This window comes from Pseudomonas sp. Nvir, from assembly GCF_963778085.1.
GTDB lineage: Bacteria > Pseudomonadota > Gammaproteobacteria > Pseudomonadales > Pseudomonadaceae > Aquipseudomonas > Aquipseudomonas juntendi.
Genome location: NZ_OY970405.1, coordinates 5,296,289 through 5,411,631 on the forward strand (window position 1 = coordinate 5,296,289; position 115,343 = coordinate 5,411,631).

The window sequence follows — 115,343 nt, forward strand, 5'->3', positions numbered from 1 at the left end:
GAACCGCTTCGCCAAGCACAGCCAGGAGCAGGATTTCCAGCCGCGGCATGGGTTGGAGAATGCCGAGCTGGCCCAGATGTTCCTGTGGGATGAGCGTACTTTCCTGCGCAAGACCGAGGGCGGGCCGCTACGCCGGGCAGGCTATGAGCGGTTCTTGCGCAACCTGGCGGTGGGCTTGGGCAATGCGCCGCCGACGATACCGGTGATCGAGGCGCTGAAGGCGCGGCGCGAGGATGCCTCGGAGCTGGTGCGCGAGCATGTCGAGTGGGCGCTGGCCCGGCACGGCATTCAATAGCTACACGGCCCACTGTGGGAGCGGGCGCGCCCGCGAAGCAGGCAACTCGGTGGATGCACCGGCTTCGCCGGTGTTCGCGGGCATGCCCGCTCCTACAGGGACCGCGCCGGACTTGGGGCAGGTTTACTGCTGGTGGGAGCGGGCGCGCCCGCGAAGCAGGCAACGCGGTGGGTGGCACCGGCTGCGCCGGTGTTCGCGGGCATGCCCGCTCCTACAGGGACCGCGCCGGGCTTGGGGCAGGTTTACTGCTGGTGGGAGCGGGCGCGCCCGCGAAGCAGGCAACGCGGTGGGTGGCACCGGCTGCGCCGGTGTTCGCGGGCATGCCCGCTCCTACAGGGACCGCGCCGGGCCTGGGGCAGGTTTACTGCTGGTGGGAGCGGGCGCGCCCGCGAAGCAGGCAACGCGGTGGGTGGCACCGGCTGCGCCGGTGTTCGCGGGCATGCCCGCTCCTACAGGGACCGCGCCGGGCTTGGGGCAGGTTTACTGCTGGTCGTTGTAGTGGAACTTGGGCATTTCCCAATGGAAACGAATCGCCAGCAAGCGCACCAGGAACCCACCAAAGAGGGTCAGCAGCATCGCCTGCTCCGCCGGCACCTTGAAATACACGCAGCCCAGGTAGAACCACGCCGCGGCGAACGACACGCTGGCGTACAGCTCGCGGCGGAACACCAGCGGGATGTCGTTGCAGAAGATATCGCGCAAGATCCCACCGAACACCCCCGTGATCACCCCGCTGATCGAAGCCACCAGCATGCCCTGCCCCATTTCCAGCGCCGTCATGCAGCCAATCAGGGTAAACGCCACCAGCCCCAGTGCGTCTAGCACCAGGAACAGCGAGCGCAGGCGGCGCATCATTGGCGCGATGAAAATGGTCAAAAGAGCAGCAAAGCTGGTCAATACCAGGTACTCAGGGTGTTTCACCCAGGTCAGCGGATAGTGCCCGAGCAACACATCGCGCACCGACCCGCCACCCAGGGCGGTAACACAGGCGATCAGCACCACGCCGAACCAGTCCATGCCGCGACGCCCGGCAGACAACGCACCGGTCATGGCTTCGGCAGTGATGGCAATGAGGTAGAGCATCAGCAACATGGTGCGGGTCCGTGCGGGAAAGGCGCGCAGTCTAACCAGTTGCCCAAGGCACCAAAAGGGGGCGCAGCCAGAATATCTGCGCCGTAACGGTTCACACCTTGATGAAATGTTCGCGGTAGTGGCGCAACTCGGCAATCGATTCGCGAATGTCGTCCAGCGCCAGGTGCGTATTGCCCTTCTTGAAACTGTCACGCACGTCCGGCGCCCAGCGCGCTGCCAGTTCTTTCAGCGTCGAGACATCCAGGTTGCGGTAGTGGAAGTAGTTTTCCAGGTTGCGCATGTGCCGGTAGAGGAAGCGACGGTCCTGGCAGATGCTGTTGCCGCAGATCGGCGATTTGCCTTTGGGCACCCACTGTTCGAGGAATGCAATGGTCTGGGCCTCGGCCTCGGCCATGCCGACCTTGCTGTCGCGCACCCGCTGGGTCAGGCCAGACGCGCCATGGGTGCGGGTGTTCCACTCGTCCATGCGGGCCAGTACTTCATCGCTGTGGTGGATGGCGATCACCGGGCCTTCGGCCAGGGTGTTCAGCTCGCTGTCGGTGACAATGGTGGCCATTTCGATGATGACGTCGCTGTCCGGATCGAGGCCGGTCATTTCCAGGTCGATCCAGATCAGGTTCTGTGGGTTTTGCATGCAGAAGCTCCTCATATAGCCCGTCATATTAGCCTAGTGGCCCAGCCACGCCCATTCACCGCCACAAGGTAAGGGCAATGGTGCAACGCCTGGCGTGCTAAACTGCCTGCCGTTTTCAATGCCCTGACCCGGGCCCTTCTCACGGAATGTTCATGGCCAAACGCCAGCTCAATCGCCGCCAGAACTGGCGCATCGAAAAAATCCAGGGCGAGCGTGCTGCTCGCGCGGCCAAACGCGAGCAGCATGTGCTGCAGGAACTGGAAGGTGGCGACCTGGGACCGGAACAACTTGGCCTGGTGATTGCCCACTTTGGCGTGCAGGTCGAGGTGGAGGCCCAGGATGGCGACGTTGCAGGCCAGGTGTTCCGCTGCCACTTGCGCGCCAACCTGCCAGCACTGGTCACTGGCGACCGCGTGGTATGGCGTGCAGGCAACCAGGGCATAGGCGTGATCGTGGCGCAGATGCCACGCAGCACCGAACTGTGCCGGCCAAACAACCATGGCCAGTTGAAACCGGTCGCAGCCAACGTCGACCTCATCGTGATCGTGTTTGCCCCGGCCCCGGAACCGCACCCGAACCTGATCGACCGTTACCTGGTCGCTGCCGAGCATGCAGGCCTGCGCCCGCTGCTGCTGCTGAACAAGGCCGACCTGATCAACGCCGAGAACGGCCCCGGCCTGCAGGCGCTGCTGGAGGTTTACCGCGAGCTGGGCTACCCGCTGCTGGAGGTATCTGCCCACCACGGTGATGGCATGCAACGCCTGCAGCAGCAACTTGACGGGCACATCAGCGTGTTCGTCGGCCAGTCGGGTGTGGGCAAGTCTTCGCTGGTCAACAGCCTGCTGCCCGAGGCCGGCACCCGCGTCGGCGACCTGTCGGAATGGTCGGGCCAGGGCACCCACACCACCACCACCGCGCGGCTGTACCATTTCCCCAATGGCGGCGACCTTATCGACTCGCCGGGCATCCGCGAATTCGGCCTTGGCCACGTCAGCCGCAGCGATGTGGAGGATGGCTTCATCGAGTTCCGCGACCTGTTCGGCACCTGCCGCTTCCGCGATTGCAAACATGACCGCGAGCCAGGCTGCGCGTTGCTCAAGGCGCTGGACGATGGCCGGATCTCGCAGCAACGCATGAACAGCTACCGCTCGATCATCGCCAGCCTGACGGAAGACAGCTACTGACCGGGCTGTAAGCCTTCCTCCGCGCTGAGGCCCACCTGCACGGCCCTGCAAAACGCCGTGCAAGGTTCCGCGGGGCCTACTGCTCCTTGCTCTCGTCCATCTTCAGCGTGCCATCCTCGAAGATGTTCAGCTTCTGGCGCAGTTCACGTGGTTGCATCGGCGCCTGATCGGCCCCGGCACCGGACGCCGCGCCACTGGCCGGCGGAACCGCAGGCGGGGCTGCCGGCGCTTGCGGTGCACCCTGTTCGCCCTGCTCGCCCTCGATGTTGCGCTGGGCCTTCTTGGTCAGCACGATGATGTCGATGCGGCGGTTTACCGGGTTGAACGGGTTCTTGCGGTCGAACAGCGATGACGATGCATACCCCACCACCCGAGCCACCTGGCCGTCCGGGTACCCACCTGCCACCAATGCCCGGCGTGCGGCATTGGCGCGGTTGGCCGACAGCTCCCAGTTGCCGAACTCGCCAGTGCCGGCATACGGTTTGGCGTCGGTGTGGCCGCTGATGCTGATCTTGTTGGGCACTGCCTTGATGGTATCGGCCATGGCCAACAGAATGTCTTCGAAATATGGCTGCAGGCGCGCACTGCCGATATCGAACATCGGACGGTTCTCGGCGTCCATGATCTGGATACGCAGGCCATCCTGGGTGATCTCGAACAGGATCTGGTCCTTGAACTTCTGCAGTTGCGGGTTCTCTTCGACCTTGTTCTGCAACTCCTGCAACAGCAATTCAAGGCGCTCGCGCTCGACCTGCTCGGCCATGGTCTCCACTTGGTCCTTGTCCAGCTGGGTAGGCGACGGCTGCGTGGGCTCGGTTTTCACTTCCGGGTTGATGGTTTTGTCCGGCGCCATTTCGGGGGAACCACCCAGGTCGATGACGTAGGGCGTACCACTTTCGGAGAACCCGATCGGGTCCTGGAAGTAACCGGCAATGGCGATCTTCTGCTCAGGCGTGGCCGTGGACAACAGCCACAGCACCAGGAAGAACGCCATCATCGCCGTGGCGAAGTCGGCAAAGGCGATTTTCCAGGCGCCACCGTGGTGGCCGCCGCCAAAGCGCTTGACGCGCTTGACGATGATGGGCTGATTGTTCTCCATGAATCAGCGACCGCGAACCGCTTGTTCCAGCTCGGCGAAGCTTGGGCGGTGCTTGGGGTACAGCACCTTGCGCCCGAACTCGACCGCCAGCGACGGTGGCATGCCCGAAGCCGAGGCCACCAGCGATGCCTTGATCGACTCGTACAGGTTCAGCTCTTCCTTGGCGTCGTGCTCCAGGCACTTGGCCAGCGGGCCGAAGAAGCCGTAGGCCGCGAGAATACCGAAGAACGTACCGACCAGCGCCGCACCCACGTGCATGCCGATGGCCGCCTGGTCCCCATCGCCCAGCGAGGCCATGGTCACCACGATACCCAGCACCGCCGCTACGATACCGAAGCCGGGCATGCCATCGGCGATACCGGTCACCGCATGGGACGGGTGCTCAAGCTCTTCCTTCATGCTCAGCAGCTCCATGTCGAACAGGCCCTCGAGCTCGTGCGGGGCCATGTTGCCGGTAGACATGATGCGCAGGTAGTCGCAGACGAACGCGGTCATGCGCTCATCGGCCAGTACCGTGGGGTACTTGGCGAAAATCGGGCTGGCGGCGGCGTCTTCGATGTCGGCCTCGATGGCCATCATGCCTTCGCGACGGCTCTTGTTGAGGATTTCGTACACCAGCCCCAGTACTTCAAGGTAGAACGCATGGCTGAAGCGCGAGCCGAACATCTTCATCGACTTCTTGATGACGTGCATGGTCATGTAGCCAGGGTTGGCCTGCAGGAATGCACCAAAGGCCGCACCGCCGATAATCAGTACTTCGAACGGCTGGATCAGCGCCGCGATCTTGCCGTGGGAAAGCACGTAGCCGCCGAGCACGCTCGCGAATACGACGATGATGCCGATAATTTTAGCCATAGGTTCAAAGCACTTGCTGTCGTGGTCAGGGGAAGAGACGAGAGCTGTAAAACTCTTCTTCTACTTATCGGCAGAACTGCGCCAGACTATAGCCACACAATGCGAAAAGCCAGTTCGGACTGATGTCAAAATGCCAATTGAAACCAAGGTGCCCGCTCAGGCTCCGCGAACGCCAGAGGCCTGGGTCAAGCTGCTCGAGAGTGTTCGCATCCCGGTGCCGAAGCACAGCTACGACCGGGTCATGGCGGCCATCCACGATAGCCGCCGCTCGCTGCGCGACATCGCCGAACTGATGCAAGATAGCCCGGCGCTGGTGTTGTCGGTGATGCGTGAGGCCAACCACGCCACCAACGCCAGCATGGCCGAACCGGCCGAAAGCCTTGAAGTGGCCCTCAACCGGCTCGGCCTGGAGCGCAGCGAGCTGTTGCTCAAGCGCCTGCCGGCAGTGCCTGTTGAAGAAATCCCGCCGGTTCTGTGCCAGTTCCAGATGATCAGCCAGCACGCAGCGCAGCAGGCCAGCGGCCTGTTCGCCAGCCGCCTGGCGCGGCTGTGGCAGGAAATCCACTGGGGTAGCCTGCTGTTCCTGTCGCCCCTCTGGCCGCTGGCACTGGCCTACCCGAAGCTACTCGACACCTGGGAGCTGCGGGTGATCCACAAGGGTGAAGAGGCCGCCCATGTCGAGGAAGAACTGTTTGGCGTGCGCATAATGGCGCTGTGCCAGACCATGGCCGAATACTGGCGCCTGCCGCAATGGGTGACCCAGGGTTACCGCCTGCTGCTGGAAGAGCGCGAGCAACTGGTCCAGGTGCTGAGCATCGCCCGCGATGAAGACCTGCTCAGCCAGCAACACCGCCTGGACGCAGAGCCCGGCCTGCGGCGCTGGTTCAACCAGCCGGCCAATACCGTATTGCTGGCCAACAATCTGGCCCTGGCGGCGCAGGTCGGCTGGGACAACCCGCACTTGTTACGCTGGCAGCTGCTGACCGCCCTGTACCTGCAGACTTCGCTGGAAGACGTGCAGCAGCAAGTTCACCAGCAGGCGGCCGCCAGCGCCCGTCGCCATGCCCGGCATGCACTGTTCCACCCGGCCGAGGCGCTGATATGGCCGTGGCACCAGCGCCGCCCGCACCCGGACATGCTGGCGGTGCCACCGCCCAGCAGTGAAGAGCTGGCGCGCTGGCGCACACTGTGCCAGCACCTGCTGGCGCAACCCAGCCCGTTCACCAATACCGTGCACCTGGCCACCCAGGCACAAGAGGCCCTGCTGGCCTGCGGCATGCAACGCATCATGCTGCTGAGCCTGGACAAGAGCACCGACACCCTGCGCGTGCAGCAGACCGCTGGTTTGCCCAAGGAAGCCGGGGGCCTGGCCCTGCAAGTGGCGCAGAACAAACTGCTGCAAAAACTGATGAGCCAGGCCGGGCAGCTGCGCATCACCCCGCAGAACCACAGCCAGTTCGCCGCGCTGCTGCCCGCCCCGCTGCGCGCCCTGTTCCGCAGTGAGCACGTGCTGCTGCGCTCGCTGGCGGTGAACGATCAGGTGCTCATGCTGCTGGTGGCCGACCAGGCTTGCAGGCCCATGGCCGACATCAGCGTGCAAGCCTTCGGCAAAACCGTGCAATGCATCGAGCGGGCACTGTCGCTGTTCGCCAACCGCAAAGCCTGAGCCTTGCGCTACAATCGCTCCTCTTTCCACTCTGGAGACCGTGGATGACCGACTTTTCCGGCCTGCCCTTGGTGATCGAAGCTGCAGACCTGCTGCCGCGCCTGGATTCACCGCAGTTGATCCTGGTCGACCTGAGCAGCGCCAACCGCTATGTCAGCGGGCATATCCCCGGCGCCCGCTTTGTCGAGGGCAAGCGTACCCAGCTCGGCCAGCCACCCGCCCCTGGTCTGCTGCCGCCCCTGGGCGAACTGGAAAAACTGTTCAGCGAACTCGGCCACCGTGATGATGCCGTCTACGTGGTGTATGACGATGAAGGCGGTGGTTGGGCGGGGCGCTTCATCTGGCTGCTCGACGTGATCGGCCATACGCGCTACCACTACCTCAATGGCGGTATCCAGGCCTGGCCAGCCGACAAGCTGTCCACCGAAGTGCCTGCACCCAGTACCGCCCCGGTGCACCTGCACCTCGACACTGCACCTACAGCCACCCGCGAGTACCTGCAAAGCCGCCTGGGCGCCGATGACCTGGTGATCTGGGACGCCCGCGCCCCACAGGAATTCAACGGCGAAAAAGTGTTGTCGGCCAAGGGCGGCCACATCCCTGGTGCGGTCAACTTCGAGTGGACCGCCGGCATGGACCTCAACGACCACCTGCGCATCCGCAAGGATATCGCCGAAGTTTTGCAAAGCCTGGGCATCACCCCCGACAAGGAGGTGGTTACCCATTGCCAGTCCCACCGCCGTTCCGGTTTCACCTATTTGGTGGCCAAGGCCCTCGGCTACCCACGCGTCAAGGCTTATGCCGGCTCGTGGAGCGAATGGGGCAACCACCCGGACACGCCTGTAGAAGTTTAAGGAACCTGCATGAAATCCCGTCTGTTCATCATCAGCCAGTACCTGCTGCCGCACCACCTGCTGTCGCGGCTGGCCGGCTGCGTCGCCGAGTGCCGCGTGCGCTGGTTCAAGAACGCCTTCACCGCCTGGTTCGCCAAGCGCTACCAGGTCGACATGAGCCAGGCGCTGGTCGAAGATCTGAGCGCCTACGAGCACTTCAACGCATTCTTCACCCGCGCCCTGAAGCCGGGCGCCCGCCCGCTGGATGAAACCCCGGGCGCCATCCTGTGCCCCGCCGACGGCGCCGTGAGCCAGCTTGGCCCGATCGAGCATGGCCGCATCTTCCAGGCCAAAGGCCACGGTTTCAGCGCGCAGGAGCTGCTGGGCGGTGACCCGGCGCTGGCCGCCCCGTTCATGGGCGGTGAGTTCGCCACCATCTACTTGTCGCCCAAGGACTACCACCGCGTGCACATGCCGCTGGCCGGCACCCTGCGCGAGATGGTCTACGTGCCGGGCCGCCTGTTCTCGGTGAACCAGACCACTGCTGAAAACGTGCCCGAGCTGTTCGCCCGCAACGAGCGGGTGGTCTGCCTGTTCGACACCGAACGCGGGCCGATGGCCGTGGTGCTGGTGGGTGCGATGATCGTTGCTTCGATCGAGACCGTGTGGGCCGGCCTGGTAACGCCGCCCAAGCGTGAGCTGAAGACCTTCCGATACGACGACGCCAGCCGTGCGCCGATCCACCTGGAGAAAGGTGCCGAGCTGGGGCGCTTCAAGCTGGGTTCGACGGCCATCGTGTTGTTCGGGCCGCAGCAGGTGAAGTGGGCCGAAAGCCTGGGTGCCGGCTCTGCCGTGCGCATGGGGCAGCAGCTGGCGGCGCCTGTGCAGGCTTGAAGGCCTTATAAAACCTGGGCCGCTTTGCGGCCCTTCGCGGGCATGCCCGCTCCCACAGAGTGGACTGCCCCCAAGAAGTTGGACACCAATCCAATTTCTTGGGGTGTCCATATGAGCAAGTACTCAGACCAATTCAAGCTTACCGCCGTTCATGCCTACCTGGAGGGTGGTGAAGGTTTCCGAAAAGTAGCCCAGCGACTTGCAGTGGACTTCAGCCTGCTGCGGCGCTGGGTCTCCAGCTTCCAGAAACATGGCCAGTTCAGTCTGCGTAAACCAGGCCAGCGGTACAGTGCGACCTATAAGCGCTCAGTCCTTGAGTACATGCACAAGCATCAGCTTTCCTTGCGCCAGACCGCCGCCCATTTCGGTCTTGGTCAGTCTTCGCAGATAGGCATTTGGGCGCGGCAGTACTACAGTGGAAGTCCGGCTTCGCCTGCTCCCAAGAGAAGAAAACCTGCTGCCATGTCGAAAAAGCCTTACCCCATCAAACCCACAACCTCTGATGACACCGATAAAAGCCGCGACCAGTTGCTGGCTGAGCTTGAATGGCTGCGCATGGAGAACGCTTACCTAAAAAAGCTGGAAGAGTTGAAGAAGCAGGAGCGAAGGCAGCCCAAAAAACCCTGATCGTGTCTGCGCTCAAGGACAGGTTTCCCTTGGCCGCTGTTCTGGAGTTGGCGGATCTGCCGCGCAGTACGTTCTATTACCAGCTTCAAGCGCAGGCCAAACCTGATAAGCATGCTGCTCTGAAGCAGATGATTCAGCGTGTCTATCACGAGGAAAAAGGGCTTTACGGTTACCGGCGCGTTGCGATCGTGATCCGCAATGGCGGGACCTTGGTTAACAAAAAAGTGGTGGAGCGTTTGATGATCGAGCTTGATCTTCGCTCACTCGTGCGGCCGAAAAAATATCGGTCGTACAAGGGTGTCGTCGGCACCATCGCGCCCAACCTGCTGGAGCGAAACTTTATCGCGCAGCGCCCGAATCAGAAGTGGGTGACCGATGTGACCGAGTTCAAAGTGGCTCAGGAAAAAGTCTACCTCTCCCCCGTGATGGACTTGTACAACGCCGAAATTGTGGCCTACGAAGTGGCCAGCAGGCCATGCCTTGGGCTGGTCACCAACATGCTGGGCAAGGCCTTCAAGCGCCTGGGAAACAAGCCGAAACTGGTACTCCACTCGGATCAAGGCTGGCACTACCAACACTCGCAGTACCGCCACAAGCTGGCCGAGCAAGGGGTGAAGCAGAGCATGTCACGTAAAGGAAACTGCTTGGATAATGCGGCTATGGAGAGCTTTTTTGGTACGCTTAAGTCCGAATTTTTCTACCCGCAGCGCTTCAAGAGCGTTGAAGAACTGAAAGCCGGTCTGGATGAGTACATCCACTGCTACAACCATGACCGCATCAAGCTAAAGCTCAATGGCATGAGCCCTGTGAAATACAGGGCTCATGCTGCAGGGGCTGCTAGCTGAAACTGTCCAACTTATTGGGGGCAGTCCAGAGTGAGGTCGCGTTCAACCTGTGGGAGCGGGCATGCCCGCGAAGGGCTGCAAAGCAGCCCCAAATTTCCGGATCAGCCGCGCGCGTCGCGGTCGCGCAAGCCCAACAGGTACAACACGCCATCCAGGCCCAGAGTAGAAATCGCCTGCTTGGCCGACTGGCGCACCAGCGGCTTGGCGCGGAATGCCACGCCCAGGCCGGCGAGTGCCAGCATTGGCAGGTCGTTGGCGCCATCGCCCACGGCAATGGTCTGTTCCAGTTGCAAGCCCTCATCGCTGGCCAGTTTCTGCAGCAGTTCGGCCTTGCGCTGGGCATCGACGATCGGCTCGACCGCCACACCAGTCACCTTGCCATCCACCACTTCCAGCTCGTTGGCGAACACATAGTCGATACCCAGGCGCGCCTGCACCTGGCGGGCAAAGTAGGTAAACCCACCGGACAGGATGGCAGTCTTGTAACCCAGGCGCTTGAGCTCGGCGAACAGGTTTTCCGCGCCTTCGGTCAGGCGCAGCGAGGCGCCGATCTCGTCCAGCACGCCCACATCCAGGCCCTTGAGCAGCGCCATGCGCTCCTTGAAACTGGCGCGGAAGTCCAGCTCGCCACGCATGGCGCGTTCGGTGATCGCCGCCACCTGCTCACCTACGCCAGCCGCCTTGGCCAGCTCGTCGATGACTTCGGCCTCGATCAGCGTCGAATCCATGTCGAATACCGCCAGGCGGCGGTTGCGGCGGAACAGGTCATCTTTCTGGAAGGCAATGTCGACGCTCAGCGCCTGCGCCAGGGCGAAGAAATCGGCACGCAGGGCCTGGGCATCGCTCGGCACCCCACGCACGGATATCTCGACCGCCGCCTTGCCCTTGTCGGTGTCGGCGTCCAGCGCCACCCGGGCCGACAGCCGCTCGATGCGTTCGATCGTCAGGCCGTACTGGCTGATCACCGCACTGACCCGCTGCAGTTGCTCGGGGGTGATCTTGCGGCTGAGCAGGGTCACCACATGGCGCGCCTCACCATGGCCGTCGGCCCAGTGCTGGTAGTCCGCCTCGGAAATCGGCGTATAACGGGCCTGCAGGTTCAGCTCGTGGGCCTTGGCTTGCACACCCTGCAGCAGGGCAGTTGCCACTTCGTTGTCAGGGATATCGACCAGGATGCCGAACGACAGGGTGCCGTGCATGACCGCCAGGCCGATGTCGAGGATACTCACACCGCCCTGCAGCAGGACGCCGGTGATTGCCGCAGTGAGACCGGGACGGTCCTCACCGGTGATGTTGATCAGGACGATTTCGCGCACAACCTGGCTCCGACTTCGATGAAAAATGCGCATTCTACCGACTTTCCATGACCATCGGGCGCCAACGATACTTTGCCGACAAAACCCGGCTCGCTATACTCCCCCCACTTTCTTGCCATTAAGAGCCGAGCTCTGTGAACCGGCCCACGCCCGTCAAACCAGACAACTTCTTCCTGATGATCTATCGTGCCCTGAGTCAACGTCGCGTGCCGCTGGCACTGCGCATCGCCTGCACCAACATCTTCCTGGTGGCGCTGGCACTGGTGATCTACGCCTGTGTGATGGGCCTGCAGTTCAAGCAGGCCATGCACGAGCAGGCCGACGCCCTCGGCCAGAGCCTGACCACGCAAACGGCCACTTCGGCGACCGAACTGCTGGTAGCCAACGATATCCTCAGCCTCAACGTGCTGCTGGGCAACCTGGTGAAAAACCCGCTGGTGGCCCACGCGGCCATCTACAGCGTGGACAACCGCATCCTCGCCGAAGCCGGGCAACGCCCGCGCAATAGCCTGCTGGGCGAGGCCGAAGGCGTGTACCAGACCAAGATCAGCTTCCAGGACGTGGCTGCCGGGCAGCTGCGCATCAGCCTGGACATGAGCCAATTCCAGCAACCCATGCTGATCAGCCTGCAAAGCATGGGCATTCTGGCGGCCATCCTGCTGGCGCTGGCCTTGGCCCTCAGCTTGCGCCAGGGCCGCTACATCACCCTGCCATTGCTGCAGTTGCGGGTATGGCTGCGCGACCCGCAGTACTACACCCCAGCCACCGACCGCCAGGATGAAATCGGCGACATCGCCCGCCAGCTGCATGCGCGCCTGGCGCCACCGCCGCCACCAGAGCCGGAGCCAGAGCCTGAGGAAGACGACGATGAACCGTTCGACGACCCGCATCACGCCAGCCCGGCACCCAAGGCCGCGCCGCGCGCCAAGGTCGCCGCAGTGCCAGACGAGGAAGATGACGAAGCGTTCGCCGGCCTGCTCGACGACGACACTGCACCAAGAACCGCAGTGGTAGACGAGTCCGACGAACCGCACTTCAGCGCCATCCTCGCGGTGCAGCTGGGCTCCCAGGAGCAACTGCGCCGTCTGCCGCGTACCCGCCTGACCGAACTGACCGAGCGTTACCGTGACTGCCTGGAGCATGCGGCATCGCTGTACGACGGCGAAACGCACACACTCAACGATGGCAGCACCCTGGTGCTGTTCCACAGCCGCGTATGTGGTGAGGACTACCTGACCAATGCAATCTGCTGCGGCGAGCTGTTGCGCGCCCTGGGCCATGCCCTGCAGATCGAAGTGGCCGACAGCGGCATCACCTTGCAATTGCAGCTGGGCCTGGTATTGGGCAACGATCTGCACGGGCTGGAGCTGGTAGACGTGTTGATCGCCGAAAAAGCCCAGGATGCCCTGGCGCTGTCGCAGCACAGCCGCAACCTGTTGCTGGTGGAGCGGCAGATCAGCGATGACGCACTGATTCGCCAGCGCGCACGCATTCGCCCGATTGCCAGCCCTGAGGGCGCCTGCTGCGTGGAGCGCCTGCTGGAACCGTACCCTTCGATGCTGGAACGGCAACTGGCGCGCATGCACGAGCGTCGGGCCTGACAGGCTGCGCTGGGCACTGGGGCTGCCGCGCAGCCCCTTCGCAACGCCAGGCCGCGCCTACAAGGCCCGGCCCAGCCTCGCAATGGTTTGACGCAGACATGAAAAAGCCCGCAGCATCGCGGGCTTTTTTGCACCTGGCGGTTAGGTCAGAACCGATAGACTTCCATATCGGTGCGGATCGGCGAGGCCATCGGGATCCTGGACTTTTCCGGCGCCTTCTTCACCTGCACCGGTGCAGCCGGCTTTTTCGGCGTTTCTTCAGCGATTGCCGGCTGGTTGGCCAGCGGCTTCACCGCCGTGCTCAGCTGCTCGGCCAGCTTCTGCAGCAATTGGCCCTGGGCCTGTACCTGCGACGACTCGCTGCCCTCATGTGGCTGTTCGAGGTGCACGATACGGTTGTCACGTACACGGCCACGGCGGTCCAGCAGGCGCCACTGGGCGTCGAGGATGGCCGGTTGGTCCTTGCCCGAATCCAGGCGGGTAATCGACAGCAGCACCTGTACATCCGGCGTGAAACCGGCCGTTGCCGGGGCCAGTACCACACGCTGGCTGTCCAGGCGCCAGGCCAGCTGGCGCACCAGCAACTGGTCGATGTCCGACGACAGGCTACCCGCCCAACGACCGTCGGTCGCCGCGCTCAGGCTGCCATCGGCCTGGCGCTGCAGGAACGTCTCGCGCTGCAGGTAATCGGCCACCGATACCGGCCCGAGTACAACGGCCATGCCCGCACTCTGCGACGGCTGGCCAGGATCACCACTGTCGAGCTGGTACAAGGCGACAGGCTGGTGCATGGTGCACCCGCCCAGCCCCAGCAGGCCAGTCATCAACAGCGCAAGTGGAAGGCGCAGAAATTTCATCATCCCATCCAGGCGGCTGCCTACAGGCACACCGCAGTGATACATATAAATTCAAACGGGCACACGACCACGCCGGCGCCGCAAGGGCCATATCATCCGCGAAATCACCGTCCGACTCCAGTGTTTCTGCCCGGAACGGCGCTGTAATTGCCGTTCCAGACATTTCCACCGGTTACGCCGGCACTTCCACCTGCAAGCTATCGACGCGCTGGAACCCACGCGGTAGCTTGCTGCCACGCCGGCCACGCTCGCCCTTGTAGTGTTCCAGGTCGTCGGGCTTCAGAGACAGGGTACGCTTGCCGGCCTGCAATACAAGGGTCGCCCCGTCGGCGATCACGGCCAGGTCGGTGACGAACTCTTCGCGGCTGGCGACCCGGTCGCCGGGTACACCAATGATCTTGTTGCCCTTGCCTTTACCCAGCTGTGGCAAGTCGCTGACCTTGAACACCAGCAGGCGGCCTTCGGTGGTCACCGCCGCCAGCCAGTCCTGCTCACGGTTGGCCACCGGCCGCGGCGTCATCACCTTGGCGCCGTTGGGCAGGCTGAGCAAACCCTTGCCGGCCTTGTTCTTGGCCTGCAGGTCTTCACCCTTGACCACGAAGCCGTAGCCGGCGTCGGAAGCGACCACGTACAGCGCATCGTCGTCTGGCAGCAGCACGCAATCGAAGGTGGCCCCAGGCGGAGGCGTCAGGCGCCCCGTCAGCGGCTCACCCTGGCCACGCGCCGAAGGCAGGCTGTGGGCGGCCAGCGAGTAGCTGCGCCCGGTCGAGTCGATCAGCACGGCAAACTGGTTGGAGCGGCCAGCAGCAGCGGCCTTGAAGCCGTCGCCTGCCTTGTACGACAAGCCGGTCGCGTCGATGTCGTGGCCCTTGGCACAGCGTATCCAGCCTTTTTCCGACAGCACCACGGTGACCGGCTCGGTCGGCATCAGCTCGTTTTCCGACAGCGCCTTGGCTTCGGCGCGCTCGACAATAGGCGAGCGGCGGTCGTCGCCATAGGTTTCGGCATCCTTGATCAGCTCGCTGCGCACCAGCTTGCGCAGTTTGGCTTCGCTGCCCAGCAGCGCCTGCAACTTGGCTTGCTCTTTCAGCAGTTCGTCCTGCTCGCCGCGGATTTTCATCTCTTCCAAACGCGCCAACTGCCGCAGGCGGGTCTCGAGGATGTAGTCGGCCTGGATTTCGGTCAGGCCGAAGCGTGCGATCAGCGCCTGCTTGGGGTGGTCCTCGGTGCGGATGATGTGGATCACTTCATCCAGGTTGAGGAACGCCGTGAGCAAACCGTCCAGCAGGTGCAAGCGCTTCTCGACCTTGTCCAGGCGGTGCTGCAGCCGGCGACGAACGGTATGGGTACGAAACTCCAGCCATTCCACCAGGATCGTGCGCAGGTTCTTCAGCTGCGGCCGGCCGTCGAGGCCGATGATGTTGATGTTGACCCGGTAGCTGCTTTCCAGGTCGGTGGTGGCGAACAGGTGCTGCATCAGTTCGTCGGCATCCACACGGTTGGACCGCGGGATGATGACGATGCGGCAAGGGTTCTCGTGATCCGACTCGTCGCGCAGGTCGGCCACCATCGGCAGCTTCTTGGCCTGCATCTGCGCCGCGATCTGCTCCAGCACCTTGGCCCCCGAGACCTGGTGGGGCAACGCGGTTACAACGATGTCGCCGTCCTCGACGCGGTACACGGCGCGCATGCGGATCGAGCCACGGCCACTTTCGTACATCTTGAGGATTTCGGCCCGCGGCGTGACGATTTCGGCCTCGGTCGGGTAGTCCGGCCCTTGAATATGCTCGCACAACTGCTCGATGGTGGCCTTGGGCTCGTCGAGCAGGCGCACGCAGGCGCTGGCCACTTCACGCAGGTTGTGCGGCGGCACATCGGTGGCCATGCCCACGGCGATACCGGTGGTGCCGTTGAGCAGAATGTTGGGCAGGCGTGCCGGCAACACGGCGGGCTCCTGCAAGGTGCCGTCGAAGTTGGGCACCCAGTCGACGGTGCCCTGGCCGACTTCGCTGAGCAGCACTTCGGCATAGCGGGACAACCGCGCTTCGGTGTAGCGCATGGCCGCGAACGACTTCGGATCGTCCGGCGCACCCCAGTTGCCCTGGCCATCGACCAGTGTGTAGCGGTAGCTGAACGGCTGCGCCATCAGCACCATGGCTTCATAGCAGGCCGAGTCGCCATGGGGGTGGAACTTGCCGAGCACGTCACCGACGGTACGCGCCGACTTCTTGTGCTTGGCATCGGCATCGAGCCCCAACTCGCTCATGGCGTAGACAATGCGCCGCTGCACTGGCTTGAGGCCATCGCCGATATGCGGCAGGGCGCGGTCCATGATCACGTACATGGAGTAGTTGAGGTAGGCCTGTTCGGTGAAGTCAGCCAGTGAGCGGCGTTCTACGCCGTCCAGGCTGAGTTCCAGTGAGTCGCTCATGCGGGCCTCGTCATTTCAGGTTCTGGCGCAGCAGCATGGTGCCACCGCGCTGGGTAAATTCAAGTTGTTGCAGGGCACTCATGCCCAGTAGCACGGTGGGGCCATCCAGGCCCGGCACGACAATGGCGCGTACGTTCTGCAGGTGGATGTCGCCCAGTTGCAGGCTGGCCAGCCGCGTGCGGTAGCCCTCGGTGCGGCCATTGGCGGTACTCAGCAGCACCGGGCTGCCACGCGCCAGGTTCAGGTCGCGGGCCAGCCCTTCGGGGATCGCGACGTCGGTGGCCCCGGTGTCCAGCATGAAGTGCACCACCTGGCCATTGATCGCGCCATCCACCACGAAATGCCCCTGGCCATTACTCAGCAGGCGCACCTCGATGAAACCTTGGCCGTGCTCCGACTGCACCTGGCGGTTGGGGTTACGTTGGCTGTCTTCCCACTGGCCGAAAAAGCGCGTGGCCAGAAACAGCGCAGCCGCCCAGGCAAGCACCATCAGCACCCGCCCTGCGCGCTTGCCCGGTGCCTGGCTCACGGTTTGGCGCCCCAGCCGCCCTGAGGCGCCTCGAAGCGCCATACGATCGGGCGCCGCTCGCCGTCGGCACGGTCAGCGTTGTTGTTGTCCAACCCGACCCAGGCGCCTTTGCTGTCGATCACCAGCGCCTCGGCCAGGCCGAACGGCTGATCGTAGCGGCGCATGGGCTCCAGCGCCTCGGCGGCGAACGACCAGCAGCGCTCGACCTCGCCGCTGTTGGCGTCCCGCCGGCATATCCGGTAGGCGTTGCGCTCAAGGGTGAACAGCTTGCCCTCGAACCAGGCGAGGTCGGAAAAGTCGCGCGACAGGGCCCGGGCCTCTGGCATTTGCGGCGGCTGCATCTCGACCCCAGCCTCGCTCAGCAGCACGCAACCGCGCCCGCAGGTCCATACCGACTGCTGCCGTTCAATGGCCACCAGGCCACGCCGCTCGCGCTCGGCCGCCAGCCACAGGCGGTCACCCGCCGGGTTGATTGCCAGCCCTTCGAACAGCGCATTGAAGTTCAGCAGCATGCCACTGGCCCGCGCCTGACGGACCATGGCCGGGTCGATCTTGAGCCAGTCGGGCTCACCTTCGGGCGGCAGTTGCAGCACCGCAGCGTGTGCCTCGCTGACCAGGTACAGGTTGTTTGCCTGGTCGCAGGTGATGCCTTCAAAGTCCAGCGCCCCGCCGCGAATGTACGACGCCGCCCAGTTGCGTGACTTCAGGCCCCACGGCAGGCCGCTTTCCGGCACCGGCGGCGCAGTGAAGACAAGCGCCTGCGCGCGCCAGGTAGCGCTCTGCTGGTCGAAGCGGTAGATGCGGTCATCGTCGCGGTCGGACACACCCCACAACGCCCCCCGGCAGAACGCCAGGCCAGACAGGTTGCCACCGCGCATACCGTCTATCGGGTGCTCGGCAGTCATCTTCAGCTCTGGCCAGTCGCCCGCCAGGCCCGGCAGCGCAACCAGCGCCAGCCAGGCCGCCAGAAGCAGACGAATCAAACCATGACCTCGGCGAGGTTACCTTTGGTTTCCAGCCAGTTCTTGCGGTCACCGGCGCGCTTCTTGGCCAGCAGCTTGTCCATCAGCTCGCAAGTCGCCTGCACGTCATCCAGGGTCAGTTGCACCAGGCGCCGGGTATTCGGGTCCATGGTGGTTTCACGCAGTTGTGGCGGGTTCATTTCGCCCAAACCCTTGAAGCGGGTGACTTGGGGTTTGCCGCGCTTCTTCTCGGCCACCAGGCGGTCGAGAATGCCATCACGCTCGGCTTCGTCGAGGGCATAGTAGATTTCCTTGCCCAGGTCGATGCGGTACAGCGGCGGCATGGCCACATACACGTGCCCGGCCTCGACCAGTGCACGGAAGTGCTGCACGAACAGCGCGCACAACAGCGTGGCAATGTGCAGGCCGTCGGAGTCGGCGTCGGCGAGGATGCAGATTTTGCCATAGCGCAGTTGCGCCAGGTCGGTGGCACCGGGGTCGACGCCGATGGCCACGGCAATGTTGTGCACTTCCTGGCTGGCCAGGACTTCGCCGCCGTCCACTTCCCAGGTGTTGAGGATCTTGCCGCGCAGCGGCAGGATGGCCTGGAATTCCTTGTCCCGGGCCTGCTTGGCCGAGCCACCGGCCGAGTCACCCTCGACCAGGAACAGCTCGGCACGCATCGGGTCCTGGCCGGCGCAGTCGGCCAGCTTGCCGGGCAATGCCGGGCCCTGGGTGATGCGCTTGCGCTCGACCTTCTTGCTGGCCTTGAGGCGGCGGCCGGCATTGCTGATGGCCAGCTCCGCCAGTTGCATGCCCAGTTCAGGGTGGGCGTTGAGCCACAGGCTGAAGGCATCCTTGACCACGCCAGAGACGAATGCCGCCGCCTCGCGTGAAGACAGCCGCTCTTTGGTCTGCCCGGAGAACTGCGGGTCCTGCATCTTCATCGAGAGGACGAAAGTAATGCGCTCCCAAACGTCTTCCGGTGCCAGCTTGACCCCGCGCGGCAGCAGGTTGCGGAATTCGCAGAACTCGCGCATGGCATCCAGCAGGCCCTGGCGCAGGCCATTGACGTGGGTACCGCCCTGGGCGGTAGGGATCAGGTTGACGTAGCTTTCCTGGATGCTGTCGCCGCCTTCGGGCAGCCATAGCAAGGCCCAGTCCACCGCTTCCTTGTTACCGGCCAGGCTACCGCAGAACGGCTCATCGGGCAGGCGCTGGAACTCGTTGACCGAATCGACCAGGTAGGAACGCAGGCCATCCTCGTAGTGCCATTCGACCTTTTCGCCGCTGGCCTTGTCCTCGAAGCTGACCAGCAGGCCTGGGCACAGCACGGCCTTGGCCTTGAGCACGTGCTTGAGACGGCTGATGGAGAATTTCGGCGAATCGAAATACTTGGGGTCGGGGCTGAAATACACGCTGGTGCCGGTGTTGCGCTTGCCGACCGAACCCACAACTTCCAGCTCGCTGGCCTTGAAGCCGTCGGCGAAGGTCATCTGGTACTCGTTGCCGTCGCGTTTGACACGCACGCGCACCTGGGTCGACAGGGCGTTGACCACCGAGATGCCAACGCCGTGCAAGCCACCGGAGAACTGGTAGTTCTTGTTGGAGAACTTGCCGCCGGCGTGCAGCTTGGTCAGGATCAGCTCGACCCCGGACACGCCCTCTTCGGGGTGAATGTCCACCGGCATGCCACGGCCGTCGTCGCTGACTTCCAGCGAGTGGTCGGCATGCAGAATGACCTGCACGGAGCGGGCGTGACCGGCCAGGGCTTCGTCGACACTGTTGTCGATCACTTCCTGGGCCAGGTGGTTGGGGCGGCTGGTGTCGGTGTACATGCCCGGCCGCTTGCGGACCGGGTCAAGGCCCGAGAGGACTTCGATGGCGTCTGCGTTATAGGCGCTAGCGCTGGGATTGGCCATAGGGTCTCGTCGTCAGTCTGGTGAGTGCAAAAAAGTCAAAATACAGAAAAATCGAGCGCTGCATACTGCCCACGCGCAATACCGGCAAACGCCAGCAGGGCCGGCAGGCGCTCGGCAAAGCCCTGGAAACTGTGGTCACCACCGGCCTGGATGCGCAGGGCACAAGCACGGTAATAACGTTCGGCATGGCGGTAATCCAGGGTTTCGTCGGCGGTTTGCAGCCACACCTGATAGCGGCTGGCATCGACCGGCGCTGGCACTTCCAGCTCGGCCAGGGCCTGCACGTGGTCCAGGGTCAGCTCCCAGGTTTCATCGGTGTAGTGGTTGCGCTGGGTACCCAGGTAGCCGTCAAAGTGCTTGTGCGGGGTAACCGCCGGGTTGACCAGCAAGGCCTTGAGGCCATGGCGCTCCGCCAGACAGGTGGCATAGTAGCCGCCGAGCGAACTGCCCACCAGTAATGGCGCGCCCAGTTCGGCGATGGCCGCCTCAAGCTGGGCGATGGCCTGGCGTGGGTGATGGTGCAAGGCGGGCACCCGCAGTTGGTCGGCCAGGCCGAGCTGCTGCATGACCGCTTCGAGCTGGCGCGCCTTGGTGGAAAGCGGCGAGCTGTTGAAGCCATGGATATAGAGGATGGAACCCGACATGCTGCCCCCGGAATCTGTGGCTTCGCGCCTGATGATGCGGGCGCAGGGACGCGCAGTGTAGCGCGTTCGCCGGGTTTTGACGCAGCGTCACGGGTTTCGCAACAATTTCTTCACCATAGCCCGCTGCAACAGGGCACCCTGTAGGAGCGGCCTTGTGTCGCGAAGGGGGTGCGAAGCAACCCCCCATAATTTCAGCTTCGCCGCAGATATTGCCGGGGCCGCTTTGCGGCCCTTTCGCGACACAAGGCCGCTCCTACAGTTGAACGCGCAACCCGCTCAATAACCTGGGCTATCGAAGTCGAGCTTCACTTCAAAGTCCCACGCCCGCTCCACCCCGGTCTCCAGCCGCCCGTCGGCATGCAGGCGCAGCCAGCGGTACCCAGGCTGCTCTTCGCTCACCTTGAAGTCCTCGCTGCGGGCCGCGAACTGAATGCAGGTCGAAGGCGTAGCCAGCAGGCGCCGACCATTGCGCACTTCATCCCACTCCTGATGAACGTGCCCCCACAGCAATGCCCGCACCTGTGGGTAACCTTCAATGATGTCAAACAGCGCCTGGGCATTGCGCAAGCCGATCGGGGCGATCCAGGCGCAGCCGATGTCTACCGGTTGATGGTGGAAACACACCAGGCAATGGCGCCCGCCCGCCCCTTTCAGCGCGGCCTCCAGCACTGCCAGCTGGTCATCCCCCAGCAAGCCATGTGTGGCGCCGTGCACCGCCGTGTTGAGCATCACAATACGCCAGGCGCCGATATCGGTTACCGCCTGTACCAACTCCGGCGCCACTTCGGCCATGATCCGGGCCTCATCATGGTTGCCCGGCAGCCAACGGCTTGGTACGCCAAACGGCGCAGTCAGCTCACGAAAAGCTTCATAAGAAGCAACGCTGGCATCCTGGGACAAGTCGCCCGTGCACAACAGCAAGTCGACAAGCGGTTGCTCGCGCCGCACCTGGGCTACCACATGGCCCAAACTTTCACGGGTCTTGAGGCCCAGCATGCTGCCGGCCGGGTCGGCGAAAAGATGGGCGTCGGTCAGTTGCACCACATGTACTGGGCGCGGGTGGTCTGCATGCATGTCAGCGAACGCTTGCCAGTTCGTGGCCACAGGCCAGGCAGTGACTCAGCCATTCACCGAGGAACAGGTTGAGCTGGGCCTTTTCGTCTGGCTGGTGCATGGCCTCGTTCGGGTAGGGGTAGATGCTGCGCAGGCGCCGGGCATGTTCGGCGCTGATCACTTCGGCCATGCGCGCATCGTGATACACCTGCACCTCCAGGTGCGGCACCGGCAGCCACGGCAAGCTGTGCTCCTGACGTATATGCAGGGTGGTGGTGTACGGGCAGGCCAGCACCACGTCGAGCACCAGCACGCCAAGCATCTGGTCGCCCTGGGTCATACCGATGCGGCGCGAGCTCTGGGTGGTACGCATGTCCGGCAGCAAGCGCATCAGCCGGGCATAGTTGGCCTCACAGGCAGCCTGCAGCCCGGCCAGGTCGACTCGATAGCGCTCGCGCAGCAGGTTCACTTCCACATACCTCGTACTTCGTCACGGTTCAGCGCCAGCCATTGCAAGCCGATGATGGTCGCCGCGTTGCAGATGCGCCCATCGCGCACGGCCTGCAAGGCATCTTCGAACGACCACACCCGCACGCGAATGTCTTCACCCTCGGCCTCCAGGCCATGCAGCCCCCCTGCCCCTTCGCTGCTGCAGTGGCCAAGGAACAAGTGCACGTATTCATCGCTGCCGCCTGGCGACGGGAAGTAGCGGGTCATCGGCCACAGGGCACTGAAAGTCAGGCCCGCTTCTTCTTCGGCTTCGCGGTGGGCGACTTCCTCGGGTTGCTCGTCCTTGTCGATCAGCCCGGCGACCATTTCGATCAGCCAGGGGTTTTCGGCCTTGCCCATTGCACCGACGCGGAACTGTTCGATCAGCACCACTTCATCGCGCAGCGGGTCGTAGGGTAGTACACACACCGCATCGTGACGCACGAACAGTTCACGGCTGATCTCGCGCCCCATGCCGCCCGCAAACAGCTCGTGGCGCAAGTGCACCTTGTCGAGCTTGTAGAAGCCCTGGAAGCAGTTTTCCCGCTTGACGATCTCGACCGCCCTGGGCACTGAGTTCAACGTGTCTGACATGGAAATCCTCGCTACCTCAATCACAGCATCGCGCCATCCTACTCCGCACGCCAGCGCGTTTCACCCCTTTCCAGCAACCATTCGCACAGTCGGGACAGCACGTGCGCACTCTGTTAGCTTAGTGGCGAACCGAAGGCCGCGCAGACGGTCAAAGGCCGACTTTTCCCTGTTTTTGCAAGGATCATCATGACCATTGTCAAACTGACTTCCGTGGCCGTGCTGGCACTCGCTCTGGGCGCCTGCCAGAGCCTGTTCACGCCCAACTACCGGACCCCGCTAGAGGTCAAACGCGACGCCTGGGAGCATGTAAAACCCGGTTGCAGCGAAAGCGATTGCCCGCTGGTGAACATCGACATGGTGCACTTCCCGGCCCTGCCCAAGCTTGACGGCATCGTCGAAAAGCGCTTGCTGCAACTGACCGAAGACAATCAGCATGGCACCGCGCCGGCCACCCTGCAGGCCTATGAACAGCAATACCTGGCCAGTGCCGACAAACGTAACAGCAGCTACCTGCAAGCCAAGGTACGCGAGCAGCATGACGGCCTGGTGATCATCGAACTGTCCAGCTACCTGGACAGCGGTGGCGCACACGGCATGCCTGGGCGTGGTTTCATCAACTACTCCCGCAAGCTGGACAAGGTGCTGACCCTGCAGGACATGCTGCTGCCTGGCCAGGAAGAGACGTTCTGGAAAACCGTCGAAGAGTCGCACCGCGCCTGGCTGATGAGCGTGGGCATGGACAAGGACGCCGAGTTCGTCAAGACCTGGCCGTTCAAGAAGTCGCCGCACATCGCCCTGACGTACGGCGCACTTGTGGTCAAGTACGAGGTCTATGCCATCGCGCCCTATTCCATGGGCCACGTGGAACTGAAGATCCCCTACCCGCGCCTCAATGGCGTGCTCAAGCCGGAACTGTTCCCCGGCCGCGGCTGAGGCTCAGCAGCCCGTGCAGCACACCTGCCAGCAGCAATGCTGGCAGGGTGGCGCCCATCTCGGGTGCATTGGCGGCAATCAGGTGGTAGGCCGCCACCCCCACGAACCAGGCCAGTAGCGCCTGCCAGTGCAAACCCTTGACCTGTACCGGCAGGCCACGGCGACGCACGACATAGTGGTCCACCAGCACTACGCCGAACAGCGGCGCAAACACCGAACCGATCAGCAACAGGAAGTTCTCGTACTGAGCCAATGGCGCCAGCAAGGCGATCAGGGTGCACAGCACGCCGATGGCCAGTGCCAGGTGCTCCACCTTCAACGGCAGCAGCACCCCGGTGGAGACCGCCGCCGAGTGGATGTCGGCGAATGCCTTTTCCGACTCGTCGAGCAGAATCAGCAGCAACGGAACCCCCATGCCGGCGCCAGCCAAGGCCAGCAACAACGCATTGACCTCGCCACTGGCGGCGAAGGCCAGGGTGTAGGCCACGCCCAGGCTCATCAGCCAGGTATTGCCGATGAAGTAGCCCAGCACGGTACCGCCGAACACGTGCCTGCCATTGCGTGCGAAACGTGAATAGTCGGCGATCAGCGGCAGCCACGACAGCGGCATGGCAATGACGATGTCGAAGCCTACTGCCAGCGACATCGAGCCATCCCCGGCGCGCCCCCACAACTCAGCCAGGTCGGCCTTGGCGAACAAGTTCCAGGTCAGCCAGACGCAGGCCCCCAGCAGCAACCAGATACCCCAGGCGCGCAACACCTTGCGCACGAACGCCAGTGGCCCGCTCACCGCCAGCAAGGTCGCCAGGGCACCAAAGCACAGGGTCCACAGCATCGGGCTGTTCCAGGCGCTGTGCTCACCGAACGCACGTGCGCCCAGCAGGCTGGCGGCATCGCGCATGACGATGATCTCGAACGCCCCCCAGCCCACCAGTTGCAGCAAATTGAGCACCGCCGGCAAGCGCGTGCCATGGCTGCCCAGGCTGAGCTTCAGGGTGCCCATGGCCGACAGCCCGGTGTCACTGCCGATGACCCCGGCGGCGCCCAGCAACAGCACGCCCACGCCGGTGCCCAGGGCAATGGCCAGTACGGCGCCAGCAAGGCCCAGGCCCGGCGCGAGCATGGCGCCGACTTGCAGCACCATCAGGCCGATGCCCAGGGAAAACCAGAGGGAGAACAGGTCACGCGCGCCGAAGATGCGCTGGTGGGTGGGGACCGGGTGGTCGGGGGAGAACGGGCTGGGTGATGTCATGGTTGGCGCTCGCCGGCAATGTTGTTGGTGTTCCTGGCGAGGACTTCGTCCTCGTATCGCGACGCAAGGCCGCTCCCACAAAAAACGCCCTGGCCTTGGGCCTGGTGCGGTTCCTGCGGGAGCCGGCCCCTGCGTTCTTAGACCTTGTGGTACAGCTGGCTGCCTTCCTGGCGGAACCGCTCGGCCTGCTCACGCATGCCTTGCTCGACCGTGACGTCCACGGTTTCGATCTTGGCGGCGTACTCCCGCACTTCCTGGGTGATCTTCATCGAGCAGAACTTCGGCCCGCACATCGAGCAGAAGTGCGCGACCTTGGCCGACTCCTTGGGCAGCGTCTCGTCGTGGTAGGCGCGGGCAGTGTCAGGGTCGAGGCCGAGGTTGAACTGGTCTTCCCAGCGGAACTCGAAGCGCGCCTTGGACAGGGCGTTGTCGCGGATTTGTGCGCCGGGGTGGCCTTTGGCAAGGTCGGCAGCATGCGCGGCGATCTTGTAGGTGATGATGCCGGTCTTGACGTCATCCTTGTTCGGCAGGCCCAGGTGCTCCTTGGGCGTCACGTAGCAGAGCATGGCGCAGCCGAACCAGCCGATCATTGCCGCACCAATGCCCGAGGTGATGTGGTCATAACCCGGGGCGATATCGGTGGTCAGTGGGCCGAGGGTGTAGAACGGCGCCTCGTCGCAGCATTCCAGCTGCTTGTCCATGTTCTCCTTGATCAACTGCATCGGCACGTGGCCAGGGCCTTCGATCATGCACTGCACGTCATGCTTCCAGGCAATCTTGGTCAGCTCGCCAAGGGTTTCCAGCTCACCGAACTGCGCAGCGTCGTTGGCGTCGGCGATCGAGCCGGGGCGCAGGCCATCGCCCAGCGAGAAGCTGACGTCGTAGGCCTTCATGATTTCGCAGATTTCGTCGAAGTGGGTGTAGAGGAAGTTTTCCTTGTGATGGGCCAGGCACCACTTGGCCATGATCGAGCCGCCACGGCTGACGATGCCCGTGACCCGCTTGGCGGTCAGCGGCACGTAGCGCAGCAACACCCCGGCATGGATGGTGAAGTAGTCCACACCCTGCTCGGCCTGCTCGATCAGGGTGTCGCGGAACAGCTCCCAGGTCAGGTCCTCGGCCACCCCGTTGACCTTTTCCAGGGCCTGGTAGATCGGCACGGTACCAATCGGCACCGGCGAGTTGCGGATGATCCACTCGCGGGTCTCATGGATGTGCTTGCCGGTGGACAGGTCCATGACCGTGTCCGACCCCCAGCGGATGCCCCAGGTCAGCTTGGCCACCTCTTCCTCGATGGACGAGCCCAGGGCGCTGTTACCGATATTGCCGTTGATCTTCACCAGGAAATTACGGCCGATGATCATCGGCTCCAGCTCCGGGTGGTTGATGTTGGCCGGGATGATCGCACGGCCACGGGCAATTTCCTGGCGCACGGATTCGGGGGTGATCTCTTTCGGAATATTGGCACCGAAGCTATGCCCGGCATGTTGCGCGTCGAGCAGGCCGGCGGCGCGCGCCTCCTGCAGCTTCATGTTCTCGCGGATGGCCACATATTCCATCTCGGCGGTAACGATGCCCTGGCGGGCATAGTGCATTTGCGAAACATTGGCGCCGGCCTTGGCCCGGCGCGGGTTGCGCACGTGGGCAAAACGCAGCTTGGCCAGCTCGGCGTCGTTCAGGCGCTGCTGGCCGAAGTCGGAGCTCAGCCCGGCCAGGCGCTCGGTGTCGCCACGCGCGTCGATCCAGGCCGACCGCACGTCGGCCAGGCCTTTGCGCACGTCGATGATCACACTGGGATCGGTGTAGGGGCCGGAGGTGTCGTAGACCAGTACCGGGGCATTGGACTCGCCACCGAAATCGGTCGGCGTATCGGCCAGGCTGATTTCCCGCATGGGTACGCGGATATCCGGGCGCGAGCCCTGCACATAGACCTTGCGCGAACGCGGGAACGGTTGCACGGACTGCTGATCGACTTGCGCCGATTCGCTGAGGTTGATCGTTTTTTCTTGTTGGGTCATCACAGGCTCTCCAGACGGCTTCCTAGCAGTGGAATGTCGGGGTGAACCTGAATGGCGCGGACGCATCCATTAGTGGATGCAGTGCCGGATATGGGGGTGCCTTGAAGCTGCATGCAGCTGTGACAATCCCGGACCTGGCACAAGAGGCTCCCCGGGAAGGCGAGCAATCTTGTTCCCTACGCAGGCGCTAACCTGATCAGGTTCAACGGGATCCGCACCTCTGCGATCTCAGCCTTTGCTTCAAGGCACCCCGACAAGAACCTGCGCAGTCTAGACTGCTGTGGTCGGCAAAGCCAAGCGGGTTTCTGCGCAGATGATGAAAGGCGCGCCCGGCGATTGTTGCCGGGGGGCACATGGCACTAAACTGGCGCATCGCCAAATACTCAACGGTTCAGTAATTCAATTTCGTACAAGGATTGCCTTTATGCTGCGCAAACTCTCACTGGCAATAGCCGTGTCTTGTGCGTCCAACGGAGTGGCCTGGGCAGCGGACGCGCCCCAGACGGTCAAGACCGACCTGGTCAGCGTGTACCAGGAAGCGGTCGACAACAACGCCGACCTGGCAGCAGCACGCGCCGACTACGGCGCACGCCGTGAGGTGGTACCGCAGGCCCGCGCCGGCTTGCTGCCGAACCTGTCGGCCGGGGCCGAGATGATGAATACCCGCACCAAGCTGGACGAGCCGTCGATTACCTCCAACCGCAGCGGCAACGCCTGGAGTGCAACCCTGGCGCAGCCCATTTTCCGCGCCGACCGCTGGTTCCAGTTGCAGGCCGCCGAGGCGGTCAACGAACAAGCCGCCCTGGAGCTGTCGGCCACTGAGCAGAACCTCATCCTGCAAACGGCCCAAAGCTACTTTGCCGTGCTGCGCGCCCAGGACAATCTGGCCGCGACCAAGGCGGAGGAAGCCGCGTTCAAGCGCCAGCTCGACCAGTCCAACGAACGCTTCGATGTCGGCCTGTCGGACAAGACCGACGTGCTGCAGTCGCAGGCCGGCTACGACACTGCCCGGGCCAACCGGATCATCGCCGATCGCCAGGTACAGGATGCCTTCGAAGCGTTGGTAACGCTGACCAACCGAGAGTACAGCTCGATCCAGGGTGTGGTGCATAGCCTGCCAGTGCAGGTACCTACGCCGAACGATGCCAAGGCCTGGGTGGAAACGGCCGGGCGCCAGAACCTCAACCTGCTGGCCACCAACTATGCGGTGTCTGCCGCCGAAGAAACCCTGCGCCAGCGCAAGGCCGGCCATGCACCCACCCTGGATGCAGTGGCCAAATACCAGAAGGGTGACAACGACAGCCTCGGCTTTACCAACCCTGCTCCCCAACAGAACGTTCGCTACAGCGGCGACGTCGAGCAGACCAGTATCGGCCTGCAACTGAACATCCCGATCTACAGCGGCGGCCTGACCAGCTCGCAGGTACGCGAGGCTTACCAGCGCCTGAGCCAGAGCGAACAGCAGCGCGAGAGCCTGCGCCGCCAGGTGGTGGAGAACACCCGCAACCTGCACCGCGCGGTGAACACCGACGTGGAACAGGTCCAGGCACGCAAGCAGTCGATCATCTCCAACCAGAGTGCGCTGGAAGCGACTGAAATCGGCTACCAGGTCGGCACCCGCAACATCGTCGACGTGCTCGATGCCCAGCGCCAGCTGTACACCTCGGTGCGCGACTACAACAACAGCCGCTACGACTACATCCTCGACAACCTGAGCCTCAAGCAGGCCGCCGGCACCCTGAGCCCGCAAGACCTGAAGGATCTGGGGCGTTACCTGAAGCCCGACTACAACCCGGACAAGGACTTCTTGCCACCGGATCTGGCGGCGGCTGCAGCCAAGAACTTCGAGCGCCGCCCTTGAACTCAGGAAGCACGCGGTGTAGGAGCGGCCTTGTGTCGCGAAAGGGGGGGCGCAGCGCCCCGGGATTTTCGCACGACCGCAAGATTGTCGGGGCCGCTGTGCGGCCCTTTCGCGACACAAGGCCGCTCCTGCAGGGATCGCACCGCTGCGAATATCAGCGCATTAGCGCAGCCAGCCCATCGAGCAAGCGCTGCAATGCACCTTGGTTGGCCTGCATCACCGCCCTGCCCGCCGCGCCCATGCGCTGGGCATCCTGCGGTAACTCGACCAACCGCCGCACGGCCTCGGCCAGCCCGTCGGCATCGTCCACCTGCTGCAACGCCCCTGCCTCTACCAGCATTGCGCTGATTTCGAGGAAGTTGAACACGTGCGGCCCCATGATCACCGGCAAGGCCAGTGCTGCCGGTTCCAGCGGGTTGTGCCCGCCGGTCGGCACCAGGCTGCCGCCCACGAAGGCGATATCGGCCAGCGCATACAGAAACAGTAATTCGCCCATGGTGTCGCCCAGCAATACCCGGGTTTGTGCGTCGACGGGCGCGCCAGTGGAGCGGCGAACGGTGCTGAACTGCTCGCTGCAAAGCGCATGCACCGCATTGAACCGCTCAGGGTGGCGCGGTACCAGGATCAGCAAGGCATCGCCATGCACCTGCAACAACTGCTGATGCGCCTGCAGCACCAGCGCATCCTCCCCCTCATGGGTGCTGGCAGCAATCCACACCGGGCGCTGCTGCACCCCCCACTGGGCACGCAATGCCTTGGCACGGGGTCGCAGTTGCTCATCGATCTTCAGGTCGAACTTGATCGAACCGGTGACCTGCACGCACTCAGGACGCGCCCCCAGATCAAGGAAGCGCTGCGCCTCGGTTTGCGTTTGCACGGCAATCAGGCTCATCTCTGCCAGCATAGGCCGGGTCAGCTTGGCAAAACGCGCATAACCACGGGCCGAGCGCTCGGACAAACGCGCATTGGCCAGCACCACTGGAATACCGCGCTCGGCACACTGGTGGATGTGATTGGGCCACAACTCGGTCTCCATGATGATGCCCAGTTTGGGCTGCACATGGTCGAGAAAGCGCCCGGCCGCCCACGGCAGATCGTAGGGTAGGTAGCAATGCTGCACGCGCGGTTCGTCGGCGAACATGGCGCGAATGCGCTCGGAACCGGTAGGGGTCATGCAGGTGATCGTGATGGGCAGTTGCGGGTAGGCCTTGAGCAAGGCGCGCACCATCGGCGCCGCGGCAATGCTTTCGCCGACCGACACCGCGTGCACCCAGATACCGCCCTGGCGCATGGCCGGCAGCCTGAAGGCAAACCGCTCGCCGATACGCTGGCCATAGGCCGGCGCCTTGCGTGCGCGAAGGTACAGGCGCAGCGCGACCAGCGGCAGGCCCAGGTGAAAGAGCAAGGTATAGAGGGTTCTGTTCATGGCAGCGGAGTTTACCCGATCGCGCGCAAGTGCACTGCAAAGCGCTCGGCCAACCATTGCGCAGCAGGGCCCAGGGGTTCATCACGGCGCCAGGCCAGTTCCGCCACCAACGCCGGTGGGCGCCACTCACTGTCTAGCTCCACCATGTGCGTCTGGTATGTGGGGTACTGCACGACATGCCGTGGCAACCAGGCCCAGCCCAGGCCGCGCATCAACAGCTCCGCCAGAACGTAGAAGCTGTCGGCACGCCACACCTGCGGGCTGATGGCCTCGCCACCGGGGTAACCGCTTTGCTGCGGGGTGATCAGCAATTGACGATGGCGGGCCAGCTGTTGGCGAGTGACCCGGCCACGACCCGCCAGCGGGTGGTCGACCGCACAGACCGTGACCATTTCCACGCTGCCCAGGGCGCGCCGCTCCAGGGTTGCCGGAATGCTCTCGTGGTGAAAGAACAGCCCCAGGTCGGCGCGCCGCTCGACCAGTTTGCGCGCCACATCACCCTGGGCCCCGCTGGCCAGTTGCACCTCCAGCAGCGGAAAGCGGCTGGCCAATTCATCGAGGCTGTCAATCACCGGCTGGTAGGGCATGGCTTCGTCCTGCGCCACGCGCAGCAAGGCCTCCTGCCCGCGCATCAACGCCAGCGCACGGCCATCCAGGCGTTCGCACTGGCGCAGCAGTTCACGGGCATCTTCCAGCAGCGCGCTGCCGTTTTGCGTCAGTTTCGGCTGCCGGCCACTGCTGCGCTCGAACAGGGTGACGCCCAGGTCGGTTTCCAGCAAGGCGACCGCGCTGCTGATCGCCGACTGGGCCTTGCGCTGTTCACGGGCCACGGCAGAGAACGAGCGCAATTCTGCAACGCGCACAAAGGTTCGCAGTTGTTCGAGGTTCCACTGCTCGGCCATTGGCCTATCTCCAGAATTGATAGGTAATGACTTTACCGCATCCAGGTTGAGCCTAGAATGCCCGCCAGAACCGGAGGATCCCACCATGAATGCCTACACCTATCTCGCCATTGCCATCTGCGCCGAAGTCATCGCCACCGCTTCGATGAAAGCGGTAAAAGGCTTGAGCACGCCGTTGCCGCTGCTGCTGATGGTGGTGGGCTACGGCATTGCGTTCTGGATGCTCACCCTGGTGGTGCGCAGCATTCCGGTGGGTATTGCCTATGCCATCTGGTCGGGGCTGGGCATTGTGCTGATCAGCGTGGCGGCGCTGGTGATCTACGGGCAGAAACTGGATGTGCCGGCGATGCTGGGGATGGCGATGATTGTCGGCGGGGTGGTGGTGATTCAGCTGTTCTCCAAGACCACCGGGCATTGAGCTGTACCCCGCGAGGCAAGCCAGCGCCCACGGGGTAGCACTGGCCGGGTTTGCCGGCGGTAGGGCCCGCTGGGGGATACCCTGTATACTTGCCAGCTGTCCCAGTCTTCGAGGTACCGCCATGCCATCTGCCATTTCCACTGACGTGCTGATCGTCGGCGCCGGGGTCGCAGGCCTCTGGCTCAACGCACGCCTGCGCCGCATGGGGTATTCGACAGTGCTGGTGGAGCGCGCCAGCCTTGGCGGTGAGCAGACTATCAAGTCCCAGGGCATTATCCATGGCGGCACCAAGTACGCCCTGCACGGTGCCCTGACCGGCGCGTCGGAAGCCATTGCCGACATGCCGCGCCGCTGGCGCGAAGCCTTGAGCGGCAGCGGCGAGCTGGATCTTGCCGGCACCCGCCTGCTGTCCGATGCCCACTACCTGTGGTCGCCAGGCACCCTGGCCGGCAACCTCACCAGCTTCTTTGCCAGCAAGGCCGTGCGCGGCCGGGTCGATCAGGTAAAGGGCGAGCAACTGCCACCCGCCCTGCAAGACCGCGCGTTCAAAGGCAAGGTCTACCGCCTGGCTGAACTGGTCATCGACGTGCCCAGCCTGCTGGCCAACCTGGCCGAACTGGCAGGTGACAGCCTGCTGGCTGGTGAGCACATCGAACCGCTTCGCGAAGGTGAAGAACTGGTCGGCCTGCGCGTGGACGGCCGTGACATCCGTGCGCAACGCATCGTACTCAGCGCCGGCGCCGGCACGGCCGACCTGCTGCATGCCGTGGGGCTGCAGCAGCCGGCCATGCAAACCCGCCCGTTGCACATGGTGCTGGCCAAAGGCGCCAACCTCAAACCGCTGTACGCCCACTGCCTGGGCAGTGGGCCAAAGCCCAGGGTCACCATCACCACCCACCCCGCGGCCGATGGCCAGTGGGTCTGGTACCTGGGTGGCGACCTGGCCGAAGCCGATGGCGTCGCCCGCGAGCCTGAGGCACAAATAGCCGCCGCCCAGAAGGAAATCGCCAGCCTGCTGCCTTGGGTCGACCAAAGCCAACTGCACTGGGCCACACTGCGGGTCGACCGCGCAGAACCGGCACAGTCCGGCCTGGTACGCCCGGACAACGCCTTCCTCGCCGAGCAACACCGCCTGCTGGTGGGCTGGCCAACCAAACTGGCGCTGGCACCGGACTTCAGCGACCGCGTCATCAGCCATCTGCAACGCGACGGGATCCGCCCACAGGCGCATGCCGAGCTAGGCGACCTGCCTCGGCCGGTGCTGGGTGTGCCGGCCTGGGAGCGCCTGCTGCCATGAGCCTGCCCACCCTGCACGGTTTGCACCGCCCGCTGGGCAGCACCGGCTTTCAGGTTTCGCCACTCGGCCTGGGTACGGTCAAGCTGGGCCGCGATCAGGGCGTGAAATACCCCAATGGGTTCACCATCCCCAGCGACGACGAAGCCCGCATGCTGCTGGCCCAGGCCCGTGAACTGGGCATCAACCTCATCGATACCGCCCCCGCCTATGGCCGCAGCGAGGAACGCCTGGGCCCGCTGCTGCGCGGCCAGCGCGACGCGTGGGTGATCGTGAGCAAGGTCGGGGAAGAATTCGACGGTGGCCAGTCACATTTCGACTTCACCGCCGCCCACACTCGCCGCTCGGTGGAGCGCAGCCTGCGCCGCCTGGAAACCGACCGCATCGACCTGGTGCTGGTGCATTCCGACGGCAACGACCTGGCCATTCTTGAGCAGCAAGAGGTGTACCAGACGCTGGCCGCGCTCAAACAAGAGGGCAAGATCCTTGGCTACGGCCTGTCCGGCAAAACCGTCGCCGGCGGCCTGAAGGCCCTGGAGCAAGGCGATTGCGCCATGGTCACCTACAACCTCAGCGAGCAGGCAGAACGGCCGGTGCTGGACTACGCTGCCGAGCACGGCAAGGCCATCCTGGTGAAAAAGGCGCTGGCCAGCGGGCACCTTTGCCTGGCGCCGGGTGTCGACCCTGTGAAGGCCAGTTTCGAACTGCTGTTCGCCCACCCGGGCGTCAGCAGTGCTATCGTCGGCACCATCAACCCGTTGCACCTGGCCCATAACGTGGCCACCGTTGCCCGTATTCTGGGCCAGCACTGAGTTACCCACGGCCCCCTGGGCCTGGAAACTGACCCGACGCAAGGAGGAGCCTCGTGGCGCGAACGCTGATCCGCAAGAACCCGAGCAACTTCAAGACACTGCCATTGCACGTCGAGGCGAGCGCCGAAGGGCTGATTTACCAGAGCATCGGCATGCCGCTGAATTTCGCCCAGACCCAACAGCGGCGCAAAGCCATCGAACTGCCCGACCCGCAGCGCTTCGTGGCCGAACTGGCCAACCTGGGCGTATCGGTGCGCCTGACGCTGCATTGGCAGAACCGCGATTACTGGGTGCTGGTGCGCCAGCGCCGGCAAGACCGGGGCGATGTGGTACTGAAACTGATTTCCGGCTACGTGCCGGCGCAGGAGCTGAACCTGCCCCTGCATACTGCCGTGCAGGAAGTAGCCGAAGAATGCCTGCTGGAAACCCCGGAAGGCTGGCTGGGCGGGCGCTTCATCGACACCTGGCTACCCGTCCCCTACGCTGCCGCCCTGCACTACCGCGAAACCCCGCACTTCGTGCTGGCCCCGCAATCCGGTGCCGCCCGGCCCGTACACTGTGGCCAGCTGCCCCTGCTGGAGCGGCCGCGGGCCTATGTGCACTTGCCCACGGCGTCGTTGCAGCTGATCTATGACATGCGTTTGCAGGTGCCGCGGGACGCCAAGAAACTCAGCTTGTTCCACGTTGACGAGCGTTTGGAAGGCGACCAACTGGTGGCGAGGCTCAACCGCAAGCGCCCTGACCTATACCTGATGCCGTTGCAGGACGGCCAACCGCTGGCAGAGCTGTACACGTTGAAGAAGGACGAATTGGTGCCTGCAAGTACGCGCGGCCTTTACCTGGCCGAAAGCTTTGCCAAACAGGACGGTTGGGTAGTGGCGGACGAGCGGGTGCGCTGGAGGGATTGGGTCAAGCAGCAAGGCCTGGTGGAAAGCAAGCCGGCGCGGGCCTCACGCCTGCAACGTTTTGGCGACAAGGCGCGGGCGTTGCTGCAGCGGGCGCGCACCTCACTTCACAAATAAGATTCTGAAGCCAGCGTGGCCCCTGTAGGAGCGGCCTTGTGTCGCGAAAGGGCTGCGCAGCAGCCCCAGCTATTTGTGCGTTTGCAGTGGAATCCTGGGGCTGCTACGCAGCCCTTTCGCGACACAAGGCCGCTCCTACACAGGCCAGTGAAAGAGTGGCGCTCGATCAGTGCTTGCGGATCTTCTCGACAATAGCCGTGGTCGAGCTGTTCTCGACCAGCCCCAGCACCTTCACGGTGCCGCCGTAGGCCTTGACGATGTCGGCGCCGACCACCTGGTCGATGCCGTAGTCACCCCCCTTGACCAGCACATCCGGCTTGACCTGGCTCAGCAGGTTCTCCGGGGTGCCCTCGGAGAAGCTGATCACCCAGTCCACCGCACCCAGCCCGGCCAGCACGGCCATGCGCCGGTCGACGCTGTTGATCGGCCGGCCCGGCCCTTTCAGGCGGCTGACGGAAGCATCGTCGTTGACGGCCACGATCAGGCGATCGCCTTGGGCCCGCGCCTGCTCCAGGTAGGTTACGTGCCCGGCATGCAGGATATCGAAGCAACCGTTGGTGAAAACGATTTTCTCCTTGTGCGCCCGCGCGTCATCGATGGCCAGCAGCAGCTGTTCCAGGCCCAGCACACCGCGCTCGGAGCCTTCCTCACGCTGGATCGCACGGCGCAGTTCAGGGGCGCTGATGGCGGCGGTACCCAACTTGCCGACCACGATACCTGCCGCCAGGTTGGCCAGGGCCACTGCGTGGGGCAAGTCCTCACCGGCGGCAATCGCGGCGGCCAGGGTGGAGATAACGGTATCGCCAGCCCCGGTAACGTCGAACACTTCGCGCGCCCGCGCCGGCAAATGCAGCGCTGGCTGGCCAACGCGCAGCAGGGTCATGCCGTGCTCGCCACGGGTGACCAGCAAGGCGCCCAGGTCCAGGTCCTGAAGCAGCTGCAACCCCTTGGCGACCAGGTCGCCCTCATCGACGCATCGACCCACGATGGTCTCGAACTCGCTGAGGTTGGGGGTGATCAGGCTGGCGCCACGGTAGATGGAAAAATCCTTGCCCTTGGGGTCGGCCAGCACCGGAATGCCCTTGCCCCGGGCCGCCTGGATCAGGGCCTGGTGGTTTTTCAGCGCACCCTTGCCGTAGTCGGACAAGACCAGCACCTTGACCCCCTCGAGCAGGTTGTCGACCTCGCTGGCCAGCGACAGCGGGTCGGTGGCGAAGGGCTCTTCGAAATCGATACGCAGCAGTTGCTGGTGTCGGCTCATGACCCGGAGCTTGACGATGGTCGGCTGGTGGGCAATGCGCTGGAACACCGAGCGCACCCCGGCAGCCTGCAGGCTATTGGCCAGGCTGTCGGCGGCCTCGTCCTGGCCGGTGACGCCGATCAGCGACGCGGGTGCGCCCAGCGCGGCAATGTTCAAGGCAACGTTGGCCGCACCGCCGGGGCGATCCTCGATCTGATCGACCTTGACCACCGGCACTGGCGCCTCGGGCGAAATACGCGAAGTACCGCCATGCCAGTAGCGGTCGAGCATGACATCGCCGACCACCAGTACCGGGGCTTGATCGAAACGCGGCATGGACAACTTCATGGGCAACCCATATGGAAATAATGAACAGGGGCAGGATATTAGCACAGGGTCGTCAATGGCTTTACGGCCAGATAGCCCATGGAAAATTCCCGTGACAATCGGGGCCATGACGGCCCCGATCAAGGAGGGTTCAGGTGATGTCGGCCTTGGCCGGCTCATCCAGGCCCATGGCATGCAGGCGGGCATAATGGCCATTTGCCGCAAGCAACTCGGCATGGGTACCGCGCTCTACCAACCGGCCCTGATCCATGACCAGGATCTGGTCGGCCTTCTCGATGGTGGACAGGCGATGGGCGATGACCAGCGTGGTCCGCCCCTGCATCACGTGGTCCAGCGCCGCCTGGATATGCCGCTCGGACTCGGTGTCCAGGGCAGAGGTGGCCTCGTCGAGAATCAGCAGTGGGGCGTTTTTCAGCAGTGCACGGGCAATTGCCAGGCGCTGGCGCTGACCGCCGGACAGCAGCACGCCGTTTTCACCGACTTCGGTATCGAAGCCCTTCGGCAGACGGTCGACGAACTCCTTGGCGTAGGCATCGGCCGCCGCGGCTTCGATGTCTGCGCGCGGGGCGCCGGCCAGGTCGCCGTAGGCGATGTTGTTGGCCACGGTGTCGTTGAACAGGGTGACATGCTGGGTCACTTGCGACACATGGCGGCGCAGGTTGCGCAGGCGGTAGTTCTCGATCTCCACGCCATCGAGCAGAATCTGCCCTTTGCTGTGGTGATAGAAGCGCGGGATCAGCGCAGCCAGCGTCGACTTGCCACTACCCGAGCGGCCAACCAGGGCGATCATTTGCCCGGGCTCGGCAGTGAAGCTGATGTCGCTCAGCACCTCGCGGTCGGTACCGGGGTAGGTAAAGCTGAGGTTGCGCACTTCCAGGTGCCCTTCCACGCGCTCCTTCTCGACCGTGCCGGTGTCCAGCTCAGGGGCTTCGTCCAGTTGCTCGAAGATGCTTTCGGCACCTGCAAGGCCCTTCTGGATGGTCGAGCTGACTTCCGACAACTGGCGAATCGGCTTGGGCAACAGGCCGGCAGCGGTGATGTAGGCGACCAGGTCGCCAGCGGTGGACTCGCCCCGCAGGAACAGCACCAGGAACATCAACGCGGCCATGGCGGTGTAGATCACCAGCTGCAACACCGGCGTGTACAGCGAACCGGTCTTGGTCATGCGCAGCTGCTTGTCGGTGTTGCTCAGGCTGGCCTTGCCGAAACGCTGTTCCTCATAGGCCTCGCCACCGAAGCTGCGGACCACGCGATAGCCCTGGATGGTTTCAGAGGCAACGTGGGTGACGTCGCCCATGGCTACCTGGATCTTCTTGCTCTGCTTGCGGAATTTCTTGCTGGCCACGCTGACCATTACCGCGATGACCGGCAGGATGGCGACCATCACCAGGGTCAGGTGCCAGTTCATCCACAGCAGGTAGGCGAACAGGAACACCACGGTCAGGCCTTCGCGGATCACTACCTTGATGGCATCGGTGGCAGCACCGGTGACCATGGTCACGTTGAAGGTGATGCGTGAAATCAGGTGCCCGGAGTTGTGGTTGTCGAAGTAGCGGTTAGGCAACACCAGCAGTTTGTTGAACAACTCCACCCGCAAGTCGTGCACCAGGCACAGGGAGACCTTGGCCAGGAAGTAGTTACCAAGGAACGAGCCCAGGCCTTGCCAGGCGGCGATCAGGATGATCAGCAGCGGCACGGCCTGAAGCAATTGCAGGTCGCGCAGGTACGGCACGTTGGGGAACAACACCGCTTCGGGGTTGCTCAACCCATCGACGAAATATTTGAGGATGCCGGCCAGCATCGGCTGGGTCGAGGCGAAGATCACGAAACCGATGATGCTCAGCAGGAAAATGCCGACGTAGGGTTTCACATAGCCCAGCAGCCGGAAGTAGATCTTCAGGCTGGATGTGTGCTCCGCCGGTCGCGGTGTTTCGGCCATTATCAAGCTCGCTGTTCAGGTTGAACCGGAAATTTTACCACAGGCGTCATTTTCGGCACGCCCCCATGGCAGCATCATCGCAAGCCCGAGCTACAGGGCTGTGTGGGCGAACCCGTTCCTACCCGATGAATCGAAGACACCATGCATGGTGCTACCGCATTATTTTCGGCATTATTGCCGGTCATTTTGCTCGCCAGACGACAAGGCCCTATTCATGCAATGCTCGCGGCTCAACCAGGTCGACTTCGACCAGCTGACACACGGCGCCCAGGTGCTTGAGGCAGACAGCCATGGCGCCAAAGTCTACCTGCTCGCAGATGGTAATTTCCTCAAGGTTTTTCGTAGAAAACGTCTGATTTCATCTGCACTGCTGCGCCCGTACTCGCAGCGCTTCGTCGACAACGCTGCGCGCCTGGCACAACTGGGCATTCCCACCCTCGAGGTGATCAGCCAACACAAGCTCGACATGCCAGGCCGCACCGCGGTGCTGTATCGCCCTCTGCCGGGGCGCACCTTGCTGCAAATGTCTCGGGATGAAAGTTTCAGCTGGGATATCTACCTGCCGCGCCTGATCGAACTGATCCGCCAGTTGCACCGCAGCGGTGTGTATTTCCGCTCGCTGCACCTGGGCAACGTGGTGGTAACCCCTGACCAGCGCCTGGGCCTGATCGACGTAGCCGACATGCGCTTCCTGCGGCCGCCGCTGTCAGCGCGCATGATCCGGCGCAATGTGCAGCACATGGTGCGTTACATAGAGCGGGAAAACCTCGGCGAGCGCTTCCCCCTCGCTGCATTCGAGGGCGCCCTGCTCGCGCGTTGAGGTCAGCCGAGACATCGCTCGGCCAGCATCAATCGACGTTGTCGGGGGGGGGCTTGCTGCGGGCAATCGCGGGCATGACTGCGTTGTTACTGTACAAAAACGGTAATACCTGCGCCGATCAAGGCCCCGGCCACCAGCGTCAATGCCAGCTTCATCCGGTCACGCTGACGGCGCTTGGCCTTGCGCTCCACTTCAATGGGTACGGTCACGTGATTACCGAACCCAGTGTGCAATACCGCATCACCTTCCAGCGTGACCGCTGTCAGGTTGAGCTCGGCATAACGCCGGGACAGCGCCTTTTCTCCAGCATAGGCGGCAAATGGCGCACAGCGCTGGTAATCGCTCAACCGCCGCAGGCCGGGGTTCAACGAAAACGCCTGCCATTCGGCCTTGTCCGACAACAGGGGGTAGCACGGCACGCCGGCGATCACCTGCCGATCCCCGAGGTGAATGTACGGGCTGTGCACGGCCAGGTCGTGGGCGTGGCTGCGCAGCCACACCTGCAGCAGGTCGGGGCTGGCAGCCAGAATGGCGTGCGAGTCCTCGACGAAGCCTTGGCGATAGAAGTGCCAATCGTCCTCGCAATGGAAGATGTAGGGCGTCTTGACGTGGCTGTAGGCCAGGTCGATAGACGCCAGCTGGCCTAGCTTGGGGCGGTTGACGAACACCTTGCAGTGCGGTTTCCAGTGCTCTGGCACAGCGTCATGCACGGCATCGTCACCTGAATCTTCGGTGATGAATACCTCGCGTATGGGCGCCGTGTTGTAGCGATCGAAACTCTCAAGGGTGTCTTTGAGCAGGTCGAACCGCCCACAACTGGTCACGACAAGCGTGACATCACTCTCATTTGAAAAGCGCACCGGACTCCCCCCGCGTTGCGACTGTCGGCTTTCAACGCCCGTTCCTGGGCGCCAAAGCTCTTATGTTAGAAGCCCAGCTTCAGGCGCAGCCGCTGCCATGCTGATAATGGCGGGCGGGGCCTGAGCGCTGGGCGCATGTGCTCGACGATGCTACGGCCTACAGCGCCGAAGCTGAAACGGGAAACCGCCAGATGGCGGCCATTTTCGGCAATCTGCCGCGCCAGCTCAGGCTCGGCACGCAAGCGTCGCAGCTTGGCCTGAAGGGTCGGGATGGTGTCATACAACACCACGTTGTGCATGTCCTGTAGACCCAACGCACGGTTTTCCTGCTCGCCCTGGTCATAGGCCAGCAGTACACAGCCGCAGGCCATGGCCTCGAAGTTCTTGATCATGTATTCGCCCATGCCGACATCGGCGCTGACGAAAAACCGGATTCGGTTGAGCGTGTTGCAATAGTCTTCGCCCGACTTGGTGCGGGTTACCAGCAGGTCCTCGACCTGCCCCAACTCGTCCAGCAGCGCCTTGCGGCCGCTGTAGGCCACGCTGTTGACACTGCCGACGAAGGCCAGTTCGATATCGCGCTCGCGCCCTTGGTCAGCCAGCAACTGCTCGTCATAACCCTTGGGCACGAATACCGCATCGAAGCCTTCCTGGCGCAGGCGCTCGCTGACCATGTAGCCAGAGCTGATCACACGCGCCCAGGGCAGTTGCCGGTAGTGGGCGCTGAACTTGCCGGTGTACTTGCACGGGATGTAGTTCTGGTAGGCGTCGTGCTCGAGTATGACCAGGTTCGGCACGGTACGAATGAACGCGACCTGGCGGATTTCCTGCTTGAAGCGCAGAAAGAAAACAATGCGGTCATAGCGCTCGACCTGCACGTGGCGCTTGAAGTAGCGGCGCAGGTTGCGTTGGTCTTCGCTGGTCAACCAGCGCAGGTCGCATTCGCAGTTGGCCGCGACGCCGTCGTACAGGCGATCCAGGATCGCGCGCTGTTCCTTCTGTACCAGAAATAGGACTTTCATCATGTTCCTTGGGCGCTCTGCGCCAACGCGGTCAGTTTTACAGCTCACGCCGCCAGAACAGCTCATGCCGGCGCACCGCCTTGCGGAAGAACTCGTTCTCCCCATAAGGCGACGGGCGGCGACCGGCCAGCCACCGCTGCAGCAAGCGGCGCAGGCGACGCTTGAAGGGGGCTGGCGGTTGCAGGTCGTGCATCATGCCCAGCGCCATTGCCTTGTCACGCTGGCTGGCCAGGTCCAGTACCAGGCTGCAGGGGGCCCAGGCCTGATCCGCGCTCAACTGCGGCGGCAACGCCACGCCGTCACCGCTATCGCCCATTGGCCAGCGATCGTTGTCATGCAGGTGGTTGGCGTAGCACAGCAGGGTCTGTGGCTTCCAGGCCAGCCCCTGCAAGGCTTCGAGCACCGCGGCCTGGGCGCAGACATGATCGGGGTGCGGGTCCAGCTGGGGGTGCGGCAGCACCAGCACTTCGGGCCTGGCCAACTCGAGCACAGCCCGCAAGTCGGCCAACAGGTTGTGCCAGGTAGGGGCACCGTCCTGGTCGGCGGGCAGCGGGAACGGGTTGAACTGGCGGAACGGGCGGATATCGGCCATGTCGGCTTCACGAGACGCCGCAGGCCGATCGGGCGCCGCCTGCATGGCAGGCAATTGCAGGCAGAAGTAGCCCAACTGCACACAACGAGATTCCGCCACCCCGGCCCAGCGCGGCACGGCAATGCTGTCCCAGGCGCGCAGGCGACCTTTCAGGCGAGCGGCTTCAGCCTTGCCCAGGCCCATCTGCCGATAATGCTCGGCCTCGATTTCACCGGCGGTCAGCGTGACCACCCAGGCTTCCTGCGCTTGGCTGTACAGCCCGTAGGCGGCCAACTCGGCGTCATCGGCATGGGGTGCAATCACCATTACCCGCCGCCGTTGCAGTTCGACCTCCGGGGTTATCCACAAGCGCGGCTGGCCCAGCAGCCGGCAATGCCGGCCACGCAAGCGCAGTGTGCCGGCCTGCAGGGGCGCGGCCAGGCCGGTGAGGTTGAGATAACGCAAGCCGGCGACACCGCGCTCGAAGGTTTGCTGGTCGGCCTGCTCGCCCGCCAGCAGTTCGACCCGCGGATCGAGAAAACGCCCCAGCCAACTGCTTTTTATGTGCAGTTCGAGCACCAGGGTTTCCCCGCCCTGCAGCACGCAGTCGGCCTTGAGCAGACCGGCCTGCAAGCGCGCGGCCACGGGCCGGGTGTGCTCCCCGAAGTCGTAGGCGTAATCTTCGCCCGGGGTGTAGAACAGATGGTCGGCAAACCACGCCTCATGCGCAGCCCACAGCAGCGGCAACAGCAAAAGCGGCAGCCACCACCAGGTGGCCAGGCCCAAGGCGACCAGCCCGGCCAGCCCTGCCAGCAGCGCCAGGCGTTTGTTGCGCCGGTGGCGCTTGAGCAACTGCTGCTTGCGACTCATGCCTGGTACACCGGCACGGGGTTGCACCAACGCTCCTTGTACTCGCGGTCGGCACGACCGAACGAGAACCGCAGCGGCTTGTTGCGCGCTCGGGCGTCGTCCCAGGCCGCCTGGGTGTTGAGGAAGCTCAACACGCTACCTGGGCTGAAGGCCTTGGTTTCGGGGTCGACACCGCCGTTGATGTACTCCACGCTGACCCACTGCGGTGCCTCGACGCGGTACACCAGCTGGATCGCGATCGGCTTGCCGTCCAGCAGCAGTACCGAGCCGATCAGCAGCTCACGCAGACGCTCCAGCACATCGGCCATGCGCTCTGCACCGGTGGCCGGGAAGCCCCAGCGGCGCTGGAACAGGTCGCAGTACATGCTGGCGATTTCCTGTGCGCTGAACGCGCTGATCGGGCGCACCACCCCGCCCGCCTCTTCCAGCAGGCGCAGCTCGCGGCGCTGGTTGTAGCGGAACTTCTTCGACAGGTCTTCGTGCGCGCGGGCCATGGCCAGCTGTTCCTTCTGCACCTTGAGCCCGCTGAAGCGGCCCTGGTTCAGTTCGGACAGGTAGCGCACGCTGTGACGCAGCGGTGCGCCGGCATCGGGTGCGGCCGGCAGGATGATTTCGGCGTTGCCGAGGTCGAACAGGGCTTTCTTGCCGGCGCGTTTGAGCACGTCCTTGGACAGGGCCAGGTGGCGCCCCCAGGTCGCAATGGCGGCTTTCAGCTCGCCATTCTGGTGCCAGCCAAGGTAGCGCACGGGTATCTGCGCCAGGTCAGCCAGTTGCTCGACCACCAGCGGGTGAGTCGCGACGCTGCCGCCAAAGCGGGCCCACGCCTGGGCATAGGCGTGGGCGTCGATCACTTGCCAGCCGCGTTCGCGCCAAGCCTGAATACGATTGAGCATCACCCCTGCCCCACCAGCGCACGCACCTGCGGCAGTTGCCAGAAAGCCTCGCGCACGGCCTGGTCGGAAAAGCGCTCACGCAGGCGTTGCAGCATGTGTTCGGCACAGGCCTGACGCTGCTGCCCGTCGAGCACGGCCATATGTTCCAGGCCCTGGGCCAACTGCCCGGAGTCGCCCAGCGGGAACAGCACGCCAACGCCCTCGACCACCTCGCGGGCACCGCCACAGGCGGTGGCCAACACGGGCACCCCGGCTACCATGGCCTCGAGCAGGACCATGCCGAACGGCTCATGGTCGGAGCTCAGGGCGAACACGTCGAAAGCCCGGAAGTAACGGCGCGCGTCCGGCACCTGGCCAAGGAAGTCGACCTGCCCGGCAATACCCAGTTCGCCAGCCAGGGCCTTGAGCTTGCCTTCCAGACGCCCCTTGCCAAGGATCGCCAGCCGGGCGCCGGCCGGCAGCCCGGGCAGTGCCTGGGCAAAACCGCGCAACAGCGTGGCCTGGTCCTTGTCCGGGTGCAGCCGGCCGACATTGCCGACGATCCATGCCTGCGCATCCAGGCCCAGCGCCTGCCGCGCCTCGGCGCGCGGCACCTGGGCCGCCTGCAGGGCCTCGATGTCGATACGGTTGTACAGCGTCTGGATGCGTTCGGCCGGCCACTGCGGCAAGCAACGGCGCATGTCGTCGCGTACGGCATCCGACACCCCGAGCAGGCTCAGGCGTTTGCCGAACAGGTTGGCGAAAATGCGCCGCCCCTTGCGCTGGTAGTCACCAAAGGCATGGTGCACGCCGATCACCGGCAGGCCAGTAGCCAGCAACGCCACATAGATCGGCTTGAAGCGGTGGGCGATGCAGAACGCAAAATTGCGCTCGGCCGCAATCCGCCGCAGGGCGCGGATCGCGCCCAGCTTGAGACCACGCACGGCCTTGGAGCTGAAGCCCAGGAACAGCACCTCGTCCGAGGCGCAACCCGCCGCTACTTGCGCGTCGGCGGCACCCGTGAGGAACACCGTGGTGACCCGGTAGCCACGCCCCTGGAACAGGCTGGCGTACTGACGGGCACAGTCCAGAAACGGCCCGTCATAGCCATGGCAGAACTGCAGGATGCGCGGTTCAGAGCGGCTGGTCATAGGCGGCAGCGCCGTCCTTCACAACCAGGATGTCTTCCATGATCAGGTATTGCAGGTCCGAGCCGAAGAACATGTTCAGGGCGTCGGTCGGCGAGCAGATCATCGGCTCGCCACGGCGGTTCAGCGAGGTGTTCAGCGACACGCCGTTGCCGGTCAGGTCTTCGAGCGCCTTCATCATGTCGTAGTAGCGCGGGTTGTACTCGCGCTTGAGCACCTGGGCACGCGAGGTACCGTCCTCGTGAACCACCTCCGGCACACGGGTTTTCCACTCTTCAGCCACTTCGAAGGTGAAGGTCATGAACGGCGCCGGGTGATCGACCTTGATCATCTGCGGGGCGACAGTGTCGAGCATCGACGGGCAGAAAGGTCTCCAGCGCTCGCGGAACTTGATCTGCTCGTTGATACGGTTGGCGACGCCCGGCACGCTCGGGCAACCGATGATCGAACGCCCGCCCAAGGCGCGCGGGCCAAACTCCATGCGGCCCTGGAACCAGGCCACCGGGTTGCCATCGACCATGATCTTGGCGATACGCTGCGGCATGTCGTCGAGCTTGCGCCACGTCGGTGCATTCGGGTGCCGAGCGCAGGCAGCGATCACGTCCTCGTTGGAATAGGACGGGCCGAGGTAGACGTGCTCCATCTTCTCGACCGGTACGCCACGGGCGTGGGACACGTAGGCCGCAGCGCCAACCGCAGTACCGGCGTCGCCGGAAGCCGGCTGCACGAACAGCTCTTTGACATCCGGGCGGGCGATGATCTTCTGGTTGAGCTTGACGTTCAGCGCGCAGCCGCCGGCAAACGCCAGCTTGCCGGTTTCGCGCAGGGTGTCGCCCAGGTAGTGGTCGATCATCTGCAGGGCGATCTTCTCGAACAACGCCTGCATGCTGGCCGCGTAATGGATGTACGGCTCGTCGGCGATATCGCCTTCGCGCTTGGGCCCCAGCCACTCGATCAGCTTGGGCGAGAAGTAGAAGCCCTTGCCCTTTTCTTTATGGCGGCGCAGGCCGATGACGTTGGCGTATTCGGTGTTGATCACCAGTTCACCGTTCTCGAAGCTGGCCAGGCGCGAGAAGTCGTATTTGCTGGCATCGCCATACGGCGCCATGCCCATGACCTTGAACTCGCCATCGAGCATCTCGAAACCAAGGAACTCGGTAATGGCACCGTACAGGCCACCCAGCGAGTCCGGGTCGAAGAATTCCTTGATCTTGTGGATCTTGCCGTTTTCGCCGTAGCCAAAGAAGGTGGTGGCGTACTCGCCTTTACCGTCGATGCCGAGGATGGCCGTTTTTTCCTTGAAGCCCGAGCAGTGATAGGCGCTGGAAGCATGGGCCAGGTGGTGCTCGACCGGCTCGATCTTGATCTTTTTCGGGTCGAAGCCCAGTTGCTCCAGGCACCAGACGATCTTCTTGCGGTAGCGCTTGTAGCGGCGGTTGCCCATCAGGATTGCATCGAGGGCGCGATCCGGGGCGTACCAGTAGCGCTTGGCGTAGTGCCAGCGCGCCTTGCCGAACAGGCTGATGGGCGCGAACGGGATGGCAACCACGTCGACGTCGGATGGCTTGATGCCTGCCTGCTCCAGGCAGAACTTCGCCGACTCGTAGGGCATGCGGTTCTTCGCATGCTTGTCACGCACGAAGCGCTCTTCTTCGGCGGCGGCAATCAGCTTGCCATCAATGTACAGGGCCGCGGAAGGGTCATGGCTAAGGGCGCCGGACAGGCCAAGAATCGTCAATGCCAAGGGATCAGCCTCTTCATTCGGTAGAGATGCGCCAGCGGCCGCTTGGGCGGGTGGCGACTAAAAGGCGGGATTATAACGCAAAGATCACGAACTGCGCGGTCGTTGTAGGAGCGGCCTTGTGTCGCGAAAGGGGCGCGAAGCGGCCCCAGTTTCTCAGCTTCGCGGCAGAAATTGCCGGGGCCGCTTTGCGGCCCTATCGCGACACAAGGCCGCTCCTACAAGGGATCGAGGTGCAGCCTACTCGGCGATCAGCCAGTCCATGCGGTAGCTGCCGGCAGTCTGCGCCAGCTCCTTGGCCAGCCACGGCAGCAACTCCTTGAGCTCGTCTTCCAGCCCCCACGGCGGGTTGGCGATGGCCAGGCCAGAACCATTGAGCCCCTGGGGACTGTCCTGATGGTGCACATACAGCTCCACCCGCAGCAGCTTGGGTGCGCCGGTGCTGGTCAGGTCCTGGTAATAGCGTGTCAACGAACGCTGGTCCTTGATCGGGTACCAGATGGCTGCAACCGTCTGGCGCATGCGCCCAATGGCCTCTTTCATGGCCGTGGTGCAGCGCTTGAGCTCATCGGCCTGCTCGAACGGCGGGTCGATCAGCATGATCGCGCGCTTTTCCTGCACAGGCAGCAAGGCCCGCGGCACGTGCCAGCCTTCGCCCAGGTGCACGGTAACGCGCGGGTCTTTCTTCATGTTCTCCTTGAGCAACGGCCCGTCTTCCGGGTGCTTCTCATTGAGCAGGGCACGGTCCTGCTGGCGCATCAAACGCCGGGCCAGCTCAGGCGAACCAGGGTAGTAGCGCAGCTCGCCGTCGGCGTTCAAACGCTTGATGACGCGCAGGTAGTCAGCGGCCATGGCCGGCAGGTCATCGCGGTTCCACAGGCGGGCCACACCTTGCTGATACTCGCCGGTGCGGCTTGCCTGGTCGCCCTGCAGGTCGTACAGGCCAAGCCCTGCGTGGGTATCGATGTAGGCGAACGGCTGCTCCTTGCGCGACATCAGGGCGATGAGGCGGGTCAGCACGATGTGTTTGAGGACGTCGGCATGGTTGCCGGCGTGGAAGGCGTGACGATAGTTCATGGCAACTCCTGCGAAGGCGGCAAGTTTACCTTGCCTTGCAGGCGGCGTCAGGCCTGGCTGTCGGTCGGCGGCGGCTTCTTCGCGGGCTTGCCCGCTCCCACACGGATCGCACTGGTTTCAGGTTCCGTGCAAACCCTGTGGAAGCAGGCGCCGCCGGCTCAGCGGGTATTACTTGTCAGCGTGGTACGCCGCATCAGCCGTCTCGAAGCGCTGCACCATCGCCTGCGAAGGGCTGCCCAGCTTGCTCACCACGAAGATGGCAATGCTCGCCAGCAGGAAGCCCGGGATGATTTCGTACAGGCCCCAGACATCGATCTGCTTCCACAGGATCACGGTCAGTGCACCGACCACGATACCGGCCAGCGCGCCGTTACGGGTCATGCCTTTCCACAGGACCGAAATCAGCACCACCGGGCCGAAGGCTGCACCGAAGCCCGCCCAGGCATAGGCCACCAGGCCCAGCACACGGTTTTCCGGGTTGGCCGCCATGGCGATGGCGATCAGGGCCACCGCCAGCACCATCAGGCGGCCGACCCACACCAGCTCACGTTGCGACGCATGCTTGCGCAGGAAGGCTTTGTAGAAGTCTTCGGTCAGGGCACTGGAGCAGACCAGCAACTGGCAGCTCAGGGTGCTCATCACCGCCGCCAGAATGGCCGACAGCAATACGCCGGCAATCCAGGGGTTGAACAGAATCTTCGCCAGCTCGATGAACACGCGCTCGTGGTTTTCGGTAACCGGGCCAGCCAGATCAGGGTTGGCCGAGAAATAGGCGATGCCGAAGAAGCCCACGGCGCAGGTACCGGCCAGGCACAGGATCATCCAGGCCATGGAGATGCGGCGGGCGTTGGCAATCGACTTCACAGAGTCGGCCGCCATGAAGCGCGCCAGGATGTGTGGTTGGCCGAAATAGCCCAGGCCCCAACCCATCAGCGAGATGATGCCGATGAAGGTTGCGCCTTTGAACATGTCGAAGTTGGCCGGGTTGACCGCCTCGATGGCCGCGAAGGTAGTGTCGAAGCCACCTGTGGAGATCAGCACGATCACCGGCGTGAGGATCAACGCGAAGATCATCAGCGACGCCTGCACCGTGTCGGTCCAGCTCACCGCCAGGAAGCCACCCACGAAGGTGTAGGCGATGGTAGCGGCAGCGCCAGCCCACAAGGCGGTTTCGTAGGGCATGCCGAAGGTGCTTTCGAACAGACGGGCACCGGCAACGATGCCGGAAGCGCAGTAGATGGTGAAGAACACCAGGATGACGATGGCGGAAATGATGCGCAGCAAGCCGCTATTGTCGTCGAAACGGCTGGAGAAATAGTCCGGCAGGGTCAACGCGTCACCGTTGTGCTCGGTTTGCACGCGCAGGCGACCGGCCACGAACAGCCAGTTCAGGTAGGCACCCACGGTCAGGCCGATGGCGATCCAGGCCTCGGACAGGCCAGCGAAGTAGATGGCGCCCGGCAGGCCCATCAGCAGCCAGCCACTCATGTCGGAAGCACCGGCAGACAGTGCGGTTACCACGCTGCCCAGGCTGCGCCCGCCCAGAATGTAGTCGGAAAGGTTGTTGGTGGAGCGATAGGCGGCGAAGCCGATCAGCACCATTGCCGCGATGTAGATCACGAAGGTGATCGTTAGTGGGTTGCCCATGTGTGTGCCCTGGCGTTTGTTTTTATCTCATGCACAACCGCAGCGTTTGCGGTTGCACCCAGGCGGCGAATGCTATGCAACAACGCAAACTGGGTGCAACCATTTTTCATTTGCAAGTTGCACCTGCCCGCGCATTTTCCGACGAAGCCGATTTTTTGCCCCTTTTTGGAGCGAAGAGGTCGTTTTCGCGATTTAACCGCGCCAAAAACGACCCCTCGCCCTGTACGGAAATCACTGTCGGACGAGTTGCACCTTTTCCTCGAAAAATTCGGGTTGCACCTGGTTGCACCCGAATTGTCCTACAGCTAATCTTGGCGCCAGCTTAGGCCACAGCCGTGGCAATAACGAGGATAAGAAATGGCGACGACCACCCTTGGGGTCAAACTCGATGACCCTACCCGTGAGCGACTCAAGGCAGCAGCGCAGTCGATAGACCGCACGCCGCACTGGTTGATCAAGCAGGCGATCTTCAATTACCTGGAGAAGCTCGAGGGTGGCGCGACCCTGAACGACCTCAACGGCCATGCCGGCAGCCTGGCCGATGACGCCGGCGAGGTCCAGCCTGACCATGGTCACCAGTGCTTCCTGGAATTCGCCGAGAGCATCCTGCCCCAGTCGGTACTGCGCTCGGCCATTACCGCCGCATACCGCCGCCCCGAGCAGGAAGTGGTACCGATGTTGCTGGAACAGGCGCGCCTCAGCGCACCGCTGGCCGAGGCGACCAACAAGCTGGCCGCCGGCATTGCCGAGAAACTGCGCAACCAGAAAAGCGCCGGCGGCCGGGCGGGCATCGTTCAGGGCCTGCTGCAGGAGTTCTCGCTGTCTTCGCAGGAAGGCGTGGCCCTGATGTGCCTGGCCGAAGCCCTGCTGCGCATCCCCGACAAGGGCACCCGTGACGCACTGATCCGCGACAAGATCAGCAACGGCAACTGGCAGCCGCACCTGGGCAACAGCCCGTCGCTGTTCGTCAACGCCGCCACCTGGGGCCTGCTGCTGACCGGCAAGCTGGTCAGCACGCACAACGAAGCCGGCCTCACCTCCTCGCTCACCCGCATCATCGGCAAGAGCGGCGAGCCGATGATCCGCAAGGGTGTCGACATGGCCATGCGCCTGATGGGCGAGCAGTTCGTCACGGGCGAAACCATTGCCGAAGCCCTGGCCAATGCCAGCCGTTTCGAGGCCAAGGGCTTCCGTTATTCCTACGACATGCTCGGCGAGGCCGCCCTCACCGAGCACGACGCGCAGAAATACCTGGCGTCCTACGAGCAGGCCATCCACTCGATCGGCAAGGCTTCGCATGGCCGCGGCATCTATGAAGGCCCAGGCATCTCGATCAAGCTGTCGGCGCTGCACCCGCGCTACAGCCGGGCCCAGTACGAGCGGGTGATGGAAGAGCTGTACCCGCGCCTGCTGTCGCTGACCTTGCTGGCCAAGCAATACGACATCGGCCTGAACATCGACGCCGAGGAGGCCGACCGCCTGGAGCTGTCGCTGGACCTGCTCGAGCGCCTGTGCTTCGAGCCGGCGCTGGCTGGCTGGAACGGCATCGGCTTCGTCATCCAGGCCTACCAGAAGCGCTGCCCGTACGTGATCGACTACGTTATCGACCTGGCCAAGCGCAGCCGCCACCGCCTGATGATCCGCCTGGTCAAAGGTGCCTACTGGGACAGCGAGATCAAGCGCGCCCAGGTCGAGGGGCTGGAGGGCTACCCGGTATACACGCGCAAGGTGTACACCGACGTGTCCTACGTGGCCTGCGCACGCAAGCTGCTGGCCGTACCCGAGGCCATCTACCCGCAATTCGCCACCCACAACGCCCACACCCTGTCGGCCATCTACCATATTGCCGGGCAGAACTATTACCCGGGCCAGTACGAGTTCCAGTGCCTGCACGGCATGGGCGAGCCCCTGTACGAGCAGGTGGTCGGCAAGCTGGCCGATGGCAAGCTGAACCGCCCATGCCGCGTCTATGCTCCGGTGGGCACCCACGAAACGTTGCTGGCCTACCTGGTGCGTCGCCTGCTGGAAAACGGCGCCAACACCTCGTTCGTCAACCGCATTGCCGACCACTCGATCTCGATCCAGGAACTGGTCGCCGACCCGGTCGCCAGCATCGAACGCATGGGCACCCAGGAGGGCAGCATCGGCCTGCCGCACCCGCGCATCCCATTGCCGCGTGACCTGTATGGCAGCGAACGGGCCAACTCGGCCGGTATCGACATGGCCAACGAGCACCGCCTGGCTTCGCTGTCCTGCGCCATGCTGGCCACCGCTCACAATGACTGGAAAGCCGCCCCGCTGCTGGCCTGCCCCGCCAGTGAAGCGGCTGCGGTAGCGGTGCTGAACCCGGCAGACCACCGCGATGTGGTAGGCCATGTGCAGGAAGCCACGGTCGCCGACGTGGACAATGCCATCCAGTGCGCCATCAACGCGGCGCCGATCTGGCAGGCCACCCCGCCGGCAGAGCGCGCCGCGATTCTGGAGCGTACCGCCGACCTGATGGAGGCAGAAATCCAGCCGTTGATGGGGCTGCTGATTCGCGAAGCCGGCAAGACCTTTGCCAACGCCATCGCCGAAGTGCGCGAGGCGGTGGACTTCCTGCGCTACTACGCGGTGCAGGCCCGCAACGACTTCAGCAATGACGCGCACCGCCCGCTGGGGCCGGTGGTCTGCATCAGCCCATGGAACTTCCCGCTGGCGATTTTCACCGGCCAGGTGGCCGCAGCCCTGGCTGCCGGCAACCCGGTACTGGCCAAGCCTGCCGAACAGACCCCACTGATCGCCGCGCAGGCCGTGCGCCTGTTACTGGAAGCCGGCATTCCGGAAGGTGTACTGCAGTTGCTGCCAGGGCGCGGTGAAACCGTGGGTGCCGGCCTGGTTGGTGACGAGCGGGTCAAAGGCGTGATGTTCACTGGTTCCACCGAAGTCGCGCGCCTGCTGCAGCGCAACGTCGCCGGCCGCCTGGACAACCAGGGGCGGCCGATCCCGCTGATCGCCGAAACCGGTGGCCAGAACGCCATGATCGTCGACTCTTCTGCACTCACCGAGCAAGTGGTGATCGACGTGGTATCGTCGGCTTTCGACAGTGCCGGCCAGCGTTGCTCGGCCCTGCGTGTGCTGTGCCTGCAGGAAGACTCCGCCGACCGCGTGATCGAAATGCTCAAGGGGGCCATGGCTGAAAGCCGCCTGGGCTGCCCGGACCGCCTGGCAGTGGACATTGGCCCGGTGATCGACGCCGAAGCCAAGGCCGGTATCGAGAAGCACATCCAGGGCATGCGTGAAAAAGGCCGCTCGGTCTACCAGGTCGCGATCGCCGATGCTGCCGAGATCAAGCGCGGCACCTTCGTCATGCCAACCCTGATCGAGCTGGACAGCTTCGACGAGCTGAAGCGTGAAATCTTCGGCCCAGTGCTGCACGTGGTGCGCTACAACCGCCGCAACCTCGACCAGTTGATCGAGCAGATCAACAACTCCGGCTATGGCCTGACCCTCGGCGTGCACACACGCATCGACGAGACCATCGCCAAGGTGGTGGAAACCGCCAACGCCGGCAACATGTACGTCAACCGCAACATCGTTGGCGCCGTGGTAGGCGTGCAGCCCTTCGGTGGTGAAGGCCTGTCTGGTACCGGCCCGAAAGCCGGCGGCCCGCTGTACCTGTATCGCCTGCTGTCGACCCGCCCGGCCGACGCGATTGGCCGCCACTTCCAGCAACAGGATGGCGAAGGCAAGCCGGACCGTACCCTGCATGAGCAACTGGTGAAGCCGCTGCACGGTTTGAAGGCCTGGGCCGAGAGCAATCAGCTGGCCGACCTGGCCGCGCTGTGCGACCAGTTCGCTGGCCAGTCGCAGAGCGGCATCGCCCGCCTGCTGCCAGGCCCGACCGGTGAGCGCAACAGCTACACCATCCTGCCGCGCGAGCATGTGCTGTGCCTGGCGGATAATGAAACCGACCTGCTGGCGCAGCTCGCCGCGGTGCTGGCTGTTGGCAGCTCGGCGGTGTGGGCTGACAGCGAACCGGGCAAGGCCTTGCGCGCGCGCCTGCCGCGTGAGTTGCAGGCCAAGGTGAAGCTGGTGGCGGACTGGAACAAGGATGAAGTGGCGTTCGACGCCGTGATCCACCATGGCGACTCGGACCAGCTGCGTGGCGTTTGCCAGCAGGTGGCCAAGCGTGGCGGGGCGATCGTGGGTGTGCACGGGTTGTCCAGCGGGGATCATCAGATTGCGCTGGAGCGGCTGGTGATTGAGCGCGCGGTTAGTGTGAATACTGCGGCGGCCGGTGGTAACGCCAGCTTGATGACGATTGGCTGAGGCTGAGGGTTGTTGAGGGAAAGGGAGAGCTTTGGCTCTCCTTTTTTTATGGGTGTCCGCCTTGAGATTGGGGGCGGGCTGACAGGTGACCGACACAACATTTTCAGCGCCTGTGAGATCGAGCGCCGCCCGCGCGGCGCATCGCGAGCTGGCGCTCGCTCCTACGTTTGTTTCGGGCCAGTGAGGCCTGTGACAGGCGTGCGCGACCGCCTTGTTCATACGACACAATATCAAGCCATGCGCCAAAGCGTTCGCGCGCAAATCCCACAGGAATGATTGGCCCGAAACAAACGTAGGAACATTTTCAGCGCCTGTGAGATCGAGCGCCGCCCGCGCGGCGCATCGCGAGCTGGCGCTCGCTCCTACGTTTGTTTCGGGCCAGTGAGGCCTGTGACAGGCGTGCGCGACCGCCTTGTTCATACGACACAATATCAAGCCATGCGCCAAAGCGTTCGCGCACAAATCCCACAGGAATGATTGGCCCGAAACAAACGTAGGAACATTTTCAGCGCCAGCTCGCGATGCGCCGCGCGGGCGGCGCTCGGTCTTACAGGCGCCGAAGCTGCTGCGGCGAACAAAGCGGGCATCCGTGACCGAGCAGGCGTGCGCGACCGCCTTGTTCATACGACACAATATCAAGCCATGCGCCAAAGCGTTCGCGCACAAATCCCACAGGAATGATTGGCCCGAAACAAACGTAGGAACATTTTCAGCGCCTGTGAGACCGAGCGCCGCCCGCGCGGCGCATCGCGAGCTGGCGCTCGCTCCTACGTTTGTTTCGGGCCAGTGAGGCCTGTGACAGGCGTGCGCGACCGCCTTGTTCATACGACACAATATCAAGCCATGCGCCAAAGCGTTCGCGCGCAAATCCCACAGGAATGATTGGCCCGAAACAAACGTAGGAGCGAGCGCCAGCTCGCGATGCGCCGCGCGGGCGGCGCTCGGTCTTACAGGCGCCGAAGCTGCTGCGGCGAACAAAGCGGGCATCCGTGACCGAGCAGGTGCCACACTATCTTTCCAAGATGCGCGACTCAGAGTTACGCCAAAGCCACCAGATACCGACAGCCTGGCGAAACTTCGCTCATTTTCGCCCAACGGTACCCACCGCTGACTTACAACCCTACGGCTAATGCCACACCAGTACAGAGATCACTTTGGACGTAGGAAATTTCTGCGACGCACGTAGGTACCAAGACTGATAGCTGCATGCCTTTTGATCTCGTAGGTGCTGGAATGCTTGCTGCGAGAATCTGGTTCCGTTGACGCTCACTCTACCCAGCCCCTTCCCCCGTCAATCAACATCAGACGCTCCAAATACGAGGATCTGTGACTGAACATCATCTGAATCGATCATGGTAGCCAGTCTTATTCGGCCGATCCTAGACTCGCCTCAAGCCCGCTCAAGGACCGCCCCCATGCCCGAGACCCTGCTCAGCCCCCGCAACCTCGCCTTCGAACTCTACGAAGTCCTCGACGCCGAAGCCCTCACCCAGCGCCCACGCTTCGCCGAACACAGCCGCGAAACCTTCGACGCCGCGCTGACCACCGCGCGCACCATCGCCGAGAAGTTCTTCGCCCCGCACAACCGCAAAGCCGATGAAAACGAGCCGCGCTACGTCAACGGCCGCGCCGAGCTGATCCCCGAGGTGAAACCCGCCGTCGACGCGTTCCTGGAGGCCGGTTTCCTCAACGCCAACCGCGACTACGACGCAGGTGGTATGCAACTGCCCAGCCTGGTCTCGCAAGCGTGCTTCGCGCACTTCCAGGCCGCCAACGCCGGCACCACAGCCTACCCGTTCCTGACCATGGGCGCGGCCAACCTGATCGAAAGCTTCGGCACCCAGGAGCAGAAGCGCCTGTTCCTGCAGCCGATGATCGACGGGCGCTTCTTCGGCACCATGGCCCTGACCGAACCCCACGCCGGCTCGTCGCTGGCCGATATCCGCACCCGCGCTGAACCTGCCGGCGACGGCAGCTATCGGCTCAAGGGCAACAAGATCTTCATCTCCGGCGGCGACCACGAGCTGTCGGAAAACATCGTGCACATGGTACTGGCCAAGCTGCCGGACGCCCCGCCTGGGGTGAAGGGCATCTCGCTGTTCATCGTGCCCAAGTACCACGTCAACCCCGACGGCAGCTGCGGTCCGCGCAACGATGTGCTGCTGGCCGGGCTGTTCCACAAGATGGGCTGGCGCGGCACCACCTCCACGGCGCTCAACTTCGGTGACAACGGCCAGTGCGTCGGCTATCTGGTCGGCCAGCCGCATCAAGGCCTGGCCTGCATGTTCCAGATGATGAACGAAGCGCGTATTGGCGTCGGCATGGGCGCGGTGATGCTGGGTTATGCCGGCTACCTGTATTCGCTGGAATACGCCCGCCAGCGCCCGCAGGGCCGCCTGCCGGACAACAAGGACCCGCACAGCAGCGCGGTGCCGATCATTCAGCACACCGATGTGAAACGCATGCTGCTGGCGCAGAAAGCCTACGTCGAAGGCGCCTTCGACCTTGGCCTGTACGCCGCGCGCCTGTTCGACGACACGCAGACCGGCAGTGATGAGAGCGCCCGCAACGAGGCGCAGGAACTGCTCGATCTGCTGACCCCGATCGTCAAGTCCTGGCCCTCGGCGTTCTGCCTCAAGGCCAACGAACTGGCGATCCAGATTCTCGGCGGCCACGGCTATACCCGCGAATACCCGGTGGAGCAGTACTACCGCGACAATCGCCTGAACCCGATCCACGAAGGCACCGAGGGCATCCAGTCGCTCGACCTGCTCGGCCGCAAGCTGGCGCAGAACAATGGCGCCGGCCTCAAGCAACTGCTTCGCCGAATCGCCGCCACCGGCGAGCGCGCAAGCCACCACCCCAACCTCGACCCGCTGCGCCAGCCACTGGAGCAGCTGGTCAATCGCCTGCAAGGGGTCACCCTGACCCTGCTCGGTGACCTGGCCCAGGGTAAAGTCACCGGGGCCCTGGCCAACTCGGCCCTGTACCTGAAGGCCTTCGGCCACTGTGTAATCGGCTGGCGGTGGCTGGAACAGGCAGTCCACGCCGAACTTGGGCTGCTCAAGGCCGACGCTGGCGAGCGCGACTTTTACCTCGGCAAGCTGCAGGCCGCCCGTTATTTCCTGACCTGGGAAGTACCAGGCTGCCATAATGAGCTGGCATTGCTCGAGGCGCGCGACAACACTTGCCTCGCGATGCAGGACGAGTGGTTCTAGGGGGAGCCACCGTGTACACGGAGGCTTGCACATGTTCGATTCCAGCGCCCTGCTGCGCCAGCGCTTTGCCGCGCTGCGCAGCAAGGCCGAGTTGTTTTCCCTGCGCCATGTGAAACAGTCGCACCAGGCGCTTTCGGTTCGCCGCAATGTGGCCGAGCCACCCTCGTTCAGCCAGGACGAGGGCGCGATGCTCACCGTACGGGTCAATGGCGTGGAGGCCTATGCGGCCACCGCCGATCTGTCGCAGGCCGGCCTGCAGCGCGCCCTGGAGCAGGCCGAAGCCCTGGCCCGGCAGATCGCCCGGCATAGTCTGCTGGATCTGCGCGGGCAACCCGTGCCCAGCGCCCGCCACGACCACATCTCGCCCAACTTCGACCAGCCCGTGCCCAGCCTGGCCGACTGCCTTGGCTTGCTCGCCGCGGAATCAGCCAGCGTACCCAAGGACAGCCGCCTGGTGGACTGGCAGGCCAGTCTGGGCCTGAGCCTGGTCGAGCAGACCTACCTGAACTCAGCCGGCGCCGAGCTGCGCCATGCCCAGCGCTTTCTGTTCCCGGGGCTGGGGGTAACTGCCAGCAACGGCCAGGACAGCCAGAGCCGCAGCCTGGGCCGCGACAATTTCGGCCAGCAAGGCGGTTACGAGATCGTTGAGCGTTGTGGCCTGGTGGGCGCCGCCAGCCGGGTCGCCGACGAGGCCCTGCAGTTGCTGCTGGCCCCTAATACGCCCAGTGGCCCGCGCGACCTGCTGTTGATGCCCGACCAGATGATGCTGCAGATTCACGAATCGATCGGCCACCCGCTGGAGATGGACCGCATCCTCGGCGACGAGCGTAACTACGCGGGCACCAGCTTCGTCAAAGCCAGTGACTTCGGCTACCTGCAGTACGGTTCCAGCCTGCTGAACGTGACTTTCGACCCGACCATCGGCGAAGAGCTGGCCAGCTACAGCTTCGATGATGACGGCACTCCGGCCAGCAAGCAGTTCCTGATCCGCGACGGCCTGCTGCTGCGCCCGCTGGGCGGCGCGCTATCGCAGTTCCGCTCCGGCCTGGACGGTGTGGCCAACAGCCGCGCCTGTGGCTGGAACCGCGCGCCGATCGACCGCATGGCCAACCTCAACATCGAGCCGGGCGAGCACTCCCTCGAACAACTGATCGCGGGCATCGAGCACGGCATCCTGATGCGGACCAACCGGTCCTGGTCCATCGACGACGCGCGCAACAAGTTCCAGTTCGGCTGCGAATGGGGCCAACTGATCGAGAACGGCGAGCTCAAGGGCATCGTCAAGAACCCCAACTACCGGGGCATCTCCGCACAGTTCTGGCGCAACCTGGCAGCGGTCGGCGACCGCAGCACCTTCCAGGTACTGGGCACGCCCAACTGCGGCAAGGGCGAACCCAACCAGGTGGTGCGCGTGGGCCACGCCTCGCCGGCCTGCGTGTTCCGCCAGATCGACGTATTCGGAGGCGACGCCTTATGAAACACGCTTTTGAAACCCTGGCCGGGGAGGTGCGCGCCGCCCTGGAAAGTGGCGAGCAGTTTACCCTTGGCTACAGCGCCGAGCAGTCCCAGTTCGTGCGCTTCAACTACGCCAAGGTGCGCCAGGCCGGGCATGTCAGCCAGGCCAGCGCGCAGCTGCGGCTGATCCGCGACGGTCGCCAGGCCGAACAGCAGGTGACCTTGAGTGGCGATGCGCAACTAGACCGCCAACGCTTGGCGGATGCCCTGGCGCAACTGCGCCAGACCCTGCCACTGCTGGCCGTCGACCCTTACCTGCGCCTGGACGAAAGCGCCTGGCACAGCCACAGCCAGCAACAGCAGCCACTACCTGAACTCAGCGATGTGCTGGTGTTGCTCGACCGCGAAGCGGGTGACCTGGACCTGGTCGGCATTTATGCCGCGGGCCCGGTCTGCCGGGGCTTCGCCAGCTCGTTCGGTGCCTTCGGCTGGCACCAGGCCAACAGCTTCAACTTCGACTGGAGCCTGTTCCACGAAAATGGCCAGGCGGTGAAGGCCAACTACGCCGGCCAGGTGTGGAACCCCGACGACTTCACCGCGCGCCTGCGCCAGGCGCGGGAGCAGTTGGGCTTCCTCGGGCGCCCGGCGGTCACCCTCGAACCCGGCAGCTACCGTGCCTACCTGGCCCCGGCGGCGATGGACGAAATCGCCGGCATGCTGTGCTGGGGCGGTTTTTCCGCCCAAGCGCTGGCCACCGGCAATAGCGCCTTGCAGCGCCTGTACAACGGCGATGCACGGCTGAGCCCGCTGGTGAGTTTCACCGAGCAGGTCAGCGGCTCGCTGAGCCCGGCGTTTTCCGACGAAGGCTCACCGCGCCTGGATGTGCCGCTGATCCAGCAAGGCCGGGCGGCGCAACGGCTGATCAGCGCGCGCAGCGCCGCCGAATTCAAGCTGCTGGCCAACGGCGCCGACAGTTACGAGTCGCCCTGCGCACTCAGCCTGGCACCGGGTGGCCTGCCCATGGACGAGGTCTTGCAGCGGCTGGGCACTGGGCTGTACATCAGCAACCTGTGGTACCTCAACTACTCGGACTTGCCAGCAGCGCGCATGACCGGGCTGACCCGGTTCGCCACCTTCTGGGTAGAGAACGGGCAGATCCAGGGGCCGGTGAGCACCATGCGCTTCGATGACAGCCTGTACAGTTTGCTCGGTAGCCAACTGGAGGACCTGACCCAGGAGCGCGAGATGATCCTGTCGACCAGCACCTATGGACAGCGCAGCACCGGGTCGAGTCATTTGCCGGGTGCGCTGGTCAAAGGCCTGACCCTGACATTGTGATTGGACTTGCCGGCCCTTTAGCCGCGAAGAGGCCGGCACTGACAAACGAGGAAGTCATGCCCGAACGCACCCCGCTAGACCCCGCCATCGCCCGCTGGATCCCCTGGGTGGTCGCCATCGCCTTCTTCATGCAGTCCCTGGACGGCACCATCCTCAACACCGCGCTGCCGGCCATGGCCCGCTCGCTGGCCGAAGACCCGCTGCGGATGCAGGGCGTAATCATTGCCTACATGCTCACGGTGGCCCTGCTGATACCCGCCTCGGGCTGGATCGCCGACCGCTTCGGTACCAAGCGCATCTTCTTCAGCGCCATCCTGCTGTTCAGCTTTGGTTCGCTGCTATGCGCCGCCGCCAACAGCCTCGGCTTCCTGATTTTCGCCCGTGTGGTGCAGGGCCTGGGCGGCGCCCTGATGCTGCCGGTCGGGCGGCTGGTGGTGTTGCGCGCCTACCCGCGCAGCGAGCTGGTACGCATCATGAGCTTCATTACCATCCCCGGCCTGCTCGGGCCACTGCTGGGTCCGACGGTGGGCGGATGGCTGGTGGAGATCCTCAGCTGGCACTGGATTTTCCTGCTCAACCTGCCTGTCGGCCTGCTGGGCTGCTACGCCGTCTGGAAGTTCATCCCCGACCTGCGCGGCGCTGAACGCACCCGCTTCGATACCCCTGGCTTCCTGCTGTTCGGCGCCGCGATGGTGCTGATCACCATTGCCATGGAGGGGCTCGGCGAGCTGCACCTGCCGCACCTGCGGGTGATGCTGCTGCTGTTTGCCGGCATGGCGTGCCTGGCCGCCTACTGGCTGCGCGCCGGGCGCGACCCCGAGCCGCTGTTCTCGCCCAGCCTGTTCCGCGTGCGCACCTTCGCCATTGGTATCCTGGGCAACCTGTTCGCGCGCCTGGGCAGCGGCGCCCTGCCATTCCTGGTGCCATTGCTGCTGCAAGTCGCACTGGGCTATTCGCCGGCCCAGGCCGGCATGAGCATGATCCCGCTGGCGGCGGCGGCAATGGTGGCCAAATCCCTTGCCAGGCCGCTGATCGAACGCTTCGGCTACCGCATCATCCTGACCAGCAATACCTTGCTGCTGGGCCTGCTGCTGGCCAGCCTTGGGCTGGTTGACGAGCAGACGTCCTATGCCGTGCTGCTGATCCAGCTGGGGCTGCTGGGCGCGGTCAACTCGATGCAGTTCACGGCAATGAACACGGTAACCCTGATCGACCTCGACGATGCCAGCGCCAGCAGCGGCAACAGCCTGCTATCGGTGGTCGCGCAGCTGGCGCTGAGCCTGGGCGTGGCCTGCGCCGGCGCCCTGCTTGGCGGCTTCACCGCCGCCGGCAGTGCCGAAGGTGTGGACACCACATTGGGCGCCTTCCAGCTGACCTTTGTCACCATCGGCGTGATGGCCATGCTGGCGGCGGCGATCTTCCTGCAGCTGGCACCGACGGACGGAAGGCGTGCCCGTCGTCCGGAACACCACATGGAGTCTTAGGGCGAATGGCCACGAGGCTGGTAGACTATGCGGCATTTTTAGCTTCGCACCGCAGGCCCGCCTCGTGACCACCGAATCCACCGCCTTTGCCACCTTGCCGCTGTCCACTGCCATGCTGGCCAACCTGGACGCCCTTGGCTATGCCGCGATGACACCGATCCAGGCCCAGAGCCTGCCGGTCATCCTCAAGGGCCAGGACCTGATTGCCCAGGCCAAGACCGGCAGCGGCAAGACCGCCGCCTTCGGCATCGGCCTGCTGAACCCGATCAACCCGCGTTACTTCGGCTGCCAGGCCCTGGTGCTGTGCCCGACCCGCGAACTGGCCGACCAGGTCGCCAAGGAACTGCGCCGCCTGGCCCGCGCCGAGGACAACATCAAGATCCTGACCCTGTGCGGTGGTGTCTCGCTGGGCCCGCAGATCGCCTCGCTGGAGCACGGTGCGCACATCATCGTCGGTACGCCTGGGCGCATCCAGCAGCACCTGGACAAAGGCACACTGGTACTCGATGGCCTGAACACCCTGGTGCTCGACGAAGCCGACCGCATGCTCGACATGGGCTTTTTCGATGCCATTGCCAGCATCATCGGCAAAACCCCATCGCGCCGCCAGACCCTGCTGTTCTCGGCCACCTACCCGGCCGGCATCAAGCAACTGGCCGCCGACTTCATGCGTAACCCGCAGCAAGTGAAAGTCGAGAGCCTGCACACCGACAACCAGATCGAGCAGCGCTTCATCGAGATCGACCCAGAGCAGCGCCTGGAGGCGGTGACCCGTGTGCTGGGCCACTATCGCCCGCAGTCGTGCGTGGCGTTCTGCTTCACCAAGCAGCAGTGCGAAGACGTGGTTGCGCACCTGACCGCCAAGGGTATCGTCGCCCAGGCGCTGCACGGCGACCTGGAGCAGCGCGACCGCGACCAGGTTCTGACCATGTTCGCCAACCGCAGCAGCTCGGTGCTGGTGGCCACCGATGTGGCCGCGCGCGGCCTGGACATCGATGGCCTGGACATGGTCATCAACGTCGAGCTGGCGCGCGATGCGGAAATCCACGTGCACCGCGTGGGCCGTACTGGCCGCGCTGGCGAGAAGGGCCTGGCGGTGAGCCTGGTTGCCCCGGCAGAAGGCCACCGCGCCCAGGCCATCGAGCAACTGCAGAAGAGCCCGCTGCGCTGGGACCAGCTCGACAGCCTGAAGAACAAGGGTGGCGAGCCGCTGCTGCCGGTGATGAGCACCCTGTGCATCGCCGCCGGGCGCAAGGACAAGCTGCGCCCGGGCGACATTCTCGGGGCGTTGACCGGTGATGCCGGGATCCCGGGCAAGCAGGTGGGCAAGATCGCGATCTTCGACTTCCAGGCGTTTGTGGCGGTGGAGCGGGCGCTCGCCAAGCAGGCCATGCAGCGCTTGAACAGCGGCAAGATCAAGGGCCGGTCCCTGAAAGTCCGCATCGTCTGACATTTTTGGGGCTGCTTTGCAGCCCATCGCAGGCACGCCAGCTCTCACAGGATCACCACAGGCCTTCAGGCTTGTGCAGTACCTGTGGGAGCTGGCTTGCCTGCGATGGGCCGCACAGCGGCCCCGGCTATCCATGAGGTAACACCGTGCACTCCACCGACGTGATCATCCTCGGCGCCGGCGCCGCCGGCCTGATGTGCGCCCAGCTCAGCGCCCGCCGCGGCCGCCGGGTACTGTTGCTCGACCACGCCAACAAGCCAGGCAAGAAGATCCTCATGTCTGGCGGCGGGCGCTGCAACTTCACCAATATGTACACCGAACCGGCCAACTTCCTCTCGCACAACGCCCATTTCTGCAAATCCGCGCTGGCCCGCTACACGCAATGGGACTTCATCGAGCTGGTGTGCAAGCACGGCGTGGCGTACCACGAGAAGAAGCTCGGCCAGTTGTTCTGCGACAACAAGGCCAGCGACATCCTCGACATGCTGCTGGCCGAATGCGACGAGGCCGGTGCCGAAATCCGCATGCACACCAGCATCGAACAGATCGAAAGAACCGAAAGCGGCTACCTGCTGCAGTCCAGCGGCGGGCAGTTCGCCTGCCAGTCACTGGTGATCGCCACCGGTGGCCTGTCGATCCCGACCCTGGGCGCCACCGGGTTCGGCTACCAGGTCGCGCGCCAGTTTGGCCACACCCTGCTGCCGACCCGCGCCGGGCTGGTGCCGTTCACCATCACCGAGCCACAACTCAAGGCATTGTGCAGCGAGCTGTCCGGCACTTCGCTTGATTGCACGGCCACCTGCAACGGCACCAGCTTCCGCGAAAACCTGCTGTTCACCCACCGTGGCCTGAGTGGCCCGGCAATCCTGCAGATCTCGTCGTTCTGGGAAGCCGGTGACACTGTCGAGATCAACCTGTTGCCCGACCGCGATGCACTCACCTGGCTGCAGCAGATGCAAACCGAGCGCGCCAATGCCGAACTGAAGACCGTGCTGGGCGAAGTGTTCACCCGCAAGCTGGCCAACCTGCTGGCCGAGCAGTGGTTCGAGTCCCGTCCCATGAAGCAGTACACCCCCGCAGAACTGGCGCAGATTGCCGAGAAGCTGGCCAACTGGCAGGTGGTGCCTGCGGGCACCGAGGGCTACCGCACCGCCGAAGTGACCCTGGGCGGCGTGGATACCCGCGAAGTGTCGTCCAAGACCATGGAGTCGCTGAAAAGCCCCGGGCTGTACTTTATTGGGGAAGTGCTGGATGTCACCGGCCACCTGGGTGGTTTCAATTTCCAGTGGGCCTGGGCATCGGCCAACGCCGCAGCGCAGTTCGTGTAGAGTAGAATCCATTCAGCAGCACGGAACGCTTCTTGCTGGCCCGTGCCCAGCGCCGGAATCTGGGCCGCTTCGCGCCCCTTCGCGGGCATGCCCGCTCCCACGGGGTTTTGTGCAGTACCTGTGGGAGCGGGCGCGCCCGCGAAGGGCCGCAAAGCGGCCCCAGTAACCGGTTCTGAAAGGTATTCCTCTGATCACTGCCTAGCAGGCCAACATGTCATCGAGCTCGTTCCGTCAGTCACTGCGTCGCCTGTGGGGCCAAGACAAGTTCAGCTATAGCATCCGGGTCACCATCGCCCTCACCGGCAGCCTGGCCCTGTGCTGGTACCAGAACGAGATGGCCCTGCTGATCCCGCTGTTCCTCGGCATCATCGCCAGCGCGCTGGCCGAAACCGACGACAGCTGGCAGGGCCGCCTCAGCGCCCTGGTCGTCACCCTGGTGTGTTTCGCCATTGCTGCGCTGGCGGTCGAACTGCTGTTCCCCTACCCTTGGTTCTTCGCCATCGCCCTGGCCCTGGCAGCGTTCAGCCTCACCATGCTCGGCGCACTGGGCGAACGCTACGGGGCCATTGCCTCGGCAACCCTGATCACCGCGGTGTACACCATGATCGGCGTAGACCAGCGCGGCGGCCAGGTCACGGATTTCTGGCACGAGCCCATGCTGCTGGTGGCGGGCGCGGCCTGGTACGGGCTGTTATCGGTATTGTGGCAGGCGCTGTTTTCCAACCAGCCGGTCCAGCAGAGCCTGGCCAAGCTGTTCTTCGAGCTGGGCAGCTACCTGAAACTCAAGGCCAGCCTGTTCGAGCCGGTGCGCACCCTCGACGTCGAAGCCACACGCCTGGCCCTGGCCCAGCAGAATGGCAAGGTGGTGGCAGCCCTGAACGCGGCCAAGGAAATCATCCTGCACCGGGTCGGCAACGGCCAGCCAAACTCCAAGGTCAGCCGCTACCTGAAGCTGTATTTCCTGGCCCAGGACATCCACGAGCGGGTCAGTGCCTCGCATTACCCCTACAACGCCCTGACCGAAACGTTCTTCCACAGTGACGTGATGTTCCGCTGTCAGCGCCTGCTGCGCAAACAGGGCGCGTCCTGCCAGGAGCTGGCCCGTTCGATCCGCCTGCGCCAGCCTTTCGTGCTGGCCAGCGGTTATCCCGAGGCCCTCGAAGACCTCAACGCTGCGCTGGAGCACCTGCGCCTGCAAAACAACCCGGCCTGGCGCGGCCTGTTGCGCTCGCTGCGGGCCCTGGCCGCCAACCTGGCCACGCTCGACCGCCTGCTCAGTGCCGCGAGCAACCCCGACAGCCTGGCCGACGCCAGTGACAGCAGCCTGCTCGACCGCTCGCCACGCTCGCTCAAAGACGTGTGGACCCGCCTACGTACCCAGCTGACACCCACGTCGCTGCTGTTCCGGCATGCCTTGCGCCTGCCCTTGGCGCTGTCGATCGGCTACGGCATGGTGCACCTGATCCACCCCACCCAAGGCTATTGGATCATCCTCACCACCCTGTTCGTCTGCCAGCCCAACTACGGTGCGACCCGGCGCAAGCTGGTGCAGCGCATTTTCGGCACGGCCATTGGCCTGACCGTTGGCTGGGCCTTGTTCGACCTGTTCCCCAACCCGCTCATCCAGTCGCTGTTCGCCGTAGTTGCCGGGGTGGTGTTCTTCGTCAACCGCACGACCCGCTACACCCTGGCCACGGCCGCGATCACGCTGATGGTACTGTTCTGCTTCAACCAGATCGGCGACGGCTACGGCCTGTTCCTGCCGCGCCTGTTCGATACCCTGGTGGGCAGCCTGATTGCCATCCTTGCGGTGTTCCTGTTCCTGCCTGACTGGCAGGGGCGGCGCCTGAACAAGGCGCTGGCCAATACCCTGGCCTGTGCCAGCGTGTACTTGCGCCAGATCATGCAGCAGTATGCCCACGGCAAGCGCGACGACCTGGCCTACCGCCTGGCCCGGCGCAATGCCCACAACGCCGACGCGGCGCTGTCCACCACCCTGGCCAACATGCTGATGGAGCCGGGGCATTTCCGTAAGGAGGCCGATGTCGGCTTCCGGTTCCTGGTGCTGTCGCACACCCTGCTCAGCTACCTCTCGGGGCTGGGCGCGCACCGCGATACGGCATTGCCGGCCCAGGCCCAGGAACAGTTGATCGAAGGTGCCGGGCAAAGCCTGGCCAGCAGCCTGGACGAAATCGCCAACGGCCTGGCAGCGCGGCTGCCCGTGGCCATTCACAGCGATGCCGAAGAAGCGCTGGCCAACGCCCTGGAGCAGATGCCGGATGAGCTGGATGAACATCAACGGCTGGTGCAGACACAACTGGCGCTGATCTGCCGGCAGTTGGGGCCATTGCGGACCTTGGCCGCGCACCTGATCAAGGAAGGCAACCCGGGCTGAGGCCTGACCCGGCCTTTACCCACGAAGAGGCCGGTAACGCCACCCAAGCTCAAAAGCCATGCTGGCGCAGCAGCCGGGCATAGCTGCCATCGGCCCTCATCGCTGCGATCGCCTGCTCGAACCGCTCGACAATCCGCGCACGCTCCGGGTGCTTCAGGCTGACCAGGATATGCAGGGTGTTCTCCCCCAGCGGCGGCTCAACCAGCACCACCTCGTCACGCACCTGCTGCGGTTCACGCTGCAGGTTGTAGCGGGCAACGTACTCGTCTTCCACCGCCAGGTCTACTCGCCCTGCTGCGACCATGCGCAGTGCCGAGGAAAAGGTGCGCACCGCCACCTTGTGCAGGCGCGGATCGCCGTCGAACCCAGGGGAATAGGCGTAATCACGCACGACAGCGATGGTGTAGGGGTAAAGGTCCGACTGTTGCCGGTAGCGTATCGCCTGGCCTTTTCGCTGCAGCAAGCGGATACGGTTGGTCAGGTATGGCGTGGAGAACTGCCCGATGCTGGCGCGCGCCTCGTTGTACCAGGCATCGATCAACACGTCGTAGCGCCCTTGCGCAACGCCCTGCAGCGCCCGCGCCCAGGGCACCTCCTCATAGCTGCTGGCGTAGCCGGCACGGGCCAGCGCCGTGGTGACGATGCTGGTCGCCAAGCCACCGCCTGGCAGGTCTACATCGGTGAACGGGGGCCATTTATCCGCCACCAGGCGCAGCTTGCCCTGGCCCAGGGCAGGTGTTGCCAGCAAGATTGCCAGTACTCCCAGCGCACAAAGCAGTGGCCGCATGCTTATGTCCTTTTGCCATGGAGGGCACACACTGCGGGTGAGGTTACACAAACGCACTGCCGGGGGCAGCGGCCAATAGTGTCATTTTGCCTCTATTTTTGGCCTCAAGGGTAACCCAGCACGTCGCGGACCTGTCGCAGATGCTGGCTGATCCACTGTTTGTCGACCGCGCCCCAGTCACGAATACGGTAATGCCCGGCGTGGTTGCGCGCGCCTTCCTGTTGCTCGAACTCGCAAACGATGTCCAGGTCGGCCAGCGCGGCGATGGTGTCCTGGGCGGTGCGCCGCGGCATACCGGTGGCTTCCACCAGGGCCGGCACGCTGGTCGCGGTGCGGCTGTCGATCAGCCAGGCTACGTACAGGCGCCGGTAGAAGCTGCTTTTGGTCTTGCTCACGTCCATGCTGCATGTTCCTCAGAGGTTGCCCGGCAGTTCCCGGTAGGTCAGGTAGACGCGCAGGTCGAATTCCAGTTGGTGATAATCGGGCTCCATGTGCTGGCAGAGCTGGTAGAAGGCCTTGTTGTGGTCGCGCTCGCGCAAGTGCGCCAGCTCATGCACCACGATCATGCGCAAGAACTGCGGTGCGGCCTCCTTGAACAGCGAGGCAATACGGATTTCCTTTTTGGCCTTGAGCTTGCCGCCCTGCACCCGCGACACCGCGGTGTTCAGGCCGAGCGCGCGGTGGGTCAGGTCGAGCCGGCTATCGAACAACACCTTGTCCAGGCCCGGCGCACTGCGCAGGTACTGCTGGCGCAGCTCCTGGGCATAGCCGTACAGCGCCTTGTCGCTTTGCACATCATGGCGCCCGGGGTAGCGGCGCTGCAGGTACTCGCCCAGGCGGTCGCTGTCGATCATCTTGCGCACCTGCTCTTGCAGGTGCGGCGGGTAGGCTTGCAGGTAACGTAATACGGTCATGGCAGTGCATTCGGCGTAACGAATGCCGATTCTAGCCAATCATGGCGCTGGCCAGGAGAAAATCACCGGGAAGCGGGTAGCGTCCGAGGCGGTCATGGGGTGGGCCACCAGGAACCCCTGCACATACTCGCAACCATTGGCGTTGAGCCAGGCTGCCTGGGCCGGGGTTTCCACGCCCTCGGCAATGACCGTGATGCCGTAGTCGGCGCACAAGCTGATGACACTGCGCACCAAGGCGGTATCCACTGCCGTATCAGGCAAGCGTGCCACCAGGTGGCGATCCAGCTTCAGGGTATCGATCGGCAGGTCCCGCAGCATGCGCAGTGAACAGTCGCCGGCGCCAAAGTCATCCAGCGCCACCCGTACGCCCAGCTCGCGCAGGCGATGGATCTGTTTCACCGCCGCATCGATGTTGTACATCAGCGAGGTCTCTGCAACCTCGACCTCCAGTTGCGCCGGGTCCAACTGGTAAAAATGGATCACCCGCTGCAGTTCTTCGACCAGCCCGGGCATGACAAACTGCGCACGGCTCAGGCTGATGCCCAGCACCAGGTCTGCGGGAAAGTGCTGGTACCAGGCATGGCGTTGGGCCGCGCCCTGGCGGTAGATCCAGCTGGCCAGCCGGTTGATCAGCCGGGCTTCCTCGAGCAGAGGAATGAACAGGCCTGGCGGCACATCGCCGACGCTCGGGTGCTGCCAGCGCAACAAGGCCTCGAAACCCCGCAGGCGGCCATCGATGAAGCTGACTTGCGGCTGGTACACCAGGGTGAAGTCCTGTTGCTCGATGGCGGTGCGCACGCTGTCTTCGAGCATCAGTCGCGAACGCGCCCGCCCGTTGAGTTCCTGGTCGTAAAAGCGGTACTGCTGGCGCCCGGCCTGCTTGGCGGCATACATCGCCGCATCGGCTGCGCGCAGCAGGCCTTCGACATTGGCACCGCATTCCGGATAGGTGGCAATACCAATGCTCACCCCAAGGCACACATCCAGGCCGTCCACTTCATGGCGGATGGACACCCGCTCCAGCAGCCGCTCGGCATAACGCCCAGCCTGCTCCGGGTAAGGCAGGCTGTCGAACAGCGCGGTGAATTCATCGCCGCCCATGCGCGCCAGCAAGGCCTCGCTGCCCAGGCAGTCCTTGAGTTGCTCGGCGACCCAGCGCAGCACGCGGTCACCGGCGTCATGGCCAAGGGTGTCGTTGATGCGCTTGAAGCCGTCCAGGTCCATGTACATCAGCGCCTGGGCCTTGTCCGAGCGCTCGTTGCGCAACAGAGCGCCCTCGGCCGCCTGGTAGAAACCGCGGCGGTTCAGCAGGCCGGTCAGCGGGTCGGTAACGGCCTGGTACTCCAGTTGCTGGTGCAGGTTGCGCACTGCCGACATGTCCAGCACGGTCACCACCATGGCCTGCTGGTCGGCTGGCAACGGCGCGCACGACAATGCCACCGGAACAAGCTCGCCGGCCAGCGTGCGCAGTTGCGCGTCGTGCACGCGGTAGATTTCTTGCCCCAGGTAAGCACGGTAGAACTCCGATTCAAGCCATGGGCAGGCAGCGGGAAGCTGCACCAGGTCGAGCAGTTGGGCACCCTGAATATGCTGCACGGGGGCCGCCAGCAAGCGGGATATGGCCGGGTTGGCAAAGCTGATCACGCCCTGTGCGTCCACCACCAGAATGCCTTCGGCGGCGTTCTCCAGAATCGACCCATTGAACGCCCTGGCGGCTTCCAGCTCCCGGGTCAGGCGCTGCAGCATGCGCCGGTTGCGCTGCTGGTCGAGCAAGGCCTGGACTTTGGGCTTGAGAACCTTGGGGTCGAACGGTTTGAACATGTAGTCCACGGCGCCGCTGGCGTAGCCTTTGAGCACGGCCGCTTCGGACTGTTCGTTGGCGGTCAGGAAAATGATCGGTGTCAGCCGCGTACGTTGGCTGCCGCGCATCAGCCGGGCAACTTCAAAGCCGTCCATCTCCGGCATTTGCACGTCCAGCAGTACCAGGTCGACATCATGCTCCAGCAAGGTGCTGAGGGCCTCCATCCCCGAACCGGCTGTTAACACCTGCCAATCTTGCCGGGCCAGCAAAGCCCGCATGCTGATGAGGTTTTCGGGGTAATCGTCTACCACCAGAAGAACCGAACTGCCATCCAGTGGCTGAGGGTAAGCGCCATCCATGCTGCTTCTCTTGTATGTCCAACTACGACTTGCTATTGGCTCCGAGCTTAACTCTAGCCGTGGCTACGAAAGACGCAATGCAAGGCATGGCAATAAGCCATGGACGAAGAAATTAGTCGACTAACGGTAGCTTTGCAACATGACTGTGAGCCTGATGCCGGGGGCCGCCAAATCGCTCCCAAGGCCTGAATGCCAAGCAAAAAAAACCCGCATTTCTGCGGGTCTTTCTATAACGCTCAACGGTTCGATCAGTTGACCTTGGCCGCCAGCTCGCCTTTGGCATAGCGCTGGAACATGCCTTCCAGGGAGATCGGCTTGATCTTCGAGGCATTGCCTGCAGTGCCAAACGCTTCGTAACGGGCGATGCACACATCACGCATGGCCTTCACGGTTTCAGCGAAGAACTTGCGAGGGTCGAACTCGCTCGGGTGCATGGCCATGTGGCGGCGCATGGCACCGGTGGAAGCCAGGCGCAGGTCGGTGTCGATGTTGACCTTGCGCACGCCGTACTTGATGCCTTCGACGATTTCTTCAACCGGTACGCCGTAGGTTTCCTTGATCTCGCCACCGTACTGGTTGATGATCGCCAGCCACTCCTGCGGTACCGACGAGGAGCCGTGCATCACCAAGTGGGTATTGGGGATGCGCTTGTGGATTTCCTTGATACGCTCGATGGCCAGGATGTCACCGGTTGGCGGCTTGGTGAACTTGTAGGCACCGTGGCTGGTACCAATGGCGATGGCCAATGCATCGACCTGGGTCTTCTTGACGAAATCAGCGGCTTCTTCCGGGTCGGTCAGCATCTGGCTGTGGTCCAGAACACCTTCGGCACCGATACCGTCTTCTTCACCGGCCATGCCGGTTTCCAGCGAACCCAGGCAGCCCAGCTCGCCTTCTACCGAAACGCCACAGGCGTGCGCCATGGCCACGGTCTGCTGGGTGACACGCACGTTGTATTCGTAGTCGGTCGGGGTCTTGCCGTCTTCGCCCAGCGAGCCGTCCATCATGACCGAGCTGAAGCCCAGCTGGATCGAGCGCTGGCAGACATCAGGGCTGGTGCCATGGTCCTGGTGCATGCACACCGGAATGTGCGGGAATTCTTCGATGGCAGCCAGGATCAGGTGGCGCAGGAACGGGGCGCCGGCGTATTTGCGGGCACCGGCCGAGGCCTGCACGATCACCGGGGAGTCGGTCTTGTCGGCCGCTTCCATGATGGCGCGCATCTGCTCGAGGTTGTTGACGTTGAAAGCTGGTACGCCGTAACCGAACTCGGCGGCGTGGTCCAGCATCTGGCGCATGCTAATGAGTGCCATTGTGTATCTCTCTCCCGACAAGCGTCGTATGTTTCGTGCAAGCCTGCCGCAGGGGCGGTTGCTGTTCAAGTAGTGTGGGCCGCCATTGCGGCCCGGCCAGTCACGGTGCCTTGCAGCCCCGCCCAATCAGATCGTTGGTTGCCACCCAGTACACCAGGCCTTCTTCGCCCTTGGTGTGGAAGGCCAGCATGCCATCGCTGTACAGCGCGCCCGAAGCACCTGGTTCGGCCTTGAGCCGGTAAACCTGGTCACCACCGCCCAGGCGCACGTCGACCTGGTCACGCTGGGCATCGGCGAAGCGCCACAGCACCTCGGCCTGGGTATCGCAGACCCAGCGGGTCCAGTTGTCTGCCGGGGCGGGTTGCGCCGGCTGCAGCAGTGAGCAGCCTGCCAGTGTCGCCAGGACCGTCACGGCCAAAAGCGCTTTCATTCAGTTTCCTCGATTTGGGGCTGCTTTGCAGCCCTTCGCGGGCTTGCCCGCGAAGGGCGCACAGCGGCCCCTTTCCAAGACCACAAATCAGCCTTCAGGTTGCCAGTTACCCGATCAAGGGCAACCCGGCGCCTTGCGCTGGTGGTCTTCGTCGTACTTTTCCAGGCCTTCCGGGCCCACACGCTTGCTGATCACCGGCACGGTCTCGGCCTGCCACTCGGACTGGTAGCAGCCGCCCTTGGGCGGCTGCGCCGGGTCGTCAGGCGAAGCCGGGCTGCCGGAGCACGCGCTCAGCAGACCCGCCAGCAGCATCACAGGCAATTGCTTGACCATCAGGCCACTCCCTTTGCCAGGCGCCGAAGTCATCAGGCCTTGGCCCGCTCTTCCAGGATTGCCACGGCTGGCAGGACCTTGCCCTCGACGAACTCGAGGAACGCGCCGCCACCGGTAGAAATGTAGGAGATTTCCTTGCTAACGCCATATTTGTCGATGGCCGCCAGGGTGTCACCGCCACCGGCGATGGAGAACGCGTCGCTGTCGGCGATGGCCTTGGCCAGCACCTGGGTACCCTTGCCGAACTGGTCGAACTCGAACACGCCGACCGGGCCGTTCCACAGGATGGTCTTCGACGACTTCAGCAACTCGGCGAACTGGGCTGCGGTTTGCGGGCCGATGTCTAGGATCATGTCGTCGGCAGCAACATCGGCGATGGCCTTGACGGTGGCTTCGGCATCTTCGGCGAACGCCTTGGCGACCACCACGTCAACCGGCAGCGGCACATTGACCTTGGCAGCGATGGCCTTGGCCGTGTCGACCAGGTCCGGCTCGTACAGCGACTTGCCGACAGGGTGGCCGGCAGCGGCCAGGAAGGTATTGGCAATGCCACCACCGACGATCAGCTGGTCGCAGACCGCGCTCAGGCTGTTCAGCACGTCCAGCTTGGTGGAAACCTTGGAGCCGGCGACGATGGCCGCCATCGGCTTGGCCGGCGCTTTCAGGGCTTTGCCCAGGGCATCCAGCTCGGCAGCCAGCAGGGGGCCTGCAGCTGCAACCTTGGCGAACTTGGCCACACCGTGGGTCGAGCCCTCGGCGCGGTGCGCGGTGCCGAACGCGTCCATGACAAACACGTCGCACAGCGCAGCGTACTGCTGGGCCAGCTCGTCGGCGTTCTTCTTCTCGCCCTTGTTGAAGCGCACGTTCTCGAACAGCACCAGCTCACCGGCCTGCACCGCGACGCCGCCCAGGTAGTCGGCAACCAGCGGCACCTCGCGGCCCAGGGCCTTGCTCAGGTACTCGGCAACCGGCTTGAGGCTGTTTTCGGCAGAGAACTCGCCTTCGGTCGGGCGGCCCAGGTGCGAGCAGACCATTACCGCCGCGCCCTTCTCCAGGGCCAGCTTGATGGTCGGCAGCGCTGCCAGGATGCGCGCGTCGCTGGTTACCACACCGTCCTTCACAGGCACGTTGAGGTCTTCGCGGATCAGTACGCGCTTACCTTGCAGGTCGAGGTCGGTCATCTTCAACACGGTCATGAATGCAGTCCTTCAGGGCTGTTTATTGCGGGTTGGGTGAACGACGTGCAGATAGTGTTCGGCAACGTCGAGCATACGGTTGGCGAACCCCCATTCGTTATCGAACCAGGCCAGCAGGTTGACCAGGCGGGGCCCGGCAACACGCGTCTGGCTGGCATCGACGATCGCCGAATGCGGGTCATGGTTGAAATCACAGCTGGCATGGGGCAGCTCGGTGTAGGCCAGCAAGCCTTTCAGCGGGCCGGCCAGCGCGGCCTCGCGCAGCACCCGGTTGACCTCGGCGGCACTGGTGTCGCGGGCGGTCTGCAGGGTGATGTCCAGGCAAGACACGTTGACGGTCGGCACGCGTACCGCTTTGGCCTGGATTCGCCCGGCAAGTTCCGGAAGCAGACGCTCGATACCGCGCGCCAGACCAGTGGACACCGGTATCACCGACTGGAAGGCCGAACGGGTGCGGCGCAAGTCTTCGTGGTGATAGGCGTCGATCACCGGCTGGTCGTTCATCGCCGAGTGGATGGTGGTGATCTGCACGTACTCGATGCCGAACGCCTGGTCCAGCACACGCAACAGGGGCACGCCGCAGTTGGTGGTGCAGGAGGCATTGGAAACCAGCCGCTCCTGGCCGGTCAGGCAAGCCTGGTTGATGCCATAGACCACGGTGGCATCGACATCGGCCTCGCTGGCCATGGGCTGGGAGAACAGCACGCGCGGGGCACCGGCATCGAGGAAGCGCTGGCCGTCGGCGCGGGTGTTGTAGGCACCGGAGCACTCCAGCACCAGGTCGATACCCAGGGCAGCCCAATCGATGCCTTCGGGGGTGGCGCTGCGCATGACTTTCACGCAGTCGCCATTGATGTGCAGGCAGTCGCCGTCGACCTTCACCTGGCCAGGGAAGCGGCCATGGGTGGAGTCGAAGCGAGTCAGGTACTCCAGGCTGGCCTGGTCGGCCAGGTCATTCAGCGCAACGATCTCGAAACCGGCCTTCGCCCCCCGCTCGAACAGCGCGCGCAGGACACAGCGGCCGATACGGCCATAACCGTTGAGTGCAACTTTGTAGGGACGCAGGTGGGGCATTCGTTGGCTCGCTAACGCATGATGGCGGTTGGGGCCGCGTGGCGGCCCATCGCGACGCAAGGCCGCTCCTACAGGGTGCGGCATGCGCAGTACCCTGTAGGAGCGGCCTTGTGTCGCGATGGAGGGCAAAGCCCTCCCCTTGCACGACCTGAAGGGCGTCACTGCCCTCCCGGGTTACATCAGTCTTCCAGCAGCTCTTCGGCAGTACCGAGGATGTTCTCCAGGGTGAAGCCGAACTCCTCGAACAGGGCCGAAGCCGGCGCCGACTCACCGTAGGTGGTCATGCCGATCACGCGGCCTTCCAGGCCGACGTACTTGTACCAGAAGTCGGCGTGGGCGGCTTCGATGGCGATGCGCGCGCCCACTTCCAGCGGCAGCACGGACTGCTTGTAGGCTGCATCCTGGGCATCGAACACGCTGGTGCACGGCATGGAAACCACGCGCACCTTGCGGCCCTGCTCGGTCAGCTTGTCGAAGGCCTGAACCGCCAGGCCCACTTCCGAACCGGTGGCGATCAGGATCAGCTCAGGCTCGCCTGCACAGTCCTTGAGCACATAGCCACCACGGCTGATGTCGGCGATCTGCTGCGCGCTGCGCGCCTGGTGCTGCAGGTTCTGGCGCGAGAAGATCAGCGCCGAAGGGCCGTCCTTGCGCTCCAGGGCGTTTTTCCAGGACACAGCGGATTCAACGGCGTCAGCCGGGCGCCAGGTGTCCAGGTTCGGCGTGCTGCGCAGGCTGGTCAGCTGCTCGATCGGCTGGTGGGTAGGGCCGTCTTCGCCCAGGCCGATGGAGTCGTGGGTATACACATGGATCACGCGCTGCTTCATCAGCGCCGACATGCGCACGGCGTTGCGGGCGTATTCCATGAACATCAGGAAGGTCGCGCCGTAAGGCACCAGGCCGCCGTGCAGGGCAACACCGTTCATGATGGCGGTCATGCCGAACTCGCGTACGCCATAGAACACGTAGTTGCCGCTGGCGTCATTGGCTTCGACGCCCTTGCAGCCCTTCCACAGGGTCAGGTTGGAGCCGGCCAGGTCGGCCGAACCGCCGAGGAACTCGGGCAGCAGCGGGCCGAAGGCGTTCAGGGCGTTCTGGCTGGCCTTGCGGCTGGCGATGGTTTCGCCCTTGGCAGCCACTTCTTCGATGTAGGCCTGGGCCTTGGCACTGAAGTCGGCCGGCAGTTCGCCGCGGGTACGGCGCTTGAACTCGGCAGCCAGCTCCGGGTAAGCCTTGGCGTAGGCGTCGAAGCGCTGGTTCCACTCGGCTTCGACCTGGGCACCGGCAGCCTTGGCATCCCACTCGGCATAGATGTCGGCCGGGATTTCGAACGGGCCGTAGTTCCAGTTCAGGGCCTGGCGGGTCAGGGCGATTTCGTCGTTGCCCAGCGGTGCGCCGTGGCAGTCTTCCTTGCCCTGCTTGTTCGGCGAACCGAAACCGATGGTGGTCTTGCAGCAGATCAGGGTCGGGCGATCGCTCTTGCGGGCGGTTTCGATGGCGGTCTTGATCTCGTCGGCGTCATGGCCGTCGACATTGCGGATCACCTGCCAGTTGTAGGCTTCGAAGCGCGCCGGGGTGTTGTCGGTGAACCAGCCGTGCACTTCGCCGTCGATGGAGATGCCGTTGTCGTCGTAGAAGGCGACCAGCTTGTTCAGGCCCAGGGTGCCGGCCAGCGAGGCGACTTCGTGGGAGATGCCTTCCATCATGCAGCCATCGCCCAGGAACACATAAGTGTTGTGGTCGACGATGGTGTGGCCGTCACGGTTGAACTGGGCAGCCAGCACTTTTTCTGCCAGGGCGAAGCCCACGGCGTTGGCGATACCCTGGCCGAGCGGGCCGGTGGTGGTCTCCACGCCCGGGGTGTAGCCGTATTCCGGGTGGCCCGGGGTGCGGCTGTGCAGCTGACGGAAGGCCTTGAGGTCGTCGATCGACAGGTCGTAGCCGGTCAGGTGCAGCAGCGAGTAGATCAGCATCGAGCCGTGGCCGTTGGACAGCACGAAGCGGTCGCGGTCGGCGAAGTGCGGGTTGCTCGGGTTGTGTTTCAGGTAGTCACGCCACAGTACTTCGGCGATATCCGCCATGCCCATGGGGGCACCTGGGTGGCCGCTATTAGCCTTTTGCACGGCATCCATGCTGAGGGCGCGAATGGCGTTGGCACGTTCACGACGGCTGGGCATCGCTGGTCTCCTGGGGGGCTTGTAGAGGTGGTGTCACGAAAAAGACGACCATTTTCGCCCACTGGGGGGCTTGGGGCAAACATTTAAGCGCCAAGCGGCCAGCTTTAAGCTTCAAGAAAGAAGCAGGGGACGAGCCGGACTGCTCTGGAGCCTGTAGCGTGCAGTTTGAAGGCTGCAACTCATCGCCAATATCAAAACTTTTTGATATTGGCCTTGCTAGGGCACCAATGCCTGACTAGACTGCCCGCCCATGAACCTCCGTGTGCAATCGATCCCCGAGCAATGCGAAACATTGGCCGCCCTGTGCAAGGCCAGTGGCGACGCCTTGCGCCTGAACGTGCTGCGAGCCCTGGCCAACGACTCGTTCGGTGTACTGGAGCTGGCCCAGATCTTCGGCATCGGGCAGTCGGGCATGAGCCACCACCTCAAGGTGCTGGCCCAGGCAGAGCTGGTCGCTACCCGCCGTGAAGGCAATGCCATCTTCTACCGCCGCGCCCTGCCCGACAGCCTGCGCCTGGGTGGCCGGCTGCACGCGGCGCTGCTGGAAGAGGTGGATGCCCTGGCCCTGCCGGCCGATGTGCAGGCGCGCATCGCGCAGGTCCAGCAACGCCGCGCGGTCACCAGCCAGGACTTCTTCCTGCGCGTGGAAGAAAAGTTCCGCGCCCAGCAAGACCTGATCGCCGGCCTGCCGCAGTACCGCGAGAGCCTGCTGGCGCTGCTCGACAAGCTGCATTTCGACCCGGCGGCCAGTGCCCTGGAAGTCGGCCCCGGCGACGGTGGTTTTCTACCCGACCTGGCCCGGCGCTTTGCCCACGTCACTGCACTGGACAACAGCGCGACCATGCTCGAACTGGCGCGCCAGGTGTGCCAGCGCGAGGGGCTCGACAATGTGACCCTGCAGTTGGCCGATGCACTGGGTGCCACGGATGTGGCCGCCGACTGCGTTGTGCTGAACATGGTACTGCACCATTTCAGCGACCCGGCCCTGGCCTTGCGCCAGCTGGCCAAACGGGTGAAGGCAGGCGGCAGCCTGCTGGTCACCGAGTTGTGCAGCCATGACCAGGGGTGGGCCCGCGAAGCCTGCGGCGACCTGTGGCTTGGCTTTGAACAGGACGACCTGGCCCGCTGGGCCAACGCGGCCGGGCTGGCCCATGCGGACAGCCTGTACGTGGGCTTGCGCAACGGTTTCCAGATCCAGGTCCGGCACTTCCAGCGCACGGCTGGCGACATACACCATCGGTAAATTTCAGGAACCTTCGAGATGAGCGAATACTCCCTTTTCACCTCCGAGTCCGTGTCCGAAGGGCATCCGGACAAGATCGCCGACCAGATTTCGGACGCAGTCCTCGATGCCATCATCGCCCAGGACAAATACGCCCGCGTAGCGTGTGAAACACTGGTCAAGACCGGTGTCGCCATCATCGCCGGCGAGGTCACCACCTCGGCCTGGGTCGACCTGGAAGACCTGGTGCGCAAAGTCATCATCGATATCGGCTACAACAGCTCCGACGTCGGCTTCGACGGCGCCACCTGCGCCGTGATGAACATCATCGGCAAGCAGTCGGTAGACATCGCCCAGGGCGTCGACCGCTCCAAGCCGGAAGACCAGGGCGCCGGCGACCAGGGCCTGATGTTCGGTTATGCCAGCAACGAAACCGAAGTGCTGATGCCGGCGCCTATCTGCTTCTCGCACCGCCTGGTCGAGCGCCAGGCCGAAGCACGCAAGTCCGGCCTGCTGCCATGGCTGCGCCCGGATGCCAAGTCGCAGGTCACCTGCCGCTATGAAAACGGCAAGGTCGTAGGCATCGACGCGGTGGTACTGTCGACCCAGCACAACCCTGAGGTTTCGCAGAAAGACCTGCAAGAAGCGGTGATGGAGCTGATCGTCAAGCACACCCTGCCTGCCGAACTGCTGCACAAAGGTACCCAGTACCACATCAACCCGACCGGCAACTTCATCATCGGTGGCCCGGTGGGCGACTGCGGCCTGACCGGCCGCAAGATCATCGTCGACTCCTACGGCGGCATGGCGCGTCACGGTGGTGGTGCGTTCTCCGGCAAGGACCCGTCCAAGGTCGACCGCTCCGCCGCCTACGCCGGCCGCTACGTGGCCAAGAACATCGTCGCCGCCGGCCTGGCCGAGCGTTGCGAGATTCAGGTGTCGTACGCCATTGGCGTGGCCCAGCCGACCTCCATCTCGATCAACACCTTTGGTACCGGCAAGGTCTCCGACGAGAAGATCATCCAGCTGGTGCGCGAGTGCTTCGACCTGCGCCCGTACGCGATCACCACCATGCTCGACCTGCTGCACCCGATGTACCAGGAAACCGCTGCCTACGGCCACTTCGGCCGTACCCCGCAGCAGAAGACTGTCGGCGACGACACCTTCACCACCTTCACCTGGGAGCGTACCGACCGCGCCCAGTCGCTGCGTGACGCTGCTGGCCTGTAAGTTTTCCTGCAGCGCTGGACGAAAGCCCCTGCCGAGCGATCGGCAGGGGCTTTTTCATGACATATCGACTCACAATCGCTTACCGGCAATGCCTGCCAGCTTGCCTACGCTGAGGGGCCAACCCGCCATGCAAGGATGCAGGCCATGCCGCTCATGCTGTTCATCACCCTGCTGGGGGTGCTCGCCGCGCCACTGGCGCACGCCAGCTCATGCCCCGGCTGGAACCCCCAGCAAGTCGCCAGCGAGGTTGCCCAACTGCGAAAAACCCTTGGCAGCTGGGACGACCACTACCATCGCCAAGGCATTGCCTTGGTACCTGATGAGCTTTATGACCAGAGCCGCCAACGCCTCGCGCAGTTGCAGCAGTGCTTCGGCCTGGCCGGTGGCCCTGCGCCCCTGGCCAACGCGGGCGGCCCGGTACCCCACCCCATTCCCCACACGGGCATCGACAAGCTGCACGACCGCCACGCCGTGCAGCGCTGGCTGGCCGGCAAGGCCGATGTCTGGGTCCAGCCCAAGGTCGATGGCGTGGCGGTGTCGCTCATTTACCGAGAGGGCCGCCTGGTGCAGCTGATCAGCCGGGGCAACGGCGCCCAAGGGCACGACTGGAGCCGCCACATCCCCCAGCTGGGTAGCATCACCCGCCAGCTGCCGCAGGCCATGGACCTGCAGTTGCAGGGTGAGCTGTACCTGCGCTTGAACGCGCATGTTCAGGCCCAGGCGGGCGGCGCCAAGGCGCGCGATACCGTGGCCGGGTTACTCGCCCGCAAGCGCCTGAGCAGCGAACAAGGCGAGGCGGTGGGCCTGTTCGTCTGGGACTGGCCGCAAGGCCCCGAGCAGCAGGCAGAACGCCTCGCGCAGCTGGCACAGCTGGGCTTTGCCGACAGCCAGCGCTACAGCGTTGCCATCAATACGCTGGATGAGGCGGCCCAATGGCGTGAACACTGGTACCACGCTGCCCTGCCCTTCGCCAGCGATGGTGTGGTGCTGCGCCAGGGTAGCCGGCCACCCGCTGAACGGTGGCAGGCCAAGGCACCGTACTGGCTCGCCGCCTGGAAGTACCCGTACATGCAAGCATTGGCCGAAGTTCGCGACGTGCGCTTTCGGGTCGGTCGTACCGGGCGGGTCACGCCCGTGCTGCACCTGCTGCCGGTAACCCTCGACGACCGACGGGTCACGCAAGTGAGCATGGGTTCGCTGGCGCGCTGGCACAGCCTGGACATTCGCCCTGGGGACCAGGTGGCGGTGAGCCTGGCCGGGCTGACCATTCCGCGCCTGGAGCAGGTGGTACACCGCGCTGTCGAGCGCGTGCCGGTAGCGGCACCGGCAGCCGGCCAGTATCACGCCCACAGTTGCTGGCAGGCCAGCGTGGGCTGTGAAGAACAGTTCATTGCCCGCCTGGCGTGGCTGAGCGGCAAGCACGGCCTGGCCCTGCCGCGCACCGGGCCGGGCACCTGGCGCCGGCTGGTCGCAGCCGGGCTGGCAACCTCGCTCACTGACTGGCTGCAACTGGATGCCACACGCCTGAGCGAGGTTGCAAGAATCAGTGAGCGAACGGCAGCCCAGTTGCGCAGCAGTTTCAACGATGCCCGCACCCGGTCGTTTGACCAGTGGCTGCGGGGGCTGGGCGCTCCCCTACCCAATGGCATGCAGATCACCGGCGACTGGCAAGCACTGGCGGCCCGCACGGCTGACACCTGGCAGGCATTACCCGGCATTGGCGAAAAGCGCGCACGACAACTGGTGGATTTTTTTGCAGCCGCCGAGGTTCGAGCCATAGCAACGCAGCTGGGCGAGCACGGTATCGAAGGCTTTGAGCGCCCTAAGCAATGATTTTTTACCAATTAGCCTGTAGGAAATTCCTGAGATTCAAGCGGAAATACCCGGCAAGGGTTTCTAAAAGGACAAAACCAAGGCAGGATTTCACCCTAATTTTTTGCTGCCCCGCCCCGTCCAGGAGGCTTTTCATGAAACGTATTTCCACCCTTTTCCTGCTCGCGACCATTGCGGCGGCCGCAGGCACCGCCCAGGCTGCCCAGCCGGATGCCGGCCTGACTGGCTGCGCCGCCAAGCGCAGCGCCATCGAGAACCAGCTGAAGATTGCCCGTGACCACGGCAACAGCGACCAGGTCGCCGGCCTGGAAGCAGCGCTGCGCGGGGTCGACAACTGCACCGACGCAAGCCTGCGCAAGGAACGCGAGCAAAAGGTGCTCGACGCCCGTCATGAAGTGGCGCAGCGCGAAAAAGACCTGAAGAAAGCCGAGAAAAAGGGCGACGCCGAGAAGATCAACAAGCGCAAGGACAAACTCGCCGAGTCGCGCAAAGAGCTGCAGGAAGCAGTAGACGATCTCGACCGCTGAGGTATCTGACTTGCAAGTGCGGTCTTTGTGGGAGCCTCAGGTTTGTGCAAACAGCACAGCCCTTAATGATTGCGGAACTCGCTATGGCAGGCCTTGCAGGCCGCCTCGACCTTGTCCATCGGCGCTTTCAGTTGCGCAGGGTCCAGCGGCTGCGTGCGGGTCACATCGACCAGTTCGCCGGTCACGCCTTCCAGCTGCCGGGCCAGCTCATGGAAGCGCGCCTGGCGCTCCCACACTTCGGCACGGGCACTGCTGTCACCGCCATCGCGTACCTGCGGGAAGTGCTGCCACGGCTGGTGCGAAAGGTTGTCCAGTTGCAGCGCACCGCCGGCAAACTTCACCCCATCGAACGGCAGCCGGCCACGCAACATGCCGCCCAGGTCTTCGCTGGTCTTGAGCATGTCCTTGAAGATGACCTTGCGCTTGCCCAGCGGCGAGTTGGGGTCAACCCGCTCGCAACCACTCAAGGCTGCACCCAGGGCCACTGCTGCCAGCACTACAACGGTCAATCGCTTCAACATGACGCTCACTTCGGCCTGCGAAAAGGGGCGGCCAGTATCGCTGCCCCGCAGCCAAACACCAATAGCCACATAAAAAACAGGGGCGAATCTTCATGTTCACCCACCACAGGAATGCACACATGAAATCTGCCCTGCGCCACCTGGCCTGGACATTCCCGGTACTGGCCCTGCTGGCTGGCTGCAATGGCGGCGAGAGCGCCAAGCCCGAGCCGCATGCGGTAGCCACCTACGCCCCCGCCACCTGGAAAGACCTGCCCGCAGTCAGTGACGAAGACTTGCTGGCCGGGTTCTACGCCTGGCGCAGCGGTTGCGAAAAACTCAAGCGCGACCCGGTCTGGGCCGCGACCTGCGAAGCGGCGGGTAGCGCCCAGGCCAGTGCCGCGCAGGTGCGCACCTTCCTGGAGCAGAACCTGGAGGTCTACGGCCTGCGCTCGGCCGAGAACAACGCCAACGGCCTGATCACCGGCTACTACGAACCGGTCTACCCCGGCAGCCTGAGCCCATCGAAAACCAACCATGTGGCGGTTTACGGCGTGCCCGAGGACATGATCGTCGTCGACCTGGCCAGCGTGTACCCCGAACTCAAGGGCAAGCGCTTGCGTGGCCGCCTCGAGGGTCGGGTGCTCAAGCCTTACGACACCGCCGAGGTGATCAACCGTGACGGCGTGAAAGCCCCCGTGCTGGCCTGGCTGAGCGACCCGATGGACCTGCAGTTCCTGCAGATCCAGGGCTCAGGCCGGATCCAGCTGGAAGATGGCCGCCAGTTGCGCCTGGGCTATGCCGATCAGAACGGCCACCCCTACCGGCCGATCGGTCGCTGGCTGGTCGAGCAGGGCCAGTTGAAAAAGGACGAGGTGAGCATGGGCGCCATCCATGCCTGGGCCCAGGCGAACCCCCAGCGCGTTGGGGAGTTGCTTGCCAGCAACCCAAGCTACGTGTTCTTCAGCACCCGCCCGGACAGCAACGAGGGCCCGCGCGGTTCGCTGAACGTACCGCTGACCGCAGGCTACAGCGTGGCCATCGACCGCAAGGTGATCCCCCTGGGTAGCCTGTTGTGGTTGTCCACCACGCGCCCCGACGGCTCGCCGGTGGTGCGCCCGGTTGGCGCCCAGGATACGGGCGGCGCCATTGCTGGCGAAGTGCGTGCCGACCTGTTCTGGGGTACCGGGCCCGAGGCCGGCGAGTTGGCGGGGAACATGAAGCAGCAAGGGCAGATCTGGATGCTCTGGCCCAAGGGCCAGCCGCTGCCAGAGGTGCCCAAGGTTCCTTGACGTTGCGCGGGCCCCGCGGGGGCGGCTTCAGCCGCGCCACAGGGCCCACGCAGGCCTTCAGATGGAAACCACGAAGAACGCCACGATGATCGCCAGCCCGGCCAGCCATACCAGCGAGCGCAAGGCAGCCCAGTCGGCCAGGTAGCAAATGATGTAGAGCAGCCGGCTGGTGATGTACATCACCCCCAGCACATCCTGGGTCACCTGCTCGGCATTGCCGACAATGTCTGCCACCAGCACGGCTGCGGCGAACGCCGGGAATGCCTCGTAGCTGTTCTGCTGCGCAGCATGCGCGCGGCGTGGCAGCCCGGACAGCGTATCGAGGAAGGCACGCGGGTCATGGTTGTCCCGCATGCCAAAGCGGCCACTGCTGACCTTGGCGATCAAGGCACACAGCGGCGGCAGGAACAGCGCGATCAGGATGCACCACAAAGCGACGGTCATAGGCAGGACTCCTTGTTCAGTCTTCAGGTCAGAGCTTCATTACCAGCATGCCGGCCAGCACCAGCCCGCAAGCTAGGAGTCTTGGGCCGCCAAAAGGTTCTTTGAGGTAGCGCATACCCAGTAACACCACCAGCACCACGCTCAATTCCCGCAATGCCGCAGCCTCGGCCACAGAGCCCAGGTGCATGGCCCACAGCACCAGCGCGTAGCTGAACAGCACACAGAACCCTACCGCCAGCCCCAGGCGCCACTGGCTGCGCCAGAACGCTACGAAGGGCGCACGCCGCGCCACACTGGCCAGTAGCGGGAATGGCCAGGCACTGAGCAGGGTCAGCCACACCAGGTAATCCCACGGCTTGCCCCACAGGCGCACGGCCTGCCCGTCGAACCAGGTGTAGCACCCGATGCACAGGCCGATCAGGGCCACCACCGGTAGCATCGCCCAGGGCAGCCGGTCACCGCCGCCGCCCTGCCACAGCAGGCAGGCCATGCCGCACGGAATCAGCAGGATCCCGATGATCTGCTGCTGGCTCAGCGACTCCCCGGCAAACGCCAGGGTCAAGCCCAGCACCACCAGCGGCGACAACCCGCGCATCAGAGGGTAGACCAGGCCCAGGTCACCCACCCGGTAGGCCTGGATCAGCAGGTAGCGGTACAGCTGCTCGGCCAGCGCCGAAGCCAGCAGCCACGGCCAGATACTGGCCGGTGGCAGTTGCACGAACGGCAGCGCCAGCACGGCGAAGGCCAAGGCCACGGTGTCCATGCTGGCAATGACCAGCAGCCGCTCGCCGCTGAATTTGATCAGGGTGTTCCAGGTCGCGTGCAGCAGCGCGGCGACCAGCACCAAGGATGTTGCCAGCACGTCTTGTTTTCCTTATGGCTTTCGTGGCTGTGAATATAGAGCGTTCGCGGGCCATTATGCGGCCAATCGCCGGCCCCAGAATGGGAACGTTCGCAACGAATTCGGTCAAAGGCTGTGTCCCGAACCCCTCGCCAGGTCATCAAAGAACTGCCCGAGCCATTCGGGTTACGACTTGGAAGCCACTGTTACAGGATTCGGGATGCTTGAATTAGTTGCCGCGTTTATCTGCCTGACCACCCTCCTCACCTATGTGAACTACCGTTTCATCGGCCTGCCGCCCGCCATCGGCGTGATGGTCACGGCGCTGCTGTTTTCCCTGATGCTGCAAGGCCTGAGCCTGATCGGCTTCCCTGGCCTGGAAGAGCGCGTCGAAGGCCTGATGAACCAGATCGATTTCAATGACCTGCTGATGCACTGGATGCTGGCATTTCTGCTGTTTGCCGGCGCCCTGCACGTCAACCTCACCGACCTGCGCAGCTACCGCTGGCCGATTGGGCTACTGGCGACCGTGGGCGTGCTGATTGCCACCGTGGTCATCGGCTACCTGTCGCATTGGGTCTTTGCCATGTTCGGCTGGCAGGTTCCGCTGATCTACTGCCTGCTGTTCGGTGCACTGATTTCACCGACCGACCCGATTGCCGTGCTCGGCGCGCTGCGTACGGCCAATGCGCCAAAACCCTTGAAGACCACCATCGTCGGCGAGTCGTTGTTCAACGACGGTACCGCCGTGGTGGTGTTCACCGTGTTGCTGGGCATCATCCAGCTGGGCGAAACCCCAAGCATCAGCGACACGGCGGTGCTGTTCGCCCGCGAGGCCATTGGCGGCGTGCTCTTCGGCGGCCTGATCGGCTACGCCACCTACCGCATGATCAAGAGCGTGGAGCAGTACCAGGTCGAGGTCATGCTGACCCTGGCACTGGTGATCGGCGGCTCGGCGATGTGCTACGAGCTGCACGTGTCGGCGCCGATCGCCATGGTGGTGGCAGGCCTGATCATCGGCAACCTGGGGCGCAACCTGGCCATGAACGACATGACCCGCCGCTACATGGACGGTTTCTGGGAGCTGATCGATGACATGCTCAATGCGCTGCTGTTCGCCCTGATCGGCCTGGAGCTGTTGCTGCTGCCGTTCAACTGGATGCACCTGGCCGCTGGCGGCGTGCTGGCGCTGGCGGTGCTGCTGTCGCGGTTGCTGACCGTGGCCCCGGCCATCGTGCTGTTGCGGCGCTGGCGGCCGGTGCCCAAAGGCACAGTGCGGGTACTGACCTGGGGGGGCTTGCGTGGCGGGGTCTCGGTGGCCCTGGCGCTGTCGCTGCCCTTGGGCGATGAGCGCGACCTGCTGCTGTCGATTACCTACATCGTGGTGCTGTCGTCGATCCTGGTGCAGGGCTTGAGCATCGGCCGGGTGGTGCGCAAGGTCAGCGCCCAGCCTTGAGAATGCCGGGGCCGCTCTGCGGCCCATCGCCGGCAAGCCAGCTCCCACAGGGATCGCGTCAGGGCTGACAGGTGTTTGCCACAAGGTATGGCAGCGCCTGTTAGAGCGAGCGCCGCCCGCGCGGCGCAATCGCGAACTGCGCTCGCTCCTACGTTTGTTTCGGGCCAATTATTCCTGTGGGATTCGCGCGCGAACGCCTTGGTGCATGCCTCAATATCGCGCCGTACAAACAAGGCGGCCGCGCGCGCCTGTCACAGGCGTTACTGGCCCGAAACAAACGTAGGAGCGAGCGCAGCTCGCGATTGCGCCGCGCGGGCGGCGCTCGATCTCACAGGCGCTGAAGATGCTCCGGCTACCCTTGCCAGGAACCATAGAATCTCCCACAGGGATCGCGTCAGGGTTGCCAAGTGCTCGCCGCTGCATATCTTGTGACAAACACCTGTCAGCCCTGATGCGATCCCTGTGGGAGCTGGCTTGCCGGCGATGGGCTGCAGCGCAGCCCCATACGATCACTCGACGGCAGAATCCGGGAACTGGTCCTGCACATACTTGATCGCGGTTCGCCCATGGGCCGCCGGCAAGCCGTCTTCACCCAGGTTGACGAAGACCATCTTGTCCACGGTCAGGATGCTCTTGCGGGTGATCTTGTTGCGTACCTCGCATTTGAGGGTGATCGAGGTGCGGCCGAACTCCGTCGCGGTGATGCCCAGCTCGATGATGTCGCCCTGGCGCGAGGCACTGACGAAATTGATTTCCGACATGTACTTGGTCACCACGCGCTGGTTGCCCAGCTGCACAATGGCGTAGATCGCCGCCTCTTCGTCGATCCAGCGCAACAGGCTGCCACCGAACAGGGTGCCATTGGGGTTGAGGTCTTCGGGTTTAACCCACTTGCGGGTGTGAAAGTTCATCAGTACTCCTGACCTGCTTGGCTAACGTGCGCCCATGATGGCAGAGCAGCTGCGATCGCTCCATTGCACATCGACTATCGTCGCGATTAATCGACAGAAAACCTTGGGCAACCCGGCAGGCACAGCTATAATCTGCGCCGCTTCACATGGTTGCCCACAGCGGTGCCATGCCCGCCACCTGTCCGAGGGGCGCTGCAGCAGGCTAGGCCTGTCAGGCTCGGATGGGGCGTTGCTCGCTCTCGCGGGCGCTTAACGCACAACGGCGCCCATTCGCACACTACGAATGGAGGCTCTCATGAGCGCTGCAAACATGCCTGCTGGTTTTACCGATTTCAAAGTCGCCGACATCTCCCTGGCCGCCTGGGGCCGTCGCGAAACCATCATCGCCGAATCGGAAATGCCTGCGCTGATGGGCCTGCGTCGCAAGTACCTGGCCGAGCAACCGCTCAAGGGTGCGAAGATTTTGGGCTGCATCCACATGACCATCCAGACCGCCGTGCTGATCGAAACCCTGGTAGCCCTGGGTGCCGAAGTGCGCTGGTCGTCCTGCAACATCTTCTCCACCCAGGACCAGGCCGCCGCCTCCATCGCCGCTGCCGGTATCCCGGTGTTCGCCTGGAAAGGTGAAACCGAAGAAGAGTACGAGTGGTGCCTGGAGCAGACCATCCTCAAGGATGGCCAGCCATGGGACGCCAACATGATCCTCGACGACGGTGGCGACCTGACCGAGCTGCTGCACAAGAAGTACCCGCAGGTACTGGACCGCGTGCACGGCGTGACCGAAGAAACCACCACTGGCGTGCACCGCCTGCTGGACATGCTGGCCAAGGGCGAGCTGAAAGTCCCGGCAATCAACGTCAACGACTCGGTCACCAAGAGCAAGAACGACAACAAGTATGGCTGCCGTCACAGCCTGAACGACGCCATCAAGCGTGGTACCGACCACCTGCTGTCGGGCAAGCAGGCGCTGGTGATCGGCTACGGCGACGTGGGCAAGGGTTCGGCGCAGTCGCTGCGCCAGGAAGGCATGATCGTCAAGGTCACCGAAGTCGACCCGATCTGCGCCATGCAGGCCTGCATGGACGGCTTCGAGGTGGTATCGCCGTTCATCGAGGGTATCAACGACGGCAGCGAAGCCAGCATCGATAAAGCCCTGCTGGGCAAGATCGACCTGATCGTGACCACCACCGGCAACGTCAATGTCTGCGATGCCAACATGCTCAAGGCCCTGAAGAAGCGTGCCGTGGTGTGCAACATCGGCCACTTCGACAACGAGATCGACACGGCCTTCATGCGCAAGAACTGGGCCTGGGAAGAGGTCAAGCCGCAGGTGCACAAGATCCACCGCACCGGTGCCGGCAGCTTCGACCCGCAGAACGACGACTACCTGATCCTGCTGGCCGAAGGCCGCCTGGTAAACCTGGGCAACGCCACCGGCCACCCAAGCCGCATCATGGACGGTTCGTTCGCCAACCAGGTCCTGGCCCAGATCTTCCTGTTCGAGCAGAAGTTCGCCGACCTGTCGGCCGAGAAGAAGGCCGAGCGCCTGACCGTGGAAGTGCTGCCGAAAAAGCTCGACGAAGAAGTGGCCCTGGAAATGGTCCGCGGCTTCGGCGGCGTGGTCACCCAACTGACCAAACAGCAAGCCGACTACATCGGCGTGACCGTCGAAGGCCCGTTCAAGCCGCACGCTTACCGCTACTAAGCGGCAGGGTTGGAGCTGCTAGCAGCGAGCAGCAAGTTGCAAGTTGCAAGTTGCAAGCAGAAGCAGACCGCAGCTTGTAGCTCCAGCCTCTTAAACCTTGAACGATGACCAAGCCAGACCGGCCATCACCGATCTGGCTTTTACTTGCAGCTTGAAGCTTGCAACTTGCCGCTTGCCGCTTGCTGCTTGCTGCTTGCTGCCAGAGGAACGCCTGATGTCACAAGAACGCCGCTACAGTTTCGAGTTCTTCCCGACCAAGACCGATGCCGGTCATGAAAAGCTGATGGGTGTAGCCCGCCAGCTGGCTGCCTGCAACCCGGACTTCTTCTCCTGCACCTACGGTGCCGGTGGTTCGACCCGCGACCGTACGCTGAATACCGTGCTGCAGCTGGAAAGCGAAGTACAGGTACCGGCCGCCCCGCACCTGTCGTGCGTGGGCGACACCAAGGCTGAACTGCGCGCCCTGCTGGCCGAGTACAAGGCCGCCGGCATCAAGCGCATCGTGGCCTTGCGCGGCGACCTGCCGTCGGGCATGGGCATGGCCTCCGGCGAACTGCGCTACGCCAGCGACCTGGTCGAGTTCATCCGCACGGAAACCGGCGATCACTTCCACCTGGAAGTGGCTGCCTACCCCGAAATGCACCCACAGGCGCGCAACTTCGAGGCCGACCTGGGCAACTTCGTACACAAGGTCAAGGCCGGTGCCGACAGCGCCATCACCCAGTACTTCTTCAACGCCGACAGCTACTTCTACTTTGTCGAGCGCGCGCAGAAGCTGGGCGTGGATATCCCGGTGGTGCCGGGCATCATGCCAATCACCAACTACAGCAAACTGGCACGCTTCTCGGATGCCTGTGGCGCCGAGATTCCGCGCTGGATCCGCAAGCAGCTGGAAGCCTACGGTGATGACACCGCAAGCATCCAGGCCTTCGGCGAAGAAGTCATCACCCGCATGTGCGAACAACTGCTGCAAGGCGGCGCACCGGGCCTGCACTTCTACACCTTGAACCAGGCCGAGGCGAGCCTGGCGCTGTGGAACAACCTCAAGCTGCCGCGCTGAAACTTTTTGGCAATGTCTGCTTAAGAAATGATTAAGGCTTTGGTCATAGACTAAGGCCTTGTTCTTTTTTGGGTTACACAGGTCTCGCCTGCCATGCAGCATCCCCAGCCATCTCGCCCACAGCTCGTCTACCTGGCTTTTGGCCCCGCGACCTATCATCAGGAAGCCTGTTTCAGCATCATCAGCGCCCTTGCCCAGCTCGGCAGTACCGCCAGCAGCGTCATGGACATCCAGGTCTACACCGACAACCCGCAACCCTATGCCGGGCTACCGGTCACCACTCATGTACTGGACGAGGCCACGCGCCAAGCCTGGAACGCCCCGCACGGCTACCACTTCCGCAGCAAGCATGTGCTGTTGCGCCAGGTACTGCGCCAGCACCCGCTGGCCGTACTGATCGACACCGATACCTTTTTCCGCAAGTCACCACTGCAACTGTTCGACCGGGTCGCGCCAGGCAAGCTGCTGTGCAACACCATCGGCCCGCACTATGGGGCGAACCCGAAGTGCCTGCTGTATAAAAACCTGCTGGGCCCTCTGCAGTCCCGCGGCCTGGCCGACTGCCAGATGCCCCTGGTCAACTCCGGGGTGATCGGCCTCACTGCCGCCGACGCGGGCACCCTGGACCGCTCCATCGACCTGATGGACACGCTCTACCCGCTGGCGCGCGAGGCCTACACCCTGGAAGAATTCTGCCTGGCAGTCGCGGCCCATGGTCACCTGCAGCTGGCGGCATGCTCCGACGTCATTCACCATTACTGGAGCCGCAAGGCGCAGTTCCGCGCCAAGATCCAGGCCTGGCTGGCCAAACATGGGCAACATCCACTCAGCCCGGCAGCGCTGGCCGACGTCGCCCTGGTCAACGACCAGCTGCCCCGGCCACCGGCCTTGCACCGCCTGGGCTACAAGGCATTGAGCCTGACTCTTCCGCCCCAGGAACGTCAGTTTGCCCGTGAGTTGCTGTACGGCTGCTACCCCTACGCCAACGAGTTCGACCGCGCCTGCGCGTCGGCCTGGTGGGACAAGGCCCTGGAAAACCTCAATGCCCGCCACGGCCCCACCGACCCCGAGCGCCTGCGCCAGTGCTTGCGCCACCCCGGGCTGCGCTTGTCGCTGGGGGAACGACGCAAGGACATCGAGCATCACCTGCTCAGGTCTTCCCACGCTTGAATGGCCCGGTGCCCTGCCCTCTGGCCTTGCACCGGCCGAGCGCGTAATCTCCCGGCATGCCCAACATCGCCCGGCTGTTCTGGATCCTGCTGCTCGTTTGCCTGAGCCCGTTGGCCCTGGGCGAACGCTTGCGCCTGGTCTCCGACGACTGGGCACCCTACGTGTACCAGCAGGACGGCCATCCACGCGGCATCGACTACGAAGTGACCAACCTGGTGTTCGCCCGCCTCGGGGTCGAGGTGGAATGGCAGTTCCTGCCGTGGAAGCGTTGCCTGGCAATGGTCGAACAAGGCCTGGCCGACGGTATTGTCGATATTTTCCAGACCGAGTCGCGTCAGCCCTACCTGGTCTACGCGCCAGAGCCCATGTCGGAGGTCGAGTTCATCCTGTTCCAGGCCAGTGTGCGCCGCCACGTGGTCAACCAGCTGGAAGACCTGGCCGGGCTTACCGTCGGCACCTCGCCCGGCTACACCTATGGCGCAGCCTTCAGCGGGGCCACCTACTTCAAGCGCGAAGCCGCGCCCACCCACGAAGCCAATTTCGGCAAGCTGATGCTGGGCCGTGTCGACCTGGCGATCACCGACCGCAAGGCTGGCCATTACCTGGCGCAGCAGCTGGGCCTGCAACGGCAGGTCGAGGCGCAGCCACTGGTGGTCAGGCGCCAGCACCAGTACCTGGCCCTGGTGCGCAAGCCGGGCCGCGAGGCACTGGCCGAGGCGTTTGCCGAAGAACTGCGGCGTTTCAAGCAGGAAGCGGCCTATACGGCGATCAGCAACCGCTACACAGGCGACACCAAAAACATTCTCAACGCCGTTGAGCAGCAGGAAAGCAGCACAGCGCGATAGCTCTGTTATACTCGGGCCTTCCCGCCCGGCTCACGCCCGGACGCTCGGCCTCGCAACAGGCATCCCGATCGGCACTGGCGCACCTTCGCGTCCACCCTCCGTTTCCCGGATGTGCAGTGAAAGCCCAGCTGGACCGGACGCGATCGCATCCCGACGATGCCCGTCGCGCCAGGCAGAACATCCCATACGGGCCCAGCCCAAACGAGAACAGGATCGCCCATGTCCTTTGCTTCCCTCGGTCTCTCCGAGGCTCTTGTCCGCGCTATCGAAGCTGCGGGCTATACCCAGCCGACCCCCGTGCAACAGCGGGCCATTCCCGCCGTGTTGCAAGGCCGCGACCTGATGGTTGCCGCCCAGACTGGTACTGGTAAGACCGGCGGTTTTGCCCTGCCGATTCTCGAGCGCCTGTTCCCGGCCGGCCACCCCGACAAGTCGCAGCGCCATGGCCCGCGCCAACCCCGCGTGCTGGTACTGACCCCGACCCGCGAACTGGCCGCCCAGGTGCATGACAGCTTCAAGGTGTATGCCCGCGACTTGCCCCTGGTCAGCGCCTGCATCTTCGGCGGCGTAGGCATGAACCCTCAGATCCAGGCCATCGCCAAGGGTGTCGACGTACTGGTCGCCTGCCCTGGCCGCCTGCTCGACCTGGCCGGCCAAGGCAAGGTCGACCTGGCCCACGTTGAAATCCTCGTCCTGGACGAAGCCGACCGCATGCTCGACATGGGCTTTATCCACGACGTGAAGAAGGTACTTGCCCGCTTGCCGGCCAAGCGCCAGAACCTGCTGTTCTCGGCCACCTTCTCCAAAGACATCACCGACCTCGCCGACAAGCTCCTGCACAACCCGGAGCGCATCGAAGTCACCCCGCCGAACACCACCGTGGAGCGTATCGAGCAACGCGTGTATCGCCTGCCGGCCAGCCACAAGCGTGCCCTGCTGGCGCACCTGATCACCCTCGGTGCGTGGGAACAGGTGCTGGTGTTCACCCGGACCAAGCACGGTGCCAACCGCCTGGCCGAGTACCTGGAAAAGCACGGCCTGACCGCCGCCGCCATCCATGGCAACAAGAGCCAGAACGCTCGTACCAAGGCGCTGGCCGACTTCAAGGCCAACAGCGTCCGGGTACTGGTCGCCACCGACATCGCCGCCCGCGGCCTGGACATCGACCAACTGCCGCACGTGGTCAACTTCGAGCTGCCGAACGTCGAGGAAGACTACGTGCACCGTATCGGCCGTACTGGCCGCGCCGGCCGTTCGGGCGAGGCCATTTCCATGGTCGCCCCGGATGAAGAAAAACTGCTCAAGAGCATCGAGCGCGTCACTCGCCAGCGCATTCCCGATGGCGACCTGATGGGCTTCGACGCCAGCCAGGTAGAAGCCGAAAAGCCCGAAGTACGCGAGCGCCCGCAGAACAACGGCCGCGGTGGCCGTAATCAGCAGGCCCGCGGCGAAGGTGGCAAAGACGCCAATGGCGGCCGCAAGGACAAGGGCAAGGACAAAGGCAAGGCCAAGCAGCAAACAGCTGAAAAGCCCGCCGACAAGGAAAAGAACGGCGACAGGCAACAGCAGCCGCGCAAGCCGCGTGACAAGAAGCCGCGCCAGCAGCAACAAGCCAGCAGCAGCCCCAGCGTGCCGAAGGTTCCGGCCGACCGTGACCCGGAAGAGTTCCTGGATGACGAGATCGACAACTTCGGTAACCGCGCTGACTACGTCAGCCCCTACCAGGGCAAGAGCCAGGGCCGCAATCGTCGCCCGGGTGGCGGTCAGGGCCAGGGCCAAGGCAATGGTCAGCGTAGCAACACTGGTGGTCAGGGCCAGGCCCGTAGCGGCGGCCAGCAGCGCAGCGGCGGTAGCAGCGGCGAAAAACGCCCGCCGCGCGCCAACAACGGAGGCGGTGCCCGTCGTGATGGCGGCGCTGGCCGTGGTCGCCCGGCCCGTGACGATGCTGCCCGGCAGGAGCCAGCCGTGCGCAACCCGCGCCAGGCGGAAAAACAGCCGGTGATCATCCGCAAGGAATCCAAGCTCGACCGTTACCCTACGCCTGAGCAGCTGGATGACTTGCCAAGCCGCCCCCGCGGTGAGCGCCCGGCGCTGCTGACCCGCAAGGGCTAAGCCCAGGTAGGAAAAAAGACGCCGCCCGATGGGCTAATGCCAGTCAGTTAAGTAAGTTGGGGCCGCTTTGCGCCCCTTCGCGGGCACGCCCGCTCCCACAGGGGATCGCGCATTTCTTGAGTTCAGCGCAAAACGTGTGGGAGCGGGCGTGCCCGCGAAGGGCTGCAAAGCAGCCCCAGTAACACTTAACTGACAGCCATTACCCGATGGGCGGCGTTTTTCAGGGGCAACGCAATACTTACTTCTGCTTCACGCCTTCGACACTGATATCCAGGTTCAGGGTTTGCGAAGCCGGGCCTGGGCCCTTGATGCCGAAGTCGTTCAGGTTCAGCGTGGTGGTCGCGTTGAAGCCTGCACGCTCCCCGCCCCATGGGTCTTTGCCTTCACCGTTGAAGGTTGCCTTGAAGGTGACCGGCTTGGTCACGCCGTGCATGGTCAGGTCGCCAGTCACGTCAGCGGTCTTGTCGCCAGTCGACTTCACGCTGGTGGAGACGAACTTGGCGTCCGGGTATTTTTTCACGTCCAGGAAGTCAGCGCTGGCAATGTGCTTGTCACGTTCGGCGTGGTTCGACCACAGGCTGGCGGTTTTCAGGTCGACGCTGATCTTGCTGGCTTCAGGCTTGGCGCTGTCCCAAGTGAAGTTGCCGTCGAAGTCCTTGAACGTACCGTGGATGAAGCTGTAGCCCAGGTGGCTGATTTTCCAGTCAACGAACGCGTGCTGGCCTTCCTTGTCGATCTTGTACTCGGCAGCCATAGCCTGGCCAGCAGAGAGCAGAGCGGTACCCAGCGCCAGAGCGGCAAAAGTCTTTTTCAACATCCTGTTCCTTCCTATGCAATTGAGGTTGAGGGTCAAGCTTTGCGGCCCAGCATGCGGGTCAGGGTCGCGTCACGGTCGATGAAATGGTGCTTGAGTGCAGCCAGGCCATGCAGCACGGCAAAAATCACCAAGCCCCAGGCCAGCCACAGGTGGATTACCCCTGCCACGTCTGCCTGGTCGGGCAGGTCACTGATCAACGCCGGCACTTCGAACAGGCCGAATACCGGAATGCCAACGCCGTCGGCAGTGGAAATCAGGTAGCCGGCGCCCATCACGGCAAACAACCCGAGATACAGCGCCAGATGGCCCAATTTGGCCGCCAGGCGGGTGAAGCTGCCATGGTTGGCCGGTGCCGGCGGTGGCGGGCTGATGAAACGCCAGAGTACACGCAGCAGCATTACCGCCAGCAGCACCAGGCCGATGCTCTTGTGCAGGTCCGGGCCGGCTTTGCGCCACGGGCTGTAGTAGTCGAGGCCGACCATCCACAGGCCCAGGCCGAACAGGCCGAAGACTGCCAGTGCCACGCCCCAGTGCAGGACGATGCTGACCACGCCGTAGCGGGAAGGTGAATTGCGCAGTTGCATGTTGACGTGTTTCCCCGTGAAAGCTGTGCACAGACTAACGCGTAACGTATCGAATAAAAGCGGAAAAAATTGCTTCGGATTATCGATAAATCCGATAGAAATTCTGATCGCTTCCCATTAAGGAAACATTAACGCCAACGGCTGTGAATGGGGTAGCCAGGGCCGGCCTCTACCAGGGCGCCCGCTCCCGCCAAGGACCACAGTGTCCGTTGCAGGAGCAGGGTTACTCACCTAGAGGCCGGCACTGCGACCTGTCAACCCGCCTTGGCCTGCGGGTTGGCGACAGGTTTCTTGGCCGGCTCCGACTTGGCGTTGGCCTTTTTGCTCTCGGCAGGCTTGGTCGCTGGCTTGTGCGCTGGCGCATGCTTGGCAGGGGCGGCCTTGGCCGCAGCAGGCTTGGCCGGCGCGGCCTTCACCGCCGGTGCAGGTGCTGGTGCTGGTGCTGGTGCTGCCTGGGGCGCTGGCGCAGGGGCAACGACCGGCGCCGCTTCGTCAGCCTTGGCTACCGGCTGGGCCTTGGCCTCTGGCGCGTCAGCGCCACCGAACAGGCGCTTGAAGAAGCCTGGCTTGTCTTGCTTGGCCTCATCGCCTGCCTTGGACTCAGCCTTGGCAGGTGCCTGCTCAGCCTTGCCCGCTTTGTCGGACGAGCCACCGAACAGGTTGGAGAAGAACCCGCCCTTACTCGCGGCAGCTGCCCCGGCACCGGCGGCGGCTGCCGCGACCGGCGCGGCCTTGACCGGGTCGAACGACTTGCCGGCCAGCAGGTCCTGGGCCTGGCTGGCGGCACGTTGGCCGCTGCGCAGGGCGCCTTCCAGGGTGCCCGGGTACAAGGCATCGGTGTGCTCACCGGCAAAGGTGATGCGCTGCACCGGGCGCTCCCACAGGCGCCAGAACTTGCTGATCTGGCCCGGCCCGTAGGCCAGGTAGGCACCGCCGGTACCGGCATCGACGCTATACCGCTTCACCTCGTAACCGGTGAACGCACCGCGCGCCTGCGGGTAGAAGGCATGCAGACGGATCAGCACCTGGTCGACCATCTGCTTGTCGCCGAAAGCCTGCAGCAGGCGGGCGTTGTCGCCGGACAGGTTGATCACCACGTTCGCCCCGCCCTTGAGCGCCGGCTCGATCCACAGCATGCCGAGACCGGCGTTGCTGAACACCTCGCCCGACATGCGCGCGCGGCTTTCCCAGACCGGCTTCTTGAACTTGAGCATCAGCTGGTCACGCCAGCCATAGTTGGTGCCCTTGAGCGCCGCCAGGTGCTGGCTGTCCAGCCCCGGGGTGATCTGGATCTTGGCCAGGGCGCGCAATGGCACGGCCATGACCAGGTAATCGGCCTGGTAACCGACACTGCCGACCTTGACGGTGACGCTGTCCTTGTCCTGAACGATGGCGGTGACCGGCGAGCTGGTCTTGATGGTCTTCAACTGCTTGACGAAGGCCTGGGCCAGCACCGGGCTGCCGCCAGGCAGGCGCGCGGCCCGCAGGTCACGGTCACTGACGTTGCGGTAAACACGGTTCTGCTGGGCGAAGTACAGCAGCGACAGGCGCGACGGTTCGTCGTAACGGGTGCGGATTTGCTGGTTGATCAGTTGCCGGGCGGTGGCCGGCAGTTGCAGCTTGTCCAGCCAGCTGGCGACGTTGATCTGGTCAAGGGCAAACAGCGTGCTGGTGGCCTGCGGATTGAGCGGGTCGTCGATCGAGCGGGCCAGGTCATCGAGGGTTTTCTCGTAACGCTTGAGTGCCTCGGCGGTGGCCGGCTGCTTGGTCGCCAGGTCGGTTGCGCTGAAGTACTCGCCGTCGATCAGGTAACCCGGGGTGCGCACGAACTCTGGCGCCGGCAGGGTCGTGAGCTTGAAGCGCTCAAGGTACTCATTGAGCACAGGTTGCGCCTTGGCGTTGCCGATCCACTCGCTGGTGGCCAGGCCAGAGCGCCCGCCCATGCTGGCCTTGGCCTCCAGCAGGGTCACCTGCCAGCCTTTGTTCTGCAGCTCATAGGCTGCCGTAAGGCCCGCCAGGCCACCGCCGACGACGATCGCCGTGGGTGTCTTGTCCTTCGCCAGCGCAGCGCCGCTGGACACACCAATCAATACCAACGCGCACAGGCGCACCCAAGCAGCAGCCATGTCGGCGAACTCCGAGTCAGAGGTTACAGGAACGAGGAGGGGCAGAAATGCCCCGAGCGAGATGCGTTAAGAATACGTCAGCCGTGCCGGCCCTGCCAGCGCAGTGATATCAAGTGCCCTTGGCAACTGACAATTTTACCTGCTGCCGCCCGGCGGTTGTCCTACCCTGCGGCATTGCTTAGGCTTACGCGGTCGAACCACGCCGCAAAGCCAGGAGAAGTGCCGATGGGCCTCAATGATCAGTGGATGCAACGTGACCTCAAGGTCCTGTGGCACCCCTGCACCCAGATGAAAGACCATGAGCAGCTGCCGCTGATCCCGATCAGGCGCGGTGAAGGCGTATGGCTCGAAGACTTCGAAGGCAAGCGTTACCTGGACGCGGTGAGCAGTTGGTGGGTCAATGTGTTCGGCCACGCCAACCCGCGCATCAACCAGCGCATCAAGGACCAGGTCGACCAGCTGGAACACGTGATCCTGGCCGGCTTCAGCCATCAGCCGGTGATCGAGCTGTCCGAGCGCCTGGTGGCCATGACCCCGGCCGGGCTTGACCGGGTGTTCTACGCCGACAACGGCTCATCGTGCATCGAAGTCGCGTTGAAGATGAGCTTCCACTACTGGCAGAACGTCGGCAAGCCAGGCAAGAAACGCTTCGTCACCCTGACCAACAGCTACCACGGCGAAACCATCGCCGCGATGTCGGTCGGCGATGTGCCGCTGTTCACCGAGACGTACCAGGCGCTGCTGCTCGATACCCTCAAGGTGCCGAGCCCGGACTGCTACCTGCGCCCCGAGGGCATGGGCTGGGAAGAGCATTCGCGCAACATGTTCGCCAGCATGGAACAGACCCTGGCCGAGCACCACGAAACCATTTCGGCAGTGATCGTCGAGCCGCTGATCCAGGGCGCCGGCGGCATGCGCATGTACCACCCGGTGTACCTCAAGCTGTTGCGCGAGGCCTGCGACCGCTACGACGTGCACCTGATTCACGACGAAATCGCGGTGGGCTTTGGCCGTACCGGCACGATGTTCGCCTGCGAGCAGGCCGGCATCCGCCCAGACTTCCTGTGCCTGTCCAAGGCCCTTACCGGCGGCTACCTGCCGCTGGCGGCCTGCCTGACCACCGACAAGGTGTACCAGGCCTTCTATGACGATTACCCGACCCTGCGGGCGTTCCTGCACTCGCACAGCTACACCGGCAACCCGCTGGCGTGCGCAGCGGCGCTGGCGACCCTGGACATCTTTGCCGAGGACAACGTGATCGAGGCCAACAAGGCCCTGGCCGCACGCATGGCCAGCGCCACCGCCCACCTGGCCGACCACGCCCACGTGGCCGAAATCCGCCAGACCGGCATGGCGCTGGCCATCGAGATGGTTCAGGACAAAGCGGGCAAGGTCGCCTACCCCTGGCAACAGCGGCGGGGCCTGAAGGTGTTCGAACACGCCTTGAGCCGCGGCGCGCTGTTGCGCCCGTTGGGCAGCGTGGTGTACTTCCTGCCGCCGTACGTGATCACCCCCGAGCAGATCGACTTCCTTGCCGAGGTCGCCAGCGAAGGCATCGACCTTGCCACCCGCGAGCGCATCAGCGTGGCGGTGCCGGCCAACTTCCACCCCGACTTCCGCGACCCGGGCTGATCGTGCAGCCCTTTCGCGACACAAGGCCGCTCCTACCCAGGGCGCGTTTCCCTTTGCCAACGAGCACTACATGAGACTGTCCCGCTTTTTCATCGATGCCCCCCTGAGCCTTGGCGAGCATGACCTGCCCGAGGCCCAGGCCCACTATGTTGGCCGCGTCTTGCGCATGGCCCCCGGCGACGCCGTGCAGCTGTTTGATGGCAGCGGCCAGGAATACCGTGGCCATTTGCTTGAAGTGGGCAAGAAAACCGTACGCGTCAGCCTCGACCAGGCGTTTGCCGGCCAGGCCGATTCGCCTTTGCACATCCACCTTGGCCAAGGCCTGTCCCGCGGCGAGCGGATGGACTGGGCGATCCAGAAAGCCACCGAACTGGGCGCCAACGCCATCACGCCTATCATCAGCGAGCGCTGCGAAGTGCGCCTCAAAGACGAGCGCGCCGACAAGCGCCTGGCGCACTGGCGCCAGGTGGCAATCAGCGCCTGCGAACAATGCGGCCGCTCCACCTTGCCGGCCATCAACCCACCCACCACCCTGGCCGAATGGCTGAGCAGCACCCATGCTGAGCTGAAGCTGGTGCTGCACCCGGTGGCCGAGCCGCTCACGAGCCATGCCAGGCCCGCCACCCTGGCCTTCTTGATCGGCCCTGAAGGCGGCCTTGGCGACGCTGAAGTCGAACAGGCGCAACGCGCAGGCTTCCAGGCCGCACGCCTCGGCCCGCGCGTGCTGCGCACCGAAACCGCACCGGTAGTGGCGCTGTCGGTAGCGCAGCAGTTGTGGGGCGACTTTTAACTAACGCACGTAGAACGACACCGCCACAAAGTGCAAAAGGCTGCCGGCGATCACGAACAGGTGCCAGATACCGTGCGCGTGGCGCAGGCGGCTGTCGAGGGCGAAGAAGATGATGCCCACGGTATAGAACACTCCGCCGGCGGCGAGCCAGACAAAGCCGGCGGTGCCCAGTGCTTGCAGCAGGGGGTTGACCGCCACCAGTACGATCCAGCCCATCACCGCGTAGATGATGATCGACAGGATCCGCGCTTCGGAGCGGGGCTTGATTTCCTGCAACATGCCGATCACTGCCAGCCCCCAGACCACGCCGAACAGGCTCCAGCCCCACGGGCCATGCAGGCTGACCAGGCAAAACGGTGTATAGCTGCCGGCAATCAGCAGGTAGATCGACAAGTGATCGAGCTTGCGCATGATCACCTTCGCCCGGCCGCGCGTGCTGTGGTAGAGGGTGGAGATGCTGTACAGCAACAGCAAGGTGCTGCCGTAGATGGAGAAACTGACGATCTTCCACGGGTCACCTTGCATACCCGCAACCACGATCAGCCAGATGGCACCGATGCTGGCCAGGATGGCACCGACCAGGTGCGTCCAGGCATTGAAGCGTTCACCGTAATACATGCAAACACAGACCTCTCTAGGAGCGGCTAGTTTCAAGCGGCAAGCTGCAAGCCGATCACGGTGAAACGAACACCGCCCTCAAGCTCGCAACCTCAAGCTTGAAACTTCAAGCGCTGCTATTGCAATTGCGCGTCACGCACCAGCCTTTCCAGCGCAACCAGGTCGGGCACCCGCGCCACTTGCTCGCCCACCTGTACTGCGGCCAACTCCAGCCGCCCCAGCGCCACGTCCACATAGTTGAGCTGGCTGTCGAGCTTGCAGGAACGCGGAATGTCCTGCAGCAGCAATGCCAGGTAGCGCAGGCCGGTGTCGCCCAAGGCATTGAGCACCACCACCCGCGCCCGCTCCCCGCACCGTGTTTCGCCACCGCAGGCAGCCTCGAAACCGATCAGCGGCAGGCGCTGCTGGCGCCAGTCGATCCAGCCCAGGTGCCAGGGCGGGTCGCCGCGCTGGCACAACAGGTTGCGTTGGCCGCTCAACTCGGCCACCGCCACGTTGGGTAGCACCAGGGTCCGGTCACCCAAGGGCAGCAACAACCCGGTCAGGCTGCTGCGCTGGCCGGCAATCAGTTCAAGCATGGGTCTGGCTCCACTGGGCGATACTTTGCAACAGCAACGACTCCTGGTACGGCTTGCCCAGGTATTCGTTCACGCCAATCGCCATGGCCCGGTCGCGGTGCTTCTGCCCGGTACGCGAGGTGATCATGATGATCGGCAGGTCTTTGAGCCGCTCATCACGGCGGATACGCGTAGCGACTTCGAAGCCGTCCATGCGCGGCATCTCGATGTCCAGCAGCAGCACATCGGGGCGGTGCTCCTGCAGCAACGCCATGGCATCGACACCGTCCTTGGCCGTGAGCACGCTCATGCCGTGGCGTTCCAGCAGGCGGCTGGTGACCTTGCGCACCGTGACCGAGTCGTCCACCACCATCACCAGCAAGGCGCGGCGCGGTACCGGGCCGGGCAACTGGCGCGGGTTGGCGCCCCCGGGCAGGCGCGCCAACCTGCGCTGCTGGCCACGCAGCTGGCCCAGCAGGTCGAGAATCAGCACGACCCGCCCATCGCCCAGCAACGTCGCCCCGGAAAGCCCGGCAACGGCGGCAAATTGCGGCCCCAGGCTTTTCACCACGATCTCGCGGCTGGGTGACAAGGCATCGGCCTGGATCGCGAACGACTGCTCCTTGGAATGCACCAGCAGTACCGGCAGCGGCACACTTTGCCCCAGCAAGCTCGGGCGCGGCATGCCTTGCAGCAATTCGCCCAGGTAGCGCAACTCGTATTCGTGGCCGGCATACACATAGCGTGGCGTGTCCAGCTGGTAGCACGCCGCCAGCTCGGCCGGCGGCACGCGGACGATGCCCTCGATGGTATTGAGCGGGATGGCGTACTGTTCCTCGCCCAGGTGCACCATCAAGGCGCGGTTGATCGACACCGTGAACGGCAGGCGGATCAGGAACCGCGCGCCTTTGCCCTGGGCCGACTCGATGCTCATCGAACCGCCCAGCTGCTTGACCTCCTCGTGCACCACGTCCATGCCCAGGCCACGCCCGGAGATCTGGGTAATTTTCTCGGCGGTGGAAAAGCCGGGGCGCAGGATGAACTGCAGGATCTCGTGGTCGCTCAAGTGCGCCTGCGGGTCCAGCAAGCCGCGTTTGATCGCCTTGCGCCGTACAGCCTCCAGTGGCACGCCGGCACCGTCGTCGGTCATTTCGATGACGATATCGGCGCCTTCGTGCAGCAAGTTCAGGTGGATGGTACCCAGCTCCGGCTTGCCCGCAGCCAGGCGCATTTCGCGGCTTTCCAGGCCATGGTCCACGGCGTTGCGCAGCATGTGCTCCAGCGGCGCCACCATGCGTTCGAGCACGCTGCGGTCCAGTTCGCCCTCGGCGTTGCCGACCACCAGCTCCACTTGCTTGCCCAGCTCGCTGGCCACCTGGCGCACCACCCGTTGCAAACGCGGTACAAGGCGTTCGAAAGGCACCATCAGGGTGGCGGTCAGGCCCTCCTGCAACTGGCTGTTCACCCGCGCCTGTTGCTGCAGCAGGCTGTACGCCTCCTGGGCGCGCTGGGCCAGGGTTTCCTTCAGGTCGAGCAGGTCCGAGGCAGACTCGAACAGTGCCCGCGACAGCTGCTGCAACTGCGAATGGCGGTCCAGCTCCAGGGGGTCGAAATCGTCGTAGGCATCGCCCTCGAACGGCTGGCGGCTGGAGATCCGCCCCTGGGTCTCGCTATCCAGGCGCAACAACTGGTCGCGCATGCGCTCAAGGGTGGTTTCCATTTCGTTGAGGGCAAACTGCGCATCGTTGACCTGCTGCTCGATGCGCCCACGGATGATCGAGTGCTCACCTGCCAGGTTGCCCAGGTCGTCGAGCAGTTCGGCATCGACCTTGACCATGTCGCCGGCGGCGCGCTCGGGTGCCGCTGCCGGCACTTCGGCAGCGCTGGCATCTTGCGGCCCCTGGCCTGCGGCACTGTCGGTCAGTGCCGCGCTGCTGAAATTGCGTATGTAGTCGATCAGCGCCGTGGCCGCGTGCAGCGGCTGCCCCAGGCGCACGGCGTCGAGCATTTGGGCCAGGCGATCGTGGCAGTTCTGCAGCAAGGCGAACAACGGTGCACTGGGTGGCAGGCGGCCGGCGGCGAGCAGTTCGTAGAGAAACTCAAGCTCATGGGCAAGGTCGCCGATTGGGGTGATTTCGACCATGCGCGCCACGCCCTTGAGGGTGTGCAGGTCGCGCATCAGGTTGTCCACCTCGACGCTGCTGCGCGGGTCGGCTTGCCAGCGGGCCAGGGCTGCAGCGGCGCTTTCGACGATGTCCGAGCTTTCTTCGAGGAATACCTCCAACAACTCCTCGCCAGGGCTTTCGGCCTCCTCGACCTGGGGCTCGGCCACTTCCGGCGGCAGTGACGGGCGTGGCAAGCCCAGGCCCAAGGCGTCGGTCAGGTCCATGTCCGGGTGCAGCGGGGTGACCGCGTCGATACCCACCAGGCCGGTGGCATCCGGGGCCAGCGCCTGGTTCAGCAGCGCACGCAGGCGCTCGACCAGTTCCGGGCGCGGCGCTACATCCTGGCCGGCCGCCACTTCATCGAGCATGTCCATCAGGGCTTCATGGGCACCCTGGGCCAGGGCGAAAAAACCTGCTTCGGCAGCCAGGCTGCCCTCCTCCACGGCACCATAGAGGTCGAGCAGGGCCTCGCACAGGTCATCCATTGGGCAAAGGTCGGCCAGGTGCGCGGCATGGCCCAGCGTGGTCATTTCATCCAGCAGGGTGTCCAGCGCATCGCGTTGGCCGGGCTGCTGCTGCCAACGCGACAGCAACGATTCGGCGTTGAGCAGGGTATCCATCGCTTGCGCGAGGAAACTGGCCACCCACTGCGGGTCATGCCTGCCGCGCCGCTGCTGCTGAGGGTCGGCGTGCAGGCTGGCCAGCCGCTCGTCCACTGCCTGGCCAACCCGCTCGATCAGGTCCGAGGCCCCGGCAATGGGGGCAAGCGGGGTGCTGTCCAGTTGTGCCAGGCCCAGCTGGAACAACGCCCGGGCAGCCTCAAGCCACTCGACTTCAGCCATCTGCAGCAGTAACTGGTGGACCTTGTATTCGCGTACCAGGCGGTCGAAGGCCGTGGCCAGTTCGGCAAGCGGCATCACCCCGGCCATGGCGGCGCTGCCCTTGAGCGTGTGCAAGGCACGTTGCAGGTCATCGCTGACCGGCGTGTCATGGCCGCCGGCACCCTGCAGGAAGGCGTCGAGACTGGCCAGGTGGCCTTGCGCTTCGCTGCGGAAGATGTCCAGCAACTGCGGGTCGAGGCCATCGAGGTCGGCGACCGCGGGTGGGTCGTTTTCAGCCAGGCCATGCAGATGCCCAGCCAGTCGTTCGATGTCACTCAGCTGCGGTGACTGGCCTGCGGCAAAGTCGGCCAGCAGGTCTGGCAACTGCACGAACGCTTGCTGCAGCGCCACCACGCCCTGGGCGCTGAGCGCCCTGCGGCCTTCGATTACACGGTTCAACAGGTGTTCGGCGCCCCACGCCAGTTCGGCCACGGCTTCGGCATGGACCATACGCCCACTGCCCTTGAGCGTGTGCAAGGCGCGCCGAACATCGCCCAGTGCTGCCATCTGCTGGTTATCGGCACGCCAGCGCAGCCAGTGCCGCTCGATTTCCGGTAACAGCTCACCGGCCTCTTCGAGGAACACCTCGCGCAGCTCATCATCGATGCCATCGCTGCTGTCATCGGCGCCTTCAGTGGCGGCGGGTTGCGTACACTGCACCCCAAGCGCAGCCAGGCTGGCCCGTGCGGTGTCGATAAAGGGCTGGCCATCGGCCAGCGGATCTGCGACACGCCATTGCAGATAACACTCGGCCGCGCTCAGGGCCTGCGCCAGGTGGGCCAGCTCATCGGCCGGCGGCTCCGCTTCCAGGTGTTGCAGCCAACCCTGCACATAGCCGGCACACCCCTCAAACAGCTCGGCCACCGCAGGCAGCATCAACATGGCCAGTGCCCCGCGAACCTGCTGCAACAACCCCGGCAGGGGTTGCAGGCGCTGCCGCGGCCAGCCGGACTCCAGGCAATCGCCAATCAGGTCCTTGGCCTGTTGCAGCACATTCAGCGACTCGTTCAGCACCAACTGGCGAATCTCGGCCAGGTCCGAGCCAGCCAGGCCGCCCTGGCCGTTTTCCTCCAGCGGGCCGACCATGCCGTTGAGGGTAGCCTCCACGTACAGCAGCGCACCTGCCACATCCATCAGCACCGCATCGTCAACGGCACGCGCCGCCTCGGCCAGCGCCTGCAAGGCCAGCACCTGGTCGATGATCACCCGCCGTGGCTGCTGAAAGCCCAGCACGGCGAGGGTATCGGCGACATGCCGCAGGGGCGCCAGCAAAGCGTCAAGCTGTTCACGGTGCTGACGGTCGCCCCGCACGAACTGGTCAAGCCGCTCCTTGATGCGCATCAGGTCGTCGCACAGCGCGGTCACTACCGAGCGCAAGGCGTCCCGGCCCGGCCCGGCCTGCAGCTGTTCACGCCAATTGCCCAGCGACAGATCGAGGTTGGCCAGGTCATCGGCACCGGCGAAGCGGTGCGCCGTGCCGCTGATCAGGCTGGCCTGGGCCAGCGGCTCGACACCCCGGCAGGCGCGCAACTGGTTGAGCAACGGCAGCATCACCAATGGCAGGTCATGGCGCGCGCCACGCAAGCGTTCAAGGTACGCCGGCAATTGCTCGAGGCCGCGGAACAATGCGCCCAGGCAATCCCCGCGCGGGCTGACCTGACCATCGGCCAAGGCCTTGGCGAACAGCTCCAGCTCCTCGGCCAGCCGTGTTGCACCGCGCAATTCGAGCATACGCAGGCAACCATGCACCTGGTGCAGGTTGTCGACCACGAAGGCCAGCATCGACAGCTCGCCCGGCTCGCCGGCAAAGCGCTCCAGCGCCTGGCGGGCCTGGCCCAGGCAATCGAGGATGGCGGCCTTGGTCCAGGCCAGCGCCACGGTATCGTGGCGCTCGGGGCTTAGTGCTGCTACAGCCATGGGCACTCCTCAGCGCGGCATATCAGTACGGCTCATCACAAGGCCGGTTCACTTGGGCTCGGCAGGTGGTGGCAAGGTGAAGCCAGACACCGAACGGCGCATCTCGCTGGCCATGCGCGCCAGGTGGCGAATACTGTCGGCGGTCGCACCAGAACCGGCGGAAGTCTGCGCAGTGATCTGCTGGATCACCGCCATGGTGTGGGAAATCTGCCCGGCCGAAGAGGTCTGCAACTGCGCGGCGTCGGAAATGCTGTGGATAAGGTCGGCAAGGTTCTGCGACACCCCTTCGATCTCGGCCAGCGCCACCCCGGCATCCTGGGCCAGGCGGGCACCGCGCACCACCTCGGCGGTGGTTTGCTCCATGGATATGACGGCTTCGTTGGTGTCGGCCTGGATGGTGCGCACCAACGCCTCGATCTGGCGGGTGGCCGACGACGAGCGCTCGGCCAGGCGCTGCACTTCGTCGGCGACCACGGCAAAGCCGCGCCCGGCTTCGCCCGCCAGCGAGGCCTGGATTGCCGCGTTCAGGGCAAGGATATTGGTCTGGTCGGCGATATCGTCGATGAGGCTGACGATATCGCCGATTTCCTGGGACGACTCGCCCAGCCGCTTGATGCGCTTGGCGGTGTCCTGAATCTGCTCGCGAATGTTGTCCATGCCGTTGATGGTGTTGTGCACCACCTCGTTGCCCTTGTTGGCGATGGCCACCGACCGCTCGGCAACCTTGGCAGATTCATAGGCATGTGCGGAAACCCGGTCGATCGACTCGACCATGTCGCCCACCGCCTCGGACGCCTCGCTGATCTGCTCAGCCTGCTGCTCGGAGGCCTTGGCCAGCTGCCGCGCGGTGTTCTGCGTATCCTGCACGGCGGCGGCAACCTGCACCGCACTGTGGTTGATGGTAGCGACCAGGTCACGCAGCTGGTCGACCGAATAGTTGATCGAGTCGGCAATGGCGCCGGTGAAGTCTTCGGTGACCGAAACCGTCACCGTCAGGTCGCCATCGGCCAGCTCTTCGATTTCATCGAGCAGGCGCATGATTGCCTGTTGGTTGCGTTCGTTCTTTTCTGCCGTCTCGCGCAGCTGGCGGTTGGTGGTACGCACCATCACCAGGCCGATGAGGATGATCGAAGCCAGGGCCAGCAGGCCCAGGGCGTAGCCACCCACGGTATCGAGGGTGCGCCCGCCGGCCAGGTTTTCAAAACCGTTGGCCAGGTGCGAGGCCTCGTCGAGCAGGGTTTGCGACAGGCTGAAGATATTGCCCGCCGCCTCGCGCACCCGGAACAGCTCTGGGGAGGTTTCGAGAATTTCGTCCACCGAACCGGCAACGAACTGGAACAGCTCGGCAATTTCGGCCAACCGGGCACGGGCGTCGGCATCTGCAACTCGGGTTACCTGGATGCCCGCATCGCCGTTGAGCATCCCTTGCAGCACCTGGCCGAAACGCCCGGCATCACGCCCGAATGCATCGGCCGCCTGGGCTGCCGCGTCATCACCGGCCAGCACGGTGTTGACCGAGCCGAGGATCCGCTCGGCCAGCAACAATTGGCGCTGGGCCACCGCCACCTGGTTGGCCGGGGCGCCGCTCTGCAGCAGGATCTCGACGACCTTTTCGTACTCCACCTGCAGTTGCGGCACGGTTTCGGCCAGTGTCGCCGCCACCTGGTGCAGCGACAGCACCGTCTGTTCAGTGGCCAGGATGGTATCGGTGTTCTTGCGCAGGTTTTCCCAGTCACGCCGCACCGCTTCCATTTCATCACGCACGGCGGGCGGCGCCGGCGGCAGGCCGGTGGCCTTGTCACCTTGGCGCAGGTAGCCCCAGCGCCGCTCGAAATCGTTGCGCGCATCCGACAGCAACTTGAACGCCAACGCCTTGCCTGCAGCGGCTTCGGTGGCGTTCTTGGCGATGCGTTGTGACAGCACGCGCAACTCGCCGGCATGGCCGATGTACTGCTTGTCGTAGTTGGACTGGGTGTTCAGGTAAGCGAAATTGGCGAACAGCAGGATGATCGACAGGATCAGGATCAGGAACAGCACGGTGATCTGCGCGATGCTACGGGTACGCGGGGTCACGGTGGTGGCCGTGACGGGGGCGGCGGGTGTGTTCACGTTCGCAGGTCCTATAGCGCCACATCGAGAAAGCCCGGCGCCTGGGCCAGGGCGAAGGGGCTGAAGATCGCCCAGTTGCGTTCACGCGGGAAGTGCCCTTGCACAAAGCGCGCAGCAGCCCGAATCAACGGCTGTGGCGGGGACAGTTGCAGGCTGTCGAGGGTAAAGTGCTGCAAACCGAGCACTTCGTCCACCAGCAGGCCGACGAACAGGTCGTCGTGGTCCACCACCAGCACCCGGCGCTGCTTGCCCGGGGCGGCGTGGCCCAGGCCAAAGAAGCTGCTCAGGTCCATTACCGGCAACAACCGGCCACGCAGGTTGGCCACGCCGCAGACCCATGGCTGCACCCCCGGTACCCGGCTGCTACGCGGCTCGCGCAGCACCTCGGCCACCTCGCCCATGGGCGCGACGAACCATTGCCCGGCGGTGCGAAAGCCAATGCCACTCCACTCTTGCAGGCGGTTGTCTTGCGGCGGCTGGTCAGCGACCAGCAAACGGCAGCGCCGGTCGATGTCCAGCAACAACTCGAAGGCGGTCAGTGACGCGCCCTGCGGGCGGGTGGTCAAGCCCCCAGCACTTCTTTGAGCTTGGCGATCAGCGCCTCTTCGCCCACCGGTTTGGTGAGGAAGTCGCGGGCGCCCTGGCGGGTGGCCCAGATGCGGTCGGTCTCCTGGTCCTTGGTGGTGACCACGATCACCGGAATGGCACTGGTTTCCGGGTCTTTGCTGAGCTGGCGGGTGGCCTGGAAGCCGTTCATGCCCGGCATGACGATGTCCATCAGCACGGCGTCCGGCTTTTCCTGCCGGGCCAGTGCCACGCCGTCGGCACCGTTGTTGGCCTTGAGCACCTCGTGGCCATTCTTTTCAAGAAACTGGGTCAAACTCGTCATCTCTGTCGGCGAGTCGTCGACAATCAGAACTCGGGCCATGCTGTTACCCCATCAGGAAAGTAGAACCGTGCCATGGCGGGGCGCGGTCAGGGTGCTTGTGGTTCAGGTGCCGCAAACCCGGGCACATGGGCACGGATTGCGTCGAGCAGTTCTTCCTTGCTGAACGGCTTGGTCAGAAACTGATCAGAGCCGACTACCCGGCCGCGGGCCTTGTCGAACAGCCCGTCGCGCGACGACAACAGGATCACCGGGGTGTCCTTGAAGGCGCTGTTGTGCTTGATGATGGCGCAGGTCTGGTAGCCGTCCAGGCGCGGCATCAACACGTCGACGAAGATGATGCCGGGGCGGTGATCGACGATCTTGGCCAGGGCATCGAAGCCATCGCTGGCGGTGATCACCTCGCAGCCGGCTTCACCGAGCAACATCTGCGCAGTGCGGCGGATCGTGCGCGAGTCGTCGATCACCATCACCTTCAGGGGTTGTTCCATAGACGCCTACCCGTGGGAATTGAGCTGCAAGTTGCAAGCGGCAAGTTACAACAAAAGCCCAGCCGGCACTCGGCTGCTTTTCTCTTGAGGCTTGGAGCCAAGGGCTTGCAGCTGCATTTTTAACACACTCCGGGTGGCCGTTCCATCTGCGCCGCCCCTTGACCAGCGGCGTTCACAGCGCCACCCTGAGCCACTTTTCTTTCGACCCATCGCGGCAACGCGCCGCCAAGAGGAACCACCCCATGAGCGTTCGCCTCGGCATTGTCATGGACCCGATCGCGTCCATCTCCTACAAAAAGGACAGCTCGCTGGCCATGCTGCTGGCCGCCCAGGCACGCGGCTGGAGCCTGTTCTACATGGAGCAGCGCGACCTGTACCAGGGCGAAGGCAAAGCCCGTGCGCGCATGCGCCCACTGAACGTTTTCGCCGACCCGGCCCGCTGGTTCGAGCTGGGCGAAGAACAGGACAGCCCCCTGGCCGAGCTGGACGTGATCCTGATGCGCAAGGACCCGCCGTTCGACATGGAGTTCGTCTACAGCACCTACCTGCTGGAGCAAGCCGAGAACGATGGCGTGCTGGTGGTCAACCGCCCGCAAAGCCTGCGTGACTGCAACGAAAAACTGTTCGCCACGCTGTTCCCACAGTGCACGCCACCGACGCTGGTCAGCCGCCGCCCGGACATCATCCGCGAGTTTGCCGCCAAGCATGGTGACGTGATCCTCAAACCGCTGGATGGCATGGGCGGCACGTCGATCTTCCGCCACCGGGTGGGCGACCCGAACCTGTCGGTGATCCTCGAAACCCTGACCGCGCTGGGTGCCCAGCAGATCATGGCACAGGCCTACCTGCCGGCGATCAAGGACGGCGACAAGCGCATCCTGATGATCGACGGCGAGCCGGTCGACTACTGCCTGGCGCGCATTCCGGCCAGCGGCGAAACCCGTGGCAACCTGGCTGCCGGTGGCCGCGGCGAGGCGCGCCCGCTGAGCGACCGGGACCGCTGGATTGCCGCCCAGGTGGGGCCAACCCTGCGCGAGAAAGGCCTGTTGTTCGTGGGCCTCGACGTGATCGGCGATTACCTCACCGAGATCAACGTCACCAGCCCGACCTGCATTCGCGAAATCGACAACGCCTACAACACCGATATCGGCGGCAAGCTGATGGATGCCATTGATCGCCAGTTGCAGGCGCGCTGACCGCCGACGCACGGCATTTACCCGGAGTGGGGTATGATGCGGGTCCCATTTGCCTGGCCTGCTGCCCCGCCCTGCGGTTGCTGGATACCCGATGACGCTGCCCGCTGATATCCCTTCCGACCTGCTGCCCCCACGCGTTCGCCCAGTGGACCGGCTCGGTTTCACGCTGTTCCTGGCTGCGCTGGTGCACCTGGCGCTGATCCTCGGCGTCGGTTTCACCGTGGTCAAGCCTGCCGAAATCCGCCATACCATGGACATTACCCTGGCCACCTTCAAAAGCGAAAAACCGCCGGAGAAAGCTGATTTTCAGGCCCAGGACAACCAGCAAGGTAGCGGCACCCTGGACAAGAAGGCGGTGCCCAAGACCACCGAAGTGGCGCCGTTCCAGGACAGCAAGATCAACAAGATCACCCCCCCGCCGGCAGTCAAGCCGGAAGTGGTGCCGCCACCAACCCCGCAGAAGTCGGCGGTGGTGACCACCGCGCCCAAGGCGCACAAGGTCGAGCCCAAGCCCAAACCGAGCAAGGCCCAACCCAAGCCAGCCGCGCCCGCCCCGGACTTCGACAGCTCGCAGCTGTCCAGCCAGATCGCCAGCCTGGAGGCAGAGCTGTCCAACGAACAGCAACTGTACGCCAAGCGCCCGCGCATCCACCGCCTGAACGCTGCCTCGACCATGCGCGACAAGGGCGCCTGGTACAAGGAAGAGTGGCGCAAGAAAGTCGAGCGGGTGGGCAACCTCAACTACCCCGACGAGGCGCGCCGGCAGCAGATCTACGGCAACCTGCGCATGATGGTCTCGATCAACCGCGACGGCTCGCTGTACGAAGTGCTGGTACTGGAGTCGTCCGGGCAGCCGGTGCTGGACCAGGCAGCGCAGCGTATCGTGCGGCTGGCGGCGCCGTTCGCACCGTTTACCGGGGACCTGGCCGAGTTCGACCGCCTGGAGATCATCCGCACCTGGCGCTTTGCCCGTGGGGACCGTTTGTCCAGTAACTGAGTTATGCCTTGGGTTCAGGGCTTGCGATATGCGGTGGCGCGGATATCGAGCGCCGCCCGCGCGGCGCATCGCGAGCTGCGCTCGCTCCTACGTTTGTTTCGGGCCAGTCATGCCTGTGATGGCGGCGCGCGACCGCCTTGTCTGTACCCTTCGATAGTGAGCCATGCGCCAAGACGGTCGCGCGCGATGGGCACAGGATTTATTGGCCCGAAACAAACGTAGGAGCGAGCGCAGCTCGCGATGCGCCGCGCGGGCGGCGCTCGATCTCACAACCAACAAAACCCTCAAGACACTGACCAACCAAACGACACAAAGCGGACCTTGTCAGCCCCGCCACCTGGCGCCACACTATCCCCCATGAAAACCCTCGCCCCGAGCTACCTCAAGCATCAGTTCCTGATCGCCATGCCGCACATGGCCGATCCGAACTTCGCCCAGACCCTCACGTACATTGTCGAGCACAACGCCCATGGCGCCATGGGCCTGGTGGTGAATCGGCCGCAGGAACTGAGCCTGGCCGATATTCTCGAGCAATTGCGCCCGGACGAAACGCCGCCGGACAGCACTTTGCAGGTGCCGATCTACCAGGGCGGCCCGGTGCAGACCGACCGTGGCTTCGTGCTGCACAGCAGCGAGTGCAGCTTCCAGGCGAGCGTGGCGCTGGAAGGGCTGACGCTGAGCACGTCGCAGGACATCCTGCTGGCCATTGCCGCCGGGGTCGGCCCCAAGCAAAGCCTGATCACGCTCGGCTATGCCGGCTGGGAAGCCGGCCAGCTGGAAGCGGAGCTGGCCGACAATGCCTGGCTCAACTGCCCGTTCGACCCGCAAATCATCTTTGAAATGGCCAGTGACCTGCGCCTGGAAGCCGCCGCCGCCAGCCTGGGCATCAACCTGCACCTGCTGACCAGCCAGGCGGGCCACGCCTGATGGCCGAACTACGCCTGCTGCTGGGTTTCGACTATGGCAGCAAACAGATCGGTGTGGCCGTCGGCCAGGTCATCACCGGCCAGGCCCGCGAGCTGTGCACGCTGAAGGCGCAGAACGGCGTGCCGGACTGGGCCCAGGTGGAAAAGCTGATTGCCGAATGGAAGCCGGACGCCATCGTCGTCGGCCTGCCATTGAACATGGACGGCACGCCCAGCGAAATGAGCGCCCGCGCCGAAAAATTTGCCCGCCGCCTCAATGGCCGCTTCAACCTGCCCGTGCACACCCACGACGAGCGCCTGACCACCTTCGAGGCCAAAGGCGAGCGCATGGCCCGTGGCGGCCAGCGCGGCAGCTACCGCGACAACCCGGTCGATGCCATCGCCGCGGCCCTGTTGCTGCAAGGCTGGCTGGAGGCCAATACCTGATCATCTTTGCCGCCGGCCATGCCCGGCGCACCCTTCCGAGGAGCCCGCAATGAGCCTACCCAACCCCGCCGAGCTGGTCCGGCAGATGGCTGTCGACCTTCGCGCCCACCTGGCCCGCCGCAGCATCAGCGGGCCGCGTTACATCGGTATTCGTACAGGTGGTGTCTGGGTTGCCCAGGCCCTGCAGGAGGCCATGGGCGACGAGAGTGCCATGGGTACCCTGGACGTCTCGTTCTACCGCGATGACTTCAGCCAGAATGGCCTGCACCCGCAGGTACGCCCGTCCGAGCTGCCGTTCGAAGTCGAAGGCCAGCACCTGGTGCTGGTGGATGACGTGCTGATGAGCGGCCGCACCATCCGCGCGGCGCTCAACGAACTGTTCGATTATGGCCGCCCGGCCAGCGTCACCCTGGTCTGCCTGGTGGACCTGGATGCCGGCGAACTGCCAATCCGCCCGAATGTGGTCGGCGCCACCCTGTCGCTGGCCCCCGATGAACGGGTAAAATTGACCGGGCCCGCACCGCTCGCCCTCGAGCGCCAGGACCTCGCCCCCGCTTCCGCCCTTTAAGAGTCCCCCGCGATGACGCCAATCGACGCCAAGCGCCCGCTGCAGCTCAATGACCAGGGCCAGCTGCGCCACTTCCTCTCGCTTGACGGTTTGCCCCGCGAACTGCTCACCGAGATCCTCGACACCGCCGACTCCTTCCTGGAAGTCGGTGCCCGGGCCGTGAAAAAAGTCCCTTTGCTGCGCGGCAAGACCGTGTGCAACGTGTTCTTCGAGAACTCGACCCGTACCCGCACCACCTTCGAGCTGGCAGCCCAGCGCCTGTCTGCCGACGTGATCAGCCTGAATGTGTCGACGTCCTCGACCAGCAAGGGCGAGACCTTGTTCGACACCCTGCGCAACCTCGAAGCCATGGCCGCCGACATGTTCGTTGTGCGCCACTCCGACTCGGGGGCTGCGCATTTCATCGCCGAGCACGTGTGCCCGCACGTTGCCGTGATCAACGGTGGTGACGGCCGCCATGCGCACCCGACCCAGGGCATGCTCGACATGCTGACCATCCGTCGCCACAAGGGCAGTTTCGAGAACCTGTCGGTAGCGATCGTCGGCGATATCCTGCACTCGCGGGTAGCCCGCTCCGACATGCTGGCGCTCAAGGCCCTGGGTTGCCCGGACATTCGCGTGATCGGGCCGAAAACCCTGATCCCGGTCGGTATCGAGCAGTACGGCGTGAAGGTCTATACCGACCTCGCCGAGGGCCTGAAGGATGTCGACGTGGTGATCATGCTGCGCCTGCAGCGTGAGCGCATGGCCGGTGGCCTGCTGCCCAGCGAAGGCGAGTTCTACCGCCTGTTCGGCCTGACCACCGCCCGCCTGGCCGGGGCCAAGCCGGATGCCATCGTCATGCACCCAGGCCCGATCAACCGAGGCGTGGAGATTGAGTCGGCGGTGGCCGACGGCAAGCATTCGGTGATCCTCAACCAGGTTACCTACGGCATCGCTGTACGCATGGCAGTGCTGTCCATGGCCATGAGCGGGCAAAACGCGCAACGTCAATTCGACCAGGAGAACGCCCAGTGACCATCAGCATTCTTGGCGCCCGGGTCATCGACCCCAACAGCGGCCTGGACCAGGTCACCGACCTGCACCTGGACGGTGGCCGCATTGCTGCCATCGGCGCCGCCCCGGCCGGTTTCAGCGCCAGCCGCACGATCCAGGCGCAAGGCCTGGTTGCCGCGCCTGGCCTGGTCGACCTTGGCGTGTCCCTGCGCGAACCGGGCTTTAGCCGCAAAGGCAACATCGCCAGCGAAACCCGCGCAGCCGTGGCCGGCGGCGTGACCAGCCTGTGCTGCCCACCGCAAACCAAGCCGGTGCTGGACACCTCGGCCGTGGCCGAGCTGATTCTCGACCGTGCCCGCGAAGCGGCCAACAGCAAGGTCTACCCGATCGGCGCCCTGACCAAGGGCCTGGAAGGCGAGCAACTGGCGGAACTGGTGGCCCTGCGTGACACCGGTTGCGTGGCATTCGGCAACGGCCTGAAGGAAATCCCCAACAACCGTACCTTGGCCCGCGCCCTGGAGTATGCCGCCACCTTCGACCTGACGGTGGTGTTCCATTCCCAGGACCGCGACCTGGCCCAGGGCGGCCTGGCCCACGAAGGCGCCATGGCCAGTTTCCTTGGCTTGCCGGGCATTCCGGAAAGTGCCGAAACCGTGGCCTTGGCGCGCAACCTGCTGCTGGTCGAGCAGAGCGGCGTGCGCGCGCACTTCAGCCAGATCACCAGCGCCCGTGGCGCGCGGCTGATCGCCCAGGCCCAGGCACTTGGCCTGCCGGTAACCGCTGACGTGGCGCTGTACCAGCTGATTCTCACCGACGAGTCGCTGCGCGAGTTCTCCAGCCTGTACCACGTGCAGCCACCGCTGCGTACTGCTGCTGACCGTGACGGCCTGCGTGAAGCGGTCAAGTCTGGCGTGATCCAGGCGATTTCCAGCCACCACCAGCCGCACGAACGCGATGCCAAGCTGGCCCCTTTCGGTGCTACCGAACCGGGTATCAGCAGCGTCGAGTTGCTGCTGCCGCTGGCCATGACCCTGGTGCAGGACGGCCTGCTCGACCTGCCCACCCTGCTCGCCCGCCTGAGCAGCGGCCCGGCTGCCGCCCTGCGCCTGCCTGCCGGTGAGTTGAAAGCAGGCGGCGCGGCCGACCTGGTGCTGTTCGACCCGCAAGCCTCGACCGTTGCCGGCGAGCAATGGCTGTCGCGGGGTGAGAACTGCCCGTTCATCGGCCACTGCCTGCCGGGTGCGGTGCGTTATACCTTGGTCGATGGGCACGTTTGCCATGAGGCCTGAGTAACCCTTTTCGCGGGCACGCCCGCTCCCACAGGGTTACCACATGCTTCGAGATTGTGGTGATCCTGTGGGAGCGGGCATGCCCGCGAATGCCCTCACACCGCGCCCCCGGCCTGGCGCGACCATTCATCCCCCACGGTTGAAATCCTTCCCCCACCCCCATATGAGTCTGCATCAGGCACTTTCGCCCCGCTGCGTGGAGACTCTCCCCTTGACCACCATCGTTTCTGTCCGCCGTAACGGCAAAGTCGTCATGGGCGGCGACGGCCAGGTATCCCTCGGCAACACGGTAATGAAAGGCAACGCCAAGAAAGTGCGCCGCCTGTACCACGGCCAGGTCATCGCC

At 64.2% G+C, this 115,343-nt stretch carries 95 protein-coding genes and 2 riboswitches (2 of these 97 running past the window's edge); of the genes, 43 read left to right on the plus strand and 52 right to left on the minus strand.

What is annotated here, in order from left to right; genetic code table 11:
* Positions 1-295, plus strand: the 3' portion of a protein-coding gene (queG, locus tag AACG97_RS25435) for a tRNA epoxyqueuosine(34) reductase QueG (protein ID WP_054904838.1). It extends 770 nt beyond the left edge of the window; the window shows 295 of its 1,065 coding nt (coding positions 771-1,065); its start codon lies off the left edge, out of view; its stop codon occupies positions 293-295.
* A gap of 480 nt (positions 296-775) precedes the next feature.
* Here queG and AACG97_RS25440 read toward each other — a convergent pair whose 3' ends face one another.
* Positions 776-1,387, minus strand: a complete 612-nt coding sequence (locus AACG97_RS25440; RefSeq protein WP_003249516.1) for a trimeric intracellular cation channel family protein — start codon at positions 1,385-1,387, stop codon at positions 776-778.
* Between the two features lie 91 nt (positions 1,388-1,478).
* Positions 1,479-2,021 carry an oligoribonuclease gene (orn, locus tag AACG97_RS25445; RefSeq protein ID WP_009681312.1) on the minus strand — a complete coding sequence of 181 codons (543 nt, stop codon included), beginning with the start codon at positions 2,019-2,021 and terminating at the stop codon, positions 1,479-1,481.
* A 152-nt stretch (positions 2,022-2,173) separates the two neighbouring features.
* Between orn and rsgA the strand changes: the two genes are divergently transcribed.
* Complete coding sequence (rsgA, locus tag AACG97_RS25450) at positions 2,174-3,205, plus strand: small ribosomal subunit biogenesis GTPase RsgA (protein ID WP_009681313.1); 1,032 nt, start codon at positions 2,174-2,176, stop codon at positions 3,203-3,205.
* Between the two features lie 76 nt (positions 3,206-3,281).
* On the opposite strand, the gene motB is transcribed toward rsgA, so the two are convergent.
* Complete coding sequence (gene motB, locus AACG97_RS25455) at positions 3,282-4,304, minus strand: flagellar motor protein MotB (protein WP_009681314.1); 1,023 nt, start codon at positions 4,302-4,304, stop codon at positions 3,282-3,284.
* 3 nt (positions 4,305-4,307) lie between these two features.
* A complete protein-coding gene (gene motA, locus AACG97_RS25460) occupies positions 4,308-5,159 on the minus strand; it encodes a flagellar motor stator protein MotA (RefSeq protein ID WP_009681315.1) in 852 nt (283 codons plus the stop codon).
* A 130-nt stretch (positions 5,160-5,289) separates the two neighbouring features.
* Between motA and AACG97_RS25465 the strand changes: the two genes are divergently transcribed.
* The 4 genes from AACG97_RS25465 (at position 5,290) to AACG97_RS25480 (ending at position 10,024) form a co-directional block, all read left to right on the plus strand.
* Positions 5,290-6,825 carry an HDOD domain-containing protein gene (locus AACG97_RS25465; RefSeq protein ID WP_232555064.1) on the plus strand — a complete coding sequence of 512 codons (1,536 nt, stop codon included), beginning with the start codon at positions 5,290-5,292 and terminating at the stop codon, positions 6,823-6,825.
* A 44-nt stretch (positions 6,826-6,869) separates the two neighbouring features.
* The gene (locus AACG97_RS25470) at positions 6,870-7,679 is read left to right on the plus strand and encodes a rhodanese-like domain-containing protein (protein WP_009681317.1); all 810 of its coding nucleotides are present in this window, start codon (positions 6,870-6,872) and stop codon (positions 7,677-7,679) included.
* A gap of 9 nt (positions 7,680-7,688) precedes the next feature.
* Positions 7,689-8,552, plus strand: a complete 864-nt coding sequence (gene asd, locus AACG97_RS25475) for an archaetidylserine decarboxylase (RefSeq protein ID WP_029887865.1) — start codon at positions 7,689-7,691, stop codon at positions 8,550-8,552.
* A gap of 111 nt (positions 8,553-8,663) precedes the next feature.
* A protein-coding gene (locus AACG97_RS25480; protein WP_258869054.1) for an IS3 family transposase occupies positions 8,664-10,024 on the plus strand; the annotation gives its coding sequence in 2 pieces (ribosomal slippage) (positions 8,664-9,132 and positions 9,132-10,024; 1,362 coding nt in all).
* A 101-nt stretch (positions 10,025-10,125) separates the two neighbouring features.
* Here AACG97_RS25480 and serB read toward each other — a convergent pair.
* Positions 10,126-11,340 carry a phosphoserine phosphatase SerB gene (serB, locus tag AACG97_RS25485; protein ID WP_009681320.1) on the minus strand — a complete coding sequence of 405 codons (1,215 nt, stop codon included), beginning with the start codon at positions 11,338-11,340 and terminating at the stop codon, positions 10,126-10,128.
* Between the two features lie 134 nt (positions 11,341-11,474).
* Between serB and AACG97_RS25490 the strand changes: the two genes are divergently transcribed.
* Positions 11,475-12,941 carry an AhpA/YtjB family protein gene (locus AACG97_RS25490; protein WP_009681321.1) on the plus strand — a complete coding sequence of 489 codons (1,467 nt, stop codon included), beginning with the start codon at positions 11,475-11,477 and terminating at the stop codon, positions 12,939-12,941.
* 146 nt (positions 12,942-13,087) lie between these two features.
* Here AACG97_RS25490 and AACG97_RS25495 read toward each other — a convergent pair whose 3' ends face one another.
* The 9 genes from AACG97_RS25495 to AACG97_RS25535 all read right to left on the minus strand — a co-directional run bounded on the left by AACG97_RS25495 (position 13,088) and on the right by AACG97_RS25535 (position 22,422).
* On the minus strand, positions 13,088-13,798 hold the full coding sequence (locus AACG97_RS25495) for a PqiC family protein (RefSeq protein WP_009681322.1): 711 nt from the start codon (positions 13,796-13,798) through the stop codon (positions 13,088-13,090).
* 172 nt (positions 13,799-13,970) lie between these two features.
* Positions 13,971-16,229: a DNA topoisomerase IV subunit A gene (parC, locus tag AACG97_RS25500; protein ID WP_197885107.1), complete on the minus strand. Its 2,259-nt coding sequence runs from the start codon at positions 16,227-16,229 to the stop codon at positions 13,971-13,973.
* A gap of 10 nt (positions 16,230-16,239) precedes the next feature.
* Positions 16,240-16,758, minus strand: coding sequence for a retropepsin-like aspartic protease family protein (locus tag AACG97_RS25505; RefSeq protein WP_009681325.1), 519 nt, complete (start codon positions 16,756-16,758; stop codon positions 16,240-16,242).
* Entirely contained in the window at positions 16,755-17,741 is a 987-nt protein-coding gene (locus AACG97_RS25510) for an esterase-like activity of phytase family protein (protein ID WP_115294892.1), read from the minus strand. Before AACG97_RS25510 ends, AACG97_RS25505 begins: the two co-directional genes overlap by 4 nt.
* Complete coding sequence (gene parE / locus AACG97_RS25515; RefSeq protein ID WP_009681328.1) at positions 17,738-19,642, minus strand: DNA topoisomerase IV subunit B; 1,905 nt, start codon at positions 19,640-19,642, stop codon at positions 17,738-17,740. Before parE ends, AACG97_RS25510 begins: the two co-directional genes overlap by 4 nt.
* 35 nt (positions 19,643-19,677) lie before the next feature.
* Complete coding sequence (locus AACG97_RS25520) at positions 19,678-20,286, minus strand: YqiA/YcfP family alpha/beta fold hydrolase (protein ID WP_009681329.1); 609 nt, start codon at positions 20,284-20,286, stop codon at positions 19,678-19,680.
* Positions 20,287-20,562: 276 nt separating this feature from the next.
* Complete coding sequence (cpdA, locus tag AACG97_RS25525) at positions 20,563-21,360, minus strand: 3',5'-cyclic-AMP phosphodiesterase (RefSeq protein WP_009681330.1); 798 nt, start codon at positions 21,358-21,360, stop codon at positions 20,563-20,565.
* Position 21,361: 1 nt separating this feature from the next.
* On the minus strand, positions 21,362-21,814 hold the full coding sequence (locus AACG97_RS25530; RefSeq protein ID WP_009681331.1) for a DUF1249 domain-containing protein: 453 nt from the start codon (positions 21,812-21,814) through the stop codon (positions 21,362-21,364).
* Positions 21,805-22,422: an NUDIX domain-containing protein gene (locus AACG97_RS25535; protein WP_009681332.1), complete on the minus strand. Its 618-nt coding sequence runs from the start codon at positions 22,420-22,422 to the stop codon at positions 21,805-21,807. Before AACG97_RS25535 ends, AACG97_RS25530 begins: the two co-directional genes overlap by 10 nt.
* 186 nt (positions 22,423-22,608) lie before the next feature.
* On the opposite strand from AACG97_RS25535, the gene AACG97_RS25540 reads away from it, so the two are divergent.
* Positions 22,609-23,355 (plus strand): RsiV family protein, encoded by a 747-nt coding sequence (locus AACG97_RS25540; protein ID WP_009681333.1) that lies wholly within the window; start codon positions 22,609-22,611, stop codon positions 23,353-23,355.
* On the opposite strand, the gene cytX is transcribed toward AACG97_RS25540, so the two are convergent.
* Positions 23,324-24,607 (minus strand): putative hydroxymethylpyrimidine transporter CytX, encoded by a 1,284-nt coding sequence (gene cytX, locus AACG97_RS25545; protein WP_225786374.1) that lies wholly within the window; start codon positions 24,605-24,607, stop codon positions 23,324-23,326. The genes AACG97_RS25540 and cytX overlap by 32 nt on opposite strands.
* Positions 24,608-24,744: 137 nt before the next feature.
* Positions 24,745-26,625, minus strand: a complete 1,881-nt coding sequence (gene thiC / locus AACG97_RS25550; RefSeq protein ID WP_232555011.1) for a phosphomethylpyrimidine synthase ThiC — start codon at positions 26,623-26,625, stop codon at positions 24,745-24,747.
* Between the two features lie 156 nt (positions 26,626-26,781).
* Positions 26,782-26,888, minus strand: a riboswitch (TPP riboswitch).
* 161 nt (positions 26,889-27,049) lie between these two features.
* Here thiC and AACG97_RS25555 point away from each other — a divergent pair.
* Complete coding sequence (locus AACG97_RS25555) at positions 27,050-28,486, plus strand: TolC family outer membrane protein (RefSeq protein WP_009681337.1); 1,437 nt, start codon at positions 27,050-27,052, stop codon at positions 28,484-28,486.
* A gap of 154 nt (positions 28,487-28,640) precedes the next feature.
* Here AACG97_RS25555 and waaA read toward each other — a convergent pair whose 3' ends face one another.
* Entirely contained in the window at positions 28,641-29,912 is a 1,272-nt protein-coding gene (gene waaA, locus AACG97_RS25560; RefSeq protein WP_197885112.1) for a lipid IV(A) 3-deoxy-D-manno-octulosonic acid transferase, read from the minus strand.
* 11 nt (positions 29,913-29,923) lie between these two features.
* Positions 29,924-30,814: a LysR family transcriptional regulator gene (locus AACG97_RS25565; RefSeq protein ID WP_009681339.1), complete on the minus strand. Its 891-nt coding sequence runs from the start codon at positions 30,812-30,814 to the stop codon at positions 29,924-29,926.
* An 85-nt stretch (positions 30,815-30,899) separates the two neighbouring features.
* Here AACG97_RS25565 and AACG97_RS25570 point away from each other — a divergent pair, with 85 nt between their 5' ends.
* From AACG97_RS25570 to AACG97_RS25585, 4 genes are all read left to right on the plus strand, one after another.
* Positions 30,900-31,232, plus strand: a complete 333-nt coding sequence (locus AACG97_RS25570; protein WP_009681340.1) for a DMT family transporter — start codon at positions 30,900-30,902, stop codon at positions 31,230-31,232.
* Positions 31,233-31,353: 121 nt separating this feature from the next.
* Positions 31,354-32,529 (plus strand): NAD(P)/FAD-dependent oxidoreductase, encoded by a 1,176-nt coding sequence (locus tag AACG97_RS25575; protein WP_029887210.1) that lies wholly within the window; start codon positions 31,354-31,356, stop codon positions 32,527-32,529.
* Positions 32,526-33,338, plus strand: a complete 813-nt coding sequence (locus tag AACG97_RS25580; RefSeq protein WP_009681342.1) for an aldo/keto reductase — start codon at positions 32,526-32,528, stop codon at positions 33,336-33,338. The genes AACG97_RS25575 and AACG97_RS25580 overlap by 4 nt, the downstream gene beginning before the upstream one ends.
* A 53-nt stretch (positions 33,339-33,391) precedes the next feature.
* Entirely contained in the window at positions 33,392-34,360 is a 969-nt protein-coding gene (locus AACG97_RS25585) for a metal ABC transporter ATPase (protein WP_197885114.1), read from the plus strand.
* Positions 34,361-34,526: 166 nt separating this feature from the next.
* Here AACG97_RS25585 and hldE read toward each other — a convergent pair whose 3' ends face one another.
* On the minus strand, positions 34,527-35,948 hold the full coding sequence (gene hldE, locus AACG97_RS25590; RefSeq protein ID WP_009681344.1) for a bifunctional D-glycero-beta-D-manno-heptose-7-phosphate kinase/D-glycero-beta-D-manno-heptose 1-phosphate adenylyltransferase HldE: 1,422 nt from the start codon (positions 35,946-35,948) through the stop codon (positions 34,527-34,529).
* 130 nt (positions 35,949-36,078) lie between these two features.
* On the minus strand, positions 36,079-37,887 hold the full coding sequence (gene msbA / locus AACG97_RS25595) for a lipid A export permease/ATP-binding protein MsbA (RefSeq protein ID WP_009681345.1): 1,809 nt from the start codon (positions 37,885-37,887) through the stop codon (positions 36,079-36,081).
* A gap of 214 nt (positions 37,888-38,101) precedes the next feature.
* On the opposite strand from msbA, the gene AACG97_RS25600 reads away from it, so the two are divergent.
* A complete protein-coding gene (locus tag AACG97_RS25600; protein ID WP_144189426.1) occupies positions 38,102-38,707 on the plus strand; it encodes a toluene tolerance protein in 606 nt (201 codons plus the stop codon).
* 86 nt (positions 38,708-38,793) lie between these two features.
* Here AACG97_RS25600 and AACG97_RS25605 read toward each other — a convergent pair whose 3' ends face one another.
* From AACG97_RS25605 to putP, 8 genes are all read right to left on the minus strand, one after another.
* Positions 38,794-39,567, minus strand: a complete 774-nt coding sequence (locus tag AACG97_RS25605; RefSeq protein WP_054881222.1) for a glycosyltransferase family 2 protein — start codon at positions 39,565-39,567, stop codon at positions 38,794-38,796.
* A gap of 65 nt (positions 39,568-39,632) precedes the next feature.
* On the minus strand, positions 39,633-40,589 hold the full coding sequence (locus tag AACG97_RS25610; protein WP_029887216.1) for a glycosyltransferase family protein: 957 nt from the start codon (positions 40,587-40,589) through the stop codon (positions 39,633-39,635).
* A gap of 37 nt (positions 40,590-40,626) precedes the next feature.
* Positions 40,627-42,030, minus strand: coding sequence for a PIG-L deacetylase family protein (locus tag AACG97_RS25615; RefSeq protein WP_047150060.1), 1,404 nt, complete (start codon positions 42,028-42,030; stop codon positions 40,627-40,629).
* Positions 42,027-42,923 (minus strand): antimicrobial resistance protein Mig-14, encoded by an 897-nt coding sequence (locus AACG97_RS25620; protein ID WP_009681351.1) that lies wholly within the window; start codon positions 42,921-42,923, stop codon positions 42,027-42,029. Before AACG97_RS25620 ends, AACG97_RS25615 begins: the two co-directional genes overlap by 4 nt.
* Positions 42,923-44,053 carry a glycosyltransferase gene (locus AACG97_RS25625; RefSeq protein ID WP_225786371.1) on the minus strand — a complete coding sequence of 377 codons (1,131 nt, stop codon included), beginning with the start codon at positions 44,051-44,053 and terminating at the stop codon, positions 42,923-42,925. The genes AACG97_RS25620 and AACG97_RS25625 overlap by 1 nt, the downstream gene beginning before the upstream one ends.
* Complete coding sequence (locus tag AACG97_RS25630; protein WP_144189430.1) at positions 44,037-45,794, minus strand: carbamoyltransferase family protein; 1,758 nt, start codon at positions 45,792-45,794, stop codon at positions 44,037-44,039. The genes AACG97_RS25625 and AACG97_RS25630 overlap by 17 nt, the downstream gene beginning before the upstream one ends.
* A 237-nt stretch (positions 45,795-46,031) precedes the next feature.
* Positions 46,032-46,868, minus strand: coding sequence for a 23S rRNA (adenine(2030)-N(6))-methyltransferase RlmJ (locus tag AACG97_RS25635; RefSeq protein WP_054914014.1), 837 nt, complete (start codon positions 46,866-46,868; stop codon positions 46,032-46,034).
* Between the two features lie 168 nt (positions 46,869-47,036).
* A complete protein-coding gene (putP, locus tag AACG97_RS25640; protein WP_009681355.1) occupies positions 47,037-48,515 on the minus strand; it encodes a sodium/proline symporter PutP in 1,479 nt (492 codons plus the stop codon).
* Positions 48,516-48,872: 357 nt separating this feature from the next.
* Here putP and putA point away from each other — a divergent pair, with 357 nt between their 5' ends.
* The 8 genes from putA (at position 48,873) to yccS (ending at position 65,494) form a co-directional block, all read left to right on the plus strand.
* Positions 48,873-52,826 carry a trifunctional transcriptional regulator/proline dehydrogenase/L-glutamate gamma-semialdehyde dehydrogenase gene (putA, locus tag AACG97_RS25645; protein WP_115294906.1) on the plus strand — a complete coding sequence of 1,318 codons (3,954 nt, stop codon included), beginning with the start codon at positions 48,873-48,875 and terminating at the stop codon, positions 52,824-52,826.
* A gap of 1,415 nt (positions 52,827-54,241) precedes the next feature.
* Positions 54,242-56,044 (plus strand): acyl-CoA dehydrogenase, encoded by a 1,803-nt coding sequence (locus AACG97_RS25650; protein WP_054881920.1) that lies wholly within the window; start codon positions 54,242-54,244, stop codon positions 56,042-56,044.
* Positions 56,045-56,075: 31 nt separating this feature from the next.
* Complete coding sequence (locus AACG97_RS25655) at positions 56,076-57,521, plus strand: TldD/PmbA family protein (RefSeq protein WP_009681361.1); 1,446 nt, start codon at positions 56,076-56,078, stop codon at positions 57,519-57,521.
* The gene (locus tag AACG97_RS25660; RefSeq protein ID WP_225786368.1) at positions 57,518-58,837 is read left to right on the plus strand and encodes a TldD/PmbA family protein; all 1,320 of its coding nucleotides are present in this window, start codon (positions 57,518-57,520) and stop codon (positions 58,835-58,837) included. Before AACG97_RS25655 ends, AACG97_RS25660 begins: the two co-directional genes overlap by 4 nt.
* Positions 58,838-58,893: 56 nt before the next feature.
* Entirely contained in the window at positions 58,894-60,321 is a 1,428-nt protein-coding gene (mdtD, locus tag AACG97_RS25665; RefSeq protein ID WP_197885122.1) for a multidrug transporter subunit MdtD, read from the plus strand.
* A gap of 112 nt (positions 60,322-60,433) precedes the next feature.
* Positions 60,434-61,771, plus strand: coding sequence for an ATP-dependent RNA helicase DbpA (dbpA, locus tag AACG97_RS25670; RefSeq protein ID WP_232108669.1), 1,338 nt, complete (start codon positions 60,434-60,436; stop codon positions 61,769-61,771).
* A gap of 146 nt (positions 61,772-61,917) precedes the next feature.
* Positions 61,918-63,099: an NAD(P)/FAD-dependent oxidoreductase gene (locus tag AACG97_RS25675; RefSeq protein ID WP_232554972.1), complete on the plus strand. Its 1,182-nt coding sequence runs from the start codon at positions 61,918-61,920 to the stop codon at positions 63,097-63,099.
* A gap of 211 nt (positions 63,100-63,310) precedes the next feature.
* The gene (gene yccS / locus AACG97_RS25680) at positions 63,311-65,494 is read left to right on the plus strand and encodes a YccS family putative transporter (protein ID WP_197886133.1); all 2,184 of its coding nucleotides are present in this window, start codon (positions 63,311-63,313) and stop codon (positions 65,492-65,494) included.
* Positions 65,495-65,543: 49 nt separating this feature from the next.
* Here the strand turns inward: yccS and AACG97_RS25685 are convergent, their stop codons facing one another.
* The 10 genes from AACG97_RS25685 to tkt all read right to left on the minus strand — a co-directional run bounded on the left by AACG97_RS25685 (position 65,544) and on the right by tkt (position 75,878).
* Positions 65,544-66,281, minus strand: a complete 738-nt coding sequence (locus AACG97_RS25685) for a substrate-binding periplasmic protein (protein ID WP_197886134.1) — start codon at positions 66,279-66,281, stop codon at positions 65,544-65,546.
* Between the two features lie 104 nt (positions 66,282-66,385).
* Positions 66,386-66,682 (minus strand): winged helix-turn-helix domain-containing protein, encoded by a 297-nt coding sequence (locus AACG97_RS25690; RefSeq protein ID WP_009681370.1) that lies wholly within the window; start codon positions 66,680-66,682, stop codon positions 66,386-66,388.
* 12 nt (positions 66,683-66,694) lie between these two features.
* Positions 66,695-67,195 (minus strand): M48 metallopeptidase family protein, encoded by a 501-nt coding sequence (locus AACG97_RS25695; protein ID WP_009681371.1) that lies wholly within the window; start codon positions 67,193-67,195, stop codon positions 66,695-66,697.
* Positions 67,196-67,234: 39 nt separating this feature from the next.
* Entirely contained in the window at positions 67,235-69,355 is a 2,121-nt protein-coding gene (locus AACG97_RS25700) for a putative bifunctional diguanylate cyclase/phosphodiesterase (protein WP_009681372.1), read from the minus strand.
* Positions 69,356-69,603: 248 nt separating this feature from the next.
* A complete protein-coding gene (gene fba, locus AACG97_RS25705; protein WP_009681373.1) occupies positions 69,604-70,668 on the minus strand; it encodes a class II fructose-bisphosphate aldolase in 1,065 nt (354 codons plus the stop codon).
* A gap of 100 nt (positions 70,669-70,768) precedes the next feature.
* Positions 70,769-71,098, minus strand: coding sequence for an MliC family protein (locus AACG97_RS25710; RefSeq protein WP_009681374.1), 330 nt, complete (start codon positions 71,096-71,098; stop codon positions 70,769-70,771).
* 114 nt (positions 71,099-71,212) lie between these two features.
* Positions 71,213-71,464 carry a hypothetical protein gene (locus tag AACG97_RS25715; RefSeq protein ID WP_047149951.1) on the minus strand — a complete coding sequence of 84 codons (252 nt, stop codon included), beginning with the start codon at positions 71,462-71,464 and terminating at the stop codon, positions 71,213-71,215.
* Positions 71,464-72,627, minus strand: coding sequence for a phosphoglycerate kinase (locus AACG97_RS25720; RefSeq protein WP_009681377.1), 1,164 nt, complete (start codon positions 72,625-72,627; stop codon positions 71,464-71,466). Before AACG97_RS25720 ends, AACG97_RS25715 begins: the two co-directional genes overlap by 1 nt.
* 12 nt (positions 72,628-72,639) lie before the next feature.
* Entirely contained in the window at positions 72,640-73,701 is a 1,062-nt protein-coding gene (gene epd / locus AACG97_RS25725; protein ID WP_009681378.1) for an erythrose-4-phosphate dehydrogenase, read from the minus strand.
* A 179-nt stretch (positions 73,702-73,880) separates the two neighbouring features.
* Entirely contained in the window at positions 73,881-75,878 is a 1,998-nt protein-coding gene (gene tkt, locus AACG97_RS25730; RefSeq protein ID WP_029886254.1) for a transketolase, read from the minus strand.
* A gap of 250 nt (positions 75,879-76,128) precedes the next feature.
* Between tkt and AACG97_RS25735 the strand changes: the two genes are divergently transcribed.
* The 4 genes from AACG97_RS25735 (at position 76,129) to AACG97_RS25750 (ending at position 80,690) form a co-directional block, all read left to right on the plus strand.
* Positions 76,129-77,121, plus strand: a complete 993-nt coding sequence (locus AACG97_RS25735; protein WP_009681380.1) for an ArsR/SmtB family transcription factor — start codon at positions 76,129-76,131, stop codon at positions 77,119-77,121.
* Positions 77,122-77,139: 18 nt separating this feature from the next.
* Positions 77,140-78,330: a methionine adenosyltransferase gene (gene metK / locus AACG97_RS25740; RefSeq protein WP_009681381.1), complete on the plus strand. Its 1,191-nt coding sequence runs from the start codon at positions 77,140-77,142 to the stop codon at positions 78,328-78,330.
* A 144-nt stretch (positions 78,331-78,474) separates the two neighbouring features.
* Positions 78,475-80,163, plus strand: coding sequence for an NAD-dependent DNA ligase LigB (gene ligB / locus AACG97_RS25745; RefSeq protein WP_225786367.1), 1,689 nt, complete (start codon positions 78,475-78,477; stop codon positions 80,161-80,163).
* Between the two features lie 134 nt (positions 80,164-80,297).
* Positions 80,298-80,690 carry a DUF1090 domain-containing protein gene (locus AACG97_RS25750; protein WP_009681384.1) on the plus strand — a complete coding sequence of 131 codons (393 nt, stop codon included), beginning with the start codon at positions 80,298-80,300 and terminating at the stop codon, positions 80,688-80,690.
* 62 nt (positions 80,691-80,752) lie between these two features.
* Here the strand turns inward: AACG97_RS25750 and AACG97_RS25755 are convergent, their stop codons facing one another.
* Positions 80,753-81,211 (minus strand): c-type cytochrome, encoded by a 459-nt coding sequence (locus AACG97_RS25755; protein WP_029886256.1) that lies wholly within the window; start codon positions 81,209-81,211, stop codon positions 80,753-80,755.
* 119 nt (positions 81,212-81,330) lie between these two features.
* Between AACG97_RS25755 and mltA the strand changes: the two genes are divergently transcribed.
* Entirely contained in the window at positions 81,331-82,482 is a 1,152-nt protein-coding gene (gene mltA / locus AACG97_RS25760) for a murein transglycosylase A (protein WP_054912849.1), read from the plus strand.
* Positions 82,483-82,539: 57 nt separating this feature from the next.
* On the opposite strand, the gene AACG97_RS25765 is transcribed toward mltA, so the two are convergent.
* Complete coding sequence (locus tag AACG97_RS25765) at positions 82,540-82,926, minus strand: MAPEG family protein (RefSeq protein ID WP_009681388.1); 387 nt, start codon at positions 82,924-82,926, stop codon at positions 82,540-82,542.
* 28 nt (positions 82,927-82,954) lie between these two features.
* Positions 82,955-83,788 carry an EamA family transporter gene (locus AACG97_RS25770; RefSeq protein ID WP_009681389.1) on the minus strand — a complete coding sequence of 278 codons (834 nt, stop codon included), beginning with the start codon at positions 83,786-83,788 and terminating at the stop codon, positions 82,955-82,957.
* A gap of 199 nt (positions 83,789-83,987) precedes the next feature.
* On the opposite strand from AACG97_RS25770, the gene AACG97_RS25775 reads away from it, so the two are divergent.
* Positions 83,988-85,223 (plus strand): cation:proton antiporter, encoded by a 1,236-nt coding sequence (locus tag AACG97_RS25775; RefSeq protein WP_029886258.1) that lies wholly within the window; start codon positions 83,988-83,990, stop codon positions 85,221-85,223.
* A gap of 509 nt (positions 85,224-85,732) precedes the next feature.
* Here the strand turns inward: AACG97_RS25775 and AACG97_RS25780 are convergent.
* The gene (locus AACG97_RS25780; RefSeq protein WP_009682837.1) at positions 85,733-86,134 is read right to left on the minus strand and encodes an acyl-CoA thioesterase; all 402 of its coding nucleotides are present in this window, start codon (positions 86,132-86,134) and stop codon (positions 85,733-85,735) included.
* A gap of 178 nt (positions 86,135-86,312) precedes the next feature.
* Positions 86,313-86,409, plus strand: a riboswitch (S-adenosyl-L-homocysteine riboswitch).
* Between the two features lie 20 nt (positions 86,410-86,429).
* Here AACG97_RS25780 and ahcY point away from each other — a divergent pair.
* The 5 genes from ahcY (at position 86,430) to AACG97_RS25805 (ending at position 93,026) form a co-directional block, all read left to right on the plus strand.
* Entirely contained in the window at positions 86,430-87,839 is a 1,410-nt protein-coding gene (gene ahcY, locus AACG97_RS25785) for an adenosylhomocysteinase (protein WP_197886583.1), read from the plus strand.
* Between the two features lie 214 nt (positions 87,840-88,053).
* Positions 88,054-88,899 carry a methylenetetrahydrofolate reductase [NAD(P)H] gene (gene metF / locus AACG97_RS25790; RefSeq protein ID WP_009682835.1) on the plus strand — a complete coding sequence of 282 codons (846 nt, stop codon included), beginning with the start codon at positions 88,054-88,056 and terminating at the stop codon, positions 88,897-88,899.
* Between the two features lie 93 nt (positions 88,900-88,992).
* Positions 88,993-90,069 (plus strand): hypothetical protein, encoded by a 1,077-nt coding sequence (locus AACG97_RS25795; protein ID WP_182389478.1) that lies wholly within the window; start codon positions 88,993-88,995, stop codon positions 90,067-90,069.
* Between the two features lie 56 nt (positions 90,070-90,125).
* The gene (locus AACG97_RS25800; protein WP_225786366.1) at positions 90,126-90,914 is read left to right on the plus strand and encodes a substrate-binding periplasmic protein; all 789 of its coding nucleotides are present in this window, start codon (positions 90,126-90,128) and stop codon (positions 90,912-90,914) included.
* 219 nt (positions 90,915-91,133) lie between these two features.
* Positions 91,134-93,026: a DEAD/DEAH box helicase gene (locus tag AACG97_RS25805; protein ID WP_182365364.1), complete on the plus strand. Its 1,893-nt coding sequence runs from the start codon at positions 91,134-91,136 to the stop codon at positions 93,024-93,026.
* Positions 93,027-93,264: 238 nt separating this feature from the next.
* Here AACG97_RS25805 and AACG97_RS25810 read toward each other — a convergent pair whose 3' ends face one another.
* The 3 genes from AACG97_RS25810 to AACG97_RS25820 form a co-directional block, all read right to left on the minus strand.
* The gene (locus AACG97_RS25810; protein WP_197886261.1) at positions 93,265-93,843 is read right to left on the minus strand and encodes a YceI family protein; all 579 of its coding nucleotides are present in this window, start codon (positions 93,841-93,843) and stop codon (positions 93,265-93,267) included.
* A 32-nt stretch (positions 93,844-93,875) separates the two neighbouring features.
* Entirely contained in the window at positions 93,876-94,427 is a 552-nt protein-coding gene (locus AACG97_RS25815; RefSeq protein ID WP_009682830.1) for a cytochrome b, read from the minus strand.
* Positions 94,428-94,681: 254 nt separating this feature from the next.
* On the minus strand, positions 94,682-96,553 hold the full coding sequence (locus AACG97_RS25820) for a flavin monoamine oxidase family protein (RefSeq protein WP_047149592.1): 1,872 nt from the start codon (positions 96,551-96,553) through the stop codon (positions 94,682-94,684).
* Between the two features lie 225 nt (positions 96,554-96,778).
* On the opposite strand from AACG97_RS25820, the gene AACG97_RS25825 reads away from it, so the two are divergent.
* Together AACG97_RS25825 and AACG97_RS25830 are read left to right on the plus strand one after the other, a co-directional pair.
* Positions 96,779-98,185 (plus strand): adenosylmethionine--8-amino-7-oxononanoate transaminase, encoded by a 1,407-nt coding sequence (locus tag AACG97_RS25825; protein ID WP_029887358.1) that lies wholly within the window; start codon positions 96,779-96,781, stop codon positions 98,183-98,185.
* Positions 98,186-98,255: 70 nt separating this feature from the next.
* Complete coding sequence (locus tag AACG97_RS25830) at positions 98,256-98,975, plus strand: 16S rRNA (uracil(1498)-N(3))-methyltransferase (RefSeq protein ID WP_009682825.1); 720 nt, start codon at positions 98,256-98,258, stop codon at positions 98,973-98,975.
* Here AACG97_RS25830 and trhA read toward each other — a convergent pair whose 3' ends face one another.
* The 7 genes from trhA to AACG97_RS25865 all read right to left on the minus strand — a co-directional run bounded on the left by trhA (position 98,976) and on the right by AACG97_RS25865 (position 108,599).
* A complete protein-coding gene (gene trhA / locus AACG97_RS25835) occupies positions 98,976-99,593 on the minus strand; it encodes a PAQR family membrane homeostasis protein TrhA (protein ID WP_009682824.1) in 618 nt (205 codons plus the stop codon).
* Positions 99,594-99,709: 116 nt separating this feature from the next.
* Entirely contained in the window at positions 99,710-100,171 is a 462-nt protein-coding gene (locus tag AACG97_RS25840) for a chemotaxis protein CheW (RefSeq protein ID WP_125855363.1), read from the minus strand.
* Complete coding sequence (locus AACG97_RS25845) at positions 100,164-105,113, minus strand: hybrid sensor histidine kinase/response regulator (RefSeq protein ID WP_225786365.1); 4,950 nt, start codon at positions 105,111-105,113, stop codon at positions 100,164-100,166. The genes AACG97_RS25840 and AACG97_RS25845 overlap by 8 nt, the downstream gene beginning before the upstream one ends.
* A gap of 48 nt (positions 105,114-105,161) precedes the next feature.
* Positions 105,162-107,186 carry a methyl-accepting chemotaxis protein gene (locus AACG97_RS25850; protein ID WP_223809682.1) on the minus strand — a complete coding sequence of 675 codons (2,025 nt, stop codon included), beginning with the start codon at positions 107,184-107,186 and terminating at the stop codon, positions 105,162-105,164.
* A 47-nt stretch (positions 107,187-107,233) separates the two neighbouring features.
* Positions 107,234-107,788 carry a chemotaxis protein CheW gene (locus AACG97_RS25855; protein ID WP_009682820.1) on the minus strand — a complete coding sequence of 185 codons (555 nt, stop codon included), beginning with the start codon at positions 107,786-107,788 and terminating at the stop codon, positions 107,234-107,236.
* Positions 107,785-108,150, minus strand: a complete 366-nt coding sequence (pilH, locus tag AACG97_RS25860) for a twitching motility response regulator PilH (RefSeq protein WP_009682819.1) — start codon at positions 108,148-108,150, stop codon at positions 107,785-107,787. The genes AACG97_RS25855 and pilH overlap by 4 nt, the downstream gene beginning before the upstream one ends.
* Positions 108,151-108,197: 47 nt before the next feature.
* Positions 108,198-108,599: a response regulator gene (locus AACG97_RS25865; RefSeq protein ID WP_009682818.1), complete on the minus strand. Its 402-nt coding sequence runs from the start codon at positions 108,597-108,599 to the stop codon at positions 108,198-108,200.
* A 242-nt stretch (positions 108,600-108,841) separates the two neighbouring features.
* On the opposite strand from AACG97_RS25865, the gene gshB reads away from it, so the two are divergent.
* The 8 genes from gshB to hslV form a co-directional block, all read left to right on the plus strand.
* Positions 108,842-109,795, plus strand: a complete 954-nt coding sequence (gene gshB, locus AACG97_RS25870; RefSeq protein WP_009682817.1) for a glutathione synthase — start codon at positions 108,842-108,844, stop codon at positions 109,793-109,795.
* 91 nt (positions 109,796-109,886) lie between these two features.
* Positions 109,887-110,792, plus strand: a complete 906-nt coding sequence (locus AACG97_RS25875; RefSeq protein ID WP_225786364.1) for an energy transducer TonB — start codon at positions 109,887-109,889, stop codon at positions 110,790-110,792.
* 357 nt (positions 110,793-111,149) lie between these two features.
* Complete coding sequence (locus tag AACG97_RS25880; protein ID WP_009684472.1) at positions 111,150-111,719, plus strand: YqgE/AlgH family protein; 570 nt, start codon at positions 111,150-111,152, stop codon at positions 111,717-111,719.
* Positions 111,719-112,144: a Holliday junction resolvase RuvX gene (gene ruvX, locus AACG97_RS25885; protein ID WP_003249316.1), complete on the plus strand. Its 426-nt coding sequence runs from the start codon at positions 111,719-111,721 to the stop codon at positions 112,142-112,144. The genes AACG97_RS25880 and ruvX overlap by 1 nt, the downstream gene beginning before the upstream one ends.
* Positions 112,145-112,193: 49 nt before the next feature.
* On the plus strand, positions 112,194-112,712 hold the full coding sequence (gene pyrR / locus AACG97_RS25890; RefSeq protein ID WP_115294922.1) for a bifunctional pyr operon transcriptional regulator/uracil phosphoribosyltransferase PyrR: 519 nt from the start codon (positions 112,194-112,196) through the stop codon (positions 112,710-112,712).
* 12 nt (positions 112,713-112,724) lie between these two features.
* Positions 112,725-113,729: an aspartate carbamoyltransferase catalytic subunit gene (locus AACG97_RS25895; RefSeq protein WP_009684474.1), complete on the plus strand. Its 1,005-nt coding sequence runs from the start codon at positions 112,725-112,727 to the stop codon at positions 113,727-113,729.
* On the plus strand, positions 113,726-114,997 hold the full coding sequence (locus AACG97_RS25900) for a dihydroorotase (RefSeq protein ID WP_029887681.1): 1,272 nt from the start codon (positions 113,726-113,728) through the stop codon (positions 114,995-114,997). Before AACG97_RS25895 ends, AACG97_RS25900 begins: the two co-directional genes overlap by 4 nt.
* 211 nt (positions 114,998-115,208) lie before the next feature.
* Positions 115,209-115,343, plus strand: the 5' portion of a protein-coding gene (gene hslV / locus AACG97_RS25905) for an ATP-dependent protease subunit HslV (RefSeq protein ID WP_009682353.1). Its footprint extends 396 nt past the window's final position; only the first 135 of its 531 coding nucleotides appear in the window; the start codon lies at positions 115,209-115,211; the stop codon falls past the right edge of the window.

What these genes read in the sequence shown, in the direction of transcription:
- AACG97_RS25440 (WP_003249516.1), bottom strand. Translation starts at nt 1,387, where the DNA reads ATGTTGCTGATGCTCTACCTCATTGCCATCACTGCCGAAGCCATGACC.
- orn (WP_009681312.1), bottom strand. Translation starts at nt 2,021, where the DNA reads ATGCAAAACCCACAGAACCTGATCTGGATCGACCTGGAAATGACCGGC.
- rsgA (WP_009681313.1), top strand. Translation starts at nt 2,174, where the DNA reads ATGGCCAAACGCCAGCTCAATCGCCGCCAGAACTGGCGCATCGAAAAA.
- motB (WP_009681314.1), bottom strand. Translation starts at nt 4,304, where the DNA reads ATGGAGAACAATCAGCCCATCATCGTCAAGCGCGTCAAGCGCTTTGGC.
- motA (WP_009681315.1), bottom strand. Translation starts at nt 5,159, where the DNA reads ATGGCTAAAATTATCGGCATCATCGTCGTATTCGCGAGCGTGCTCGGC.
- AACG97_RS25465 (WP_232555064.1), top strand. Translation starts at nt 5,290, where the DNA reads ATGCCAATTGAAACCAAGGTGCCCGCTCAGGCTCCGCGAACGCCAGAG.
- AACG97_RS25470 (WP_009681317.1), top strand. Translation starts at nt 6,870, where the DNA reads ATGACCGACTTTTCCGGCCTGCCCTTGGTGATCGAAGCTGCAGACCTG.
- asd (WP_029887865.1), top strand. Translation starts at nt 7,689, where the DNA reads ATGAAATCCCGTCTGTTCATCATCAGCCAGTACCTGCTGCCGCACCAC.
- AACG97_RS25495 (WP_009681322.1), bottom strand. Translation starts at nt 13,798, where the DNA reads ATGAAATTTCTGCGCCTTCCACTTGCGCTGTTGATGACTGGCCTGCTG.
- parC (WP_197885107.1), bottom strand. Translation starts at nt 16,229, where the DNA reads ATGAGCGACTCACTGGAACTCAGCCTGGACGGCGTAGAACGCCGCTCA.
- parE (WP_009681328.1), bottom strand. Translation starts at nt 19,642, where the DNA reads ATGGCCAATCCCAGCGCTAGCGCCTATAACGCAGACGCCATCGAAGTC.
- AACG97_RS25520 (WP_009681329.1), bottom strand. Translation starts at nt 20,286, where the DNA reads ATGTCGGGTTCCATCCTCTATATCCATGGCTTCAACAGCTCGCCGCTT.
- cpdA (WP_009681330.1), bottom strand. Translation starts at nt 21,360, where the DNA reads ATGCATGCAGACCACCCGCGCCCAGTACATGTGGTGCAACTGACCGAC.
- AACG97_RS25535 (WP_009681332.1), bottom strand. Translation starts at nt 22,422, where the DNA reads ATGTCAGACACGTTGAACTCAGTGCCCAGGGCGGTCGAGATCGTCAAG.
- AACG97_RS25540 (WP_009681333.1), top strand. Translation starts at nt 22,609, where the DNA reads ATGACCATTGTCAAACTGACTTCCGTGGCCGTGCTGGCACTCGCTCTG.
- cytX (WP_225786374.1), bottom strand. Translation starts at nt 24,607, where the DNA reads ATGACATCACCCAGCCCGTTCTCCCCCGACCACCCGGTCCCCACCCAC.
- thiC (WP_232555011.1), bottom strand. Translation starts at nt 26,625, where the DNA reads ATGACCCAACAAGAAAAAACGATCAACCTCAGCGAATCGGCGCAAGTC.
- AACG97_RS25555 (WP_009681337.1), top strand. Translation starts at nt 27,050, where the DNA reads ATGCTGCGCAAACTCTCACTGGCAATAGCCGTGTCTTGTGCGTCCAAC.
- waaA (WP_197885112.1), bottom strand. Translation starts at nt 29,912, where the DNA reads ATGAACAGAACCCTCTATACCTTGCTCTTTCACCTGGGCCTGCCGCTG.
- AACG97_RS25565 (WP_009681339.1), bottom strand. Translation starts at nt 30,814, where the DNA reads ATGGCCGAGCAGTGGAACCTCGAACAACTGCGAACCTTTGTGCGCGTT.
- AACG97_RS25570 (WP_009681340.1), top strand. Translation starts at nt 30,900, where the DNA reads ATGAATGCCTACACCTATCTCGCCATTGCCATCTGCGCCGAAGTCATC.
- AACG97_RS25575 (WP_029887210.1), top strand. Translation starts at nt 31,354, where the DNA reads ATGCCATCTGCCATTTCCACTGACGTGCTGATCGTCGGCGCCGGGGTC.
- AACG97_RS25580 (WP_009681342.1), top strand. Translation starts at nt 32,526, where the DNA reads ATGAGCCTGCCCACCCTGCACGGTTTGCACCGCCCGCTGGGCAGCACC.
- hldE (WP_009681344.1), bottom strand. Translation starts at nt 35,948, where the DNA reads ATGAAGTTGTCCATGCCGCGTTTCGATCAAGCCCCGGTACTGGTGGTC.
- msbA (WP_009681345.1), bottom strand. Translation starts at nt 37,887, where the DNA reads ATGGCCGAAACACCGCGACCGGCGGAGCACACATCCAGCCTGAAGATC.
- AACG97_RS25600 (WP_144189426.1), top strand. Translation starts at nt 38,102, where the DNA reads ATGCAATGCTCGCGGCTCAACCAGGTCGACTTCGACCAGCTGACACAC.
- AACG97_RS25610 (WP_029887216.1), bottom strand. Translation starts at nt 40,589, where the DNA reads ATGAAAGTCCTATTTCTGGTACAGAAGGAACAGCGCGCGATCCTGGAT.
- AACG97_RS25615 (WP_047150060.1), bottom strand. Translation starts at nt 42,030, where the DNA reads ATGAGTCGCAAGCAGCAGTTGCTCAAGCGCCACCGGCGCAACAAACGC.
- AACG97_RS25620 (WP_009681351.1), bottom strand. Translation starts at nt 42,923, where the DNA reads ATGCTCAATCGTATTCAGGCTTGGCGCGAACGCGGCTGGCAAGTGATC.
- AACG97_RS25625 (WP_225786371.1), bottom strand. Translation starts at nt 44,053, where the DNA reads ATGACCAGCCGCTCTGAACCGCGCATCCTGCAGTTCTGCCATGGCTAT.
- AACG97_RS25635 (WP_054914014.1), bottom strand. Translation starts at nt 46,868, where the DNA reads ATGAACTATCGTCACGCCTTCCACGCCGGCAACCATGCCGACGTCCTC.
- putP (WP_009681355.1), bottom strand. Translation starts at nt 48,515, where the DNA reads ATGGGCAACCCACTAACGATCACCTTCGTGATCTACATCGCGGCAATG.
- putA (WP_115294906.1), top strand. Translation starts at nt 48,873, where the DNA reads ATGGCGACGACCACCCTTGGGGTCAAACTCGATGACCCTACCCGTGAG.
- AACG97_RS25650 (WP_054881920.1), top strand. Translation starts at nt 54,242, where the DNA reads ATGCCCGAGACCCTGCTCAGCCCCCGCAACCTCGCCTTCGAACTCTAC.
- AACG97_RS25655 (WP_009681361.1), top strand. Translation starts at nt 56,076, where the DNA reads ATGTTCGATTCCAGCGCCCTGCTGCGCCAGCGCTTTGCCGCGCTGCGC.
- AACG97_RS25660 (WP_225786368.1), top strand. Translation starts at nt 57,518, where the DNA reads ATGAAACACGCTTTTGAAACCCTGGCCGGGGAGGTGCGCGCCGCCCTG.
- mdtD (WP_197885122.1), top strand. Translation starts at nt 58,894, where the DNA reads ATGCCCGAACGCACCCCGCTAGACCCCGCCATCGCCCGCTGGATCCCC.
- dbpA (WP_232108669.1), top strand. Translation starts at nt 60,434, where the DNA reads ATGCTGGCCAACCTGGACGCCCTTGGCTATGCCGCGATGACACCGATC.
- yccS (WP_197886133.1), top strand. Translation starts at nt 63,311, where the DNA reads ATGTCATCGAGCTCGTTCCGTCAGTCACTGCGTCGCCTGTGGGGCCAA.
- AACG97_RS25685 (WP_197886134.1), bottom strand. Translation starts at nt 66,281, where the DNA reads ATGCGGCCACTGCTTTGTGCGCTGGGAGTACTGGCAATCTTGCTGGCA.
- AACG97_RS25690 (WP_009681370.1), bottom strand. Translation starts at nt 66,682, where the DNA reads ATGGACGTGAGCAAGACCAAAAGCAGCTTCTACCGGCGCCTGTACGTA.
- AACG97_RS25695 (WP_009681371.1), bottom strand. Translation starts at nt 67,195, where the DNA reads ATGACCGTATTACGTTACCTGCAAGCCTACCCGCCGCACCTGCAAGAG.
- AACG97_RS25700 (WP_009681372.1), bottom strand. Translation starts at nt 69,355, where the DNA reads ATGGATGGCGCTTACCCTCAGCCACTGGATGGCAGTTCGGTTCTTCTG.
- fba (WP_009681373.1), bottom strand. Translation starts at nt 70,668, where the DNA reads ATGGCACTCATTAGCATGCGCCAGATGCTGGACCACGCCGCCGAGTTC.
- AACG97_RS25710 (WP_009681374.1), bottom strand. Translation starts at nt 71,098, where the DNA reads ATGAAAGCGCTTTTGGCCGTGACGGTCCTGGCGACACTGGCAGGCTGC.
- AACG97_RS25715 (WP_047149951.1), bottom strand. Translation starts at nt 71,464, where the DNA reads ATGACTTCGGCGCCTGGCAAAGGGAGTGGCCTGATGGTCAAGCAATTG.
- AACG97_RS25720 (WP_009681377.1), bottom strand. Translation starts at nt 72,627, where the DNA reads ATGACCGTGTTGAAGATGACCGACCTCGACCTGCAAGGTAAGCGCGTA.
- epd (WP_009681378.1), bottom strand. Translation starts at nt 73,701, where the DNA reads ATGCCCCACCTGCGTCCCTACAAAGTTGCACTCAACGGTTATGGCCGT.
- tkt (WP_029886254.1), bottom strand. Translation starts at nt 75,878, where the DNA reads ATGCCCAGCCGTCGTGAACGTGCCAACGCCATTCGCGCCCTCAGCATG.
- AACG97_RS25735 (WP_009681380.1), top strand. Translation starts at nt 76,129, where the DNA reads ATGAACCTCCGTGTGCAATCGATCCCCGAGCAATGCGAAACATTGGCC.
- metK (WP_009681381.1), top strand. Translation starts at nt 77,140, where the DNA reads ATGAGCGAATACTCCCTTTTCACCTCCGAGTCCGTGTCCGAAGGGCAT.
- ligB (WP_225786367.1), top strand. Translation starts at nt 78,475, where the DNA reads ATGCCGCTCATGCTGTTCATCACCCTGCTGGGGGTGCTCGCCGCGCCA.
- AACG97_RS25750 (WP_009681384.1), top strand. Translation starts at nt 80,298, where the DNA reads ATGAAACGTATTTCCACCCTTTTCCTGCTCGCGACCATTGCGGCGGCC.
- AACG97_RS25755 (WP_029886256.1), bottom strand. Translation starts at nt 81,211, where the DNA reads ATGTTGAAGCGATTGACCGTTGTAGTGCTGGCAGCAGTGGCCCTGGGT.
- mltA (WP_054912849.1), top strand. Translation starts at nt 81,331, where the DNA reads ATGAAATCTGCCCTGCGCCACCTGGCCTGGACATTCCCGGTACTGGCC.
- AACG97_RS25765 (WP_009681388.1), bottom strand. Translation starts at nt 82,926, where the DNA reads ATGACCGTCGCTTTGTGGTGCATCCTGATCGCGCTGTTCCTGCCGCCG.
- AACG97_RS25775 (WP_029886258.1), top strand. Translation starts at nt 83,988, where the DNA reads ATGCTTGAATTAGTTGCCGCGTTTATCTGCCTGACCACCCTCCTCACC.
- AACG97_RS25780 (WP_009682837.1), bottom strand. Translation starts at nt 86,134, where the DNA reads ATGAACTTTCACACCCGCAAGTGGGTTAAACCCGAAGACCTCAACCCC.
- ahcY (WP_197886583.1), top strand. Translation starts at nt 86,430, where the DNA reads ATGAGCGCTGCAAACATGCCTGCTGGTTTTACCGATTTCAAAGTCGCC.
- metF (WP_009682835.1), top strand. Translation starts at nt 88,054, where the DNA reads ATGTCACAAGAACGCCGCTACAGTTTCGAGTTCTTCCCGACCAAGACC.
- AACG97_RS25795 (WP_182389478.1), top strand. Translation starts at nt 88,993, where the DNA reads ATGCAGCATCCCCAGCCATCTCGCCCACAGCTCGTCTACCTGGCTTTT.
- AACG97_RS25800 (WP_225786366.1), top strand. Translation starts at nt 90,126, where the DNA reads ATGCCCAACATCGCCCGGCTGTTCTGGATCCTGCTGCTCGTTTGCCTG.
- AACG97_RS25805 (WP_182365364.1), top strand. Translation starts at nt 91,134, where the DNA reads ATGTCCTTTGCTTCCCTCGGTCTCTCCGAGGCTCTTGTCCGCGCTATC.
- AACG97_RS25810 (WP_197886261.1), bottom strand. Translation starts at nt 93,843, where the DNA reads ATGTTGAAAAAGACTTTTGCCGCTCTGGCGCTGGGTACCGCTCTGCTC.
- AACG97_RS25815 (WP_009682830.1), bottom strand. Translation starts at nt 94,427, where the DNA reads ATGCAACTGCGCAATTCACCTTCCCGCTACGGCGTGGTCAGCATCGTC.
- AACG97_RS25820 (WP_047149592.1), bottom strand. Translation starts at nt 96,553, where the DNA reads ATGGCTGCTGCTTGGGTGCGCCTGTGCGCGTTGGTATTGATTGGTGTG.
- AACG97_RS25825 (WP_029887358.1), top strand. Translation starts at nt 96,779, where the DNA reads ATGGGCCTCAATGATCAGTGGATGCAACGTGACCTCAAGGTCCTGTGG.
- AACG97_RS25830 (WP_009682825.1), top strand. Translation starts at nt 98,256, where the DNA reads ATGAGACTGTCCCGCTTTTTCATCGATGCCCCCCTGAGCCTTGGCGAG.
- trhA (WP_009682824.1), bottom strand. Translation starts at nt 99,593, where the DNA reads ATGTATTACGGTGAACGCTTCAATGCCTGGACGCACCTGGTCGGTGCC.
- AACG97_RS25840 (WP_125855363.1), bottom strand. Translation starts at nt 100,171, where the DNA reads ATGCTTGAACTGATTGCCGGCCAGCGCAGCAGCCTGACCGGGTTGTTG.
- AACG97_RS25845 (WP_225786365.1), bottom strand. Translation starts at nt 105,113, where the DNA reads ATGGCTGTAGCAGCACTAAGCCCCGAGCGCCACGATACCGTGGCGCTG.
- pilH (WP_009682819.1), bottom strand. Translation starts at nt 108,150, where the DNA reads ATGGCCCGAGTTCTGATTGTCGACGACTCGCCGACAGAGATGACGAGT.
- AACG97_RS25865 (WP_009682818.1), bottom strand. Translation starts at nt 108,599, where the DNA reads ATGGAACAACCCCTGAAGGTGATGGTGATCGACGACTCGCGCACGATC.
- gshB (WP_009682817.1), top strand. Translation starts at nt 108,842, where the DNA reads ATGAGCGTTCGCCTCGGCATTGTCATGGACCCGATCGCGTCCATCTCC.
- AACG97_RS25875 (WP_225786364.1), top strand. Translation starts at nt 109,887, where the DNA reads ATGACGCTGCCCGCTGATATCCCTTCCGACCTGCTGCCCCCACGCGTT.
- AACG97_RS25880 (WP_009684472.1), top strand. Translation starts at nt 111,150, where the DNA reads ATGAAAACCCTCGCCCCGAGCTACCTCAAGCATCAGTTCCTGATCGCC.
- ruvX (WP_003249316.1), top strand. Translation starts at nt 111,719, where the DNA reads ATGGCCGAACTACGCCTGCTGCTGGGTTTCGACTATGGCAGCAAACAG.
- pyrR (WP_115294922.1), top strand. Translation starts at nt 112,194, where the DNA reads ATGAGCCTACCCAACCCCGCCGAGCTGGTCCGGCAGATGGCTGTCGAC.
- AACG97_RS25895 (WP_009684474.1), top strand. Translation starts at nt 112,725, where the DNA reads ATGACGCCAATCGACGCCAAGCGCCCGCTGCAGCTCAATGACCAGGGC.